The following is a 115,343-nucleotide window of genomic DNA, read 5'->3' as shown; positions in this document are numbered from 1 at the left end:
CACTCATACCTACATCAGCAATCGCTTTTTCTACTTTCGCATTATCGTCTTTCGTAAAAAAGCGAAAAAGCCCCTTTTTCGAAACGAGCCCCATTGAAACAACTTCAAAAACAGTTGCTGGGAAACCTGAGTTAAAACTACTTGCCTTTTGGGATACATAACCAACTTTATTCCACTCTTTAAATTTCTTACTATCAATGCCAAACAATCTAATACTTCCTTGCTTTGGTTTTAAAACACCCAATAAACATTTAAGTAAAGTCGATTTCCCTGAACCATTTGGTCCAACTAAACCTAAAAAAGCTCCCTTCGGAACTTGCAAATTAATATCTTCTAACACGTTGCGATCTTCATATCGAAACGTTAATCCTTCTATTTCCAATATATTATTCATATCATCTCACCTATTTTAATTCAGAATGATTCCGATTTATCTCTATTTGAATTATAGTACAGCTTATTATAGTTGTAAACCAATCTGCCTAAAATATATTCTTTATTTCAAGAAACCTTATTATTATAACAAAAAGCAGAGAAGAATTCTCTGCTTTCAAAAGATATTACAATTAACTTTTTAATGAATTGCTGATTTAAACTTACCACCATTTGTCTCTTGTGTATTCATAATCGTAACAAATGCGTTTTCATCAATTTCATGCACAATTGATTTTAACTTCGTCACTTCCAGACGTGTTACAACTGCATAAATAACTTCTTTTTCTTTATCTGTATAGCCACCTTTAGCAACAAGTTTTGTTGTTCCACGACCAAGGCGGTGTAAAATTGCATTTGATACTTCCTCATATTGATCGGATACGATTAAAACCGCTTTCGTTTCGTCTAATCCTTGAATTACGGTATCAATTGTTTTGAATGCGATATAGTACGTCATAACAGAATACATCGCTTGTTCAACACCAAAAACAAATGCTGCCCATGCAAAAATGAATAAGTTCACAAACATTACGAATTCACCAACAGAAAACGGTAATTTCTTCGTTAATAGAATTCCCATAATCTCCGTCCCGTCTAACGATCCACCATGACGAATAACAAGTCCTACACCGATCCCTAAAATAAGACCGCCGAAAACTGTTGCTAAAATCGGCTCTGTTGTAAATGGCGGGATAGCATGCAACGTTGATTCAATAAATGCTAAAGCTACAATTCCAAATGCTGAAGATAACATGAATGTTTTTCCAATTTGCTTATACCCGGAGTACATAAAAGGAATGTTGAGGATAACAACTAAAGTAGAGAAACTTAACCACCAAATATTAGGAGTAAGATAATCTAATATAAGAGAAATACCAATAATTCCACCATCAATAATTTTATTTGGCATTAAAAACAGTTCAATCGCTACCGCCGCACACGCTGCCCCAAAGACAATCATAACTAAACGATATACAAGATGAATAACACTTTCTTTTCGATGTTGCTTTTTCTCCATAAGTCCTCCTTATACTCTTTATCTATAGTTTCGTTCTTATATTATAACATAAGCTTCTTTTCCCCATTGAAAAAATGCACCTTGATACGAATATGTACAAGCTATGCTTACATATATTTCGATAGAAGAACGTGTGAAGGAGGACAACACGATGAACCTCATTAAACAAATTGTGAACAAAAAATTAAATCATATTTCTACAAAAGAGTTATTGAAATATAGTAAAGAATATGAAGTTTCAATTACGACTGCGCAAGCTGATCAAATTGTTTTACTTATGAAGGGAAAAAATATTAACATTTATGATAATACCGAGCGACTAGATTTGCTAAAACAAATCGCTACAGTAACTACTCCTGCCACTGCCCAACAAGTAAATACTTTATTTCAGCAGCTATTAAAATAAGGAGGGGAAAATCCCCTCCTTATTGCGCTTTAATTTTTTCAAGAATTCCTTCATCAAAAGTACCATTTTTCAGCATTTCGATTTCTAATTTATATGGTGGCTTCTTATCTTTTTTATCTTCACCTACATACGGTGTTTCAAGAATTTTTGGTACGTTCATTAACTGTGGATGATGCACAATATGATGTAATGCTTTATAGCCAATATGACCGAAACCGATATTTTCATGACGGTCTTTTCCAGCTCCGCGTACATTTTTACTATCATTAATATGAAGTACTTGCAAACGATCTATTCCAACAATTTTATCAAATTCGTTTAACACACCGTCAAAATCATTTACAAGGTCATAACCTGCATCATGCGTATGACACGTATCAAAACATACAGATAGTTTTTCATTATATTTCACACCATCAATAATTTTCGCAATTTCTTCAAAACTACGACCGCATTCTGTTCCCTTTCCTGCCATCGTTTCTAGCGCAATATTAACCGTTTGTTCTGGCGTTATTACTTCATTAAGCCCTTTAATAATTTGTTGAATACCAGCATCTGCTCCTGCACCAACGTGAGCTCCTGGGTGAAGAACAATTTGTCTCGCTACCCCTAATGCTGCCGTTCTTTCAAGTTCCATACGCAGGAAATCCACACCTAATTGGAACGTCTCAGGTTTCGTCGTATTTCCAACATTAATAATATACGGAGCATGGACGATAATTTCCTCAATACCATTTAGTTCCATATGTTTTCTTCCTGCTTCTATATTCAATTCTTCAATTGGTTTTCTTCGTGTATTTTGCGGTGCACCTGTATAAATCATGAACGTTGTTGCACCGTATGAAACAGCCTCTTCACTTGCTGCTAATAACATCTTCTTACCACTCATTGAAACATGAGATCCTATCTTTAACATACAATCACCTCTTCAATATACAATAGATATAATGATAGCATAATTTGTAGAAATATGTAGCGAATTGTTTGTTCACACAAAAGGCACTACATAGATTAAACTGACTATTTAAACAGTCTGCACTCTATACTTAAATTAATCCAATAAAGTGAAACTTTAGTCAACGTTTTTTCTACCCCTCACTAATTATTAGTCTGCAGTAATCGATTTTCTCTCAAGTAGTGAGATAAAAAAAAATAAGGGAAATCCCTTATCTTTTTTTATTGCTATATTTTTTCTTCACTTTGTCACGTTCTGTTGCAAGTTTTCGTTTATAGTTTGGTTTTACTTTTTTCGGCTTTTTAACAACTTTTGTTGCCATAACATCTAGTCCATCATTTGGTTTTTTACGGCTCTTACGACGACGACGGTCACCTAAATCCGCCCATTCATCTCCGCGTAAATCTACATGCTTAAACTCGATATGACGTTGTTTTTCCAAACTATCTAACGCTTCTTCATTTGCTGGATCATAAATCGTCACTGCAATACCTGAATGACCCGCACGTGCAGTTCTTCCAACACGGTGAACGAAGAAATCTAAATCTGGTGGAAGTTCATAGTTAATAACATGGCTAATCCCTTCAATATCAATACCGCGTGCCGCCAAATCTGTTGCGACAATGTATTGGAACTCTAAATCACGAACTTGTTTCATCATTTTTCTACGATCACGTGGTGATAAATCACCGTGTATACGTCCTACTTTTAACCCACGTTCTGCTAATCCATCGGCTACTTCATCAGCCTTCTTCTTTGTGTTTGTAAAGACAATTGCTAAATATGGTTTAAATTGAAGTAGCATATTTTTCACTAATTCAGTTTTATTACGGTGTCTTGAAGGCACAAGGTAATGATCAATATTTCCTGCTGCAACTTGCTTCGGATTAATATGAATATGTTCTGGATTATCCATATATTTCTTCAAAAATGGTTTTAATTTTTGAGGAATTGTTGCAGAGAAAACTAACATTTGCAGGTTTTTAGGCATACGTGCCGCAATTTTATCTACATCTTGAATGAATCCCATATCAAGCATTAAGTCCGCTTCATCGACAATAATAGTATCCGCTTTATAAACAAATAGCGCCTTTTCTTCTACTAAGTCTTTAATACGTCCTGGCGTTCCAACTACAATATGAGGTTGTTTTTTCAACTTTTCAATTGATCGTTGTTTATCAGTTCCACCAATTAAACAGCGTGCTGTAATCATTTGATCTTCTGCACAGAACTTTGTTAGTTTCACAATTTCTTGATAAATTTGTTGTGCTAACTCACGAGTAGGCGCTGTAATAACAAGTTGTACTTCTTCACGACCTGCATCAATTCTGTTTAATGTAGGAAGTAAGTATGCATGTGTTTTCCCAGAACCAGTTTGGGATTGTCCAATTATACTCACACCTTTTTTCACGACCGGGAAAATTTTCTTTTGAATTCCTGTCGGCTCTGAAAAGCGTAGTTCACGAACTGCATCTATTAAAAATGGTTTAAAATCATACTGTGTAAAAGTTTGTAGTGTCATAAGTTACACCTTCTTTCTAAAATTTCTACTGCGCACAAATCAGTCAAGTCTACATTATATCGAAATCTACAAGTAAAATCCATCTTTAGTTTAGGTTTTTATCTCAAAAACTAACCTTCTTTCCTTCCATTGCATATTGTATGTGTATATACCTAACTGAAGAAAGGAGGATTTCCCACATGTTTCCGAAATCCCCTATAAGACAAATGTATCCGAATCGAGGACAACAATCTTACACACCATATCCGATTCCACAACTACCACCGATGGCTCAAAAAAAGAAAGGTTTCCTTGCTAAACTCTTTAAAAAACACGATCCAACCGAACCTTTCATGCAAATGGTCCCTCCTTATCGACAAATGGAAGGGCCACCGATGATGCACCAACAACCGCCGCCCCAATATCAACAGCAACAGCCATACCAACAACAATATACACAACAATATCAACCATACATGCAGCAATATCCTCAACAGATGATACCACCTCAAATGTATGAATCAAATGATACACGTGGTGTTGCGTCAGCTACAACTGCAGCGGCATCTAGCAGCGGCATCGGTAGTTTTTTTTCAAATTTAATTTCGAACCCAACTAATATGATAAATAATATCGAAAAAGTATCTCAAGTCGTGCAATCTGTCGGTCCTGTTGTCGAACAGTACGGTCCCATTATGCGTAGTCTACCAAGCATTGTTAAAATCCTCACCTCTGGAAAAAGTACGGAAGAAAATCAAACTGAAGATGCAACAGAACAGGTTGAGGTAGCAACTCCACCTCCTCCACCTCCAAAAAGGAAACGAAAAAAAATAGTGCTTGAACCGGTAATAGAAAAAGAGGTTCCGAAAGAACCCGTTCAACAATCAGCAACAAAACCAAAACTATATGTGTAACAATCCTTTGTTTTCTATCTCCTCCTCCTTTATAATGTAATGGACTATGCACAAAAGTATCCCTTGTTTAGAAGGAGAGGATTACTCACATGAAGATTGTTAAAATTTCCCCTCGTGGTTATTGCTACGGCGTTGTTGACGCGATGGTTATTGCACGTAACGCCGCATTAGATACATCATTACCGAGACCCATTTATATTTTAGGTATGATTGTTCACAATAAGCATGTAACAGATGCTTTCGAAGAGGATGGCATCATTACATTAGACGGTCCAAGTCGATTAGAAATTTTAGATAAAATCGATTCTGGTACTGTTATTTTTACTGCACACGGTGTTTCTCCAGAAGTTAAACAACGTGCAAAAGCAAAAGGTTTAACGACAATTGATGCAACTTGCCCAGATGTTACAAAAACACATGACCTTATTGAAGCAAAGAAAGCTGAAGGATATCATGTCATTTATATCGGCAAAAAAAATCATCCAGAACCAGAAGGCGCAGTTGGTATTGCACCTGATATCGTTCATCTTATCGAAAGAGCTGACGATTTAAAAACATTAGAAATCCCAACAGATAAAATTTTAGTTACGAATCAAACAACAATGAGTCAATGGGATGTTCAACATTTAATGGAGGACATTCAGAAAAAATTCCCAACAGCAGAATTCCACAAGGAAATTTGTTTAGCAACTCAAGTTCGCCAAGAAGCTGTCGCTAAACAAGCTGATGTTGCAGATTTAACAATTGTTGTCGGCGATCCGAAAAGTAACAACTCAAACCGTTTAGCACAAGTATCACAAGAAATCGCTGGTACGAGAGCATACCGCGTTGCAGACGTAAGTGAAATCCAATTAGAATGGCTACAAGGTATCGAAAATGTTGCAGTTACAGCGGGTGCTTCTACTCCAACACCAATCACAAAAGAAGTTATTGCTTTCTTAGAGCAATATGACCCGATGAATCCAGCTACATGGGACAGAATTCGAAAAGTACCACTTCAAAAGATATTGCCACGTGTAAAAGTAAAAAAACAACAATAACAAAAAACCGTTGCCTACATGAGCAACGGTTTTTATTTTTCTTATACAAATGTGAACGGATCCGTATGTAACTGTGAAGCATGAATTTGTACATTGAAATTCTTTTCATCTACTTTGGCTTGCAATTGTTTTTGTACACCTTGCTTCATTACTTTTTCAACGTTATGCCCTGGATCGACTATATTTAAACCAATCATCATCGCATCGTGAGCAACATGATAATACATATCACCTGTTACATATACATCTGCTCCTTTAAATTTCGCTTGGTTTATATATTTATTACCGTCACCACCAAGTACAGCTACTTTACGCACTTTATCATCTAACTTTCCAACAACTCTTGCACCCTTTACATGTAATGATTGTTTTACATGTGAAGCAAACTGCTCAAGCGTCATTTCTTCTTGTAAATACCCTATTTTACCAAGGCCTAATGTTTCACCTTTATTATCAAGCGGATATACATCATATGCCACTTCTTCATATGGATGGGCTGCCAACATCGCTTTAATAACTTTTCTTTGTAATGAAGCTGGAACAATCGTTTCGACACGCACCTCTTCCACACGTTCTAACTGTCCAGTTTCTCCGATATAAGGGTTTGTACCTTCTTGAGGGATAAACATGCCTACCCCTTCGCTACCGAACGTACAGTGGCTATAATTACCGATATGACCTGCATCCGCATCTCCAAGAGCTTTGCGCACTTCTTCTGCATGGGTTACCGGAACAAATACAACAATTTTTTTCATTGCTTCTGCATATGTAGGAGCTAATACTTCTGTATTTTGTAACCCTAACGCATCAGCAAGTAAATCATTTACCCCGCCCTTAGCAATATCTACATTTGTATGCGCTGCATACACCGCAATATCATTTTTAATACACGTTTCAATAATTCTTCCGTACACCTTATCTGTATGAATCGCTTTTAATGGATTAAAGATTAAAGGATGGTGCGCTATAATGATATTCGCTCCTAATTGGATCGCCTCGTCCACAACTTCCTCAGTTACATCTAACGCGATTAATACGTGCTGCACAGGTTTATTAAGCGCTCCAATCTGTAAGCCAACCTTATCCCCTTCCATCGCTAAATGCTTCGGATACATACCTTCAAACAAAGAAATAATTTCATGGCCATTCGGAATTTTACTCATGATAAAACCTCTCCTATCATTTTCATTTTCACATCTATTTCTGCACGCTTCGCTTTTGTCTCTTCAGACTCTGCTGCACGCTCTAACTGTTTTAAAATATTTTGGAAGTTTTTCAATTCTCCTTCCCACTTTTCAACAAAAGCTTCACTTTTTTCTTTTATTAAAAATGGCCCCATAAACAATTCAGCTTGTTTATTTTCAGAGTAAGGTACCGCTATATCTCCACGCTCTCCGACTAAAATTTCGTAAATCTTTCCGTCTTCTATTACAATTTTCTCACGGATAAGCTCCCATCCATTTTCAATAAACCATTCACGAATATGGTGCGCTGCAATATTCGGCTGTAAGATTAAACGTGTTACACCTTCTAATTTTTCTTTACCACTTTCTAAAATGTCACGAATTAACGCTCCACCCATACCAGCAATCGTAATAACATCTACTTCTCCTGGCGCTATAACAGCTAATCCATTCCCTTTACGAACGTCTACTTTATCTTGTAAGCCACTTTCAGCTACAGTTGCTTGTGCAGAGCGAAACGGTCCATCTACAACCTCTCCTGCAACTGCTTTTGTAGCAATATTATTTATAATTGTATAACACGGTAAATACGCATGATCCGATCCAATATCAGCTACTGTAGAGCCTACCGGAATCTCCCTCACAACTTCTTCTAATCGTTTCGAAAGCTTTACTTCATTCATGTATTTCCATTACTCCTTCTCTTGTCAGTCTGTCTCCATGATAATGAATTTATAGTAGTTGTTGCAAGCCCATAACAATACTTCAATTCTCTATTACTAATCGTATTTTAGATAGTATAGAAAAACAAGCCTTTTGCAAAAAGCAAAAGACTTGTTTTTCTATACTTTATTTTTTCTTCGACAACCAATCAGCTACTTTTGCCGCTTGATCAGCTGGAACTATATTTGGCGGCATATTTCCTTTCCCTTTTGAAATAACTTCTTTAATTTCATCTTTCGAAAGTTTCCCACCAATTTTTTGTAAATTAGGTCCTACCGCCCCTTGTAACTGATCACCATGACAGCTCGTACAGCTTTGCTTTACAATATCCTCTGGCTTTGATGCTGTTTGTGCTGGTTTCCCACCATTTTTTGCATCAGCTAACTCTTTAGATTTATTTAGCCCCTGAAATGAAAATACAAACATAACGATAATACCTAATGCTGCAATAAGAGCGAACGGAATCAACGGATTACGTTTCATATCTCTTCTCCCCCCTCTATACCGCTAAATAGTTAGATGATTCAGTCATTTATATTGTACTTGAAAACACTCTAGCAGAAAAGAGCAAACTACTACTTGTTAAAAATATTCCGTAAATTCATTTTATTGATTTTCACTATTATATCGCATATTATTTCGATAATTACTAACGTTTCTCATCATATTTTTTACTTTTCTACATATTATTTTGTATGGAATAAACAAAATTAATCGAAAAATCGAAAAATGAGCATTTGCAAATCAAAAGACAATTCTGTAAAATAAATTACAAGAAATTGTAATCGTTGCCGATAGATAAATTTTAACAAAAATTAACAAAATAAAAAAGTTTACTTCACAAAAGTGAAGTAAACTTAAAGGTAGCCTATTCTAAGAAATCCTTAAGACGCTTACTACGGCTTGGATGTCTTAATTTGCGAAGTGCTTTCGCTTCAATTTGACGAATACGTTCTCTCGTTACGCCGAATACTTTCCCAACTTCTTCAAGCGTACGAGTTCGTCCATCATCTAAACCAAAACGAAGACGCAGAACATTTTCTTCACGATCTGTTAGTGTATCTAACACATCTTCTAATTGTTCTTTTAGCAACTCATACGCTGCATGGTCCGCAGGCGATGTTGCTTCTTGGTCTTCAATAAAGTCACCTAAATGGGAGTCGTCTTCTTCACCAATTGGTGTTTCAAGAGAAACTGGCTCCTGTGCAATCTTTAAGATTTCGCGTACTTTTTCTGGAGCAAGATCCATTTCTTCACCAATCTCTTCAGGAGATGGTTCGCGTCCTAAATCTTGTAATAATTGACGTTGTACACGAATTAACTTATTAATGGTTTCAACCATATGAACTGGAATACGAATTGTTCGCGCTTGGTCTGCAATCGCACGTGTAATAGCTTGGCGAATCCACCAAGTTGCATACGTACTAAATTTAAAACCTTTACGATAGTCGAACTTTTCAACCGCTTTAATTAGACCCATATTTCCTTCTTGGATTAAGTCTAAGAAAAGCATACCGCGGCCAACGTAGCGCTTTGCAATACTTACTACAAGACGTAAGTTTGCTTCTGCAAGACGGCGTTTCGCTTCTTCATCGCCTTCTTCAATACGTGTCGCAAGTCGAATTTCTTCTTCAGCGGACAGTAAGTCAACTCGACCAATTTCTTTTAAGTACATACGAACAGGGTCATTGATTTTCACACCTGGTGGCACACTTAAATCATTGAGGTCGAATTCTTCTTCCGTTTTTGTAATTTGGCGATTATTAGGACCTTCGTCGTTGTCATTGTCACCAACTAAGTCAATCCCTTGTTCACCTAAATATTCATAGTATTCATCCATTTGATCGGATTCAATTTCAAATCCATTCATGCGTTCTGCAATCTCTTCATATGTAAGAACGCCACGTTTTTTTCCAAGCTCAGTGAGTTGTTCTTTCACTTGCTCAAGGGTCATTTCAGTTTCAATTTGTTTAGAACGAGCTGGTTTATCAGCCATCTGTTCCCCTCCTTACGCGAGATACAAACATTCATTATACTAAAATTTTATCAAAAAAGCTATTTTCTTGCTTTTTGACTTTGTAAATATGCCACATAATATTTAGCAGCCTCTACAGGATCTGTTTTTTCCATTTGTTTTACTTTAAAGATAATTTCCATCTTTTCAAGTTTCTCTTTATGGCGTCTTAACGCCTCCAAATGACCTTGTAACGCTTCTTCTGTGTACTCTGGATTAATAAATTCATCCGTCGAAATATCAGTGATAATATTTTTCAACTTTTCATCAGAGAGCCAACTTAAAAATGTTCCGACTGAAGGTTCATTTCCCTTTTCATAATATGCGTATAGTTCATATAAAATCCCTTTATGTTCTTCTGTATAAAAATCTTCTATATGAGGTTCCATACGTACTGTCACTTCTGCACTTTGCAACATATGGTAGATAATTTCTCTTTCTGCCCTTTCAAAACCTGTTAACTTCGGCTTCGTTTGAACAATTTGAGATGGCTTAGAAACCTGCTTTATTTGTTTTTGCTGTACCTTTTGTTCTTTGCGATATTGGTGCAATTGATTCAAAAGTGTTTCCATTGAATACGAAAATTCTTGCGATAATGATTTTAAATATGATTCCGCCTGCATCGCATCCTGTAGCAATGATAACTCTTTTAAAACACTTTTCACATATTCTTCTTTGCCAGACTCATCTTGCAAATTTTTCCCTAAACGCAAATGATTTATTTTGAAACCAACAAAACTTATACTTGATTTCACAAGATTTTCAAAAGCGGTTGTCCCATATTGTTGCACATATTCATCAGGGTCAAGCTTATCTGGCAAGGATGTAACTTTCACTTGGCAACCAACTTGCAATAGTAATTGCCCTGCTTTCATCGTCGCTTCTCGCCCTGCTTTATCACCATCATAGCAAAGAACAACAGTTTCAACGTTACGTCGCAAAAGTTTCGCTTGTTCTTCAGTTAAGGCTGTTCCCATTGTCGCAACAGCTTCTTCCACACCACTTTTCACCGCAGCTAGTACATCGGCATAACCTTCAAAAAGGACAACCTGCCCACGTTTTCTAATAAACGGCCTTGCTTGGTGGAAATTATACAACAGCTTACTTTTGTAAAAAATCGGTGTTTCAGGACTATTTAAATATTTCGGAGTGTCATCTCCTAACGCCCTTCCACTAAACGCTATCACCTTACCTTGTAAAGTATAAATCGGAAACATAACTCTTCCGCGGAAGCGGTCATAATGACTGCCATCCTTCTCACTTCTTACAAGAAGGCCAGCTTGTTCCATACTAGATAGCGACAAACCTCTTTTTTGTAAAATTTTCGTTGCTGCATCCCAAGCTTGTGATGCATAACCAATTTCAAATTTCTCAATCATCTCTTTTGTAATACCACGTTTTAATAAATATGAAAGTGCTTCATTTCCTTCTTCTGTATTTACTAATAAATGATGATAATACTTTTTCAAAAGTTCATGAGCCTGTTGCATGATGACAGTGTCATCAGATATGTCTTCTTGTTGTTGTTGTCCTTGCCCTGATGTATATTCTGCAACTGCAATTCCATTTCTTTCGCCAAGCTTTTGAACAGCCTCGGTGAAAGCAAGTCCTTCCATTTTCATAAGAAAAGAAAATACATTTCCACCTTCTCCACATCCGAAGCAATGAAAAATTTGCTTATCAGATGAAACAGAAAATGAAGGAGAATTCTCACCATGAAATGGACAAAGGCCGAAATAGTTACGTCCCTGCTTTCTAAGTTGAACATACTCACCAATCACTTCTACAATATCAGATGATGTCCGAATCTGTTCAACAACTTCTTCGGGAATTCTGTTCCCCATAAATCCATCTCCGTGTCGTATTTTGTATTCGATATAAATTAAAAGATTCCTTTATAATTCGACAATATTTTTCTAAATTTGTTAGAAAGTACTGTCGATCACATTGTGTAAACGATTTTGGACCTTTCGTATAAGTCCCCAGTCTGCGTGAATTCGCAGATACATACTACTATATAAAATTGTATCCATTTGCTCATCTGTTACAAATGTATCTCTTGGAGACAATACATATACTCCTTTTTCACAAGAAGACTAGCAAGCACTATAACCTGTATGATCATGAGATCTGTAGCTTTTGCATGTTGATAAATATAACAATCAACTTCATCTTGCTCAGAATCTGCATAGACCCAATTGCCTTGCTGTTTTCTTGAACGATGAGCATAGGATGCGACAAACAAAATTTCGACATAAAATTTTGTTCCAACTTGCACAATTACATTCTTCACGGGATACGCATCTGCATCAAATAATATCTTACTGATGTTTTGCATATTTCTGTATTCTACATCCCTTCTGTGAATCCTTCCATAATGTGCGTTTTCTTGTCTAGATTTTGTCGATTTAACGTAAATACATGTCTTTTTCGAAAATCCTATCCCTAGTTTATTCTGAAAAATTAAAGTCTAAACGTAAAATATAGGTTTTTATCACAATTTTTTATTATAATATATTTTCTTCAACTACGCTACATATCCCTTTAATTTTCATCTTACATTTAAAGATAACGAAATCGTTCCTTTAGCATAATAAAAAAAACAGAAGAATATAAGTATAACCATTCCGCTATATTCTATTACTAAGCCGAAAGTTCATGCTCTACTTCGCATCTTCCTCTATCGCCTTCTCACGAGCGAAAAAAGCACATTCACCTTTGGTAAATGTGCTAAAACATTTTTTGGTTTTGCACTGCATTCACAATAATATTTGCTGTTTCTTCAATCGCCTTATTTGATACATCAATCACTTGACAATTTATTTTACTAATTACTTCCTCAAAATGACCAAGTTCTTCTTGAATACGATTAATATTTGCATATGTTGCTCCATCACTTAATCCAAGTGATTTCAATCGTTCTTTTCGAATATGATTTAACTTATCCGGTATAATTTTCAAACCGAAACATTTCTCTTTTGCCACTTGATATAATTCCTCAGGTGGATCCACTTCCGGTACAAGTGGTACATTGGCAACTTTCAAACGTTTGTTATGCGCTAAATATTGTGAAAGTGGTGTTTTTGATGTACGTGAAATTCCAATCAACACGATATCAGCTTTTAAAATACCACGTGCATCTCTACCATCATCATACTTAACTGCAAATTCAATCGCTTCAATTTTTTTAAAGTACTCTTCATCTAATCTTCGAACGACACCTGGCTCATACCTTGGTACTTGCCCTGTAATTCCTTCAATTTGATCGATAAGAGGTCCGATAATATCGTATGCCTCTACTCCTTCTTTTGCCGCTTCTGTCAATAAATATTGACGCATATCAGGCTTTACTAACGTAAAACAAATAAGCGCTTGATTGCTCTTGGCAATCGAGATTACTTCTTTTAATGTCCCCGTATCTTCTACATACGGTACACGTCTAATATCAGGAGCGAATGGGAACTGTCCCATTGCCGCTCTAACAACCAAATCAGCCGTTTCTCCTACAGAGTCAGATACGACATATACGATTTTATTATCCATTACATTACCTCACTTTAAACAAATTACACTTATTCGTTATTTACTAAATTTACAAACGCACGTGTAATATTTGTTTTTGTAATTCGCCCAATCACTTCTAAACCTTGTTTCGTATCCTTCACAACCGGCATCGCATCAATCTGTCTTTCTATTAATTCCATCGCAATATCATATAAAGAATCCTCCCTGCGACACATCGCAATGTTTGGCATCCTTGTCATGATAATATTAACCGGAAGAGAGGTTAAATCCTGCTTTCCTAAGCTAGCTCGTAATAAATCTTTACGAGATACAACGCCAACTAATAAAGTAGCTTGATCTACAACAAATAATGTACCAACGTCCTCTAGAAACATAGCACAGATTGCATCGTATACTGATACATTTTTATCAATTACAGCCGGTCTAGATTGATAATCTTGCACTTTAATTTTCTTAACAGCTTCAGATAATAGCTGTCCCCCAGTTTTACCCGTATAAAAATAACCTACGCGTGGACGTGCTTCTAAATAACCAGCCATCGTTAAAATTGCTAAGTCTGGTCTTAGCGTTGCACGTGTTAAACCCAATTGCCCAGCAATTGACTCCCCTGTAATAGGACCGTGATCTTTTACAATCTGAATGATATGCTCTTGCCGTTTATTCAGCTCTATGATAATCACCACCTTTAATGCACAACGAAAAAAGTTATACTATCTCTTAAATATTATATACTAAATATGCTATTCGAAAAAGAAAGTATGTAAAAAGGACCGTATACGGCCCTTTTTATATTTGAAACTTATCAAGTTGTTCCAAGAAACGCCTTGTTTTCAAATAAATCCCACAATATTCATCATAATATGTATTCAATACTGTACGCATTTGTTTTTTTGTACTATCCTTCACCGATACATTACCGAGCCGGTGTAAATCGAAGTGAAGAAAGAGACGTAATAATTTATGAACAGCCTCTCCCACCGGAATACGATACGGATCTTGTTCCGCATGACGCGAGCACAGAAAACCGCCTTCCCTGACAGAGAAGGCGACAAAATCTGTTTCTTGATGACAAATAGCACATGTATCAAAGTACGGGTGCATCCCTAATACCGGAAGCATTTTCGTTTGATAAATTAATGATAATGCTTCTGGGTCAACACCCTCACACATATAATGCAACGTTTGATATAACATTTCAAATAAATACGGATTATGCTTCTTATCTTCTGTTGCTTTATCAGTTAATTCGATAATAAATGATGCATAAGCAGTTAAAAATATATCCTCGCGAATTTCTTTCATAGATGAAATAATCTCGCCTTGTTGCAAAGTTCCAAGTCCAGATCCAATTTGAATAAGAAAATGACCATGTGTCATAAGTTGCGAAATAGCCGCTAACCGACTCTTCGGTTTTTTCGCCCCTCTTGCCATTGCACTTATCTTACCAAATTCCCGTGAGTATATTGTAACAATCTTATTTGTTTCTCCGTAATCTGTTGTACGGATGACAATGCCCTCAACTTTTTGAAACATGTTCGTCACCATCCAAGGTTTGAACAAAACGGGTCAAGAAATTGGAGAGTCTAGATGCGCTAACTCCTCTTCATGTTGATCCATCTCATCGTTTACGTCTTTTTCCATTTCTTTCAAAAGCAAATACGTTTCAATGCTTCCTGTTTTGGAGAAAAACTTCCAGGTAAAATCTAGCATAAGAATCCACCTTTCTCAATAAGCGTAGCCTATAAAGCAATTTCTTTTGTTGTTATTAAATTGACCCATTTTGTTCATTTTCATGTGAGAAAAATTTTTCCTAATTTATCAAGGTTCATAAAAACCAATAATCAGTGGATGAACAAAACACCCACTGATCACAACTTTACTTCATATTAATACTCGTCTTCACGGAAACCAAGGTCACGAAGCTGTGACATCTTATTACGCCAATCTTTTTGCACTTTCACCCATACTTCTAAAAATACTTTAGAACCAAGAAGTGCTTCAATGTCAAAGCGAGCTCGCTTACCGACTTCTTTTAACATCTTCCCTTGCTTACCTATAATAATTCCTTTTTGTGATGCACGTTCAACAACAATCGTTGCGTTTATATAAACCGCTCCGCCCTCACGCTTTTGAATTGCATCAATAACAACCGCTACAGAATGCGGTACTTCTTCACGTGTTAAATGTAATACTTTTTCACGAATAAGCTCTGAAATAATAAATCGCTCTGGATGATCCGTTACTTGATTATCCGGGTAATATTGCGGTCCTTCTGGTAAATACTTTTTAATTGCTCCGATTAACGCTTCAACGTTATTACCGTCCAATGCAGAAATTGGCACAATCTCCGCGAACTCATATAGTTTACGGTATTGATCAATTAACGCTAATAATTGCTCTGGATGAACTTGGTCAATTTTATTAATTACTAAAAATACCGGTTGTTTCGTTTCTTGTAATTTCTCAATAATAAATTCCTCACCACGACCATATCCTTCAGTTGCATTGACCATAAACAGAACAATATCAACTTCTTTTAATGTCGTTTGAGCCATCTTCACCATGAAATCGCCTAGTTTATGTTTAGGTTTATGTATTCCTGGTGTATCAATGAAAACTACTTGTGAATCATTTTCTGTATATACACCTTGAATTTTATTACGAGTTGTTTGTGGCTTATCGCTCATAATAGCAATTTTTTGGCCAATAATACGATTTAAAAATGTAGATTTCCCAACATTCGGTCTGCCAATAATAGAGACAAAACCTGATTTATAACCTTTTCTATTCATGTAAATCCTCCGCTAAAAATGCTCCTGGTAACAATTCTCCGACTGTTGTCTCTTGAACATCACCATGTAAGTTTGATAGGTATACTTTCGTATCCTGTTTACATAATTCTACCATAACTTGTCGACATGCTCCACAAGGAGGTACTGGACGCTTTGTATCTGCTACGACTGCAATAGCTACAAACTCGTTATCTCCTTCAGAAATCGCCTTAAATAACGCTGTTCTTTCTGCACAGTTACATAAACCATATGATGCATTTTCAACATTACATCCACGATATATTTTTCCATCCTGAGTTAGTAAAGCTGCACCTACTTGAAATTTAGAATATGGTACGTACGCTCGTTTACGCGCTTCGGTTGCTTCTTGAATTAATTGTTTGCTATTCATATTCCCGCATCCTTTCCGTTCACAGATGTGAATAGATACACTCTTTCATTAAAGGCCTTCACGGCGCTCCCAAAGCTTAATAAAAGCTTCGGAATGCAACTATACCATATACGGTAAAAAGATAATAGCACCAATTACAGCAGCTATAATTGCAAACAATAAAACTGCCCCCGCCGCAACATCCTTTGCAATTTTCGCAAACGGATGAATATCGGCGGTTGCTAAGTCTACTGTTTTTTCAATAGCCGTATTCACCATTTCTAAACTCATTACAATCCCTATCACAATAAGTAATACAATCCATTCCGTTGTTGTAATATGGAAATAAAAGCCGCAGCACATAACAATGACTGCGGCTAAAGAATGAATTTTCATATTTCGTTCATGACGAAGACAAAAGTATATACCAGCTATAGCATATCCAAAACTATCTAAAAGTTTTCCTTTTTTCATCGTCCTAATCCAAAGGCCTCTAAAATTTCTTTTTGTCTTCCAAACATTTCTTTTTCATCTTCTTCTGTCATATGATCATAACCAAGCAAATGCAAAAAGCCATGTAGTGCTAAAAACCCAAGTTCTCGATCAAAAGAATGTCCATATTCTTCCGCTTGTTCTTTTGCTCTTGGAATAGAAATAATAAGATCTCCTAACATACGCGGCATCTCCACACCGACAATTTCCATTTCACCTTCTCCCATTTCTTCCATGGCGAAAGAAATAACGTCCGTAGGCTGATCCTTATCTCGGTAATCACGGTTTATTTCACGAATACGTTCATTATCTACAAACGTAACCGATAATTCTGCTCCTTCTTCTATCTTTTCCATTTGGGCTGCTTTCTCTACCAACCCTCGAATCAAGCTTATATACTCGTCTTTCACTTCGTCTGTTTCATCAATAAAATCAATTAATAAACTCATTCTTTCTCCTTTTCTTCCGGCGGTTCCGGATATGTAATACGGGAATGGAAAATACCATTTAACGTTTCACATAACGTTTTTCCAACGATTTGTAGTTCCTTAAATGTCAAATCACATTCACTAAATTGACCATCTTGCAAACGATCTCTAATGATACTTTGCACTAAATTATTGATTTGATCTGGCGTTGGATGATTCATTGAACGTACCGCCGCTTCTACACTATCAGCAATACCAATGATTGCCGACTCTTTAGAAGTTGCTTTTGACCCTGGATAGCGGAACATTTCCTCAGTATATTTCTCTTTATCTTCTTTAATCGCCTTATAGTAAAAATATTTAAGCAACGTTGTACCATGATGCTGTCCAGCGATATCGATAATTTCTTGAGGTATATGGTGTTCTTCTAACATTCTCACCCCATCGGTTACATGAGCAATTATAATATCTTTACTCGTTACAGGGTCTAATCTATCATGCGGGTTTTCAATCCCCATCTGGTTTTCAATAAAAAACTGCGGTTGTACTGTTTTCCCTACATCATGATAATACGCCCCTACACGCGCTAATACTCCGTTTGCTCCAACCGCTTCGCATGCAGCTTCTGAAAGATTGGCTACCATTACACTATGGTGATATGTACCTGGTGCTTCTAATAAAATTTTGCGCAAGAGCGGGTGATTCGGACTTGAAAGTTCCATCAACTTCATACTCGATACAATCCCAAGGCCACTTTCTAAATACGGTAAAATCCCCATAGCTAGAACAGAAGAGATAATCCCTGAAACTGCAGCCATTAATAATTGTATCCCAATTTCAAGAGGCGAAAAGTTCCCATTTCGCAATAATAACAACGCCGCTAATACGACTACATTTAATACAGAAACGAGTATACCAGCTTGTAAAATCATCGTACGACGATTTTTTTCTCTCAAGAAAATACTAACTGATAATGAACTTAATAAAACATAAATCCCCACACTATAATTCAGTGTACTCGTTACACCTTCATTAAACATAATACTTCCGCACACAGAAAAGATCATGCTCGTTAAAAATACAAATCTATCACCAATCATTAATTTTACAAGTATTGTTCCCATCGCAACTGGAACAACATACGCGATTCCTGCATATTCAAGTTTTTGAAACAAACTAATGATTTTCATTAAAACAATCGTGATAGACAAAATTGTGATATATGCTAAAACATACGGTCTATCTTCTCTTTTTCGCTGTAAAAACACTTCAAATTGCTTATGCATAAAGTACAATAACACACAAATAAGTACAGCCAGACCAACATAAGGTTGGAAGGTATTGCCCTTCTCTAACAATCCGGCTAACTTCAACTGCTCATATGCTTCTCGTGAAATCGTATCGCCTTCTTTCACAAGAACTTGCCCTTGAAGGATAAAAACTGATGCAACTGAATCTTCCGCTATTTTTTGACTATCTTTCGTCGCAGCTGAATCATAAAAATAGTTCGCTGTAACCGCATACTTACCTAGTGTATTCACCGCAACTTTTAAATCACTGCTTATATTTACGCTACTCATTTCAGTAACAAATCGTTCTCTTGCAACTTCTTCTTGATCCATCTTAATGTGTTCACTCATAATTTTATTAACCGCTGTTACAGCCGCATCCTTCGCCAATGACAATTGACTTGAATCAGCATTAATAAATTTTAGCAATATCGAATCTGTTAAGCTTTTCGCTAAATCTGTTGGTAATTTCTTCTTTAACTTGTCCAATTTATCCACATCAGAAATTTTTTTATACTCGTCTGGGCCAGTCGATTTAGCCTCTGCCTCTACTTCACTTACCGCATCAAAGACGGAATTTACAATATCCACTTTATTTTGCTTATATTCGCTTTTATATGTATATTTATCCTCAACCTTTTGAGCGGCTTCTTTTTTCTTTTTCGCTGTTGCGGATTTATCTTCAATTTTAACAGGAGAGTGAATTGTTTTTTTAGCAATATCGAGCTCTTTAACATCTAATTGCTCTGGTTTCACATTATTCATAAGTGCAAAAAACAGTACCGCTCCTAATAAAACGTAAGAAATCCAACTTAGTTTTTTCGAATGTTGTAAATTACGAAACCACTTAGAAATTTCTTGAGATCTTGACATGATTTCAATACCTTCTCCTCTCCAGAAATAAAGTGAAACTATTTATAGCTTTCATTTCTTCCAGCCAACGATGCTTTTTAGGACCATATTTTTATAGACCATCACCTATAGTTTATTTCTCTCGTCTTTAATGATAGTAAAAAACATGTCCTTCGCCAACCTTATCATACAAAAAGAAATGATCCTGACAAATAGGATCATTCCATTTTATCATATGCCTCAATAATACGTTGCACTAACCGGTGTCTCACAACGTCCGTTTGTTCCAATGTAATGAACGAAAGACCTGATACACCAGATAAAATATTAGCAGCAATAGAAAGACCTGACTTTACCCCTTTTGGTAAGTCTACCTGTGAGGGATCCCCCGTAATAACCATTTTAGAACTAAAACCTAATCGTGTTAAAAACATTTTCATTTGAACACCAGTTGTATTTTGCGCCTCATCTAATATAACAAATGAATCATCAAGAGTACGCCCTCTCATATAAGCAAGAGGTGCAATTTCAATTACACCACGTTCCATCATACGTTGTGTATATTCTTGTCCAAGAATATCATGTAACGCATCATATAGTGGACGTAAATACGGATCTACTTTTTCTTTCAAATCACCTGGTAAAAACCCTAAACTCTCTCCAGCTTCTACAGCAGGTCTTGTTAAAATAATTTTCTTTACATACCCTTGCTTTAAAGCTCTCACAGCCATCACTACGGCTAAGTATGTTTTTCCTGTCCCAGCAGGCCCTATCCCAAATACAATATCATTCTTTTTCATTGCATGAATATATCGTCTTTGCCCCATCGTTTTCACACGAATGGATTTACCTTTTGCTGTTTTAAAAATTTCCTCTTCATATAACTCTTCGAATTGAGCAATTTTCCCTTGTTGCCCAAGCTGAATCGCATACGCAACATCTCTTTCCGAAATTGATACACCTTTACGGATAACAACAAGTAACTGTTGTAAGATTTTTTCTACGAGTACCACAGTTTCATCTGCCCCAGATACACGAACAGATTCTCCTCTAGTCACAATCGATACACTAAGTTCTCGTTCAATTACTTTTAAATGAGCATCATTTACCCCAAAAAGAGCGATTGCTTCGTTAGGGTTTTCCAATTGTTGGTTCATTTCTACTAATTGTTCTGCCATCACTCAGTCTCCTTGAATATCGAATTCAGATATTGGTTGTGGCTCTGCAATATTTTCAATCACTGTATAATGTAATGTGACCTTTAGGTGATCCGCCTCAACCTCTTTACTCAAAATGTTATCACTTACAATCATAGCATGTTCATCCAATTTTTTCTTCAGTTCTTTTTCTGCCATCTCTTTCGCTACTTTCATTGCTTGTTTTTCGGTATATTCTCGGTTCGCTTCTTCCTCTTCTCGTACAATATCTTTCTCGTATGCAACTGGTAATGTGAATCCAAATAATTTCACATCATGTTTTACACTTTCAGTACGAGAGCGTTTATACTTATCCTGTTGAAATCCCCATATTTTTATTTTAGCACTCCCAAATTTAAGAAAATATTCATTATACGAATTACCAGTATACACTTGAAATTGCGTCTTTAACGGAACATCCACCTCAGATTTGTACCACGTTTCTCCATATACAATCCCTTTAGCCGAAACAATTGTCGGATTCTCCTCATTACCATACATCCCCGAGACGAGAAGTTGCCCCTTTTCTACATGGTCATTTTTCATGACAACAGGCTTCCCAACTTCCACAAATGTTTTTGTAATAATCCCTTCTTTTTTCGCTACTAAGTTTTGCGGCTGTTGTTCACTTTCTTTTTTCGGTTCATTTTTTTCAACAATCTTAAAATGATATGTTGTCCCTCTTATTTCTAATCCCGCCCAAGTAATCGCATTAATATTGTCTGTCAAATGACGTTGAACATCTTCTACACTCGGCATTTGGAACTGTAATTTCCCTTTTTTTATACCCATTTTGTCCAATTCTTTCATCAAGATATATTCCGTTTCAGGTTTTGCTCCTGTAATTTCAATTTTCCACACCATATTTGACAATGCGATCATTCCGAAAAAAAATATTAAAAACCCAATTAAAAATCCACTATTTTTAATTAAACGCTTATTCCAAAACGGAAAACCGTAACGTCCAATAAAATATAATTTACATTCATTTTTTCTATAAATTGGTTTTATCTTTTTCACATCTCGTAATAACATACAAAAAACTAACGTTTCATCGGCTATCTTCTTTACATCCCAAACGAGTAATTTCCTCCGCACACACTCGTTAACAAAGCGTTCCGCTCCTCTACCTTCAATTCGCACCTTTACATACCCAAGCCATTTTATAAACCATTTATTTTTCATCGACTATCTCCACTACCTTTCTAAAAGTAGATACACTACTTTTCAATTCGATTATCAAACTAGCTCGTACTAAATTAGCAGATTCCTTGATCCTCACTAATTATTAACCTTCACGAGCCAGTTTTTTACGTGGAACTCAATTCCCACCTATCCTCTTTGTACGAACCGAATATTGAGGCCAGAACGTTATCGCCTGTTAATACAAGGTAACGAAGAAAAACTTCACAAACGGAAGTTTCTCCTCACTCCTCTTTCGTTTCATTTTCTAAAAACGTCACTTGTTCAATAATCCCTTCAAGCAACAGTTCTTCTGGAAGGATTGTTTTAATAACAAAGGATTGACCTTTAATTAATAATTGACCATGTTTCAATAGCAACCTTACCTCTTTATCTGAAAACACTAATAATCCTCGATGATTTTCTATATAGATATGTACTTGCCCAACAAGCGTGATCCGAGGTAGATCCATTAACACATCCACTGGCAGGTCTATTTGCTTCGTTAACCAATTCTTCATTTGTTCTAATTTCTTCATCTCAAAAGACCCCCTCTCATCCCATGTGTATGAAAAAAGAGCTTGTAATATCACGTCCAAACTGAAAAAAGCATAAAAAAACGTCTCATACGAAATGAGACGCTTTTTTATGCTAATAGCTGGATAACCAGCTTATTCACAAGTGATCCGTCTGTTTTACCTTTTACTTTCGGCATAACAGCAGTCATCACTTTACCCATATCTGCTTTAGATGTAGCACCAACTTCAGAAATAACTTGCTTAATTATATCCGCTAGTTCTTCTTCTGTTAATTGCTCCGGCAAATATGCGCTTAAAATCTGAATTTCACTTTGCAGTTTATCAACAAGGTCTTCACGACCAGCTTTTTTAAATTCAAGGAGGGAGTCCTTATACTGTTTTACTTCACGAGCTAAAACTGTTAATTCCTCTTCTTCAGTAAGAGTATGTTGCAGTTTAATACCTTCATTTTGTAAAGCAGCCTTAACCATACGAATAACGGTTAATTTTTCTTTTTGTTTATTCTTCATCGCTTGTTTCATATCATCGTTTAAACGACCGAGAAGACTCATAACTTACACCCTCTCTTAGAACTTACGCTTTCTTGCCGCTTCAGACTTCTTCTTACGTTTTACACTTGGCTTTTCATAAAACTCGCGCTTTCTTGCTTCAGCAAGTGTACCAGTTTTAGAAACCGACTTTTTAAAACGGCGAAGTGCATCCTCCAAAGACTCGTTTTTACGAACGACTGTTTTTGACATTCTCTTTCCCTCCCTCCGAAACATCACACTTACATACTAACTTCAGCATGCAAAAAGAAACACTTCTTCAGCATGTCTTTTACGATTATAATACATTTTATCACTTCAGGTCAACTATTTGGCAGAATAAAAGAAGAATTGATGCTCTTCTTTTTCAAAAACTATGTTGATAGCCTTTATCTCTTCCCCTAAAAATAAATATTTTTTTATCACTGGATCTTTTTTATACAAGGATACGCTCAAAAATCACTCATTTAACGAACAACCCACTGCATCTTCTTTCAATACTTAACTTCTCCATGAACGAAAAAAGCATGCAAACCCTTGTCGTTTGCATGCTTTTTATCCCGCTATTTGTGGGCAGTAAACGCCCGATTGGTGAAGGCTAATAATCAGTGGGGGATGAACACCCCCCCACTGATTAAAGTTTCACTTTATCATGCGCTTGCTGATTCTTTTTTTACATCATCTTCAAGAACACGAACAAACTGCGCTTCGTTATATGGATAACCAGCTTTTGTAATTTTCACTTTTACTAGCTTACCAATCAATTCTTCAGATCCTTCAAACACAATTTTTAAGTAGTTATCTGTATAACCTACATATAAACCTTCACGGTCACCATCTTTAAATGTCTCTTCCGGAATGATTTCAAGTACTTCACCTTCAAATCCAGAAGCATACTCTTTCGCTAATTGATTTGATAGCTCAATTAGACGATGAACACGATCGTTCTTCACGTCTTCAGGAACTTGATCTTCCATACGTGCTGCTGGAGTACCAGTACGTTTTGAATAAGGGAAAACGTGTAATTCAGAGAAACGATTCTCTTTAATGAAATTGTACGTTTCCATGAATTCTTCTTCTGTTTCCCCTGGGAATCCAACAATTACGTCTGATGTAATCGCAAGACCTGGTAACGCTTCTTTCAAACGATCTAAACGCTCTTGGAAAAATTCCATCGTATACTTACGGCGCATACGTTTCAATACAGTATTAGATCCTGACTGTAATGGAATATGCAAGTGACGTACAACTACTTCTGATTTATCTAACACTTCAATTACTTCATCAGAAATTTGACTCGCCTCAATAGAAGAAATACGAAGGCGTTTCAATCCGCCTACTTTCGCTTCCATATCGCGCAGTAATCCCGCTAAGTTATACTCTTTTATATCTTCACCGTATCCACCTGTATGAATACCTGTTAATACGATTTCTTTATAGCCCGCATCTACTAATTGCTGCGCTTGTTTAATAACTTCTTTTCCATCACGAGAACGCATTAAACCACGCGCCCAAGGAATGATGCAAAATGTACAGAAGTTATTGCAACCTTCTTGTATTTTTAAAGATGCACGTGTACGGTCCGTGAAATATGGTACATCGAGCTCTTCATATACACGTGTTTTCATAATATTGCGGACAGCATTAATTGGTTGACGCTCTTTACGGAATTCTTCGATGTATCCTAACATCTTCTCACGATCTTGCGTACCAACAACAATATCTACACCTGGAATTGCCATAATTTCTGCTGGAGATGTTTGTGCATAACATCCAGTTACACAAATTACCGCATCTGGATTTAGACGTACAGCACGTCTAATTACTTGACGGCTTTTTTTATCTCCAGTATTTGTTACTGTACATGTGTTAATAACATATACATCAGATTTTTTTTCATATTCAGTTCTTTCATAACCACCTTGTTTAAACAATTGCCAAATCGCTTCTGTTTCATAGTGGTTTACTTTACAACCTAACGTGTGGAACGCAACAGTTGCCATTGATTATCACCCCATCAATTCAAAATGATAAGAAGCGGCACTTAACGCATAAAGCGGAGCCGTTTCTGTTCTTAAAATTCTTGGTCCTAAACTACATGGTACAAATTTATGTTCACGAAGTGCGGTTATCTCTTCCTCCGCTAAACCGCCTTCTGGTCCAAATACAATCAGCAGCTTTTGGCCTGGTTTAATCGTCGATAAAGCTTTCGCAAAATTAGATTTCTCACCTTGTTTCGCTTCTTCTTCATACGCAACAAGACAAACATCATACTCGCTACTCATCGACAGCAGTTGTTTAAATGATGAGGGAACGTGTACTTCTGGAATTTCACTTCTATGCGATTGTTCCGCAGCTTCTTTTACAATTTTTTTCAAACGCTCAACTTTTTTATCTGCTTTTTTCGCATCCCACTTTACAATAGATCGAGATGCTTGAAATGGTAAAAATGCAGCTGCCCCAAGCTCAGTTCCTTTTTGAAAAATTAACTCTAGCTTGTCTCCTTTTGGCAGTCCACTTGCAATCGTCACGAACACAGGAAGTTCGCTTGACGCCTCTACCCATTCTACAATAGTGGTATCCACAAATTCACTGGTAATTTCAGCAATTGAACACTCTGCTGTTTTACCATTTACACAGCAATAAATGTGGTCACCAGCTGACATACGCATCACTCTTGCGATGTGATGGACATCATCACCCATTATGCGAATACTTGTCTCATTTACATATTTCTCTTCTACAAAATAACGTTGCATATAATCACCTTAGTAGAGTTTCGTTCCTTTCGTAAGTCAACACTTACGAAAAGAACGAAACGTTATCATTTTCATATAACAAACGGCAAGTCCCTCACCTTATACGGTGAGAGACTCCCCTGTTCTTTATAGACTAAAATCTATATTACGCATTTCGCGCAATAATTGCTACCCAATCTTCCATTCGAAGCACTTCTTCAATTGTAAATCCAGCTTTTTCTAACGCTTCAGAAATTACTTTTTCTTTCGCCCCAATAATACCAGATGTAATAAATAATCCACCTGGCTTCACAACTCTCGCTGCATCTTCAGGGAATAGAAGAATAATTTCCGCTAGTAAATTTGCTACGATTACATCAACTGGACCTTCAATACCTTCTAACAGACTATTCTGTCCAACATTGACAATGTCATCTGTTTTATTTAAGCGCACATTCATTTCTGCACTTTCAACTGCAACTGGGTCTAAATCATATGCTTGAACAGAAACCGCACCTAATTTTGCTGCTGCAATACTAAGTACCCCCGAACCTGTCCCCACATCAATCACAGTATCACCTGGCTGAACCGTTTTTTCTAACGCACGAATACACATCGTTGTTGTTGGATGTGTCCCTGTACCAAATGCCATACCTGGATCTAATTCAATAATTTTTTCATCTGGAGAAGACGGTGTATACTCTTCCCACGTCGGCACAATTGTGAATGTATCAGAAATTTGAACTGGATGATAATACTTCTTCCAAGCAGTAGCCCAATCTTCCTCATCGACTTCATTAATTGTAATAGTTCCTGTACCAATTTCGATGTCGAAAGATGGTAGCGCATCAATAGATGATTTTACACCTGCAACCGTTTCGTGTAAAGAATCCGTTTGTGGGAAATATGCTTTTACCAAAACACCCTCACTTGGATATTCATCTGGGTTAAGTGCATAAATCTCACCGTATTGTTGCTCGCGCTCTTTCGTCAACTCCGCTGGGTCCTCAATCGCAACCCCGCTAGCGCCTGCTTCATGCAAAATATGAGAGACAGCTTCTTCTGCTTCTTCTGTTGTATGAATACTAATTTCTGACCATTTCACAATTTACCAACTCCATTTTTTATTTCCATTATTCCCCTTTAAAAGCACGTTTAAGCTTTCTGAATAAGCTATCATCCTGCTCTTCTTGCCCTGCAAATTCACGCAATAAATCTTTTTGATGTGAAGTTAATTTCGTCGGCACAACAACACGAACAACTACATATTGATCTCCTTGACCATATCCACGTACGTTCGGAGCACCTTTTCCTTTTAAGCGGAATTCTGTTCCTGTTTGTGTTCCTGCTGGAATTTTCAGCTTCACTTTTCCATGAACGGTAGGAACTTCTACTTCCGCACCAAGTGCCATTTGCGCAAATGTTAATGGCATTTCACAAATAATGTGATCCCCTTCGCGCGCAAAGAATTCATGATTTCTCACATGAACAACAACATATAAGTCACCTGCCGGTCCGCCATTTACGCCTGCTTCACCTTTTCCAGATACACGAATTTGTTGACCATTATCGATACCCGCTGGAATTTTAACATTGATTTTTTTGCGTTTACGAACTTTACCAGAACCATGGCATGTCGTACATTTCTCTTTAATCATTTGACCTGTTCCTGAACAATGCCCACAAGCTTGACGGTTTACAATACGCCCAAATGGTGTATTTTGTTCTACACTTACTTGCCCTGATCCTGAACAATGTTTACATGTTTCTTTTGAAGTCCCTGGTTTTGCTCCACTACCCTTACAAGTATCACATGGATCCTCCACTGGAATCTCAACATTTAATTCTTTACCAAAAATAGCTTCTTCAAACTCTAAAGTAACTTGATATTGTAAATCAGCACCTTGACGCGGAGCATTCGGATCACGACGTCTGCCGCCACCGCCACCAAAGAATGAACTGAAGATATCTTCAAATCCGAAGCCACCACCGAAGTCGCCTCCACCGAAACCTTGATTCGGACCCGCGTGACCAAACTGATCATACTGCGCGCGGTTTTGATCGTCACTTAATACTTCGTATGCTTCTTGTACTTCTTTAAACTTTTCAATTGCATTTTCTTCTTTACTTACGTCTGGATGGTACTTTTTAGCCAAACGACGATACGCTTTTTTTATTTCATCTTTAGAAGCACCCTTGCTAAGTCCAAGGACCTCATAATAGTCTCGTTTATTCATAAATTTGCAACCCCCGAATCTTTCACATAAACGTAATTTTAACACCGAAAGAAAGTGCTTTGCAACAAAGTTTCCTCACTTACAGTATGCAAAATAAAAAACTTAAGCTCCTCACACATTTCTTCTTATTCGTGAAAAAAGCCAAAGCCAAGGCACGCTTGACTTTGACTTTTTGTCATCTTACTTATTTTATTTCACTGTATTACTTGTCTTCTTTTACTTCTTCAAACTCAGCGTCTACTACATTATCTTTTTTCGCGCCAGCGTCTTGTGCTCCTTGTGCACCTTCTGCTTGCCCTGCAGCCGCTTGAGCTTGCTCGTATAATTTAACAGTTAATTGTTGTACGATTTCTTGAAGAGCATCTTTTTTCACACGGATTTCTTCAAGTTCGTTTTTCTCGATTGCCGCTTGTAATGCTTCTTTCGCTTCCGTTGCTTTCGCTACTTCAGCTGCATCTACTTTACCTTCTAAGTCTTTTACAACTTTGTCTGTTTGGAATACAAGTTGATCAGCTTCGTTACGAAGTTCAACTTCTTCCTTACGTTTTTGGTCAGCGTCAGCATTTGATTCCGCTTCTTGTACCATACGATCTACTTCTTCATCAGAAAGACCTGAAGAAGATTGGATTGTAATAGTTTGCTCTTTACTTGTTCCTAAGTCTTTTGCACGTACGTTAACGATACCGTTCGCATCAATATCGAACGTTACTTCGATTTGTGGAATTCCACGTGGTGCTGGCGGAAGGTCTGTTAATTGGAAACGACCTAATGTTTTGTTGTCAGCTGACATTGGACGTTCACCTTGTAGTACGTGAATGTCTACCGCTGGTTGGTTATCAGCAGCTGTTGAGAATACTTGTGACTTACTTGTTGGAATTGTAGTGTTACGCTCGATTAATTTCGTGAACACACCACCCATAGTTTCGATACCTAAAGAAAGTGGAGTTACGTCTAATAATAGAACGCCCTCTACATCACCAGTAAGTACGCCACCTTGAACTGCAGCACCTAATGCTACAACTTCATCTGGGTTTACACCTTTGTATGGCTCTTTACCAGTTTCACGTTTAATTGCTTCTTGTACAGCTGGGATACGAGTAGAACCACCAACAAGGATAACTTTATCTAATTCGCTTGGAGAAAAACCAGCATCTTTTAATGCACGACGAGTTGGCTCTAATGTTCTTTCAACAAGACCAGCTGAAATTTCTTCGAATTTAGCTCTTGTTAACGTTAATTCTAAGTGTAATGGACCAGCAGCTCCAGCACTAATGAATGGTAATGAAATTTGTGTTTGTGTTACACCAGAAAGATCTTTCTTCGCTTTTTCAGCTGCATCTTTCAAACGTTGAAGTGCCATTTTATCTTGGCTTAAATCAATGCTATTTTCTTTTTTGAATTCAGCTACTAAATGATCGATGATAACTTGGTCAAAGTCATCTCCACCAAGACGGTTGTCACCAGCAGTTGAAATAACTTCAAATGTTCCATCTGCTAACTCAAGGATAGATACGTCAAACGTACCGCCACCTAAGTCATATACTAGAATTTTTTGTTCTTCATCTTGTTTTTCTAAACCGTAAGCAAGTGCTGCTGCTGTTGGTTCGTTAATGATACGCTCTACTTCTAAACCAGCAATACGACCAGCATCTTTTGTCGCTTGGCGTTCTGCATCGTTGAAGTATGCTGGTACTGTAATAACAGCTTTCGTCACTGTTTCACCTAAGTACGCTTCAGCAGAAGCTTTTAAGTTTTGTAAAATGATTGCAGAAATTTCTTGAGGTGTATAATCTTTACCTTCAACTTCTACTTTATAGTCTGTACCCATATGACGTTTAACAGACATGATTGTATTTGGGTTTGTAATTGCTTGACGTTTCGCAACTTCCCCAACTTGACGCTCTTCATTTTTGAAAGCTACAACAGAAGGTGTTGTACGATTTCCTTCTGGATTTGGGATAACCTTTGGTTCTCCACCTTCCATAACAGCTACACAAGAGTTTGTTGTACCTAAGTCAATACCGATAATTTTACTCATAGCGAATCCTCCTACATTTATGTAAATTATTGATTTACTTTTACCATTGATGGGCGAATCACACGGTCTTTTAGTTTATAACCTTTTTGGAATTCCTCCACAACCGCGTTTGATTCAAACTCACTGTCTTCTACTTGCATAACAGCTTGGTGCTCATGAGGATCGAACTGTTTACCAACAGCTTCAATCGCTTCAACACCTTCTTTAGTCAGCGCTTCTAACAATTGACGATGCACCATTTCCATACCTTGTAATAAGGACTTCATTTGATCATCAGTTGCTTCCACTTGCATTGCTCTTTCAAAATTATCAAGAGCTGGCAGAATATCTGACACAAGACTTTGTGCTCTATATTTTTCAGCAGCCTGTTTATCCATTTGAACGCGGCGCTTATGATTTTCAAAATCAGCTTGTAGACGTAGTGTGCGACCTTCCGTTTCCGTTAGTTTCGCTTGTAACTCATCTACTGTTTCTTGTAAAAGAGCAGCTTCACTTTTTTCTTCTACAGCTTCTTCACTGTTGTCTGTCGTGACAGCTTCTTCAACTTGCGCTTCTTTCACTTCTTCTACCACTTGTTCGTTACGCTCTTCCACAATTTTCACCTCCTTAAAAGGTATTAGGTATCACGCTTAGCACGATTACCTAAGCATTATATATTACACACAGCAATGAAATTTCCATCACTTGAGCGAATGTATTACTCTCATTTATTTTTTAAGTCCATCAGTAAATTGCCTTGTAAATAACTGCAACAAACTAATTACACGAGAGTATTGCATTCTCGTTGGACCTAAAATCGCAATTGTTCCAAGTTGCTCTTCTCCAATCGAATACGTTGCAGAAATTAAACTACAATCTTCCATAGCTATCGAAGAATTTTCCCTGCCAATTTTCACTTGAATACCTACTTGTTTATGACGCAAAATATCATAAAACTCAGCTTCGTTATCAATCATCGTCAGCAAGGATCTTACTTTTTGAATGTCATGGAACTCTGGCTGCGAAAGCATATTTGCTTTTCCTCCAAAGTATATCTTTTCCGATAAAGGAACTTGAAATGTACCATCCAACATTTTTATTGCACTATCGTAATTATGAACATACCCACGCAACACTGTAACAATCTCTTTTAAAATTTTATTATGAAGTTCTGCCATAGGTATACCAGATAGCTTTTCATTTAAAATATTAACCATTTTTTCTAAATCTGATAAATCAACAGATTCCGGAACGGTAATCGTTTTACTTTGCACATGCCCTGTATCTGTTACAATAATAGCGACTGCTGTTTGACGATCAAGCGGTACAATCTGTACATTTTTAAGTTTATTTGTGCTCAATTTCGGACCAAGAACAATGGCCGTATAATTCGTAAGCTCTGATAAAATTTGAGCTGATTGTTGTGCAATTTTTTCTGCTTCAAAAATTCTTTCAGCAAATAAATCTTTAATTTGTACAATTTCATCGGTCGGTAAGTTTTGTGGCGCTAAAAGATGGTCTACATAAAAACGATACCCTTTTTCAGAAGGAACACGCCCAGAAGAACTATGCGTTTTTTCAATAAATCCTAGTTCTTCTAAATCAGCCATTTCATTTCGAATAGTAGCTGAACTAAACGTAATTTCATCTTTCTTCGCCAACGTCCTCGAACCAACTGGTTGCGCTGATCCAATAAAGTCATCAACAATTGTTTGTAAAATTAAGAGCTGACGTTCCGTAAGCATCTCATCATCACCTCTGTTAGCACTCTTTGTCTTCGAGTGCTAAATCTATTAATAACTTACCAAAATTGACATTCAATTGTCAACGGAAACGTCACGAAATAACGAAACTTTTTCACGCTTATGGCACATTTAATTAATCAATCAGAAATGACTGGAATACTTCATTCCCTAATAGTTTCCCTTTCCTCGTTAAACAAACATGTCCATCTCTGTTTTCAAGTAATCCTTGTTCTTGATTACTTTGTAACTGCTTTGCAAAAACATGGTCCATCTCCACATTAAATTTCTTTTGGAATTCTAACTTAGAAACACCTTTTGTTTTTCTAAGCCCTAAGAACAACTCTTCTTCCATTTTTTCTTTCTCCGTCACTGCGTGAACGTCTAAATATGGAAATCCAGTTTCATCAATTTTAGTGAAATAGTGCTTAAGCGGACCTACATTTTGAATTCGTTCTCCGTTCACATAACTATGCGCTCCAGCTCCAAATCCATAATATTCTTCATTATTCCAGTATGTGAGATTATGTCTACTTTCATTATCACCTTTTGAGAAATTGCTAATTTCATACTGGTTATAGCCATGTTTCTCCATTTCATCCATTACCATTTCGTACATTTTCGCTTCATGATCTTCACCTGGTAGTCTTAATTTCCCTTTATTCATTAAGTTATAAAAGACTGTTTTCGGTTCCACAATTAATGAATATGCCGAGAAATGTTGCACACCAAGCGTAAAGGCAATGTCTAATGTTTCCTTTACATCTTCTATCGTCTGTCCTGGCAGAGCATAAATTAAATCTACATTAATATTTGTAAAACCGACTTCCTGCGCTTCTCGAATTGCTACGAATGCATCTTCTCTCGTATGTTGACGTCCAATCTTCTCAAGTAGCTCATCACGAAACGTTTGCACACCAAAACTAATTCGGTTTACTCCACCTTCTAGCAATACGTTCAACTTCTCTTTCGGTAAATCACCTGGATTCGCTTCAAATGTTAATTCACAATTCGGCGCAAATGGACGCAAACGACGGTTAATGATGTCGAGTAGTTTTTTTGTCTGTTCCATATTTAATGCCGTCGGAGTTCCTCCGCCAACAAAAATCGTTTTCATACTTTCAAACGGTACTTTTTGAACCGTATTTATTATTTCTTTCTCTAAATATTGTAAGTATTGATCAACCGGTTGGCGTTCAATAAATACTTTATTAAAATCACAATAGTGACAAATATGCTGACAAAATGGAATATGAATATATGCAGCTTGTACCAAATATAACTCCTACCTTTCTAAAAAGAAAACCTCCGCACTTCGGAGGATTCTTTACTTCTCTACTGTATTACGGATTTGTTCCATTCGCATTTTTCCCCAATCATACATCATTTCAACGATCGGTAAAAGCGACATACCTAATTCCGTCATATAGTACTCAACACGCGGAGGAATTTCCGGGTATACTGTTCGATCAACAATCCCGTCCTCCATTAACTCTTTCAATTGATTTGACAACACTTTATGAGAAATGCTCGGGAACAGACGTTGCAATTCACTAAAACGATGCGGACCTTCCACACCTAAGTGCCACAATATCACAACTTTCCACTTCCCACTAATAATAGAAAGCGTCAGTTCCTTTTCGCAATTAAAATTACCTTTTTGTATTTTCTCTCGAATATCTTTTCGAATATTTTCGGACATTAATAGTCTCCTAACTCTATATCAATCACTAAAAAGCTCTCTCACTATTGTAAATGAGAGATGCTAAGATGTCTAAAAAGTAGCATATAAAAAAGAAGCCGAACGAACGGCTTCTACTTTTATCACGATTGGTGCGGGCTAATAATTAGCGAAGAATAGAAAAATCCCCACTAATTATAGTTCACTCTATTAGTTATCATCCATTTTCAGTACAGCCATGAATGCTTCTTGCGGCACTTCTACAGAACCAACAGACTTCATACGTTTTTTACCTTCTTTTTGCTTATCAAGAAGTTTACGCTTACGAGAAATGTCACCACCGTAACATTTTGCAAGTACGTTTTTACGCATCGCCTTAATTGTAGAACGAGATACAACTTTATTTCCGATAGTCGCCTGAATTGGCACTTCAAACTGTTGTCTTGGAATTAATTTCTTTAATTTCTCTACAATTACTTTACCACGGTCATACGCTGAATCACGATGTACAATAAATGATAAAGCATCCACTTGTTCATTATTTAAAAGAATATCCATTTTCACAAGTTTAGATGGTTTATAACCAATTAACTCGTAGTCAAATGATGCATATCCTTTCGTATTTGATTTCAATTGATCGAAGAAATCATATACGATTTCTGATAACGGGATTTCATATGTCAATGTAACACGTGTTTCATCTAAATATTGCATATCAATAAACGTTCCACGTTTCCCTTGGCAAATTTCCATTACAGCTCCAACATAGTCATTCGGAACCATAATTGCAGCCTTCACAAACGGCTCTTCTACACGATCGATAGCCTGTGGATCTGGCATATTAGATGGATTATCAACAATAAGATCTTCACCGTTTGTTAAATACACTTTATAAATAACGCTTGGCGCTGTTGTAATTAAGTCAATCTTGAATTCACGTTCAATACGTTCTTGAATAATCTCCATGTGAAGCAGCCCTAAGAAACCACAACGGAAACCAAAACCTAAAGCTTGAGATGTTTCAGGCTCAAATTCAAGAGCCGAATCATTCAATTCTAGTTTTTCTAACGCATCACGCAAGTCGTTATAACGTGCAGAATCGATTGGATATAAACCACAGAATACCATTGGATTTAATTTACGATACCCTTTTAACGGCCCTGCAGCCTGACGTTTCGCATGTGTAATCGTATCACCAACACGTGTATCGCCTACATTTTTAATAGATGCTGCTAAGAAACCTACATCACCTACTGTTAACTCGTCACGTTGCGTCGTTTTCGGTGTAAATACACCTACTTCTGTTACTTCAAATTCTTTTCCAGTTGCCATCATACGTACTTTATCGCCAACTTTTACCGTTCCATTTACAACACGGATATATGCAATTACACCGCGGTACGGATCATATAAAGAATCGAAAATCATACATTGTAACGGTTCTTCTGAATCACCTGTTGGAGCTGGTACCTTTTCAACGATTTGTTCTAAAATATCTTCAATACCAATGCCAGCTTTCGCTGAAGCAAGTACAGCTTCCGATGCATCTAAACCAATTACATCTTCTACCTCTTGACGTACGCGTTCTGGGTCTGCACTTGGTAAGTCGATTTTATTAATAACTGGTAAGATTTCTAAATTATTATCAAGCGCTAAATATACGTTCGCTAATGTTTGCGCCTCAATTCCTTGCGCTGCATCCACAACAAGAATTGCACCTTCACAAGCCGCTAAACTACGAGATACTTCGTACGTAAAGTCGACGTGTCCTGGAGTATCGATTAAGTGAAGAATATACTCTTCACCGTCTTTCGCTTTATACGTTAGTTGTACCGCATTTAATTTAATTGTAATACCACGCTCACGCTCCAACTCCATAGAGTCAAGCAATTGCGCCTTCATTTCGCGCTGTGCCAACGCGTTTGTTTTCTCCAAAATACGGTCTGCCAACGTTGATTTCCCGTGGTCAATGTGAGCAATGATGGAGAAGTTACGAATTTTGGACTGTCTTTTTGCTCTTTCTTCTTTATTCATCTATGTTCTCAACTCCTAATAGTCTCGCCAATATACACTAGCACTGATTATATCAATAGAGCAGCAAAGATTCAATGAAAACTCGTGCTGCTTACAATACAAATCACTCTATCTATATCTTATGCGAACAAACCATAAGAGACAAACCTTTTTCAAATTAAAGGACGGCTCTCTTACAAACCAATAAGACAACCGTCTTTCCCGCTACCCTTAACTAAAAATCCCTTTTATTGCCCCAACCACTATATCCGTTCCAAACTTTGTCATATCACGAGCAACACTTGCTATCGCCATACCGATACCTTCTACAACATTAAAACTTCTTAAGCTTTCTAACTGTTTTTGTTTTTCAATAGCCGAAAACGTATCTCTCGAAATTTCTGATTCAGCCCCAGCGCCTTCTGTTCCTGTCATATGAGCAATTTGTTCATATGACAGCTGACGATACCCCTTCATACTTTTCAGACCATGATTAGCGAGTCCCACTCCAGCTATCATCATAAGCAAGCATAAGACTGTACCGCATATACATAACAGCGTAAATCGACTCAAACTATTTCTGGCTCTTTCCATCAATGTGTATAGGCCCCTGTGTTATCTTGATCAATCTGATGATGCAGTGCTGCATTTAAACCACTTGCTATTACATTTGCCATATCCTCAATAAAGGCATCTACTTCTTTTGGGGTTACCATTAAATTATGACCAAGAGGAGATAACACTTCATAAATCAACTTTCTCTTTTCTTCTTCTTCTAACGTACCAATAGCTCCTAAAAACATATTTCGACTCTTTTCATCCGGCATATCTTCTTCTGTTAGTTTTTTCTTTTCTCCAAATGAAAATCCCGCTGGTAATAAAGATCGTGACGGCTTATGTCCCTCTTTCATCTCTCTTCCAAAGTGCTTCAAAATAAAATCAATCGTATCACTCGTAATAGAAACTGCGTCTACTACAGTTGGAACACCAATCGCAATAACAGGAATACCTAATGTTTCTTTACTTAGTTCCTTACGCTTATTCCCAACACCAGATCCTGGATGAATTCCTGTATCAGAAATTTGTATCGTACTATTTACTCGTTCAATAGAACGCGCAGCTAATGCATCAATTGCGATGACAAAGTCTGGTTTTGTCTTCTCAATAATTCCGTAAATGACATCGCTCGTTTCAATCCCTGTAATTCCCATTACCCCTGGACGAATGGCACTAACAGGTCTAAACCCTTCTTCCACACTTTCAGGCTGCAATTTAAACAAATGTCTCGTCACCAGTACGTTCTCTACAACTATCGGTCCGAGTGCATCCGGCGTTACATTCCAATTCCCAAGACCTACGATTAAACAACTCGCTTCTTTTGAAACTCCAACCTCTTCTAAGAAATAAGAAAATTCTTTTGCAAAAATACGCTCTACTTTTTGCTGAAGTTCCGTATCTTGTTGTCGTATACCTTGCACCTCGAGAGTTAAATAACTCCCAGGTTTTTTCCCCATCGACTCAGATGCAATTTCATCAATAGTTACTTTTGTAATTGTAACTCCCTCTTCTTCCCTCTCTTTTACAATAACTCCCTGTATCCCTTTTTGTTCTTCTTGGCGCTCTTGCAGCATTTGGTGCGCCTCTACAGCAAGGTCAGTTCTAACACTATATTTACTTAAATCTAATGGTTCTTTCATCGTATCTCCTCCGTAATTCATAGTAAATATCGTTAGATTTCCCCAAGTTATATTAGGTCATTCTTTCCTTTACGTGAAATTTCATTGATATACTATTGCAATTCTCTTCACCGTTTGATAAAATATCACTTGTTCTATGTAAGAATCGAGTCATTCGATTGCACCAGGGAGGTGAAAAGTATGGCAAACATCAAATCTGCTATCAAACGCGCTAAACTTAGCGAAGAGCGTCGTTCACATAACGCTTCTATCAAGTCTGACATGCGTACTGCTGTTAAAACTGTAGAAACTTTAGTTACTAATAACGATCTTGAAAATGCTAAAGAAGCTTTCAAAACTGCTTCTAAAAAACTTGACAAAGCAGCTCGTAAAGGTCTTATCCACCAAAACGCTGCAGCTCGTCAAAAATCTCGCTTAGCGAAACAAGTAAACGCGTAAGGCGTTTAAAAAACGATCCATTCGGATCGTTTTTTATATACACAAAAAAGTTCACGTACTAAGTACGTGAACTTTTTTGTGTTACTACATATGATTTAACCGCATTAAGAAAAACTCAAGCACAAGTTTCTTATCCATCTTTCCAGTCTTCATACTATAATCAGCTTCCGCTAATTCTATAATAACTTTTTTTAATTCTTCAAAAGAGAAAAACTTCGTTTGATTCATCGCCAACTTTACCCGGTACGGGTGCACACCAATATGGGAAGCAATTTGATTTTGTCCGTAACCACGCTGTTGTAATTCTTTCACTTGATGGAGCAAGCGGAACTGACTTACTAATAACGCGAGCAGTTTAATTGGTTCTTCCTGCTGTGTAAATAATCCGTCTAAAATTTGCATCGCACCAGCAATATCTTTTTTCACCACTTTTTCTGTTAAAGCAAACACATTTTGCTCAACAGATTTCGGCACAAGTTCCGTGACAAGTTTTGGCGTAATTTCTCCGCCCATACCGACGTATAACGTTAACTTGTCCATTTCCTTCGCCAACATTGTTACATTACTTCCCACAAGCTCTAACAACAAACTAACAGCTGCATTATCAATATGCACATGCACCTCATCCGCACGAGAAACAATCCACTTCTGAACATCCTGCACTTGCATCGCATTTGCCTCTATTACATCCGCTGTTTTCTTTAATAGTTTTGTAATTTTTTTTCGTTCGTCTAATTTTTCATAAGGCGCAACAAAAACAAGAATAGAAAAAGGAGATGGCTCCCCAATATATTCTTCTAAAATTTTTATATTTTGTTCTAATTTTTCTTTTTGTGCCGTTAAAAATAATGGTGATTTTATTAATATAACTTTACGCTCTCCAAAAAAAGGAAGCGTATGCGCATCCTCAACTACATCTTCTAAATACGCTTCTTCCAAATCGTATGTCACAACATTAAACTCTCGATCTTCTTCTTCAAGCGCTTCCGTTGTAATAAGCTTTATCGTTTCATTTATAAAATAGGCTTCCGTTCCATACAGTACATACAACGGAGCGAACTGTTTCTTTTTAATCTTCTTATGTATATCACTCATATTTTTTCCTACTCCCTAACTTGGCAATATATATTTATACTAATGCCCTAGCTTTTGTTTTACAAGTACAAAGGGACGGGCTTTATAACCCGCCCCTTTATTTATATAAAACGCCACGCAATAAGCCCCGGATTTCTTATTGGTGTGCGGTAATCACCTTCCCTTTATTATTTACAATAATAATCTTAGTATAAGTGCCAACTGTTAACATGATTGGAAATGAAAAATTCACGCTACTTAACTAACTAGAAAAAGTATACAAATACTCTATTTCGCTTCATATGGAAATTGTAGATTTTTTTCTGACAATATTCTATACTAAAATGGAATGTTGGGGAGGGATTCTAAATGAATGATTTTGAACAAAACGTTCAAAGTAAACGCAATGACGCTATTGATTCAGGGGTAGGATTTATCGTCTCATTTGGTTTTTTCGCAACACTTTTCATTATTGCAACTGTTATTAAATTCATCGGTTCTTAAAGGCTGCTGCTTAACGGCAGTCTTCTTTTTTTCATCTTCTATGTGTTTCATCATATGTGATTTTACTTTGAAAGGTTCCTTTTTCTCCATTAAAAACATAGGAAATAGCACCTTGCTTATCCGTACGCCATATATCAATACCCATCTTCTTAAAACGCTCTATAACTTCCTTATGCGGGTGCCCATACCTATTACGCTCCCCCACAGAAATAATCGCTACAGTAGGCTGTACAAGGCTTAAAAAAGGATCTGTAGACGATGTTTTACTCCCATGGTGGGCAACTTTTAAAATATCAGCCCGCAAATCAGGATATGTCGATACTATAAACTTTTCTCCTTCTTCTTCTAAATCACCCGTAAATAGCCATGTTAGTCCCCCTAGTCTGGCCCATAGTACAATCGAAGAGTCATTTTCTCCCTTTTCTTTCCCCTTTGGAGCTAATACGAAAAATTCCGCTTCATTTACCCTCCAACCTTCCCCTTCTCCTATTACACTTATCTTCATGCTCTTTTCTAACGCCTTTTTCTTCACCACTTTTTCCAATACAGCATCTTGTTCCTTTCTCCCAAATACAACTTCTTTTACAATAATAGATGACAGCAAATCCAGCGCAGCACCTATATGATCCGCATCTCCATGCGTTACAATTAATTTATCAATCGTTTTTATACCTTCTTTTTGTAAGAAAGGAACAAGAATATCATGCCCGACAGAAAATTCATGCTTTTTCTGTTGCCACGCTTCCTTCTTGACGGGAAGGGCTCCTCCTGTATCAATAAGATAAACCCCTTTATCGTACGGAAGACGAATTAATATTGCATCTCCCTGTCCAACATCAAGAAATGTAACACTCCCACTTTCGTGAAAATATGGATATACATAATGACAAGTACTAATAAAAAGAAACACACCCACAACTATGCACAAAATTTTTTTCGTTATTACTCTTTCCCAAATCACAAATATACTAACGATACTAAAACAATATATAGCCACAAGAAATAAAGGAGTTTGACCAAAAGTAAGTCGGATGAAAGGGAAACTTTCACAGTAACTTAGAAAGTCATTAGAAATGGTTAAACATAATGAAAGTACATATGCAATTCCTTTTGCGAAAAATGGAATAACCGGCATACATATAAGAATAATAATGCTACACGGCAATACAATAATGGATAGAAAAGGAACATATATAAGATTGAGGAAAATGCTATAAGGAGAAAAATAACCAAAATGATATAACAAGATGGGGGTACTAGCGAGCTGTGAAATTATAGAAATGTAAATAGAATTTCGAACTACTCCATTACTACGTCCTAATAATATCGGCGCAGATAGTAGTAAAGAAAAACTACCTACAAATGAGAATTGAAATCCAATGTTGAAAATAAGATACGGATCGTATATAAGCATACATATAGCTGTCATACTTAAGGCGTCTAGACTAGATAAGCGAACAGAGCACATGAAAGCTACCAACAATAAAACTCCTGTTATAGAAGCCCTCACAACAGATGGCGACGCCCCCGCTATAATCATATACAGAGGAATGCAAACTATAAGGCATACTGTCGCTGTCTCTTTCGTCACACCACTTCTTAGCAAAACAAAATACATTATAACCATTAATAATACGATATGTGATCCTGAAATTGCTAACAAATGTATAAGACCAAATTGTTGATATTGCTCTTCTACTTCAAACGTCATTTGTTGTCGATCTCCAAATAATAATGCGTTCATAAATGCACCTGATTGTTCCGGGAACATTTCTGTAACTTTCGAGATTGTTTGTTGCCTGAGAAGGAAAATCCATTGCACGAGTGACAATGATGTTTTTTGACATTCAGAAATGTATGTCACATCAAATATAAAATGTATTTTTTGCTGATATAAATAATTACGATAATCAAAAACATGAAAATTCCGGGCAGTTTGCGGTTCTTTCACCTCCCCTTTAAATGTACACGATATACCTGCATGTAATTGTTGCAACTGCTTCTTTTCCGAAGCAGATTTTATTTTATAATTTAACTGCACTAAGTTTTTATTCTGATCCTCAATTTGAAAAGAGAGACGATCTCCATTAATTAGAGGTGTGTTTTGCACGACCCCTCGTGTAACTTCGTAGGGCTCCCCTAGCGGCTTATTTAGACTCTGAACATATATGGTGTACATAGCGCCACTAAAACACGCTATTATACAAAAAATGAAGGTTTTACGCGAAGTACGATATAAACAAAATAAAACATAACAAACGAAACAACAAGCAGTCAACAAATGCGATGTGGAAAAGGTAATTGCAATCCCAATTATAAACGAGATTGCAACATAGCCCCATTGTCCATTCAACTCATACTCACTCCTTATAGCATCATTTTCGCTTTAGTGAATACACGCTGTAATTCTTCCATTGATAAATTATCTTTTTCTAAGGATGAAAATAATTCCTTTAGCTGCAAATGACGCTCTTGTTCCTCTAGCGATGTAATATCATATTCTAGCGGAACGTGCTTTACTGTTACACTCGCTTGTTCAAATAACTCTATGGCATACGGATGATTTTTATAATCCTGTGCATAATAAACTGCTGTAACACCACTTTGAATAATCGCCTTACAGCACTGCAAACAAGGAAAATGTGTGACATAAATTTCCGCTTCCTCTGTTTTTGCACCAAACTTCGCACATTGCAATAAAGCATTCATTTCCGCATGAATTGTACGAACGCAATGATTATCAATGACATAGCAACCATCGTCTATACAATGTACACCACCTTTAATTGAACCGTTATATCCACCAGCAATAATTCGTTTATCACGAACGATTGTCGCTCCTACTGCAAGCCTTGTACATGTACTACGTAAAGATAGTAGATGGCTTTGCGTCATAAAATATTGATCCCATGAAATTCGTTCCATATTTTTCACCTTCTTTTTTGTCTACTTGTAGTGTAGCGAAAAAAGAAAAACTTCGTCAATCTTTTACGGAATAATAATTTGATCTTTTATTTTCTCTAAAGACTTCGCCCCAATCCCATCAATTTCTAATAAATCTTCTATTTTCTGAAACGGACCGTGTTCTTCTCGGTATTTCAAAATACTTTCTGCCTTCCGAGAACCAATGCCTGTAATTTTTTCAAGTTGCTCTTTAGAAGCTGCGTTTATTTGAATCTTTGCCTCGCCCTTTGAAAAAGCGGCCACCTCTTGTACTTGCTCATTTTTATTCGGTACATAAAGGATCATTTGGTCTTGTACAATTTGCGCTAAATTCACCTTCTTCACATCTGCTTCTAGTAAAAAACCACCCGCCTTTTCAACGGCATCCTTCGCTCGGTCCCCCTCTTTCATTTCATACACACCTTCTCTTACAACCGCCCCTTTCACATCAATTATAATTATTTTTTTCTGTCCCTTTGTATCCAATACTTTCGGTTTACTTTTTTTCTCCACATCTTTCGCTTGAACTTCCGTTGTAATGAGCGATTGCTCCGTTTGCTGATTCGTTTTCCAGAAAAAAAGAAAAATTAAAGTGCCAATAATAACCACTAATCCCAACCATTTTTTCGGAAAATCCCACATCATTTTACACCTCTAATCATAAATTTATAACATCATTCATATTGTTTAGGAGAAAGCTGTTACGAAGGAGGGATGAAACATTGAACATAGGAATTATAGGGACAGGGAACATGGGGAATATACTAATCGATGCATTTTTAGAAACCCGTGCTGTCAAACCTTCATGCCTTACTATTATTAATCGGACGCCTGCCAAAGCATATCATATAAAAGAAAAATACCCTTCTGTTCATATAGCCAAAACAATCCAAGAGGTAATCGAACAATCCCAGCTTATTTTCATTTGCGTAAAACCAATAGATATATACCCTATTCTACAAAAATACGCTGACCATTTTTCAGACGAAAATTGCTTAGTTTCTATCACAAGCCCCCTATCTCCATCACAATTAGAAACACTTATACCTTGCCACGTCGCTCGTATCATTCCAAGCATCACAAACCGCGCCTTATCCGGCGCATCACTATTTACATTTGGAAATAACTGCTCTGAAGAATGGCAAAAAAAACTACTTCGTCTATTCAAAAACATTTCTACTCCCCTTGTTATAGAAGAAGATATAACGCGCGTTTCATCTGATATAGCAAGCTGCGGCCCTGCTTTTTTTAGTTATTTATTACAATGTTTCATTAATGCTGCTGTAGATAAAACAAATATTACACATGAAGAAGCCACTACTTTAGTAAGTGAAATGGTCATTGGAATGGGGAAATTACTTGAAAAAGAAATTTTCACATTACCTACTTTACAAGAAAAGGTATGCGTTAAAGGCGGTGTTACAGGAGAAGGTATTCGTATTTTAGAAGAGCACGTTGGAGATATGTTTCATAAATTAATCGAACGGACACATGAGAAATTTGATGAAGATTTAAAATGCGTTGAGCAGCAATTCAATAAACACACATAATAAATACGCCATCGTAATCCCAAACCCTTTTTATTAATACTTATCTTTTTCATGCTACATTTTCACTAAAACTAGCATTTTTACACTTTACACATATCATCTTTTTATTTTTCTAGAACTAAAACTACATCTTTTCTATAAAACAAAAGCAACCTTATCGGTTGCTTTTGTTTTATCCATTCTTCTTCGCCATAAAAAAGATGCGCTCTGTTTGTTCTGTCACTTCAATTCGTTCAAAGTCACCTGTGACGCGAAGTACTGTAAATCCAGCTTCTTCAAGCCATTTTGTTAACACTTCAACCGAATATGCACGCTGCACGTGACATTCGTCAAAACGATGATACACATCTTCTTCTGAATCTTGTACAAAGAATGTCAAATCATGTTCCACACTATCTGATTCTTCTCCAGGGAAGCAGTTCCAAATAAGTGATATTTCTTCGCCGTTCACTGTATATGTTTCATTTTGAAATACGTGATGTATTTTATATAAAGAGTGTACATCGAATAAAAACAAGCCATCCTGACGTAAATGGTGGAAAACTCTTCTAAATGTTTCTTGCACTCCATCTTCTTGCAATACATAATTTAATGAGTCACAAAAGATTGTCACACAATCAAATTCACCAGGAACATCGAGCTCTCTCATGTCTTGTTGGTAAAAAGGAATAAAATAACCTTCTCCCCCCAATTTTTGCTGTGCGACAGTTAACATTTCTTCCGAAAGATCTACACCAATTAAATCATAACCTTTTCGTACAAGCGGAAGTGTTACGTTACCAGTTCCACATGCTACGTCAAGAATTTTTGCCTCTTTCATAGATGCCTGTTGCAAACTTTCCTCTGTGAATTCCACCCATTTATCATAAGGGACATCATTCATCAGTTCGTCATACAGCAAAGCAAATTGTTCGTATTTCATTGATCTAGCTCATCTGCAATATCTTCACGCGGCACATCGCCCCATAGACGCTCTAAATTATAGTGATTACGCTCATCTTTATGGAATACATGAGCAACCACATCACCAAGGTCTACTAAAACCCAACGTGCTTCATCAAAGCCTTCCATACGTTCTACGTTAATTTCGAACTCATGTGCCTTCGCTTTAATTTCACGTGCAATTGCTTGTACTTGCTTGTCTGAATTTCCGTGACAAATAATAAAATAGTCTGCAATCGGTGAAATACCTTGCATATTTAGTACAACCATATCTTCTGCTCTCTTATCATCAGCTGCTTTTGCCGCTAATACTAATAACTCTTTATCTTTCATTTATTAATTTCCTCCTTGATAATTGCATTGTATGTTTGGAATGTTAATGGATAAATCGTTTGATCTTTTTCCATTAAAAATTGAATTGTTCGCTTTAAAGCAAACAGTAAAGCTTGATTTATATCTTTATATGCGAGTTTCCTCGCTTCTTCCACACCAGGAAATTTACGTCCTGGTTCAATGTAATCTGCTACATAAATAACTTTATCTAACATTGTCATTTTTTCATGACCACTTGTATGATATGTAATAGCTTGTAGAATTTCAAGATCAGTAATGCCTACTTCTTTTTCTACTAAGTATGCCCCAACAGGTGCATGCCATAACTCTTTGTTATAGTGCAGTAGATCCTTCGGCAAAGCTTCTCTCTTAATAATCTCTTCCATTTCTGGAATCGCTCTACATTTTGCATAATCGTGAAATATAGCAGCCGTCTCTGCCTTTTTCTCATCTACACCATATAACTGGGCAAGTTCAATCGCTGTTTCCATTACACCAATCGTGTGTATATAACGTTTTTCATGCATTTGTTGTTTGACAATACTAAGTGCTTCCTCACGATTCATACAACCCATTCCTCTCGACATATACATGTACTTTTTCAGGGAGTAAATATTTGCAAGTTTTCTTCGTCATATATCTCTCCCGTAACAGAGAAGAAGAAACTGCAAACTCCGGAATTTCCACTTTTACGATATCATAAGGCGTATGTAATGTATAACCTGGTCTTGCAACTCCAACGAAAGTCACAAGCTTAAGTAACTTTTCAATGTTATACCACTTCGGCAAGTACTCAACCATGTCTCCGCCAATAATAAAGTGAAACTGCACATCCGGATACTTCTCCGTTAATTGTACCATAGTGTCATACGTATAAGATGGGCCTTCTCTGTCTAGCTCTTCTAAACAAATTGAAAAGTATGCTTCTTCCTCAGTCGCTATTTGCAGCATGTTTAATCGACTTTTCACACTCGTAATGTTACGTCCTTGCTTGTGCGGTGGAATTTGATTCGGCAAAAACCATACCTCTTCCAACCCTAAAGCATGATACACTTCATTTGCAATTAACAAATGCCCATTATGAGGTGGATCAAACGTGCCACCAATAATGCCAATTTTTCTCAAAAGAAACGCCCCTTCCTTTTACATACAGCAACTCTCCCCATACATATTCGAAGAGAGCCTACTGTTAATAAAAGTTCAATTGATTTCACTCTCTATCTATCAAGCGTCAATTATGGAAGTAATTTACGTGATTTTTTATCCTACTATTTGCCAACACCTCAAAAGTCACTGACAATAACTAGGTTAGATCGGAAATTAACTGCACACAAAAGCCCAATTGGTGACGGCTAAAAAATACAAATTAAAGTTTCAATTTATCGTGGAAGCTTAATCTGCTTATTTTCTCTTGATTCTTTGTATAAAACAATTGTGCTTCCGATTACTTGAACGATTTCAGCTCGTGCACCTTGTGCAAGCTCTTCTGCAACTTCACGACGATCAAATTCACAGTTTTGTAATACGCTCACTTTAAATAGTTCACGAACTTCTAATGCTTCTCCAATTTGTTTCACCATATTTTCATTCACGCCACCTTTTCCAACTTGAAAAATCGGTGTTAAATGATGTGCCTTTGCACGTAAAAATCTTTTTTGTTTTCCTGTTAACATATAATTAGCCTCCAAGCTCTCTCATTACTACTTGTTTCATTCTATCAATATTCGGCACACACCCTGTCCACATTTCAAATGCAAGTGCACCTTGATAAACGAACATATCGATTCCATTTTGAATTATTGCACCTTGTTCTTTCGCATCGCCTAAAATTTTCGTCTCAAATGGATTATAAATAATATCAGAAACAATCGTTCCTTGTTTCAATGAACGAATTTCCAGTGGCGTATACGCAACATGTGGATGCATACCTATCGTTGTTGTTTGGATGATAATATCATATTCCCCTTGATTTTCTGCTGCACATTCTAACGATAGAGCATGTGAATTAACATTTACCATGCACCCAGCGATAAGATTTTCCGCCTTATCTCTCGTACGATTAGCAATATCAATTTCTTTCACGCCTACATCTGCAAGCGAGAAGTAAATAGCTCGGCTAGCACCACCTGCACCGATTAATAAAATACGTTTCTCTTGAAGTGGATCTTCACTAATTGACTGCAGGGCACGAACAAAACCAATTCCATCTGTATTATACCCAATCAATTTTCCATCTCGATGAACTACTGTATTTACCGCACCGATTTGCCTTGCTAACGGGGCAACCTCATCCAAGTACTCCATAATTGCAACTTTATGTGGAGTCGTTACATTAAATCCTGAAATACCTAATGCTTTCAAACCTTTTACTGCTTCCCCTAGCGCTTCTTCTTCTACAAGAAACGCATGATAATGGGCATCCATATTCAAGTGTTCAAATGCATCGTTATGCATAACGGGTGATAATGAATGTCCAATTGGATTTCCGATTACACCATATAATTGTTTCATAAATCCCTCTCCATATTAAATTAAAGATTTACGTAATGAAACACTTACTCCCTTTGGTACATGAGCAACAATTTTTGCTCCTGATTCATTTACAGTAACCCAGCCTAATCCAGAGAATACAACGTCCGTTTTTGGCTCGCGAATATTAAATTCATATTTCACAAAATCCGGCATATTTTCTAATTCTTCTGGTGTTGGTGGATTCAACATTTCTCCAGCGTGTCTTTCGTACAATTCATCAGCCTTTTCAAGCTTTGTACGATGGATTGTTAAACGGTTTGAGAAATGACAAGTAAATGCACGACGACCTCCACTTACATAATCAAATCGTGCTAATCCACCAAAGAATAATGTTTGTTCTTCATTTAATTGGAATACCATCGGCTTAACCTCTGTAGTCGGTGTAATAAGCTTTAAGCTTTGTTTCCCAACATAATGCGCCATTTGATGATGATTAATAATACCTGGTGTATCGTATAAAGATGATGTTTCGTCTAATGGGATATCAATTAAATCAAGCGTTGTTCCTGGGAAATGTGATGTTGTAATTACATTCTCAGTCTCATCACTAAACTCTTTAATCATACGATTAATAAATGTTGATTTACCAACATTCGTACATCCAACAACATAAACATCTTTACCTTCGCGGTAATGCTCAATTGCATCAGCAAGTTCAGTGATTCCTTGTCCTTTAGCTGCACTAATCAAAAAGACATCTTCTGGTTTTAAACCAAGTTGCTTTGCACTATAGCGCATCCAATGTTTTACTTTATCATTCTTAACTGACTTTGGAATTAAGTCAGCCTTATTCCCTACAAGTAATACTTTATTGTTCCCTACAAAACGATGTAAGCCCGGTAACCAGCTACCATTGAAATCGAAAATATCTACGATTTTAACCACTAGTGCGTCTGATTGTCCAATTCCGTTCAAAATACGAAGGAAATCATCATCTGTTAAAGATACATCTTGAATTTCGTTATAATGTTTCAAACGAAAACAACGTTGGCAAATTACTTGTTCTTTTTCTAAAGATGATACAGGAGCGTATCCTACTTCATTTTTATTTTCTGTTTGAATTTCTACACCGCAACCAATACATTTAATTGTTTCAGTCAAACTTTATTCCTCCCAGTTAATTAAGCCTTTTTTCTTCATGTTTCTCATAATTCTTCGTTCAATTTTTCGATTAAAGCGTGTCACCAATCCGTCCGTTTGCGCTACCGGTACAACTAAAATTGTATGAAGTCCCACACGATTCCCACCGAGCACATCCGTTAGTAACTGATCTCCAATTACTACAACTTCATCTGGCTGTAAATGCATCTCGTGTATCGCACGCTTAAATGCGCGGACAAACGGTTTGCGCGCACTATGAATAAACGGAATACCTAATGGATCAGCGAATTCTTTAACGCGTTGCTCGTTATTATTTGAAACGACCGTTACTTGAATATCATTTTCTTTCATTTTCAAAAACCACTCTTCAAGCTGTGGTGTTGCGTTTGGACGATCCCATTCAATTAAAGTGTTATCTAAATCAGTGATAACTCCTTTAATTCCACGTTTTTTCAAATCTTCTGCTTGAACATGATATACATTTTTCACATATTCATTTGGTAAAAATAACTTCAATTTCTTTCACCTCTTTGAGGATTTTTCATAAAATTTTTCGACAGCATTTTTCGATAACTAACCTGTGGATAAACTTGTACACACTTTCCACGTTAATTTTTCAGTCAATTTGGAATTTACTAACATTCTATACACATTTTATCCACTGAGGTATGTGGATAACCTCGTGTTTGTGACTGTCATATTTTTTTGGTACATTAAATGCAACAACGAATCAATCCTTATATTATTAGGAGGTGACTCACCTTGAAAACAAAACATATGGAACAGCTATCTACTGATTTACTCACTGAGTCTTATTATAAAGCAAAAGAACTAAAATTAAATCCCGACTTCATTTTACTTATAAAACAAGAAATTATTAGACGCTCGTTAGAGGACAAGCTCGTCAAATCTTCTTGAGTACATATAGATTGCTGATTGACCTGTAAAAAGAGCCATCCTGCGATGGCTCTCGAATAAACAAGTACTCCCATCTAGGGGATTTCTTCATCAAGCATCTTTGTCTACATTTCTTAATTAGAGCTTCATAAGTATATTATAAAATCTTTTCTTTACTTATGAGATACTCGGGTTGCAATTTTTTCACCAAGACGCAGCTCTTGCCCACTTGTCAATTCCTGCACTGCTTCAATCATATCTTTTTCAAATAATAAAACAACTGTTGAGCCAAATGTAAAGTATGCCATCTCTTCACCTTTTTGAACAGTACTTCTTTCATGAAGGAGCTCGATACTGTTAACAAACATAGCACCTACTTTTACAAGCGCCATATGTTCGCCTTCACTATTTACTTCTGTAACAGAGCGATAATTTTTTGACAATGGTTCTTTCCCATACTCCATACCCGCTGCATTTACCGGATATGATTTTCTGCCGAGTACAAATCTTTCAGTCACAGAGCCAGAGAGCGGACTATGAATACGATGATAATGACTTGGACTCAAATAAATTACCATATATGTACCGCCTGCATATCGCTTTGCACGCTCTTCATTACCTAGCATATCCACAATTGAATAACGCTTTCCTTTTATATCGAATGTTTTTGTATCCTCAATAGGACCTTGATCAGCAAAAACACCATCAACAGGACTAACGATACTCGATGCATCAGTATCAATACTACGCTTTCCTTCTTTTAGCCTACGTGTAAATAAATCATGCAATGTTCGATATTCCTTCAAACCCTTTTCCATCTCATCTTGATTAATTTGAAAAACTTTCGCATACGATGGAATAATGATAGAGCTCAAACGAGATTGTGCAAATTTACGTAATATATAAGAAGTAAAACGACCATTTGTAAGTTCGATCATAAGTCGATATAATGTCCGTCGCAAATTACGAAACCTCCTAATCAGCCTATAACTTTAGTTTCCCCTTCTTTTCTCTCTATATCATATGTGAAATTGGTTCTTATTCCCACATATAGAATGGAGCCGTCTCGTTATACACGAAGAAAAACTAAGTATAATTTTTATTCTTAAATTGTTTAGCACCTTCTAATATTACAGATAGAACCCGCCATTTTCAACAGTGAACATGTATTTCTTCTGAGAGCAGCTCGTTTTCTTTCCGTTTTCCCGAGAAAAAAGCAGCCACTTTTAAAGTGTAGCTGCCTACAATATACATTATTCTTTTGCTTTTTTCTCTTTCTCAGCCCGCACAAATTCGTGGAACATTTTCATTAAAGCACGCTTTTCAATTCGCGATACGTAGCTTCTTGAAATACCGAGTGCCTTCGCAATCTCCCTCTGTGTTTTCTCTTTATCAAGCCCAAGTCCAAAACGCTTCACAATTACTTCTTTCTCTCGTTCGTCTAAAATATCGATATACTCTTTAATTTTTTCTAACTCCATACTAAGCTGAATCATATCAATTACATCTTCAGATTCTGATTTTAATATATCAATAAGCGATATTTCATTACCCTCTTTATCTTGCCCGATTGGATCATGAAGTGAAACGTCTTTTTTCGTTTTCTTCAGCACACGTAAATGCATCAAAATTTCATTTTCGATACAGCGTGCTGCATATGTTGCAAGCTTAGTTCCTTTCCCTGCTGAATAGCTTTCAATCGCTTTAATAAGCCCAATGGTACCAATTGAAATTAAATCTTCTGCATCTTCACCGGTGTTTTCGAATTTCTTAACAATATGAGCTACAAGCCGTAAATTATGTTCAATTAAAAGATTTCTCGCTTGAGCATCACCTTGCTCCATTAACTCTAAGTACTTTCTCTCATCATCTGATGATAACGGCTGCGGAAACGCATTGTTCTTCACATAAGAAACAAATACAAACACTTCTCGAACCATATATCCAATTGCGGCGAATAGACTCAAACCTTTCACCTCCGCCAAAATAGTGGTCTTTACTATGTGTATGTGGGCATGAGGTTGTTTGTGTCTGTACGATATCATTCCAACATGTTTTTAAGCATGATATTTGTCGCACAAAGCTTCGTTACGTATACTTAAACAAAAGATAGGAGGGGAAAATGTGAAACATTTTATTACCTTCTTGTACCAGAGTAGCTTGTAAGAGATGAACTCCTTGTACGCTCTTGCAAGCTGCTTGTACTACAAGGAGGGATTACAAATATGAAATTTGAAAGAACACGTGCTTATACAAGACACCAACGTCAGCGTACAATGCGCCGAAAGATGAATATTGTAAAACACGCATGGGGATATGCTCCTGAAATTGTCGGTATTTTTGCAAAAGGGAAAGTTCACTGTTCTTGCGGAATGTGTACAACAAAATGGAGAACAGAAGGACCACCTGCTAGTGTACAGAAGCGGTTATACAAAATTCATACATGCGAAGAATAATCGTTCTTTCTAAAAAAGGTCTTCTCTCGAAGACCTTTTTCCCTATTTAAAGACTTATTTACTCCAAATCTTTTCCCCAGTGTGGGCATCAATATAACGAATTTCTCGACTACACTCGAAGGGCTCTTTATGATTTTCATCCGTCGTTTGTTTATACAGTAATTGATATACCGTTTCCTCTGCATCATTATCTATATGCCATTCTAATTTAACTCGGATGGCCTCTTTGTATATTTCTAGCGCTTTTTCTTTTGTCACTTTTGGTGTTGTTTCATATGTGAGCAATTCTTTTATAAAGTTGCTAGCTTCTCCTGAGTAGTGCATCACAGCAACATTTTCTGTATTGATATTGACCCTAAATTGGTTATACTCTGCTGGAATAGCATTCATATATACGGAAAAGGTAAATCTTTCAATCCCATCTTCTGCTTCTTCACGTTCTTCCCAAAGACGAAGATATTGTGTAACATCTGGAAGAACTCGTTCTAAAAATTGAAGTACTTTTTGTAAACATTCCTCTCTAGACAGTATTTGTTTTACTTCTTTATCTTCTGTCAGTTTTATAAAACCAATTAATTCATTGGTTGATTTATCAATCGTAATGCCAACTAAATTATTATATTTTAACATCGGTAAATACTTTTTAAAGAATTCATTCATTATCTTTTGGATCCATCATACCCTCTCTATCATTACAATTTAAGGTAATTATAACAAACAAAACCAAAAGACATTAGCAAAAAGACAAAAAGCTGCAACAATTAGTTCATACGAATTTCACATGAATCTATTACTATAAGAATTGTACATAATGAAATTACTAACAATGACGTTTATTCATATATAATTTCATTTGAAAGGGGTTGAAAATATGAAAACTAAATATCGCTTTATGATCTCATCATTTGCTGCTTGCGCCTACATGATTTGGTGTTTAGTATAATAACAACTTCACTTGTAAATAAGAAAAGGTGTGTATATAAATGGAATATAACCAATCAACCGTTAACTACTGGAAAGCTTTTGTATTACCATATACATTTGCTTTAGAAGAGTTAAAAACTAAATTTGAAATTATGAACCGGGAAGCTCAATTTTTAGAAGACTACAACCCGTTTGAACATATAAAAACAAGACTTAAACAACCCGAAAGTATCATTAGGAAGCTTGAGCGTAAAAACTTATCACCAACAGTTGAAAATGCTCAAACACAATTACAAGATATTATTGGCATCCGTATTACATGTTGCTTTGTAGAAGATATTTACCATTTAAAAGGGGTTATTGAAAATCGTGGAGACATGGAAATTGTAGAAGTAAAAGATTATATTGCCAATCCAAAAGGAAATGGCTATAAAAGTTTGCATATGATTATTAAATATCCATTGTCACTAAATTCTGGTACGAAAGATGTCTTTGCAGAAATTCAATTACGTACACTTGCCATGGACTTTTGGGCAAGTTTAGAACATAAACTTTACTACAAATATGAAGGAAATATACCTGACTATTTGAAAGATGAACTACATGACGCTGCTATGAAAGCTGAAGACCTCGATAATAAGATGGCAACAATCCGTCAAGATATTGATGACATTGAAGCATGTTCAAATCAAATTTTATTACCACTTTAAAAGGTTCTCTCCTATGAGAACCTTTTTTTATCCCGCTATTTGCGGGCAGTAAGACTCCCACCTCAAAATTCTGCGAATGCGAAGGAGTTAGGTGGGCGATCAACTGCCCGTAAAAGCCCGATTGGTTCAACTAATAATCAGTGGGGGATGGACAAAACCCCCACTGATTAAAGTTTTACTTTATTTCTTCTCTATCGTACGAACCTCTTCAATCTTCCACCCTTCGTCTTCTTTTCCAAGTGCATACTGCATTTTCTTTTGAAGAGTACCCCCTCCATCTACTTCTTTTTCCTCCGTTTCTACAATAACAAGCCCACCTTTAAGAGCTTTCATATTCATATGTTCCAATTCTATTTTCTTATTTCCCTTTTGAAATGCCGCTTCCTTTTGTGTTTTTAAGTCTTCAGCACTAGGCATCTTCTTTGAAAATAACTCCATATGCTCAGCAAGATTTTTTTCATTCGTCGTCCGTACAAATGCTGCAATAACATCTTGAATGGATTTCTCTTCTTCTTTCGTTATATGTACTTGTTCTTCCATCTTTTTAACGCCCGTTTCCTTTTCTAAGTGCTCTTCTTTGGATTGACAGCCAACTAGCAATAGTCCGGCTAGTATAACGACTCCTAATTCCCCTGTAAAATTCCTCATCTTTTCACCCTTCCTAAAAAAGAAAAAATGAGGCAAAAATGCCTCACTTTTTATAATTAGCGTCTTCCTTTATTCGGGTCACCGCCGCCAACAATGTCAAAGACACGTTTAGCTATATTTGTATTCTCTTGAACGCCAGAGAATAAGTATTTACCTGGTCCGAATGCATATACGTTCACATCTTCACCTGTATGTCCACCCGTTGTCCAACCTGTAACCGAACGCTTATTAAAGATATCTTCAATTGCATTATCAATTTTTGTTACATCTTTTGATGGAGCTATATCATTTACAGCTTTAATTTCTTCTGGTGTTAATTGTAAATCAATATACTTTTTCAATGTTTCTTCTACATTTGCACCTTTTACAATCTCATTTGCCATAAAGTCTGGCGTACGTTTCGCAGCTTTAATCGGATCTACTTTAAAGTTATACTCACCATTCGCACCTAAAGATAATCCGCCAGTAGCATGGTCTGCCGTTGCAACAACTAATGTGTTCTTATCTTTTTTCGCAAACTCAATTGCTGCTTTAAACGCTTTTTCGAAGTCTTCCATTTCACTCATTGCACCGACAATATCATTATCATGTCCAGCCCAATCAATTTGACTACCTTCGACCATTAAGAAGAAACCATCTTTATTTTTGTTCAAGCGCTCAATCGCGGTATTTGTCATCTCTTCTAATGAAGGTGTTTTGTCAGTACGGTCAATCATTTTGTCTAAACCACCTGGTGCAAATAAGCCAAGAACTTGATCGCTTTTATCATTTAATAATTGATTACGATCTGTTACATAACTATAACCAGACTTCTTAAACTCTTCTGTAAGATTGCGGTCTTTTCTAACAAAGTTATTTACGCCACCGCCAAGCATAACATCTATTTTATGCTTACCTTTAATTTTCTCATCAAAGTAATCATTTGCAATTGCGTCCATATTTTTACGACTAATATCATGTGCACCGAATGCAGCTGGCGTTGCATGCGTAATTTCAGAAGTTGCAACGAGTCCCGTTGACTTCCCTTTTTCTTTCGCTTGCTCAAGCACTGTTTTCACTTCAGCTTTATCATTATCTACTGCAATAGCTGCGTTATATGTTTTTATACCTGCTGACATCGCAGTAGCTGCCGATGCAGAGTCTGTAATATTTTCATGTTCATCTTCTGGATATGTTTTTTGTGTTCCTACAAGATGCTTATCAAATTCTGTAGATTCCATCTCAAATGTTTTTGGATTATCTTTCATATAACGATGAGCTGTCATATATGAAGGCCCCATACCATCCCCAATTAATACAATGACATTTTTAATTTTCGCATTACTTCCGTTCTCATCTGCATTAACCTCACTAGAACGCGTAAAATTCCATGTTGCTACCGAAGTAACTGCTAACGACGCCACAACTGCAAATGGCCATGCTTTTTTTACAAACTTTTTCACTGTCTTGTCCCCCTAATTAGGTTATTCATTTCCCACTATCAAATTTAATAGAAGACTGTTAAGAGAAAATGAGTTATATGTAAATTTTTTGTTAACTTATGTAAATTCCAGTTATAATTTGTATAAGTTTGTCTTTTCGTATCAAGCATACTTCCCTTTACAAAGAAAAATATAAACATGTTGGATTTCTTTTAATACGAACCTATTATTTTACATTTCGTAATATTATTCTTATTTTTTCTAAATTTAAATAGAAATATGGTGAACTTTATGAAAACAGTAAAACTAGACGAATCTTTCATTCCAGCCTTACTCTCTCTTTGCGAATCAGTCGGGTAGTTACAGCATGCGAGTTTTATGAAAGAGCAATTCCATATGTACCTTTCCATTGGCACAATTTTTGGCTATGTACATGAGAATAAACTTATTGCAGCGGGCGGGGTCTTTTCATTTACCCCTGGATTTTCTTCTATCGGTATGTTAATCGTGCATCCTGATTTTCAAAGAAAAGGAATTGGCCGTATTTTGTTAAACAATAGCTTAAAAATAACTCATCCATCGCTCCCTATTATGCTCATTGCAACAAAAGCTGGTGAACCCTTATATGAATCTTATGGATTTCAATCAATAACAACCATTCATCGTTTCGAAAAACAAACGGCTCATATAAGTACAAATTTTTTTCCCATAAAACAAATTCAGCAGACGGATGTTCAATCTCTAATTTCTCTTGATCAAACTGCGACTGGTGCACATCGTTCTAAGCTTTATTTATCACTACTATCGAGAGCAACTTACTCCTTTAAAATAGAGCGGGATAATCAAATAGATGCTTTTGCTTTATGCATACAAAAAGGAGATGTACTATGTATCACTCCGCTTATTTCAAAAAAAGAAAAAGACGCTATTCAATTATTAGAAATGATTTGTAAATCGTGGAATGGGACGATACGCATTGATATTCCGCATTCACAATTCATTTTCCGCCAATTTCTTCAAACAGCAAATTTCCAGGAAACGCTCCTTTCACCTCTTATGATAAAGAATGGTAATCAACTTCCTGGAAATCGTAATATGCTATTTGCTATGATAGATGCAGCGTTATGTTAGAAAGGGGACACCTAATTGAAGCGATTTAGCTATTTTATGGTAGGTTGTCTTACTCTTACACTATTAGTAGGATGTAGTGCAGCAGAAAAGCCAGTAGAACAAGTAAAACAAGTTAAAAATACAATTACATCGAAACTAGCTACTGAGGAAAAAATGGTAGAGATAGATGGTCAAACGATTTACTTTAAAAAGATTGGTGATGAAAAACCACCTTTACTTATGATCCATGGATTTGGAGGATCATCCGATGGTTTTCAAAAGATTTACTCAGATTTAGCAAAAGCTCATACGATCATTTCGGTTGATGCTTTAGGGTTCGGACGTTCCTCTAAGCCAATGGATTTTTATTATTCTTTCCCAACTCATGCAAATTTGTATTATAAGTTAATGAAAAAACTAGGGTATGACTCATTCGCAATACTGGGACATTCGATGGGCGGAGAAATTTCTCTTAATTTAACATATTTATACCCTGAAGCGGTTACCCACCTTATTTTAACTGATGCTACAGGCGGCCCTCATACGCTCGTTAATAAACAAGGTTCACCAAAACCAAAGTTGTCAACTGATTTAAGTGCCGTTTCTTCTATTGCAGATTATGATGAGAGAAAAGTTAAATTTAAGCGTAATGATGAAGAACATTATAATAAAATGAAATTATGGCCTAGACGTCTTCAAATCAATGCAAATGAAATCAAGCAACCAACTTTAATTATATGGGGAAGAAATGATAGTAGCGTTTCTTGGAAAGAAGGAGAAACTTATCATCAATTCTTAAAAAATAGCAATTTCCATATTATTGAAAAAGGTTATCATGCTCCATTTCGTCAAGAACCACAAGAATTTGTGGGATATGTAAAAGATTTCTTCGAGAAAAATCCTATAAGTGCTGAAAAATAAACGGGTATCTCATTTTGAGATACCCGTTTTCATATATTAAGCAGCTTGCTTTTGGCGTTTTTGAGTTTTTGATCCTAGTACTTTTGGAATAACGAAGCCATCAATTCCAAGTTTTCCAGCATTCATACCAGAAACAAGAACGAACATGGATAAGATAACCATTTCAGGGTTTACACCAATTGACCCACTAAACATATAGGAAAAGTTCATTACAAGACTGAAAAAGACCGCTGTTTTTGTTAAACAGCCTACAATTAAACCAATTCCAACTAAAATTTCTCCCCACGTCACAAGTGTATTAAATAAATCAACATTTGGAATTGCAAAATCTTGTAAGAATGATGCCCACCAAGTTTGAACAGCTGGTTGTGCTCCTTTAGATTTTTCAATTGCACCTTGTAAATAACCAGTTGCATCGAAGCCTTTTCCTTGTAGTTTACCGATTCCAGCCATTACCCATGTGTAACCAAGATACACTCGAATTATCGCTAATACAAAAGAAACTGCTTTGTTTTCTCTTAAAAATTGAATAATCATATCTTCCTCCTAAAGTTGTAATTAATTCAGTTACAGACAATATAATAACATTAGTTACTTACTTTTAAAATGTTAATTATGAATAATTTGTGACATGCATAAAAAACATTAAATACTAACGTTTATATAGTAACTTTTATTACCTGTAAAAACTTGAACATATCATACCACAGGTGATAATCATTTTCATTGAAGAAAATGTAAAAAAACTGTGAGTTAAATGTGAAACGCATTCATTCGAATATAAAACAAATGCATTTCATATTGTTTATATACTCGAAATGTACATGTCTCCTCATCGATTAATCTCGCTTCTCGAACAGCTTCTTCTAACGTTTTGTCATGGTTAATACGCCCGTAAAATAAGCGTATTGTAAACATAAGCGCTACATTTCCATCTACATAATCTATCGATCCAACATATGATTTTACACCACTATGTAAAAAGGATTCTACCAGTTTCAACTCCCCAAACTTATACCAACCATTTACAATATGTGTAATATGCAATTTTGCATATTACTTAATTTCCGCTACGCTAAAGTATACTCTCGGCTCATTTAAGTCGTACACATCTTCCCCTAACTCTTCCATTACAAATTTCCTCTCCTATAAGTCCATTTCATATATACCCGTTTCTTTCAAAAAATCAGCTCTAGTTAAAGCGACTTTCTGTAAATATTGCCTATACGCTGTAATTGTTCCATCATGTGCAACGATACAAATTTTTTCTGCTTTTAACTGATAGCACCAGTGCAGAAATTCATCTACTATTTGCTGAAATTCCATCTCCGAGATGATATTGACTCCCTCATTCCATAACAATTCATTTGTACTTTCTTCTAATGAAAAATGCGGAAATAAATTTTTTATTATCTTTCGATCTAACAATTGATCGCACGGTAATGTTTTGGCGGATTCCCGATAAGGAAAAATACGCGGGGATATATATGGATGAACAATTTTTTGACAAGCAACTTCCGCACTCCATATTGTCGCAGTTTGTAAAGTTCGAAGTGTAGGACTAACGATTAATATATCCTTTTCTTGTAATGGTACATCGCACTGAAGCAATTTAGCCTGCTTCTTTCCCACGCCCGTCAATGGCGGATTCACCGCTTGTAAACTTAATGGTAAATCTTTCGTATGCTCACCTTCACCATGCCGAACAAAGACAAGTTTCATTCTCCTCTTCCTCTCACTAGGAAATAGTCTCACATATTTCTTCCCTATTGTTTTCTTTACTCCTGCTATTTTAAAAATCAGAATGTAAAAAGTATTTGACATCTACATTTGGAAAACATTACAATTATATATGTAAAATACTTTTTACAAGAAGAGGAGGATTACAAATATGAAATGGATTATCGCCTTTATCGGAATGGTCATATGGGGATACATAAATGGCTTTTTTAATAGTGATAAAACTGCTAATCCTTGGATTACAGATGATGAACGTGAAACAAAAATGAAGCAAAAAGCAATTATCGCAAGCTGGTCCGGTGTTTTCATGTTTTGTATCATTAACCTCTTAAACAAATGGTTAGGTTTAGAAACAAGCGATACATCACCTTACTTACCATCTTCTGTCGCAACTATTTTAAAAGAAAATGTAGAGTTACAAGTTTTACTTATGTTATTCATTACGTATGGACTATTTTACTTATACTACCGAAGAAAACTAAGCGCTTAACTTTTATCTCATGATTATCCTCCTAAATGGTTATAGTAACTAGGACGCAATGAAAAAAGGAGAGATATAAAAATGAGTAACTCAAATGACTTTATAGATACATTACATGAAAAACAAGCAAAAGATGAACAAAATAGAAAGCGCCAAGGGAACGGAAACCCCGCGAAAAAAAAGCCAAATAAAACACATAAATAACATTGAAAAACCTGCCTAAAAATTATATTTTAGACAGGTTTTTTCACTCGTCTTTAACCGAAACGACATCTTCCCAATTCCATTTCTCATAATACCACTCTGGCACATCTATATTTTCAATCCACTTCTTTTCATGTTTTCCATCGTTATGAGCAAGCCATACATCAGCTTTCTTACGATTTGAACGGAGCCACATTAATTGGTTGCTCTTCTTAATAAAAATAGGGTTATAATCGCCTTGGCTATTTGATGGCTTTGTAATTTGATGTTGTTCATCGTTTATACTATTTACTTCATATAAAGATGGTAGTGGTCTTTTTTCTTGAGGGACAGATAGCTCTGCTTCCTTTGCCCTTGAAACGATAATTACATTATCGTTCTTCCATGTGAAATCCCAATCAACATAGCCTTTTGGAGTAAATGTATTTTGCTGGAGAGCCGGCAATTCTTTTATTTTTAAATGCTTATTCTCTAAAGCAACTCTCCCGCTGCCTTCAATATAGGCTAATATATTTTTTGATGGCGCCCATTTGAACCATTGTGTGTTTAATAACATTTGATCTACTGTTTCAAAACGACTGCCGTCTGCTCGAATTAAACAAAGTGTATTACTATCAGCTGACAAAGAAGCTGTTGGTACTGCCAAAAAAGAAATCCATTTTTGATCTGGCGACCACTTAAATCCACTTCCAACTAATGCTAAAAAGTCATCATGCTCATTCGGTAGTGCATATAAATGTTTCATCTTATGAGGATTCATATTTGCATCCTTTTGTATTTCATATAACTGAGCACCTGTCCATCCTGTTGGGAGCAAGTACGCTTCTGATGATACAAGAAACTTCTTACCATCAGGATACCATGCATAGTCACCTACACCATTGGCTACATTTTCAAAATCTGCTTTCTTTTTTTCAACATCAAATATATTTAATGTACGTGCAAATACAAAGGCAATTATATTCTCTGTTGGTGACCATTGATAATTCGATACTTCTGATTGAGATGGTGTAACTTTCTTTCCATCTTTCAGCCGATACAGTTCAAAATGATTTCGCTTCTTTCCTTTTGCATAGGCAAGCCATTCTCCATTATGTGACCATTTCGGCCCTGCTATGTACTCTCCTTTTGTAATTTGTTTTTCTTTTTCACCGACTTTAATCCATAGATTATGATTACGAATAAAGGCAACTTTCACTCCATTATTTTCTGCGCTAGTAATAGAACTTGAACAGAAAAAAAGGCACAGAATCACGATTCCACTTACAAACCTTTTCATATAAAGCCCCCCCATTTTCCCCTTTAGCATTCCTCATATTTCGCTTACTATATGCAAATTTTATCCATTCGACATAATCCCAAAAAATTTCCCAAGAAATTTTCAATTCAGAGAGGATTGGTATGAATTATGTCGAAATTATAGTTTAGCCAACATTCATTTTTATATTTAACGACAAAAATGCAAGATGATTTTTCGGAATATTGGAACTTTTTATTAGAGGGAATTTCAATGAAAAAAACTACATCTACACTATTAAGTATGGCGCTCGTCTTTTCGAGTTTTGGAGCTTTAAGCGCCCATGCTGAGTCACTGCAAAAAGAGAAGCAATTTAGTCCACAGTTAAAAGCGAATATTGAGCAATGGGGAGAAAATAAAATCGCGCAAAATGTTGAAACAAAAACATCAAAAGAAATTTCAGTCATTGTAGAATTGCAACATGCTCCACTCGCTTCACAAAGTAACATTCAGCATGCTCCAGATTTAAAAAATAGCAATGTGCAATCATACCATGCGCAACTAAAAAAGGCACAAGAGGATACAACAAAGAAAATTAAAGAAAAAGCACCGAAGGCAACGATAAAAGAAACATATAGTACATTATTTTCTGGATTTTCTATTTCTATCCCAGGAGATCAAATTGCTGCTTTAGCTTCTTTACCTGAAGTAAAAGCAATTTATCCGAACTTAACATATAAGTTACATGAAACATCAAAAAGCCCAGCAGATCAAGCAACACCAAACGTTGGGGGCCCTACAGTTGGTGCACCTGAAGCTTGGAAGTTAAAAGATCCAACTGGCAAACCCCTTGATGGAAAAGGAATGAAAGTCGCTATTATCGATTCAGGTGTAGACTATACCCATCCTGATTTACAAGCAAATTATATCGGTGGCTATGATACAGTCGACGAAGATAATGATCCGATGGATGGAAACGTCCACGGTACCCATGTTGCTGGAATTATTGCTGGTAACGGAAAAATAAAGGGAATTGCTCCGAATGCTTCTATACTCGCTTACCGTGTTATGAATGATGGTGGTACTGGTACGACCGATGATATTATTCAAGGTATTGAGCGTGCTATTCAAGATGGTGCCGATGTTTTAAATCTATCTCTTGGTCAAGATTTGAATGTACCTGATCAGCCGGTAACAATGACGCTAGAACGCGCAGCAAAGCTTGGTGTTACTGCGGTCGTCTCAAATGGAAATGATGGACCAAAACCTTGGTCTGTTGACGCTCCTGGTAACGCAAGTAGTGTCATCTCTGTTGGAGCATCTACAGTTTCTATTCCATTTCCAACATTCCAAGTAGCTGGTTCCAATAAATCTTACCAAGGATTACCTTTATCAAAAGCATATTTCCAAGTAGGAAACGACGCTCAGCTTGTATATGTTGGCTACGGTAATCCAAGTGATTACGCTAAACAAGATATGAAAGGAAAGTTCGCCCTTGTTTTACAAGGATCTTCGAGCACGTTAGTAAAAGCAGAACAAGCGAAACAAGCTGGCGCTCTCGGCGTGCTACTAATTTCTAACGAAAAAGAAATTGATATTATGCCCGAATATTTTGGACGTGAAGATGTAGCTCTTCCAGTTATGCAACTATCAAAGACAAATGGTGAAGAGTTGAAAACTTTAATCACAAAACGAAAGAAAAATATAAAGATTGGACAACCAAACAGAACTTATTGGTAACTTTAGTTCAAGAGGACCATCACAAGGAAGTTGGCTCATAAAACCTGATGTTGTTGCACCTGGAGTAAACATTACAAGCACAGTACCAAGAGGTGGATATGAATCTCACAACGGAACAAGTATGGCTGCTCCACAAGTAGCGGGAGCCGTTGCCTTGCTACGTCAAATGCATCCTGATTGGAAGACAGAACAATTGAAAGCAGCTCTTGCCAACACTGCAAAAACATTAAAGGATGTCAATGAAAATACATATCCTGTCATGGCACAAGGATCTGGCTTAATTAATATCCCAAAAGCAGTAAAAGCGGACGCATTAGTTACACCAAACAATGTAAGTTTCGGTCTAATTAAACCTAATAGCGGAAAAGTGAAATTAACACAAAATATTACATTGCAAAATCTTTCTAGCAAAAAGAAAAACTTTTCAACTCGTATTGAACTATTAGATACAAAAACGAAAGTTCAAACTTCTTTCTCTTCTTCTGTTAGCGTAAAACCTAATAGTAACATCGAAAAACCTTTTACAATTACTGTAGATAGCTCCTTACCACAAGGTGTATATACAGGAAATCTATATGTAAAAGAGCAAGGGAAGACTGAAGAAATGCGTATTCCATTTACATTTAGCATTGATCCGAAAGAATACAAACGTATCGATGGCCTTGAAATCGTTAATTCTACTTTCAGTCCAAATAATGACAGAATACTAGATGACAACCTGATTAATTACTATTTAGTTACACCAGTTGAGGATGTAACGTTTCACGCTAATTTAATTACGAAAGAACGTGTAACATATCAAGGCATGATACATCAAGGTAAAAACGAAACACCTGGTTATAAATCTTTCAAATGGAATGGTACAAAAACTGACGGATCTCCTCTACCTGATGGCTTATACCAAATCGAAGCTGTTGCTTCTAACTCTGGTGGAGAAACAAAGCAAACAGGAGCTGTGTTTGTCGATCGCACTGCACCGAAATTATCGTCTGAAGTAGATCAAGAAAACCTCGTAATTAGAGGAAAAGTAGATGATATACTTTTAGATTGGATGACAGAATCCGGATGGGTTGCTCCAGGACATCCAGTAACGATACAGTATGAAATTAACGGAAATGGCGCATGGGAAAGTGCATTCCTAAATCCTTGGGAGAAAAACTTTGAAATTTATTTCGATCGTAGTCAATTACAACAAGGAAAGAATACAATTCATATTGTAGCAACCGATGCAGCTGGAAATACATCTAATTTAAACGTTGATTTAGAAGTGAAATAATAAAATTATTGTTGACAAGCTTTTAAATATAGTTTTATAATACAAAACATAGTTTAGTTGAACGAATTATATATCGGCTTTGAAGGAATACTAGTAGCGACTTATATCCCTGTCTCAGAGAACTGATGGTTGGTGCGAATCAGTACATATACAAGCGTGAATTACAATTCTGGAGCTTCTTTCCCGTAATGCTTTTTATGCATGAAGAGAAAGACGGATCTTTCCGTTATCTTAAAGTAAGTGGTAAACAATTAATTGTTTACAAATAGGGTGGTACCGCGATTTTTATCGTCCCTATCGGATTTTCCGATAGGGGCTTTTTTGCGTCCTTCCCTTTAAATAACTTCATATATACGCGTTGAAAGAATCGCAGTAGTATCTTGTATCCCTGTTTCAGAGAGCTAATGGTCGGTGGAAATTAGCACATATATAAGTACGAATTACAATTCTGGAGCTTCTTTTTCGTAGTGCTTTTATGCATGAAGGAAAAGACGGAGTTTTTCCGTTATCATTAGTTGAGATGTAAGTACCTTTTCACTTACAAATAGGGTGGTACCGCGATTTTTTCGCCCCTATCGGATTTTCCGATAGGGGCTTTTTCTATTTCTCACACAAACAGTTGTTAAATAATTCCGAATCTTATGATAAGATTTTATAAGCGCTTACATTTTTTTGAAAGGGAGGTGATGCAATCTATACGAACCGGTATTCATTTTTATAGAAAAAAGGAGGATGTCTAAATGACAAAGAAAACAGAAATTCCATCACATTTAAAACCATTCGTATCCACACAGCATTATGATCAATACACACCGGTGAATCACGCTGTTTGGCGTTACATTATGAAACAAAACCATAACTTCTTAAAAGATGTTGCTCATCCCGCCTATGTTAATGGACTACAATCATCTGGTATTAATATAGATGCGATTCCAAAAGTAGAAGAAATGAATGACTGTTTAGCACCAAGCGGCTGGGGCGCCGTAACGATTGATGGGCTTATTCCCGGCGTAGCATTCTTTGATTTTCAGGGGCACGGATTACTACCAATCGCAACAGATATTCGTAAAGTAGAAAATATCGAGTATACACCAGCTCCTGATATCGTTCATGAAGCAGCAGGACACGCACCGATTTTACTTGATCGTACATATGCAAACTATGTGAAACGCTTTGGGCAAATTGGAGCGAAAGCTTTCTCCACTAAAGAAGAACATGAAGCTTTTGAAGCTGTTCGTACATTAACGATCGTAAAAGAAAGCCCGACTTCTACACCTGAAGAAGTTGCAGCTGCTGAAAATGCTGTAATCGAAAAACAAAACTTAGTTTCTGGTTTATCAGAAGCAGAACAAATTTCACGTCTATTCTGGTGGACAGTGGAATACGGCTTAATCGGTAATATAGATGACCCCAAAATTTACGGTGCTGGTCTCCTTTCCTCTGTCGGTGAAAGTAAGCATTGTTTAACAGATGCTGTAAAGAAAGTTCCATTCTCAATTGAAGCTTGCACCGGGACAACTTATGACGTAACAAAAATGCAGCCACAGCTATTTGTTTGTGAATCATTTGAAGAGTTGACTGAGGCACTTGAGCAGTTCTCTACAACGATGGCATTTAAAACAGGTGGCACAGAAGGATTAGAAAAAGCAATCCGCTCCGAAAATCATGCTACAACTGAGCTAAGTAGTGGATTACAAATTACGGGTACATTTACAGAGACAATTAAAAATGATACTGGTGAAGTTATTTACACACGAACAAGCTCACCAACTGCATTAGCAATTCATAATAAACAACTAGCAAATCATTCTACATCTGTACACAGCGATGGATTCGGGACACCAATCGGATTACTAGATGGAGATATTGCATTAGAAAATTGTACAGAAGAACAATTACAATCATTAGGCATTACAATTGGAAACAGTGCAGAGTTTACTTTTGAAAGTGGCATTCATGTAAAAGGAACAGTAACAGACATTGTAAGGAATGATAAAAAAATTGCTCTTATCTCCTTTATAAATTGTGCGGTTACTCATAAAGATCGCTTATTATTTGATCCTTCATGGGGAGCATTTGATATGGCTGTCGGCTCACAAATCACTTCTGTATTCCCAGGAGCGGCAGATGCGGCTGCATTTTTCCCGATAGATGAAGAAGTACAAGAAACTCCTGATCCACTTGTACTGAATGAGCTTGAACGTATGTATCAAACAGTTCGAGATATACGTAACGATAGTATTTTACACGATACTCATACTGATCAATTAATAGCTATTCAAGAAGTATTAAATAAATTTCATCCGAAAGAATGGTTGCTTCGTCTTGAAATTTTAGAATTGCTTTTAGAACATAATAAAGGCCATGAAGCATCAGCAGCATTATTACAACAACTTTCTACTTTCACAACTGAAGAATCTGTAACACGTCTTATTAACAATGGTCTTGCGCTACTGCAGGTAAAGGATGTGAAAAATGATGCTACGATTAACTAATGAAGAAGTACAAGAGGAATTAACAAAGCTGGATAAATGGACAGTGAAAGATGAAAAATGGATTGAAAGGAAATATATGTTTTCCGACTACTTAAAAGGAGTCGAATTTGTCTCTGAAGCCGCCAAACTATCAGAAGAACATAATCACCATCCATTTATCCTTATTCAGTATAAAGCAGTCATTATTACATTGTCATCATGGAATGCAAAAGGTTTAACTAAACTAGATTTTGACCTTGCAAAGCAATTTGATGAACTGTTTTTACAAAATGAAAAAGCGATTATAAGAAAGTAAAAAAAGAGAAGCCTTTTTTAGGCTTCTCCTTTCACTTTAAAATGTATACAATGTCCAAACGGATCCTCTGCCTGTAACACTCCATCTTTATACGTAGCAACCACGCCAATATATTTTAAGCTTTCACATACTTGCTCTTTTTGTTTTTCATCTGCTAGTGCAATGGTGAAATATTTCAAGCCAACGGAATTTGGCATTTGTGGTGGTATATCCTCACCTTGCCATGTATTTAGACCGATATGATGATGATAACCACCTGCTGATACGAACAATGCTCCATTACGAGCTGGGATTGTTACATCAAAACCAAGACCATCAACATAGAAACGTTTCGCTTCTTCTAAGTCAGCTACATGTAAATGAATATGCCCCATCACAGTACCAGCCGGGAACCCATTCCATGTACTTCCTTGCTGTAATAATCCTTCGCCGTCTAACGGGTTACTAACAAATGGTAGCTCTCCATTTTCATCATGCCAAACTTCCTTTTGGCGATCATGATAAATTTCAATCCCGTTTCCATCTGGATCAGCTAAATAAAGAGCTTCACTAAAGTAATGGTCAGCCCCACCATGTAAGGGGTGTACTTTCTCAACAAAATGACGAAGAATATTTGCTAAGTCTTGTCTGTTTGGTAATAAAATTGCATAGTGATATAAACCAGTTCGACCTCTTTGCTTCGGAAGAGCGTCTTCCTTTTCTTCTATTATGAGAAGTGGCTCATTTTCCTCATTACCAAACGTAACGATTGTACTTTTTTCTTCCAGTACCTTCATACGCAATACTTCTGTATAAAACTCTAGCGATTTCTTTAAATTTGATACATATAAATGAACAACCTCAAGTGTTGTTTCGGGATGAAGTGGCAAGCCCATTTTGTTATACCCCCATTTTAATTAATTCTTCTTTAACATTTTCTCTTTTAAGAAATTATCTACAAAACCATCAGCTTTCGCAACAAATAAGTATGCACCCATCGCTAATAATGCAAGTTCTAACTCAAACCCAGGATTTTTTCCGTCTCCTAACAAGCCAGCTGACCATTTTACTTTCACAATCGCTCCAACCATAACAAGTGCAAATAATAAGCCAATATATCTTACACCTAAACCTAGAATTAACAATAGACCTCCAACTAATTCAACTGTTGCTACACCGTATGCAAGTCCTCCTGGTAAACCAATGCTTGTAAACCACCCTGCAATATTGTCAATTCCTGATTGGAATTTTGTTAAACCGTGCATAAAGAACGTTACCCCTAACACGATACGAATAATTAAGTTACCAATATGTTGATTCATTTCATTCTCTCCTTTATAGTTTTCTTATACAAAACTTTTATTTACATTACAAAACATACACTAATTATTTTTATTCGTCAATTCATTTTTCATGAGAAAAAATATTTTTTTTTTGCTATGATACAAATAGTTGTTTACAAAAAGGAGCATGATTTTATGAATATCGGTTCTGCGATTCGTGAAATTCGTCAACGTAGAGGAATTACGATTGCCCAAATTTGTGAAGGAACAGGTCTTTCTAAAGGCTTTATGAGTCAGGTTGAAAACAATAAAACCTCACCATCTATCTCAACTTTAGAAATGATTGCTAATTTTTTAAATGTTCCCCTTCCATATTTATTGTTAGAACAAAAAGATCGTTTGAAAATTATAAAAAAAGAAGAGCGTAAATACAGTGTGTATGGAAAAGATGAACAAAGGATTGAGCATGTTGCGGAGCAAGGTGGCCTTCGCCTAAATCTCGTAGAAATTTCTGCCGGATTCCCGAAAGAAAACTCGCCAAATGCTCATGAAGGCGAAGAGTGTCATCTTGTATTACGCGGAAAACTGGAAGTTCAACATGGTGAAGATATTGCAATTGTAGAAGAAGGTGACTCTTTCTCCTGGAATGCATGCGTTCCCCATATTGTTCGTAATATAGGTGAAGAATCTGCATTATTACTTATCTCTAGTCATGCGGAAAATCGAAAACGAGTTTACTAATTAATAAAAAAGAAGCCTGTTTCGTAACAGGCTTCTTTTTTATTCCCTTATAATTCCATAACTTGTCCCAACTAGTACGGTCTTTTCATGTTGATTGCGATAAACTGACTCAATTGAAACTTTTTTATATCCTTCCATTTGCTCAATATTTGTTAATGTTAATTCACAAGTAATCGTATCACCTGTAAAAACTGGTCTAATGAACTCACTTACTAATTCCCTCGCTATGTAATGTAACTCTTCTCCTACTTTCGTACCAATGCTAGCAGTCAATAGACCATGAACCATTAATCGTCCATTCTCATCATATTCCATATGATGTCTACCTTTATCGCCTGTAATATTTGCAAATTCAAAAACTTCTTCCTCAGTAAACCTTCTTTCGTACTTAAATACATCTCCAACTTTTACATTCATTTTTATCCCCCGTTTAATAAACTGAATTTTCTTTAATTTTATCACAAAATAAGTCTCCGTTCAGTTTATATTATTAAAATAGCGATCCTTTTTCTTCACTACCTTATAATTTTATCGATGCCCATCCTTTTTTGCCACTTGATACCCATAATACGCACATGTTCCATTTCTTGATAACTCTCTTACTTCAAAACCACAACTTTTATAAAAATCAAAATTGCTAGCGGATGTATGCGCAAACCAATCACCATGCGGAAGCTTTTGTAAACAAAGGGCTACAAGTTTCTTACCTAATCCTTTTCCCCTATACTCACACTTCACAACTAAATTCACTATGTTAGCGACCATGATTTGATCAGAAATCACTCTAACCATCGCGACCATTTCTTCTTCATCCCAAATTGTGAAAGCCCATGTGGAATTTTCAAATGCTATCGTAAATTTTTCAATTTGCCAAGAAGGGATATTATCATTACTCCAACCGGCATCTTCGAATAAAGTTTTAATTGCATATGCTGGTACACCGTTCGTTCCCTCACGAATAATAAGTCCATTATGGTAAATATACATGTAATCCCCCCTTTATTTTTTATATACCATTCTCCAAAAGACGCAATTCACCTTTTTTCATCCAACCCGCTTAATGGAATAAACGAGAACATCCATCTCATGAAATGAAGTTGTTTTCTCATAACTAAGCCCTGTTTTTCTAGCAACAAATATTGAAGCTGGGTGGTTCGGATTAATAAGTGAAATTAATTTATTCATTTGTAATGCTTGAAAACCATAGTCTCGAAATGCCGCCGCAGCCTCTTTCGCATACCCTTTCCCCCAATACTTGGGAAGTAGCCAATAGCCAATTTCAATTTCCTCTTTTCCATCTACCTTCTGCTTGACAAGCCCTGCATGACCAATTCGTATCCCTGTTTCCTTTTCAATCATTACAAATAAACCGAGACCGTTTTTATAATTTGGAAGTACCCTCTCCTCCAAACTTTTTTTACATTGCATAAATGTTTTTAACGTTCCATTTCCAATATAGCGCATTACCTTCTCATCCCCCCATAAAGAAGCATAAAATGGTAAATCATCCATTGTATATTTGCGAAATTGTAAGCGATCTGTATGGAACACTCTTTTATTCACTCCCATCATTTTGAACCTCATTACATAACAACATATTTCAAACTACGTAAGTGTTGAATAATTCATATCAAGAAAGTTGTCAAAAAGAAAGAAAATTCAATCTTATAAAAGTGTATTATATCAAAAAAAAGCAGTAGACAAAAGAGTGTCTACTGCATTCATATCATAACTAGTATAAAGAAAACTACAATTGAGGGGGTGTAGGATTTTCAAATATACTAGATACTTATCCCGTTCTAACGGGCGGTAAACCTTCCAATCTTTTGAGTGGAAAGTTTACCGCACATAAGAACTTTGCGGTCATTAAGAAAGCACTGTTAAGTACTCAAATACACGCTGAGCTTTTTCTCCACCCATTCGTGCATGTTGAAGAAGAGAGATGCCATGTGGGCCAGATGCACGTAATACTTCGGGTTGTGCTACTAAAATGGCTTGTACGACTTCAAGTTCACCAAGCATAGCCGCTGCAAAAATATCCATCCGAGCTCCCTTTTCCAGTAAATAAAGTGCAATATCTTTACGTCCTACATGGGCCGCTGCTCCTAAGGCACTTTCCCAATCTGAGCCGCCCCAATTATAAGAAGCGTGAAGTAAGCTTGGCGATTCTGCCAATAGTTCCTGTACTTTTTCTAAATCTCCGTGAGCTGCCATAACAAATTCTCTTACTAATTCAGTGGTAATACGCTCTTCTGTTTGCATCGCTCTGCTCCTTTTTTAGAAATTCGTTTCGGTGTAAAAAATGGCTTGTCGCTTCCTTGAAAAATATCTACTTCTATGCCAAATACATGTTGAAACATTTGTTGACATAATACTTCTTCTGGTACACCGTCATACTGAATCTTTCCTCGCTTTAATACGAGTAAACGATCACTATATTGAGCCGCTTGATTAATGTCATGTAAGACCATTATAATTGTCATACCAAACTCCTCGTTTAATCGTTTCACAAGTTCCATTACTTCCAACTGGTGAACGATATCCAAAAAGGTTGTTGGTTCATCTAATAATAAGACATTTGTACGTTGTGCTAGCGTCATCGCAATCCAAGCACGTTGTCTTTCTCCTCCTGACAAAGACTGTAAAAGACGATATTCATACCCTTCAAGATTTGTAACAGACAATGCCCAATCAACAATTTCTTCATCTTCTTTATTTAAGCGACTACTCCATGATTTATGGGGACCTCTTCCGAACTGTATTAGTTCTTTCACTGTTAAATCTAATTGATGATCATGCATTTGTGGTAACATCGCTAATTGCTTCGCTACATCCGCACTCTTCATCGTATGAATATTTGTCCCATCTAAAATGATATTTCCTTCGCTTTGTTTAAGTAGCCGTGCTATTAAACGCAGCAAAGTAGATTTCCCTGATCCATTCGGACCGATTAAACTAACGATTTCTCCAGCTTTAATATGTACATTCATATTTTGCATTTGAAATCTTTCAGAATGTGCGTAAAACACTTTGTTAACGGAAATCACGTTGTTTTCCTCCTCTATGAATTAAATATAAGAAGAACGGACCACCTAAGAAGGACAATAAAATACCAACAGGCAATTCGATTGGATCGAACCAACTTCGAGCTATCGCATCCGCGAAAACAAGTAATATCCCTCCGCCAAGGCATGATAATGGCAGTAAATATTTATAGTCATTTCCAACTAATAAACGTAACATATGCGGTACGACAAGACCTACAAATCCAATTAGACCAGAAACACTAACCGCAATTCCAGCTAACATTGTACTTACTACTATTAAATAAAACCGACTTCTTTCCACGTTATGCCCTAATAATTTCGCCATTTCATCCCCAAGCATTAATACTCGAATGTGTTTAATACCGAAGAAAGCTAATATAATAGCGAATATTGCATAGTAAATAATCATATTTAAATGTGCCCAGCTCACACCACCAATACCCCCAGCTAACCACGGTAACACGGATTGTACTTTGTCACTATGTAATAACATTAATGCTGACGTTGCTGCACCAATTAATGCATTGATTGACACACCTACTAAGACGATTCTTGAAGGCGGTGCCCCTTTTTGCCATGATAAAGCATAAATGACCATCGCTGTTATGAAAGCTCCTAAAAACGCTCCTAGCGGTAAAAAAGCCATGTGCTGAGGAAATAGAATCATAATTACAATTGCTACAAGACCCGCTCCAGATGAAACCCCGATAATTCCAGGGTCTGCAAGAGGGTTTCTCATAACCCCTTGCAGTAATGCTCCAGATGTAGCTAAACACGTTCCTACTATAAACCCAACGAGCACTCTCGGTATGCGAAGATCCCATACAATTCGATGAACTGTCGAACTTTCATCTTGTATCCCTGTTAGAATGTCTCGTAAAGAAAAAGATAAACTTCCTGCGAAAAGACCGTAAAAAAGGCTTAGAAATGTTAATACGACTAAAGTAACTGCTATTATCCATCTTTTTCTCGCAAAAGGATGTTCCTTTTCTCTTACTATTTCACTACTCTCCATACTTATCATTTCCTTACATCTTGTATACTTTTATACATGAATTCCATCGCTTCTGTAACTTTTGTCCCAGGATTTGATCCAAATAAATCTGGTGGCAAAATAACTACACGATTTTGTTTTACTGCATCTAAATTTTTCCATGCTTCATTTTTCATCATTTCCCCTTCAAATGCTTTTTTCACACTATTGGGATCTCCATGTGTAATTAAATAAATCACATCTGGATTTGCTTCAATAATACGTTCTACACTTAGCTGTGCATATTGCGGATATTCTTTCATTTCTGGAAAACCAGCTGCGATATTTTTCCCGCCTGTTTTTTCTAAAATATCCCCTGATAGAGATGTTGGTAATGCTGCTAAATAAGTGCCTGGCGCTCCATAAACTAGCAACGCTTTAATATCACTCTTTTTCTCATATTTCTTCATTTGATCATTAATTTTTTGGTTAAGCTCTTTTGCTTTATCTTCTTTCTTCATTACTGTTCCATACATTTCAATACTCTTTTGAATATCTTTTACAGAGTTTGCTGAAGAAATGATCACTTTTGTTCCTTGCCCTTCAACCGTTGGAATATTTTTTTGGAACCCATTATTAGCAATAAGTACGTCTGGCTTTAAACTAGCAATTTGTTCAAAGTTTGGCTGATGTGCATTTCCAATTACTTGTGTTTTTTGCAAATCTTCTGGAAGGGGAATTTTTGCATCTGGACGCCCGACGATTTTCCCTCCTAAAGCGTGGATAATATTCATATCACCCATACTTAACGTCGCAAAACTTTCAGGAACTTTATTGAATGTTATCTTTCTGTCTGAGAGATCGGTAATTTCGATTTTGTCTGTTCCTTTCTCTGTTTTTGTTGCGGATGCTTTTTCGTTTTCTTTTGCACTGCAACCTATTAATAAGAAAAAAATAGATAAGATCGCTGTGAACAGCGTAATAGATTTTTTCATTCTTTCACCTCTAATTGATAATAATAATCATCGACTACTATTCTACTTTAATTGATAAGGATTATCATTGTCAATATGAAACGCATACATTTTCTACAAAAATGAAAAAACGCTACAAAAAGATTTCTTCTTTTCGTAGCGCCCTATTTAACAATTTTCTTCATATTCGCTCTCCTCTAATTGGTCACGCATCGTTCTAACACGCTTAAAAAGGAAAAAAGCAAGAACTAAAAATACAATAATACTCCCCATCATAACAAAAGACTGCAGCATATCTTTGACTCCACTTGGAATTAATAAACCGATCATTAAAAATGTACTTATAGACAAAAGCACTTGTGCAAACCGGGTATAATCTGCTATTTTTTCTTGTAATTCTTTCATCTGCTTATCACTCCCATCCTCACTTTATCACATTCTATCAAGCTTAAAGACAAGTAAATAGAACCAATCTGGGAGATGTTTTCCAAAGTAAAAAAGAGCCGCTTACTCGCGGCTCTTTTTTATCTATTATACGCCTTTATATGCTTCCATATAGATTTCTTTCAGCTCTGAAATGAGCGGTAATTTTGGATTAGCTGTTGTACATTGATCTTCAAAAGCTCTTTCTGCTAATAATCCAACAACCCCTTCAAATTGGTCTTTAGCAACTCCTTGTCCTGCAATACTCATATTTATATTTAAGCTTTTTCCAAGCTCAATAATTGCTTGGACGAGTGATTCCACACCTTCCGCTGTTGAGCTTGCTGGAAGCCCGAGCATTCTCGCAATATGTGCATAGCGTTCATCAGCCACAAAGTGCTCATATTTTGGGAACAATGCGTGTTTTCTTGGCTTAATAGCATTATAGCGAACTACGTGCGGCATAAGAATTGCATTCGCACGTCCGTGTGGAATATGGAATTCCGGTCCAATTTTATGCGCTAAACTATGATTAATACCTAGGAAAGCATTTGCAAATGCCATCCCTGCGATTGCGGAAGCATTATGCATTTTTTCTCGTGCTTCTTCATCGTTTCCATCTTTATATGCTCTCGGTAAATATTTAAATACGAGATCAATTGCTTTTAATGCTAAACCATCAGTATAGTCATTTGCCAGAACAGACACATACGCTTCAATTGCATGTGTTAATACGTCCATACCAGTATCTGCCGTCACATGAGGTGGTACTGTCATTACAAATTGCGGATCAACAATCGCTACATCTGGTGTTAATTCATAATCCGCAAGCGGGTATTTAATATTATTTTTCTTATCTGTAATAACCGCAAATGGCGTCACTTCTGATCCCGTCCCTGATGTTGTTGGAATGGCAACAAATTGTGCTTTATTTCCCAAGTTCGGATACTTACATGTACGTTTTCTTATATCTAAAAACTTCTGTTTTATTCCATAGAATGTCGTTTCTGGGTGCTCATAGAATAGCCACATCCCTTTTGCTGCATCCATAGCTGAACCGCCACCAAGCGCGATAATTACGTCTGGTTTAAAGCTTTTCATCATGTCCGCACCTTTAAATACAGTTTCATCTGATGGATCTGGCTCAACTTCAAAGAAAACTTCAACTTTCACATCATTTGCATGCTTACGTAAATAGTGCGTAACTGTATCTACATAACCGTGCTCAACCATCCCTGGATCCGTTACAATAAATGCGCGGGAAATGTTAGGCATGTTTGCTAAATATGCTGTCGCATGTTTTTCAAAATAAATTTTGGGTGGTAATTTGAACCACTGCATATTCTTTTTTCTATTTGCCAACCTTTTTATATTTAATAAATGAGTCGCCGTTACGTTTTGGGAAACTGAGTTTTTCCCGTAGGAGCCACAACCAAGCGTAAGTGATGGAATAAATCCATTATATATATCACCAATTCCACCTTGTGATGAAGGTGCATTTACAATGAGACGGCAGGCTTTCATACGTAACCCAAATTGTTTTTGTACTTCTTTATTTGTAGAATGGATAACCGCTGAATGCCCTAGGCCACCAAGCTCTAACATTTCTTCGCAATATGTAAATCCTTCTTCTAATGAATTTGCTTTTACACAAGCTAACACTGGGCTCAGTTTCTCACGAGATAGTGGATACGCTGCTCCGATGCCTTTAATTTCAGCTACAAGCATTTTTGTATGTTCAGGTACAGTAATTCCTACTAATTCAGCAATATACTGTGCTGATTTCCCAACAATATCACTATTTACTGCACATGTATTTTCATTAATAACAAGCTTTTCTAATTTCTTTCTCTCTTCCTCTGTTACAAAATAACAATTATTTGCAATCATTTCTGCTTTAACATCATTATAGATTTCCTTATCTACAATGATGGCTTGTTCTGACGCACAAATCATACCGTTATCAAATGTTTTCGATAAAATCAAATCATTAACAGCACGTTTTACATGTGCCGATTTCTCTATATAACATGGTACATTACCTGGCCCTACACCTAGCGCGGGTTTACCAGTAGAATAAGCCGATTTCACCATACCAGCCCCTCCAGTTGCTAGAACGAGTGCGACACCATCATGGTTCATTAATTGTTTCGTTGCTTCCACAGAAGGTCTTTCAATCCATTGAATACAATGCTTTGGTGCACCAGCTTTCACTGCTGCATCATATACTGTTTTTGCCGCTGCAACGGAACAGTTTTGTGCAGAAGGATGAAATGCGAAAATAATTGGATTTCTTGTTTTTATCGCGATTAATGCTTTAAACATTGTTGTCGATGTTGGGTTCGTTACTGGCGTTACCCCAGCTACTACACCGACAGGTTCTGCGATTTCTATTATTTCTTCATGAGGATCTTCATGAATAATTCCTACCGTTTTATCTTTCTTTATACTATGCCAAATATATTCAGTGGCAAAAATATTTTTAATGCATTTATCTTCATATACGCCACGGCCCGTTTCTTCAACAGCCAACTTCGCAAGCGGCATATGTTGATCGACACCCGCAAGCGCCATTTCATGAACAATGTTGTCAATTTGCTCTTGTGTAAAACTTTCTAATGCTTGTAAAGCTTTTTGACCGTTATCTACTAACGTATCAATCATCTCTTTTACCTCTTGCATTTCATTTACAACTTTCTCTTTGACTACCATGTAAATTTCCTCCTATTCTGCTATCTTGGACTTTATAAGTCCCTATAGGTCATAAAAAGTCCCGATTAGCGTAAAAAAATAGAGTTACCTTCCTACATGAATCCCATCGCTTGTGAAACATTTCACAAGTTTGTTCGTGAATAACATTTCATGAATTCAATATACATGAAATCATTTCATTTGTGTATGTCTAATTTGTGAAATATTTCACAAATTAATATAATAAAATGCACTGCTCTATATTAGCAGTGCATTTTTATTATGCTAGTGCTTGTGCCAAATCTTCAATTAAATCTTCTCCATCTTCAATACCAACAGAGATTCGAATTAATGTATCTGTAATTCCTAATTCTTTACGGCGATCTGCTGGGATTGATGCATGTGTCATTTGTGATGGAATAGAAATTAAACTTTCTACTGCTCCTAAGCTTTCAGCAAGTGTAAAGTATTGTAACTTCTCAAGTACTCTATTTAATGTTTCTTCACTATCTACATCGAATGAGATGATTGCACCAAATCCGTTCGCCTGTTCTTTTGCTAATTCGTGATTTTGATGTGATTCAAGACCTGGATAATATACTTTATTTACTTTCGGATGGTTATTTAAAAACTCAGCAATTGCGCGTGAATTTATTTCATGCTCTTCCATACGAATTCCTAATGTTTTTAAACCGCGAAGTAGTAAGAAGCTATCTTGTGGTCCCAGAATACCTCCTGTTGAGTTTTGTACGAAATGAAGGTCTTCTGCTAGTTGCGGGCTATTTACAACTACTAGGCCTGCAACTACATCACTATGCCCACCTAAATATTTCGTTGCACTATGAAGTACTATGTCTGCTCCTAAAGAAATTGGCGACTGCCAATATGGCGTCATGAATGTGTTATCAATAATTGTTAATAAATCGTTTTCTTTAGCAAGAGTCGATATTTTCTTAATATCAGTAATTTTCAGTAATGGATTCGTTGGTGTTTCCACATAAATCGCTTTCGTATTTGGGCGAATCGCTTCTACAACTTCCTCTAGGTTTGTTGTATCTACAAATGTATGCTCAATGCCGAAACGGTTTAGTACTTTTGTAAGAACGCGGTACGTCCCGCCGTAAACATCATCTGTTAAAATGACATGATCTCCTTTTGAGAATAGCATAATAGTTGCTGTAATAGCTGCCATCCCTGAACCAAATGCAAATCCTGCATGACCATTTTCTAACACTGCAATCATTTCTTCTAAAGCTGAACGAGTTGGATTACCAGTTCTAGAATATTCATATCCTTGGTGCTTACCAACTGCTTCTTGTTTGTACGTACTCGTTTGATATATCGGCACGTTTACAGATCCAGTTGAAGGTTCTCCTATGCGAATACCATGAATTAACTTTGTCTTTGCTCTCATTTTTTATTCCCATCCTTTATATATATCTTTACTTAAATAACGCTCACTACTATCTGGAAAAATCGTTACAATATTTGTGTCTGGTTTTGCTTTCTCAGCCTCAAGCAAGCTTGCATGGAATGCCGCTCCTGAAGAGCTTCCAACGAGAAGACCTTCCTTTTGCGCCAATTCTTTCACACGTAAAAATGCATTTCGATCAGAAATCGTATGAATTTCATCAAAATAAGATGTTTTTAAAAATGGTGGAATGAATTCAAGACCAATACCTTCTGTTTCATGTGAACCAGCTTTACCGCCATTTAAAATAGATCCTTCTGGTTCTACAATAACCGTTTTAATATCAATGTTTTTCTCTTTTAAATAAGACGCAGTTCCCATAAACGTACCGCCAGTTCCTGCACCCGCAACAAATATGTTAATCTCTCCATTCAATGCGTCCCAAAGTTCAGGACCTAGTGTTTTGAAATAAGCACGAGGGTTTGCTTCATTAGCAAACTGACTTGGAGAGTATGAATTTGGTATTTCCTTTACTAATTCTTTTGCCTTTGCAATTGCGCCGGTCATTCCTTGCTCAGTCGGTGTATGCACGACCTTTGCACCTAGCGCTTTCATTAATTCTTGTTTTTCAATACTAAATTTCTCTGGTACACAAACAATGACACGTAAATCATGTTCTAACGCTGCAAGTGCCAGTCCAATGCCGGTATTTCCAGCCGTCGGTTCAATAATTGTCCCGCCCTCTGCAACAAGCCCTTTTTCTAACGCATCTTCGATTAATTCTCTTCCTAAACGATCCTTAACGCTTCCGCCTGGGTTGTAAAATTCAAGCTTTGCAAATAAACGGACTCCTTTCGGAAGTGAAAAACGAGTAATTTCTACGATTGGTGTATGGCCAATCAACTCATGAACTCCACGATATACATTCATCGTGTTCTCCCCCTTATTTGCCAATAAAGAAAAGGCAACTGTATGTATTTTCTTTATATGAGACAGTTGCCTTTTTGTTACATTACTTTAACTCTTCTAGTACTTTTACGATAAAGTTTGTAGAATGAAGAGCTGCTTGATCTAAAAATTGATCAAATGAAACATTTGATTCTTTACCAGCAATATCAGAAAGTGCACGAATAATAACAAATGGAACTTCATATTGGTGGCATACTTGCGCAACAGCTGCTGCTTCCATTTCTACTGCATAAAGATCTTCAAATTTATCACGAATTGCTGCAACACGGTTCGGATCACTCATAAATGAATCACCTGTTGCAATCATACCTTTTACAACTTGAATATTTTCTTCTGCCTGCATACATTTCTCAGCTAATGCAACTAATGCCTCATCAGCTTTAAATCCAGGTGGCATTCCTGGCACTTGACCATATTCGTAGTTAAATGCTGTTACATCTACGTCATGGTGACGAACTTCTGTTGAAATAACCACATCTCCAACATTTAAAGAATGATGGAATCCACCAGCTGAACCAGTGTTGATTACTTTTTCAGGTTTATATCTTTCTAATAAAATTGTCGTTGACATCGCTGCATTTACTTTACCAATACCAGACTTTAGCAAGATTACTTCATGTCCTGCCAATAGCCCTTTCGTAAATTCAGAACCTGCAACAGTTTCTGTTTCTGCTTGTTCTAGTTTGTCACGTAAAATACGTACTTCTTCTTCCATTGCTCCAATTACAGCAATTCTCAATCTAATCCCTCTTTCTATTGCTTAGTTGCCTCCATTACCCAAACGAAATGATTTAATCTCGTAAACGTTACGTGGAAGCCATTGTTTTCAAAAATAGATTGCATGATCGGAATACGTGTATAGTATTCTGTTTGCAAATCGTTTGCTAACTGATGAAAACCTCTTTGTTTTGCTACTTCGACAGTTTTATCATATGCATCTTGATCTGCAAATATCGTATCAGCAAACACTATTTTACCACCTTTGTTTAGCAATTGACTATACTTCGCAATTGCTACGTCTTTTTCTTCATCTATTAAATGATGAAATGCGTAAGTGCTCACAATAGTATCGATTGAATTTGGGACTTCAAATGAAAGAAAATCACCCTCTGTAATTGAAAATTCTTTTGGTAATTTCTCTTTTGCAATAGTACGCATTTCGCGTGACGGTTCTATACCGTAAACTGTGCGACCAGCAAGTAATAATTTATTTGTTAAATTGCCAGTACCAACACCAAATTCTAATACGTTGCCAAATGACTTGTTAACTACATCCTCTAAAATGTCCTCATAACGGGCGAAAACTTCTTTATATTGTATATCTTCGCCTTGTACAAATGAGTCGTACGTATGAGCCCATTCATCAAATAAACCATTAAATTCTGTCCCCATAAAAATTCCCCTTTTTCTTATCGGTTTTATCAGTATAATATGCCCTCTTTCTAAAAATGTCAATTGAAATGTACGTAGTATTTCCTTCTTTTCTTTGTTACACTATAGGTGATTACATAGGAGAGGGGTCGTCTTCGTGTCATTTACCTTTGAAATGTTAGAAGATAAAGTAGAGTTTTTTGAAGCGGCGGACTTAGCTTCTTTAGAAAGAAAAATTAGTGAGCAAATTGATAATAATAAAGCACTTATGCTCGAAGTACATCACATCTCGCATCAAATGGTTATGGATCCTGAAAGCAAAAGACCTTATTATAGTGCGGTTGTTCATTTTAAATTAAAGAAATTACGCTAACTAAAAAAGAGAAGCTCATAAGAGCCTCTCTTTTTTAGTTTAGAGTTTGAACAAGTACTGGTTTCCAGCCCTCATTGTCTACCCAATCAATATTTACATAATATTTTTTACCTGATTGTTTATCTTGTACGTTACCGTACGCTTTATTCTTACCGTTATTTCCGATTCTATGAATAACTAATTGCTCTACTGGAACGTCAATTGCAGTGGAAATCGCTTGATTCATTTCATTCCAATCTGCTGAACCTTTTTTAAACGTCATCGCAGGTGTTGTACCTTGTTCTGTACCTACTGGCTTCCAAGAGGATTTCGTATACGCATCTGTTGCCTTTGGCTGTGTTTTTTCAGCTGGTTCTTTCTCGTTAGCTTTCGCTTCCTCTTCAGCCTTTTTCTTTTCTTCTTCAGCCTTTAGCTTCTCTTCTTCCTTCTTCTTAGCCTCTGCTGTCTCTTGCTCGTTCTTCTTCGTCTCTTCTTTACCTTTAGCTTTCTCAGCTTTATTCTCTTTTGTTGTTTGCTGAGTTACTTTTTTATCACTAGAAGACGCTTGCTCTTTTCTTTCAGGAACAAACAATTGATATGATACAATAGCTACTAATATTAATACAATTGCAATTGCAATATTTAAAACACCGTTTTGACGACGTTTTTGTTGTTTCTGTTGGAATCTAGATCCTCCTGCCATTCTTCAAACCTCCATGCAGTTTTTCATACTTGCTATTGTAACATTAAATCTAGAAAGGTTGAACATTTACAATAATATTTTCACGAAATGAAAACATTTCATAAATAATTGCAAGATTACTTTTCAACCTCTAATTGATGAATTGCTTCTACCATTTCTGCAAACGCTGGTGCAACTACATTTACGTTATCTGTTTCTATATCAACTACAACTAAAGCATATCTTGGATTTTCATATGGAAAATAACCTGCAAACCAGCGATTTACCTTCTCTCCTTTTCCTGTTTGTGCCGTCCCAGATTTTCCCGCGACAGTTAGTGGCAATGAACGGAATGCGGTTCCCGTTCCTTTTTCCATCGTTACAACGCCTCTTAACAACTGTTGTAATTTTCTCATCGTTTCATAAGAAAGCTGTTTCCCATTTAATTTATGATTTTCAAATGTAAAAAAGTCGGTTCCATTTTTATACACTATTTTTTTCACAGCTTTCACTTCCATCTTCTCTCCACCTCTAGCAATTGTCGCCATCATATTCGCTATAGCTAGAGGTGACACACGTACATCTTTTTGTCCGACCATCGTTTGAGCAATCGCTTTTCTACTATATTTATTTTCTTCGCTCCCCCAAATAATAGCACTCTTTTCTTCTGGCAATTGCTCAAATTCCGATGTATGAAATACCGAACCTTTCCACCCTACCTTCTTACTTGCCCCTAAGGCCTCTAAATACGTTTCTAATACTCCCCTATCCTTTTGCATTACTTCATCACCTAATACGGCAAACGTTCGATTACAGCTTCTAGCAAAGCTTTCCTTAAAGTTTAATGACCCCATCATAATTTGTGGAAGATTTTCACCGTATAAATCCGTATTACAGTTAAATGTACGATTAAACCGTACCAAATTCTCATCAATTACTGCTGCTGCAACTACTGTTTTAAAAACAGACCCCGGAAAATGAGGAGTTAACATTTGATTTTCAAGTGTAGCTTTATATATCCTCTTATCATTCATCTGTAAAGAAGGCCTACTTACCATTGCTAAAACTTCACTATTCTTTATGTCTAGTAATACTAACCCACCTTTTTTTATTCCATTTTCATCTATAATCCTCTCTGCTCGTCGTTGCAACGTTTTATGTATTGTTGTTTGAATAGTAACTGGATAAAATGGATTTCCTGGTGAAGTGTATTTCGCCTGTTTCCCGAAAATCGGTTCTCCTTGTCGATCCACTTGATATAGTACTTTCGCTTCTCCATCAGTCAGTAAAAATTCATCAAATGATTGTTGCAATCCCGAAATACCAATTGGCGTTTGTTTCGAAGTTTTTTTCATTTCTCCATAACGCTTTTGAAATTCCTGTTCATTCTCTCCCACATCACCAATTAAATGATTTGCCTCTCCCGTTTGCCTCAGTCGAACTTCTGCTGCTACAATACCTAAAATATCTAATTGATTTACCTTCTCCATTTGCTCGAGCGTTAATTGAAATGGGATATTCCCCCTTCGTAATATAAATGCTTGATTCTTATTTTTCATTTGCAGTCTTATCTCTTGTCTCGACACACCAATGATATGCGCAATTTTCTCTAACATGTCATTTTTTATTTGTAAAAATGGAAAAACAATTAAGACTGGATATTTCTCTTCTCCAATTTCCTTACCATTTCGATCTGTAAAATGCCCTCTTCCATTATCTACTGTAAGTGATTGGGTTCGTTGCGTAACACTTTTTTCAATCAAATTGATATTTCGATCAGTAAATGATTCCGTATCTATAATCTGTATTTGGATTAAACGACAAAGTAATAAAAAAATCACACCCATAAAACAAATTAAAACAATTATAATTCTCCGTTTCATTTTCATAAAAAACACCTCGTCTATTGTAGTTTAGACGAGGTGTTTCACCTTTTATACAAATAAAAAATCACTCGTTTTAACACGAGTGATTTTTACGTTATTTTACAGAGATAATCTCTACTTGCATTTCTCCACCTGGTGTTTGGATTGCTACCTTCTCACCAATTTGCTTACCTAATAAGCTTTTTGCGATTGGAGAATCGTTAGAAATTCTTCCTTCAAATGGATCAGCTTCTGCGCTACCTACGATTATGTACGCTTCTTCGTCTCCACCTGGTAACTCTTTAAATGTTACTGTTTTACCTAATGTTACAACTGTAGACTCTTCACCATTATCTTGAATGATAACCGCATTACGGATCATGTTTTCAAGTTGTGTAATGCGTCCTTCTACGAATGCTTGCTCATCTTTCGCTGCATCATACTCAGAGTTCTCAGAAAGATCTCCGAAGCTACGTGCGATCTTAATACGCTCTACAACTTCTTTACGTCTTACTGTTTTTAATTGTTCAACTTCGTTCTCTAGTTTTTGCTTACCCTCTTGCGTCATAGGGTATGTTTTTTCTGTTGCCATGTTTTCCACTCCTTTTATATACCAATCCCCCGAAAAAAAGAGGAGTTCCATATGAAAACTCCTCCGCTTATATAGCGGAGGTTTCTAGCACACGTGGCACTAGTGGAGTTGTCACATACAACCCCTTATTCTCCAATTCTTCCTTATATAAAGAAGGTATGTATGGAAAGTTGATATAAATATGCCCTCACCTATTGGTAGGTGAGGTTTCATGTTTCATTGTATTCGATAAGAAGGGAAAAAATCCCTTCCTATCGTATATCTTTTACTATGCTATTACAAATTTACTTTTTGTTCAAGAATTGTTGCAATTTTTGTCACCATAATATCAATTGCAACATGATTTTGTCCACCTTCAGGGATAATAATATCCGCGAATTTCTTAGAAGGCTCAATAAATTGATTATGCATTGGACGTACAACGTTTACGTATTGGTCAATAACTGAATCCATTGTACGACCGCGCTCTTCAATATCGCGCTGCATGCGGCGTAAAATACGAAGGTCTGCATCTGTATCAACAAACAACTTAATATCCATTAACTCACAAAGACGTGGGTCTTCTAAAATAAGAATTCCTTCTAAAATGATTACATCTTTCGGCTCAACTGGAATAATTTTTTCTGAGCGCGTATGCAATGTATAGTCATATATAGGCTTTTCCACTTGCTCATATGCAAGTAACTGATGCAAATGTTCAATTAACAAATCATTATCAAACGCTAACGGATGATCGTAATTCGTTTTTAAACGTTCTTCCATTGGTAAATGGCTTTGATCTTTGTAATAATAATCTTGCTCCAAGATTAAAATGGAATGACCTTTAAAATGGTCAAAAATCGCTTTCGTTACACTTGTTTTTCCTGATCCTGAACCACCAGCGATTCCAATTACAACAGGCTTATTCGTCCCCATTCGACTACCACTCTTTCTTATTGAAGTATGTTTTTGCGCATCATATTATTCACATACACTGGTTGATCCACTTTGAATTTCACGATTTGCAACGGATGTCTCGCTGCATCTAATTCGTTTCCATCCTCATCCCAAATTTTCTCCACCGTTTGCGTAAAGTTTTCTATTTCTGGTCCAAAGAACTCCACTTCATGTCCTGGTTTGAAGTGATTACGTTGCTCAAGCGTTACAATGCCCGTTTCTTCATTATAATCTAACACTAAACCAGCAAAATCATACGTTGTTTTCTTACTATGATTTCCAAACATTTGCTCTTGATGTCCTGGAACCCCTTCAAAGAATGCAGGAGCCGTATCACGATTTGCACATTTATCAAGCTCATCTAACCATTCTTGTTTAAACTCAAAGTTATCCGGATCCGCACAATACGCATCAATTACTTTACGATATACAGTTGCTACAGTCGCTACGTAATGGATAGATTTCATACGTCCTTCAACTTTTAAGCTATCAATTCCAATTTCAATCATTTTCGGAATTGATAAGATTAAATTTAAATCTTTTGGGCTCATCGCAAAGTGAGCATCTTCTTCTTGGAATAGAGGAAGCTCTTTTGCATCTTTATGTTGTGATACCGTTTGAACTAAATCATAATCCCAGCGGCAAGATTGACAACAACCGCCACGATTAGAGTCACGCGCTGTCATATGGTTACTTAATGTACATCTCCCTGAATACGCGATACACATTGCACCATGGACGAATGCTTCAATTTCAATATCAACTTTTTCTTTAATTTCTTTCATTTCTTCATAGCTTGCTTCACGGGCTAATACAAGACGATGTAAACCTTCTTCTTTCCAATACTGTGCTGCTTTCCAGTTGGATAGTGATTGTTGTGTACTTAAATGCACCTCAACAGAAGGCGCTACACGTTTACACGTCTCAATAATAAGCGGATCGGCAACGATAATTCCCGTTACGCCAGCTTTTTCAATCCCTTTTAAATATTCCTCTAGCCCATCCATATTTTCATTATGTGCAAAAATATTTGTTGTTACGTATATTTTCGCTCCATATTTCTTTGCAAATTCAACGCCTTCTGCCATGTCTTCCAGCGTAAAGTTACCTGCATTAGAACGAAGACCAAATTCTTGTCCACCTAAATATACAGCATCTGCCCCATAATGGATAGCTACTTTTAATTTTTCTAAGTTACCCGCGGGGATTAACAGTTCAGGTTTTTTCACAATAACGCGTTTGCCATCGATCACTCGTGAAATTTCTTGTACAGTCATTTCCTACACCCTCCTCGTTTAGTAAACCGTTTCTTTAAAGAAGAATCCTGTATCTAACGGACGATTTACCGGTTGTATTTCTTCTATCTCTTTAAATAAATCATCTTTCACGTCATAATACGCATCACGATCTTCTACACATAAATCAATCGCTTTACGATATTTCTTCGTTACCTCAATAATGTATTCAGAACTTTTTAGGACACCATCAATTTTTAAGCTATCGACTTCAGCATCGATTAGTTCCTCTAACTCATCGATGAAACAAATATCATTCGGACTCATAATGTGAGTACCATTTTCATCTTCATAAATTGGATATTTGTTATTACGTTCTGGGTCGTATAAGAACATATTCTCTTCATACTTTTTCTTTTCGATATCGAGATTACGCCCTTGATACTCAAAGTAGTTTCCTACTAGTGAACGCTTCGATTGGAACATGCAAGTCATACCGTGAATTTGTACTTCAAGTTCCACTTCAGAATTTTCTTTTAATTCAGCAATTTCATCTAAGCTAAGCTCACGAGCTAATACAGCGCGTTTCGCGCCTCTTTGCCCCCAATAGTTACAAGTAAACCAGTTTGTTGCTGTCGTTTCTGTATTCCAGTGCAGTTGCATATTTGGTGCAACTTCACGAACAGCCATTAATACCGCTGGATCTCCGAAAACAATCGCATCTACATTTACCTCATTTAAAAAGGCAACGTAATCCGTTAATTCTTCTACTTTATCATTGTGGAACATCGCATTCATTGCAACGTATACTTTCACACCATTTTCATGTGCAATGTTTACAGCTTGTTTCACATCTTCACGTGAAAACTCTCCTGCCAAACGTAAACCAAACTTTTGTTCACCAACCATTACTGCATCTGCCCCTGCTTTCGCAAGAGGTTCAATATCCGCCACCGCTCTAGGCGTTACTAACAATTCAGGTTTCTTCATACTTTTGTCACCCTCTCTTTTTACTTACAGCCACTCCATCGCCAATTGGGAAAATCGTTGTATCATATCCTTCATGGTTCATAAGCCATTCATTGTACGTCTTAATACGACGAATCAAACCACGCGTACGTCTATTTTCAATTTTCTCTTTTGTCGTCACAAGACCATGGTACATAACGTTATCTGAAATAATAACGCCACCAGGATTTAATAACGGTTCGTATAAGTCAAAAAAGCGACGATACTGCCCTTTCGCTGCATCAATAAAAATAACATCAAATGTTCCATGTTCTTTCACTTGTTCGCCCGTTTCTAAAGCATCACCGTAAATAACAGAAATACGGTCTGTTACTGAGGAACATTCTATATATTCAAGTGCCTTTTCATATCGTTCACGATTGCGCTCTACTGTCACAATGCGAGAGTTCGGAATAGCTTGCATCATACGAATACTAGAATAACCGATTGCTGTTCCAAGTTCTAAAATACTTTCCGGTCCAATTAAACGTAAAAATTGCAGCATAAATTCCATTCCAAGTCGATCCATAATCGGCACATGGTTTTCAGTTGCATACTCTTCCATTTCAAGAATTAATTTATCTTTTGGATCAATAAATGATAATAGGTACTCGTTAACTGTATCCTCCATAATTGGTCCTCCTTATTTATATGGAGAAGTGCCTCTATGACGCGTCAACCTTTGTCTTTTCACACATAGAATGCAATAAAAATACAAGCCAGTTTCATCCTTAGCTTGTACGTCCCGTTTTGATATTAAAAACGATTCTTCTGCCAGTTTTTAACCCGATATATTTTACCACAAAAAAGAGGGATGTGCGACCTTTTTCGCTACCCCTCCCGATTTCATTGTTTTTTCGTAATGTATTTTTGCTTTAATGCATTATGTTCTTCTAATGTTTTCGCATAATACACTTCACCACTTGGTGCAGCTAAGAAATAATAATAATCTGTTTGCGCAGGATCTAACGCTGCTTCCACTGAATGTTTACCAGAGTTTGCAATCGGTCCAACTGGCAACCCTTTCACAACATACGTATTGTACGGTGAGTTTACTTTCAAGTCTTCGTATAATACACGTTGTTTATGCTTTCCAAGCGCGTATAGTACCGTCGGATCCGTTTGAAGCGGCATACCTTTCGCTAAACGATTATAGAAAACACTAGAGATTTTCTGGCGATCTGTAAAGCCAGTGGCCTCTTCTTCAATAAGGGAAGACAACGTGAGCAGTTGATGAACATCCCAGTTCTTCGCTTTCATTTTCGCCTCATTTTGAACAATGATTGCATTCGTTTTCTCAAGCATCGGAATTACGATTTCTTCTAATGTCGTATCTTTCTTATAGAACGAATACGTCGCAGGATATAAATAACCTTCTAATGGATATTTAATATTACTATCAAAAATTTTATCCGTTAATAGCTTCGGATACTTTTGCTGCATTTTTTGAATAAATGCTTTATCGTTTAATTGACGCACAACATCATCTTTATTCCACTTTAATTCTGCCGCAATCACTTCAGCAATTTCAGTTACTTGCGCTCCTTCTTTAATCGTCACTTTATAAAGAGCCGGACGATGTACGTTGCCAGATGACATTTGTTCAATGACATCGTTAGCATTCATCGAAGGATTTAATAAATATGTACCTGCTTGTAAGCTTTTCGACTTAACTTTCGTATAAAAACTAAAAACTGTACCGCTGTTCACAGCACCTTTTTCTTCTAAAATCTCACCGATTTTACTTGTAGATGACCCCTTTGGAATCTCTACTTCAATCTCTTTTTTATTTCCACTATCAACTGGTCCTAATGCAGATGAAATATACGCATAGACTGATCCACAAACTAAAAGCAGTGCGATAATCGAAAATAAAAAAATGCGTCTACGCTTCTTCTTCACTTGATTCTCTACCAAAATTCTTCCTCCTTATTTAATTGTAGACCATATACACTTCCTCTATACAATGCCCTACAAACATAAAGCAAAACCAATCATTTCTAAATAATTGGTGACAGCTACTCATTTAAAGCCTCATTTCATACAACCCGTCTTATTATACTATAAACAATTAAGTAGTTTCGACAAAAAATCTGTCATTTTGCATATGAATACAAAAAAGGCGGACTGTGTACACAGTCCGCCTTTTTATACATTACTACTCTTCGTCTTGCTCATCAGCAAGAGTGTTAAACATTTCTTGTACCATTTCCCACTCTTCTTCAGATTCAATTGTAAGTAATGTTCCGCCCTCTTCTTCACTTTGCTCATATGCCATTGCATCGAAGATTTGGTCTCCATCTTCGTCTACTTCACCGATTGGAGAGAAGACTACGTAAGATTTTTTGCCGAATTTTTCAGCATCAAAAGTGAAAATAATTTCACATAAATGTTCGTTTCCTTTTTCGTCTACAATTGTAATTTGATTTTCTTCCATTTTGGTCACCTCTTATTTACTATCTAGAAATCCTTGTAAGATTACGACTGCAGCCATCTTATCGATTACTTGCTTTCGCTTCTTACGGCTCACATCAGCTGAAATGAGCAGACGTTCCGCTGCAATCGTCGACAAACGCTCGTCCCACATTACAACTTCTAATTGTAACAGATTTCGCAGGTTTTCTGCAAATTGTTGGCACGCTTCACCACGCGGGCCAATTGTACCATTCATATTTTTAGGTAAACCTACTACTATTTTGTCCACATTGTACTGTTTTACCAACTCAGAAATACGGTCAAAACCAAAGTTGCCTCGTTCTTCGTTAATCCTGATTGTTTCCAGTCCTTGTGCTGTCCAGCCCATCTCATCGCTCATTGCAACACCGACTGTTTTAGTACCAACATCTAAACCTAATATCCGCATAAACTACTCCTCACGATGATGTTTCAAGTAAGACTTCACAAGCTCTTCAATTAACTCATCACGTTCAAGCTTGCGAATGATGCTTCGTGCATCTTTATGGCGAGGTATGTATGCTGGATCTCCACTTAATAAATAACCGACGATTTGGTTAATCGGATTATAACCTTTTTCTTGAAGTGCATTATACACAGTTAAAAGTACATCATTTACATGGACACTCTGCTTTTCATCTTGAATGCTAAACTTCATTGTTTTATCAAAACCGTCCATTTCAAGCACCTCACTTGTAAGTAGTAAGTATAGGGAGAAGAACTTCTCCTCTCCCTACCATTGTACACTACTATCTCTTTATTTTGAAACAGATTTAACGTACTCTTGTACAAATGCTAAAGCTTCCTCAACTTGCGCTGGGTTTTTACCACCTGCTTGAGCCATGTCAGGACGGCCACCACCACCGCCTCCACAACGAGAAGCTACTTCTTTCACAAGTTTACCTGCATGGTAACCTTGACTAATTAAATCTTTCGTTACGCCAGCTAAAATATTTACTTTATCGTCATTTACAGACACTAATACAACAACTGCAGACTCTAATTTATTTTTAAGGTCATCCATCATTGTACGTAAATTGTTCATATCTGCAACATTTACTTTCGCCGCTAATACGTTCACACCATCAACTGTCATTACTGAATCAGTTAAGTTTCCAGCTTCGATATTGCTTAATTTCGCAGCAAGAGATTCGTTTTCTTTTTGAAGTTGTTTTACTTCAGCAAATAAACCATCAACTCTTGTTAAAATATCTTTCGGATTTGTTTTCATTTTTCCTGCTGCTTCTTTTAATAAACCTACTTGATCGTTCATTAATTCGTATGCAGATTTACCAGTTACCGCCTCAATACGACGTGTTCCTGCACCGATACCAGATTCAGCAACGATTTTGAAAATACCGATAGAAGCTGTGTTATCAACGTGACAACCACCGCAAAGCTCTAAGCTGTAATCGCCTACTTGTACAACGCGTACAACATCACCGTATTTTTCACCGAATAATGCCATTGCGCCCATTTCTTTCGCTTCTTCGATTGCTTTTTGAGAAATCGCAACATCAATACTTTGCCAAATTTTTTCGTTTACGATACGCTCAATTTTTTCTAATTCGTCAGCTTGCACTTGACCGAAGTGAGAGAAGTCAAAACGTAAACGTTCAGATGTTACAAGAGAACCCGCTTGGTTAACATGCGTTCCAAGTACATCTTTTAATGCTTGGTGCAGTAAGTGAGTTGCTGTATGGTTTTTCACAACGCTACTACGGTTTTTCGTATCGATAAGAGCTTTTACAGCCGCTTCTTTCGTTAATGTACCTTCTTCAACAACAACTTTGTGTAAGTTTTGACCATTTGGTGCTTTTTGTACGTCTTTTACAAGAACTTTCACGCCGTCAGCAAGAAGATAACCACGGTCTGCAATTTGCCCACCGCTCTCAGCGTAGAACGGCGTTACATCAAGCATTAATTGTCCTTCTTCACCTGCTTGTAGGCTATCTGTGTACTCACCATTTTTTACAAGTGCAACAACGTTACTTTCTGTTGCAACTGTACCGTAACCAACGAATTCGCTCGCTACTTTAACTTCACCAAGTACACCGCCTTGAACTTGCATAGAATCAACGTCTTGACGAGCAGCACGTGCACGCTCACGTTGTTTCTCCATTTCATTCTCAAAGCCTGCTTGATCAACTGTCATACCAGCTTCTTCTGCATATTCTTCTGTTAATTCAATCGGGAAACCGTACGTGTCGTATAGACGGAAAGCATCTACGCCAGAAATAACAGTTATTTTTTCTTCCTTCGCTTTTGCAATTACGTCAGCTAAAATTGATTCACCATCATGAAGTGTTTCATGGAAACGCTCTTCTTCATTCTTCACAACTTTTGCGATGAAATCTTTCTTTTCAAGTACTTCTGGATAGAAGTCTTTCATTACTTCTCCAACAACCGGTACTAATTCAAACATGAATGGACGGTTGATATTTAATTTTTTCGAGTAACGAACAGCGCGGCGTAATAAACGACGTAATACATAACCACGGCCTTCGTTAGAAGGAAGTGCTCCATCACCAACCGCAAATGTTACTGTACGAATATGGTCAGCAATTACTTTAAATGCCATATCTTTTTCTAAGTCACCATTACGATACTTCTCGCCAGAAATTGATTCTGTCGCCCCAATCATCGGCATGAATAGGTCTGTATCAAAATTCGTAGGTACATCTTGAACGATAGATGTCATACGCTCTAGACCCATCCCTGTATCGATGTTTTTCTTAGGAAGCGGCGTATATGAACCGTCTGGATTATGATTAAATTGAGAGAATACAAGGTTCCATACTTCTAAGTAACGCTCGTTTTCTCCGCCCGGATATAATTCTGGGTCACTAAAGTCATTACCGTAAGCTTCACCGCGGTCATAGAAAATCTCTGTATTCGGTCCACTTGGTCCTTCACCGATATCCCAGAAGTTTTCTTCTAAACGGATGATGCGTTCTTTTGGAACACCCATTTTCTCATTCCAAATTGTGAATGCTTCTTCATCTTCCGGATGAATTGTAACAGATAGTAATTCTTTATCGAATCCGATCCACTTGTCGCTCGTTAGAAATTCCCAAGCCCAAGTAATTGCTTCTTCTTTGAAGTAATCACCGATTGAGAAGTTCCCTAACATTTCAAAGAATGTATGGTGACGAGCCGTTTTCCCAACGTTTTCAATATCGTTTGTACGAATTGATTTTTGTGCATTTGTAATACGTGGGTTTTGCGGGATTACACGTCCGTCAAAATATTTCTTTAATGTCGCTACACCACTATTAATCCATAGAAGAGATGGATCCTCATGCGGAACTAGTGATGCACTTGGTTCTACTGCATGTCCTTTTTCTTGGAAAAAGTCTAAAAACATTTGACGAATTTGTGCGCCTGTTAGTTGTTTCATTGTATTTTCCTCCTTAAATATAAAAAACTCCCGCCCCTAATAAAAGGGACGAGAGTTAACTCGCGATACCACCCTAATTATGAATTGATTATTATAACAATCAATTCATCACCTCATGGTGCCGTAACGTGGCAAGACGGCAGTGATTAGCTGCTCTCAGGATTAGCTTTCTGTTACCCTTCATTTAAAGCTTCTTTCAGCCATTGGAAGCTTCTCTCTATAAATGGACTGTAACATACTTGTTCCGTCATTGATTTAATGTATTATATGACTAAATATAATAGAATTCTCTTAAGTTTGTCAATGTAGATAATAATAATTATATTGTACTACACACATTTTCGTTAGCTACATAAACATCTACTTTTCATTTTAAATATCTTCTCTTTTCCAAAGAGGCCTCACATGAACGATCACTGTCCGAATGACCGCTAAAATAGGAACCGATATTAGTAATCCTACAATCCCCGCAACTTCTCCCCCTACTAGTAACGCAAACATAATGATCACAGGATGCATACGAAGCGACTTACCAACGATGTAAGGCGATAAAATGTTACTTTCCAAAAATTGCAAAATAGCAATCGTAATCCCCGCCTTAATGAGTAAACTCGTTGATACCGTTGCCGCAATCATCAACGTCGGAATCGCCCCTAAAATAGGACCAAAGTACGGGATTATATCCGTTACCCCAATAATAATACCGAGTAATAACGGATATTTCATACCGATAAACCAAAAAGAAAGAACAGATACTCCCCCTAATACTAAGCAAACAAATAACTGTCCTCGAATATAACTTCCGAGTGACTTATCAATTTCTTTCGCAAGCATTTGACCCGTACTACGCCACTTACTCGGAACTAGTTTCCAAAAAACATGATAAAACTCACCGTAATCTTTTAATATGTAAAATACAATGAACGGAATTAAGAAAATAATGAGCAATGAATCCAGTACACCACGTGCTGTACTCATAACTTTATTTAAAAGCGTTTGTATCTTCATTTCTACACCAACGAAAATTTGCTTTACCTTTTCATGAATAAATGATGGGAAATTCGCTGTTTGTTCTGTAACTCCATCCATCCAAGAATCGTACATTTTTGTAAACTGTGGAAATTGTTCATTAATTTCTTGTAACTGTTTAATAACAACTGGCGTTCCTTTATAAATCCCATAGCCAATTCCGCCAAAGAAAAGAATATAAATGAGCAAAATAGCAAGTGTGCGTGGCATTCCTTCCTTATGGATTTTTTCAATTAAAGGGTGTAATAAATAAGCAATAAAACAAGCAATAAGAAACGGTGTGATCGCCACTTTAAATACAAAAATAATCGGTGCCCATAGTGGCTTGATTTTTAAAAAGACGAGCAAACAAAGAAAAACGAGTAACAATAATCCTAAACGATATATCCAAATGATTTTAAGATTCTTCACACGAAAAACCTCCTCCACCTTTATTTTGAAAATAAATAGGTTAGGTTATGTGCAAAAGTTTTAAAATCTTTTTATACAGACCATACTGTTTTTTAAAGACGTACATATATTTAACATAATAAGGACAACCACCCCTGAAAATACAAAATGTCAAAATATAATCAGGAGGGCTCATAATGATCTTATTTATGCTTGCATTATCCGCACTTTTTATGCTTCTTGAATGGATTTGTATCGGGTTTGGTATTTGGAAAGGCTTCTTTATTCGTTCCTCGCGAAAAGAAAGAGCGAAGCACTTATGGCATTATGGAATGCTTGGCGTTGGATGTTACGGTTTATCTTATCTCTTCTCTGAAATCGGACTTTTATATTTGCATACAAGCGCATAAAAAAACTCCCTTATCATGAAGGGAGTTTTTTACGCCTTATAAATAAGACTTAATCATCTTACGTGCTTTTTTTACATTGCGTTTTGAGAATACATCTTGTTTGCGAGCATATTGATATGCTGCAGCTCCAACACCTAATGCGATTAATGAATTGCGTAGATTCAAAGTAAATCCCCCTTTTCGTTATCCGATCGTTCTTTCATTATCATCAAATAAATCATCAAGAGAGCTTAATGAACCATCTTCCTCTACTTGATGTGTATGGATTTTCCCCTTTGAAACCGATAATTCGATATAACAATTCCAGCAATAAAATTGGTTGACACCTATTTTTCCGATGTCTTTCCCCTTGCAATTTGGACAACTGAACATATGGCTTTCATCTCCTTACAGTCTCCCAGATTCTATTCGCCATTATGTCCAAACTGCATTCATTTATACATTGCTAGAGCCTTTCAACGTTATACGTTTGAAAGTTTCACTATATAATTTCACCTTGTTACATGAAATCATACGGTGAAATGTTTTCCACATCCATTTCTTCACCATTAACCGTCACCATTTGCACTTCGCCTTGTGATTCTTGCAATCGGCCAGCTAAAGTCGTTTGACGCATTGCATCATCAAGGCGATTCACACCGGATTGAAAAGCTGCTTCCTCCCCGCAAATAATAAGGAATTTCTTACTTCTTGTAATACCCGTGTAAATTAAATTACGACGTAACATACGGTTGTAGCTTTTTACAATCGGCATAATAACAATCGGAAATTCACTACCTTGTGATTTATGAATCGAGCAGCAATATGCATGTGTAATTTGATTTAAATCTGGCTTTGTATACGTTACTTCAATCCCATCAAATGAAACAATAATCATATCTTGTTGCTCAACGTTTTCTTTCGCATAAAACACCGAAACGATTTCTCCGATATCACCATTAAATACTTGGCTTTCCGGCTGATTGACGAGTTGCAGTACTTTATCTCCTCTGCGGTATACAACATCACCGTATGCAATTTCTTTACTTTTTTCCCTTTTCGGATTAAACACTTCTTGGAGAGCTTCATTTAACACATTAATACCTGCTGGTCCGCGGTACATAGGTGCCAACACTTGTACATCTCTTGCGCTAAATCCTTTTGTCTTGGCATTTTCACATACTTTTTTTACAACTTCAACGATTTGAGCGCCTGTACAAGAAATAAAGGAACGATCCTTTTTATTTTGTGCTAAATCTGGCGGAAGCGCACCACCTTTTATCGCATGGGCAAGCTGAATAACAGATGACCCTTCCGCTTGACGATAAATTTCTGTAAGCTTGACCGTTGGAACTGCACCTGCATTCAATAAGTCTTTTAGCACTTGTCCAGGTCCTACAGATGGCAACTGATCTTCATCACCTACAACGATAACTTGAATATTTGTCGGAAGCGACTTAAACAGCTGATTTGCAAGCCAAATGTCAACCATTGAAAACTCATCAATAATGAGTAACTTTCCTTGTACTGGATCGGTTTCATTACGCTGGAAAGACCCTTCTGGCGTCCAACCGAGTAGACGATGAATTGTGCACGCCGGAAGCCCCGTCGATTCACTCATTCGCTTCGCTGCCCTTCCAGTTGGAGCCGTTAATAAAATCGGAAATGGATTATCATCACTGTATTCATTCGGATTTAATGATACTCCGTGAAGTGACGCATACATTTCAACAATCCCTTTAATAACTGTTGTTTTCCCCGTTCCTGGTCCACCTGTTAATAACATCATCGGCTTATGAAGTGCAGTTTGAACTGCTTCTTGCTGAAGCGGCGCATACTGCACCTTTAGCTGTTCTTCAATTTCTCCTAATGTTTTTAACACTTCTGCTTCAGGGAATGCAGGGGTTTCTTCTTGATTCATAAGACGACGAATTGACTTTACAACGCCTTTCTCAGAATAGAATAAAGAAGCTAAATACACTCGCTCTTCTTCTATAATGACTTTCCCTTCGCTTTGCATCATTTCAACGCAGCCTACAATATCTTCCTCAGTCACTCTGCCTTCTTGATTATTTAAAAGTGACATCGTTTCTCTTACAAGCTGACCTTTTTCCATATACACGTGACCGAGTTGTAATGAAATATTCTCTAACGTATAAAAACACCCTGCACGTACACGGTCGTCGTGATTGCCCGTTATTCCGATTGCACGCCCTATATCATCTGCTCTTCCAAATCCAATTCCGTTCACTTCTTCAATAAGTTTATACGGATTATTACGAATCACTTCTAATGTCATCTCTTTATATTGCTGATAAATTTTAATAGAAAGTTTTGTTCCAAAACCGTAACCATTTAAAAAACTCATCACTTTCTCGAGCCCTTGATGCTCAATAATCGTCTCATATATTTCCTGCGCTTTTTGCTTGTTTACAACACCACTTAACGCATCCGGATCATCCATAATTTTAGAAATCGCATGCTCACCAAGATGGTCCACGATTTTTTCGGCTGTACGCTTTCCAATCCCTTTAAATAAATCGCTCGCTAAATATTGCACCATACCTGCTTTTGTTTGTGGCAGTTCTTTTTTAAACGTTTCAACTAAATATTGTTTTCCATACTTTGGGTGGTCTTTAAAATGACCTGTTAATGTAAACACTTCATCTTCATGCATACGGGGAAAATGACCGTTTATCATTACCTTTTTTTCGTCGTATGTTTCATTCGTTTCAATGACTTTCATACTGACAACGGAATAGAGGTTTTCTTCGTTGTGGAAAATGGTATGAAGAACTTGCGCTTTTACAAATTTTTTCTCTTCCTCAAACAAATCCATTGCATGTTGATTTCCCATATTTCCTCTCCTTTCCGAGTTCTTTTCACTTTAATGAGCAGTACATCCCCCACCTCTTTCACAATCTTTAGATGAGGGGTAACTGCGCATTAAACTATAATTTCACTTTATTCAGCTTCTTGCTCTAATAAACGAATACCATTACCAGCTAAAAAGTGGTCTGCTTGAATTTCAGTCGCTTTCTTAAATAAAGTAAGAGCTTTCTCGTTATTTTCTTCGAATACGTACGCAACACCTAAATTATAATACGCATCTGCATGCTCTTCATCCATTTCTAATACCTTTTCAAAATAAGGTTTTGCCTCTTGAATATGTTCTAGTCGCGCGAAGCAAAGTCCGCATTGGAAAACAGCTTCTACATCATTTTCATCTAATTCAGTTGCTCTTTGTAAAAATGGCAGCGCAAGACGGTCATTGCCAAGTTGCACATGCGTGATACCTAACATAAATGTTACATCAGCTGATTGTAATCCCGCTTGCATCGCTTGTTCAAATACAGCCTTTGCCTCTGCAAATTGCTCTTGACCGTAATATACATTTCCTAAGCCATAATAAGCAGCCGCAGATTTACCATCTAATTCTACTGCACGTTTATAAAATAAAATTGCTCGCTCACTATCACCTAATACATCTAATAAATTCGCAAAGTTAATGTATCCAAGCGCATCTTTCGGATTTTCTTCGATTGCTTCTGTGAAATTTTCAGCTGCTTCTTCCCAGTTTCCTTCTTGCATATATTTAATACCTGTTTCAAGTTTGTTTGACATATCCTTCACCTCTACAACAAATTATAACAAAGAATGTATTTTCCAAGCGAAAAAAAATTCGCTTTATGTAAAAGAAACCTCTAACCGCTAATCGGCAGAGGCTTCTCGTGTTATCCTAAATAATCTAATTTCTTACCACTATGATATACTTCATCAATTGTAGCGCCGCCTAAGCACTCATCTCCATCATAGAAAACAACTGCTTGGCCTGGCGTAATCGCACGAATTGGCTCATCACAAAGAATACGAACTGTATTTTCATCAACGATTTGAACCGTTACTTTATTGTCTGCTTGACGATAACGGAATTTCGCTGTACACGTAAATTCTTTTTCCTTCGCTTTATTACTTACCCAGCCTACATTCGTAGCAATAACTTCATCACCATATAGAAGTTCGTTATGGAATCCTTGGTCAACATATAAAATGTTTTCTTTCAAGTTTTTCCCAACAGCAAACCATGGATCACCATTACCACCAATACCAAGGCCATGACGTTGTCCAATTGTATAGTACATTAAACCATCATGTTTCCCTTTCACTTCACCAGATAATGTTTGCATCACACCTGGTTGCGCCGGTAAATAGTTACTTAAGAAATCTTTAAAGTTACGCTCACCGATGAAGCAAATACCAGTACTATCTTTCTTCGCCGCTGTCGCTAAACCAGCTTCTGTCGCCATTTCGCGAATTTGTGGTTTCTTTAATTCACCTAATGGGAACATTGTTTTTGATAGTTGCTCTTGGCTTAATTGATTTAAGAAATATGTTTGATCTTTATTGTCATCAACGCCGCGAAGCATTTTATATTCGCCGTCCATATAAGCAACGCGTGCATAATGACCTGTTGCTACATAATCAGCACCAAGTGCAATTGCATGCTCTAAAAATGCTTTAAATTTAATTTCTTTGTTACACATTACATCTGGGTTTGGTGTACGACCAGCTCGGTACTCATCTAAAAAGTACGTAAATACTTTATCCCAGTATTGTTTTTCAAAGTTTACTGCATAATACGGAATGCCGATTTGGTTACACACTTCAATTACATCATTGTAATCTTCTGTTGCTGTGCAGACACCATTTGCATCTGTATCATCCCAGTTTTTCATAAAAATTCCGATTACATCATAACCTTGCTCTTTTAATAAAAGAGCTGCTACAGATGAATCGACGCCACCGGACATCCCGATGACAACGCGTGTTTCGTGAGGTAGTTTGTTCATCATGTCACCTCCCATGCTAATTTTGTGTTAATCGCTTCACGATTTTCACTGTTTCGTACGCCACTTTTTCAATTTGCTCTTTCGTATTTCCAAGACCGAAACTAAAGCGTACGGATGAACGTATTTGATCGGAACCTTTTCCGAACATCGCCACTAATACATGTGATGGGTCAATCGAACCAGCTGTACAAGCAGAACCACTTGATACTGCAATGCCAGCTAAGTCTAAGTTTACAAGAAATGGTTCAATATTCATTCCTGTAAAACTTACATTAAACACATGTGGTAAGCGATATTCCAAGTTTCCGTTTACCTCGAAAGTAATGTCTTCATTCTTGAAGACAGATACCATTATATCTTTAAACTCTTCATATTGGGCATTTTTTTGCTCACGAGTTTTTTCAGCTAGCAAAATTGCTTGCTGAAGTCCAGCAATACTAGGTACATTTTCAGTACCCGCACGGCGTTTTCTTTCTTGCTCTCCGCCTATCAATAACGGTTCAAACTTCACATTTGCACCAGCATATAGGAACCCGACACCTTTTGGTCCGTTAATTTTGTGAGCTGAAATTGATAATAAATCAATTTCAAATTCTTTCACATCAATCGATAATAAACCGTAGGCTTGTACAGCATCTGTGTGGAAATAAGCTTGATGTTCTTTTAACAGCTTACCTATTTCCGCAATTGGTTGCATTGTCCCTACTTCATTATTCCCGAACATAATAGATACAAGAATCGTCTCTTCCGTTAGTGCCTTTTGTATGTCAGAAACTTGAACACGCCCTGTTTCATCAACAGGTAAATACGTCACTTCAAATCCTTCATGCTCTAACAATTCACACGTATGCAAAATCGCATGATGTTCAATTTGCGTTGTAATAATGTGGTTACCTTTGTGACGATTCGCGCGCGCTACACCTATAAGTGCTAAATTATCAGCTTCTGTACCACCGCTCGTGAATATAATTTCATTTGGATTCGCGTGGATGCTACGTGCACACACACGTCTCGCCTCATCTACCGCATGGCGCGTTTGACGCCCATAAAAGTGAATACTAGACGGGTTTCCAAATGTTTCTGTCATATATGGAATCATCTTTTCGACCACTTCTGGGTGAGTCGGAGATGTCGCAGCATGATCTAAGTAAATGCGTTCCATTAAATCTCCTTCTTTCCAAATCGTTTCACAAGGAATTAAATGTAAAACATATAGCCCCCGTGATTTTCTTCCTCATAACGTACTAAATCTTCTAAAGTTGTACTATCTAATACTTCTTGCACCGCATCACGAACACGCATCCATAATTGGCGTTGTGCTGGTTCTTCTTCTTCTATCATTTCTACAACACTAATTGGACCCTCTAGTACACGGATTACATCTCCAGCTGTAATGTTGACTGGCTGATCAGATAATACATATCCGCCATATGCCCCGCGCGTACTCTTTACAAGACGAGCGTTACGAAGTGGTGAAATTAATTGCTCTAAATAATGCTCAGATAGGTCATGTGCCTGCGCAATTGATTTTAATGAAATTGGACCTTCACCAAACTTTTTTGCAAGGTCAATCATAATTGTTAAGCCGTAGCGGCCTTTCGTTGAAATCTTCATCTATTTGCACCTCATTTCAAATTTTCACTTCTATTGGTTATATCTTATTTATCCCGCTATTTGCGGGCAGTAAAACTCCCACCTCACAATTCGGCTGGAGCAAAGAAGTTAGGTGGGGGATGAACAAAACCCCCACTGATTAAAGTTTCACTTTATAAAAGAACACAATTTAAAATCCTATGAAATTATAGCATAATATAGTATTATAAGAAATTTCAACTTGTGTATCAAAATGATAACATAAAATCACATTGAAAAACTCGGAAATTATTACAATTGAAAGAAAAATGAAAATATTAATATTCATTTTTCCCCACAAAACAGCATCCTATTTCAAATTTCATAAAAAAAAATGATACGATAGAATGAGATTATACATTAAGGGAGAGGGTCAAATGAAACAACCACTCGCACATCGAATGCGCCCTACAAATATTCAAGAAATTATCGGACAACAGCATTTAGTTGGTGAAGGCAAGATTTTATGGCGAATGGTCCAAGCAAATCATTTTCAATCAATGATTTTATACGGTCCTCCAGGCACAGGAAAAACATCAATCGCTAGCGCAATTGCAGGAAGTACTGGAACCCTGTTTCGCCTCTTAAACGCTGTTACTCATAATAAAAAAGATATGGAAGTTGTCGTACAAGAAGCGAAGATGCATCGACACCTCGTTTTAATTTTGGATGAAGTTCATAGGCTAGATAAAGCGAAGCAAGACTTTCTATTACCCCATTTAGAAAGCGGACTTCTTACTTTAATTGGTGCAACGACAAGCAATCCGTTCCATGCTATTAATTCTGCTATTCGAAGTCGTTGTCAAATCTTCGAATTACACGCATTAACAGAAGATGATATTTTAATTGGGTTAAAACGAGCGCTTGAAGATAAAGAAAAAGGGCTTGGGGAATATGATGTAACTGTTACGGATGAAGCATTACATCACTTTGCAAATGCGTCAGGCGGAGATATGCGCTCAGCTTATAATGCACTTGAACTAGCTGTTTTATCTAGCTTTACAACTGACGACAAAGCCGCGGAAATTACACTTGAAATCGCAGAAGAATGCTTACAGAAAAAGAGTTTCGTTCACGACAAAGGTGGCGATGCTCACTATGACGTTTTATCTGCTTTTCAAAAATCAGTACGCGGAAGTGATGTGAACGCCGCACTTCATTATTTAGCACGTCTTATTGAAGCTGGTGACTTACAAAGCATCGGTAGACGTCTGCTTATTATGGCATATGAAGATATCGGACTTGCTAGCCCACAAGCTGGACAACGTACACTTGCAGCGATTGAATCAGCTGAACGGGTCGGCTTCCCAGAGGCACGCATACCACTTGCAAATGCTGTTATTGAACTTTGTCTATCACCGAAATCAAATTCGGCCTATAAAGCACTCGATGCCGCACTACACGATTTACGTAATGGCCAAACAGGCGATATTCCAAGTCATTTAAAAGATAGTCATTATAAAGGAGCCGAATCGTTAGGAAGAGGCATCGGATACTTATATCCACACGATCATCCAAACGGGTGGGTACAACAACAATACTTACCTGATAAAATTAAAAACAAGCAATATTATAAACCGAAAACGACAGGGAAATTTGAACAAGCACTTTCTACTGTTTATGAAAGATTACAAAGTTCGCATAAAACGAAGAATAAAGGGTAATATAAGCGAAAACGTCACCATTACGGAGGCTTCGCTTATGAAAACACGTCAAGATGCATGGACAAAAGAAGACGATCTCCTTTTAGCAGAAACTGTTTTACGACATATTCGCAGCGGAAGTACACAAATAAAAGCATTCGATGAAGTTGGTGATACATTAAACCGAACTTCAGCAGCTTGTGGCTTTAGATGGAATGCTGAAGTAAGACCATATTATGAAGATGCGGTGCAAATTGCAAAAAAACAACGTAAAGAATTAAAGCGTTCGGAAGCTAAAATAGAAAAAGAGCAGTTCTCACAAACTCGGCAACTCGTAATCGATGCCGAGTTTTCAGAAGATATTGCCCCAAATAAACAAGATCTTACAATGCAAAATGTCATCTCATTTTTGCAAAACTTGGAACACAATAACCCTTCACTCGCAAAGTTACAAACTGAAAATGACGTATTACAAGATCAGCTCACTTCCCTGAAAAAAACGAATAATGAACTTGAAGCAAAATTAGCTGTTCTCACAAAAAAACAACAAGCAATCGAAGAAGATTATGCAATGCTTGTTAGAATTATGGATCGTGCTCGAAAACTTGTTTCGGTCGAAGAACAAGAAGAGCAAATTGCTCCGATTTTCAAAACCGATCAAAATGGAAATTTAGATATTATATATTCAGCAGAGAATTAAAAAACAGGGATGTCACTTTTTCAACTTAGTGACATCCCTGTTTTTTGCTACGGCAAACATCGCATCGGTAAGTGAAATTATATTAACGATTTTTCAAATATATCTATCACAACTCGAAATATATCAACGATTCGACATAGAATATCGATTTTCCGACAAACATTCACATTAATAATATTTCTTTACAACATACAAAAAGCATATACCCTAGGCGGATATATGCTTCCTTTTTATTCTTGCCCTACACGCTTCACTTCTACGTTTTTAATACGTTCACGTACAACGTGACTTGCCATAATTAAGCCTGCCACAGATGGTACGAATGCATTTGAAGAAGGTGGTAATTTCGCTTTACGAATTTTTGCATTTTCGTCTGGTACGATTTCTTTACGTACTTCTTCACGAATTACGATTGGGTTTTCGTCAGAGAAGACAACTTTTACACCTTTTTTAATACCATCTTTACGAAGCTTCGTACGAATCACTTTCGCAATTGGATCTGTATGTGTTTTTGAAATGTCCGTAATACGGAAACGAGTTGGGTCCATTTTATTTGCCGCACCCATACATGAGATAATTTTAATTTTACGACGTAAACATTGTTTAATTAAATGAATTTTGAACGTAATCGTATCAGATGCATCTACTACGAAATCTAAACCGTGTTTAAAGAACTCTTCATATGTTTCATCTGTATAAAACATCTCTAGTCCAATTACTTCACATTCCGGATTAATGTCCGCAATACGCTCTTTCATTAATTCTACTTTTGAACGTCCTACAGTAGATACTAACGCGTGAATTTGACGGTTTACGTTTGTAATATCTACAACGTCTTTATCAACTAATACAAGACGTCCTACGCCAGAACGTGCTAGCGCTTCTGCCGAAAATGACCCTACGCCGCCAATTCCTAAAATACCGACTGTACTATTTTTTAATATTTCAAGGCCTTCTTTTCCAAAGGCTAATTCATTACGTGAAAATTGATGTAACATTCAGCTCTACACTCCTATTACAAAAATGGTCTATCATGTATTCTAGCGTTTTTCCGACTATTTGTATAGAAAAAGTTATAGAATTCCTAAAAATACATATTCAAAGAGAAAAAATAAAACATAAGACCACTAGCTGAAGACTTTTTAAACAACCTCTATAAAAAAGCCTAGATGGGGTTAGTATAACCATCTAGACTCTATTCTTACTTCTCTTCTTTCACGCTCAATTTTAAGCTTAGCTCTTCAAGCTGAGCTTCTGCAACTGGGCTTGGAGCGTCTGTTAATAAGCAGCTTGCGCTTGCTGTTTTCGGGAATGCAATTGTATCACGAAGGTTCGTACGACCTGCGAGTAACATAACAAGGCGGTCTAAACCTAATGCGATTCCGCCGTGTGGTGGTGTACCGTATTCGAATGCTTCTAATAAGAATCCGAATTGTTCTTGTGCTTCTTCTTGTGAGAATCCAAGTGCTTTGAACATTTTTTCTTGTACGTCACGCTCGTAAATACGAAGTGATCCACCACCAAGCTCATAACCGTTTAATACAAGGTCATATGCTTGTGCACGTGCTTTTTCTGGTGCTGTTTCTAATAGTTCAACATCTTCACGGAATGGCATTGTGAATGGATGATGAGCTGCGAAGTAACGATCTGCATCTTCATCGTACTCAAGAAGTGGCCAATCCGTTACCCATAGGAAGTTAAATTTACTTTCGTCAATTAGCTCAAGTTCTTTACCTAGACGTAAACGAAGTGCACCTAAGCTATCTGCAACAACGCTCTTCTTATCTGCTACGAATAGTAATAAGTCACCAGCATCCGCTTCTAATGTACTCATTAACACGTTTGCATCTTCTTCACCGAAGAATTTCGCAATCGGTCCTTTTAAGCCGTCTTCTTCAACTTTAAGCCAAGCTAGACCTTTTGCACCGTATACTTTTGCGAATTCAGTTAATGCATCGATGTCTTTACGAGAGTATTTGCTCGCTGCACCTTTTGCGTTAATCGCTTTTACTTGTCCGCCGTTTTCTACAGCACTTGTAAATACTTTAAATCCACAACCTACTGCAAATTCAGATAGGTCTTTTAGTTCCATTTCAAAGCGTGTATCCGGCTTATCAGAACCAAAGCGAGCCATTGCATCAGCATATTTCATACGAGGGAATGGTGCACTAACTTCTACACCTTTTGCATCCTTCATGACTTTCGTCATCATACGCTCCATCATTTCTAAAATTTCATCTTGTGTTAAGAATGATGCCTCGATATCAATTTGCGTGAATTCCGGTTGACGGTCCGCACGTAAATCTTCGTCACGGAAACAACGTGCTACTTGATAGTAACGCTCAAATCCACCGACCATAAGAAGCTGTTTAAATAGCTGCGGAGATTGAGGTAATGCATAAAATTCACCATCATGCACACGGCTTGGTACTAAATAGTCGCGAGCTCCTTCTGGCGTGCTCTTCGTTAAAATTGGTGTTTCAACTTCTAAGAACTCTTCTGTATCTAAGAAGTTACGAATTGTTTTCGTTACGTCATGACGCATTTTGAATGTGTTGAACATTGCAGGACGACGTAAGTCTAAGTAACGATATTTTAAACGCACATCTTCTGATGCATCTGTATCATCAGCAATAATGATTGGCGTTGTTTTCGCTGCGTTTAATACGTTTACTTTCGATGCTTGTACTTCAATACGACCAGTTGCCATATTATCATTAATTGCGCCTTCACCACGTTCAACAACTGTACCTTCTACGTGTAATACGTATTCGCTACGAATCGTTTCTGCTACTTCTAACGCTTCTTTTGATGTTTCTGGGTTAAATACAACTTGTACGATACCTGTACGGTCACGTAAGTCGATAAAGATTAATCCACCTAAATCACGGCGTTTTTGTACCCAACCTTTTAATTGAACTGTTTGTCCAACCGCTTCTACTGTTACTTTTCCGCATGCATGTGTTCTTTCAGCCACTTTAAGTTCCCCCTATATTAATTTCTCTGCTACATATGAAGCAAATACATCTAACGCTACTTCTTCTTGTCCGCCTGTTGCCATATCTTTTAAGTTAATGATGCCTTTATCTAGCTCATCTTCCCCTAATACAGCTACGTATTTCGCATTTAAACGATCTGCAGATTTAAATTGTGCTTTCATTTTACGATCTAAATAATCTTTTTCAACTGCTAATCCAGCTTTACGAAGATCAAACGCAATTTTCGCAGCTTGGTCTTTCGCTTTTTCACCAAGTGCTACAACGTAACAATCAATACTATGTTCAATTGGTAACTCAATATTTTCAGCCTTCAGCGCCATAATTAAACGCTCAATACTCATCGCAAAACCGATACCTGGCATTTCCGGTCCACCGATTTCTTGTACAAGTCCGTTATAACGGCCACCGCCACTTAATGTTGTGATAGCACCGAAACCTTCTGCCTCACTCATAATTTCAAAAACAGTGTGTTGGTAGTAGTCTAAACCACGTACTAAATTCGGATCTTTCTCAAATGGAACATCCATCATCGTTAGTAGTTCTTGTACTTTGTCGTAGTATACTGCTGAATCTTCGTTTAAGTATTCCGTAATAGATGGTGCTGTTCCCATTAATTCATGGTTACGGTCCTTCTTACAGTCTAAAATACGAAGAGGGTTCTTTTCTAAGCGAGATTGACAGTCAGAGCAGAATTCACCGATACGTGGCTCAAAATGCGCAATTAATGCATCGCGGTGCGCTTGACGGCTCGCTGCATCACCTAAGCTGTTTAATACAACTTTAATATTTTTTAAGCCCATGCCGCGGTAAAACTCTACAGCAAGTGCAATTACTTCCGCATCAATTGCAGGGTCGTTACTACCGATTGCTTCAATACCGAATTGTACGAATTGACGATAGCGACCTGCTTGTGGTCTTTCATAACGGAACATTTGACCTATATAGTATAATTTCGTTGGTTGTGTTGCATCACCGAACATTTTGTTTTCAACGTAAGAACGTACAACAGGTGCAGTACCTTCTGGACGTAATGTTAAACTACGCTCTCCACGGTCTTGGAATGAATACATTTCTTTTTGTACGATATCTGTCGTATCACCAACACCGCGTAAAAATAGCTCTGTGTGTTCAAAAATTGGTGTACGAATTTCTTTATAGTTGTAACGACGGCAAATTTCGCGTGCTTGCCCTTCGATATACTGCCATAACTCTACACTACCTGGAAGAATATCTTGCGTTCCGCGTGGGATTTGAATAGACATATTCAGTTCCTCCTCAAATTGTTTTAATCTTAATAAAAATAAAAAAACTCCCGCCTCTACTGTTTGAACAGTAGGGACGAGAGTATTATACCCGTGGTGCCACCCTAATTGAAGCACGTATGCTTCCACTTTTTTAATAACGCTTAAATTTGCGTTCATCTCTACTAAGCGTATAAGCCTTTCAAGTTGAAACCTACAGAGTGTCATTCAATCAGTCATCATGTAGAAATGTTTTCAGCCTAGGACATTTCTTCTCTTTCCATGTGTATCTCATTTACTCTCCTCTATCAACGGCTATATTCATATGTAAATATAAAATTACTATACGTTTGTTGAGTAGGATTGTCAAGTGCTCTAAGAGCGCTCAATTTGCTTCTTTAGGCGCTTTACATCTTGTAGTGAAATTCCAAACTCAGAAGCAAGCTCCATTGAAGTATTGTTTTGTTCTTTTGAAATAAAATCATGTAAATTTACGTTAAACAGTTGATTTGCACCATTTGTAACAGAATGCCCTTTTTCATTCATACGCATACGTATATCCCTCACATTCAATATGGATGTTTTACTTTTTATTGTTCCATATTGATGAGATAGTTATACATAGCCGAAACAGCTATTGATTCCAAATAACTAAACAAAACATACCACAATGTATGAAAAAAGAGAGGATCCTATAATCCTCTCTTCCCCGGCAACACTATTTACTTTCTACAATTAAGGTCACCGGACCATCATTGATTAAAGAAACGTCCATCATTGCTCCGAACTGTCCTGTCTCCACATGTAGTCCTTGTTTACGAACTTCTTCATTAAAGAAATCATATAAACGCTCTGCATAATCAGGTTTCGCAGCATCCATAAAGTTTGGACGTCTTCCTTTACGGCAATCTCCGTATAATGTAAATTGCGAAATAGATAGAACTTGTCCCTTCATATCAAGTACAGAGTGGTTCATCTTTCCGCTCTCATCTTCAAAAATACGTAGGTTTGCAATTTTTTCTGCGATATAAGTTGCATCTTTTTCTGTATCTTCATGCGTAATGCCAACTAGTAATGTTAAACCGAATGGAATTTGTCCTACAATCTCACCATCTACTGTGACAGACGCTTCCTTTGATCGTTGTAAAACAACTCTCATCTTTTCTACACTCCCTATTAATGCATCATGCGTCGTACAGCATAAATTTCTGGAACACGTTTAATGCGCTCTACTACTTTTTTCAAGTGTTGTAAGTTTCGAATAGAAATCGACATGTTAATCGTTGCCATCTTATTACGATCACTTCTACCAGAAACAGCTGAGATATACGTCTTCGTTTCTGTAACAGCTTGTAATACTTCATTCAATAAACCGCGACGATCATAGCCTGAAATTTCAATATCAACATTGTATTCAATTTCTTTTTCAGGACTACCTTCCCAATCTACTTCTAGTAAACGCTCTACCGCTTCTTCTGTATGCACATTGACGCAATCGCAACGGTGAATTGATACGCCTCGACCTTTCGTAATATACCCAACGATATCATCACCTGGAACTGGGTTACAGCATTTTGATAAACGAATTAACAAATTATCTGCACCACTTACCTTTACACCAGAATCCCATTTTCGAATTTTCATCGGTTTACGAACTTCTTTAACTTCAACGATTTCTTCTTCTTCACGTTGTTTACGGAACTTGTCCGTTAGTCGCGTAACAATTTGTGCAGCTGTAATTCCGTTGTATCCAACTGCTGCAAACATATCTTCTTCATTTGCAAAGTTAAACTTCTCAGCAACACGTTTTAAATTATCAAGTGCTAATACTTCTTTCATTTCATACTCTAAGCCACGCACTTCTTTTTCAACAAGTTCACGGCCTTTTTCAATATTTTCATCTCTACGTTGCTTCTTAAAGAATTGACGTATTTTATTTTTCGCATGAGATGTTTGAGCAAGCTTTACCCAATCTTGACTTGGGCCATACGAATGTTTCGATGTTAAAATTTCAATGATGTCACCAGTTTTCAGCTTATAATCAAGTGTCACCATTTTCCCGTTTACTTTTGCACCAATTGTTTTGTTTCCAATTTCCGAATGGACACGATATGAAAAATCAATTGGGACAGAGCCAAGAGGTAATTCCATTACATCGCCTTTCGGTGTAAAGACAAATACCATATCAGAGAACAAATCAATTTTTAATGATTCCATAAACTCTTCTGCATTAGAAGCTTCATTTTGCCATTCTAATATTTGACGGAACCATGTTAGTTTTTTCTCTAATGTACCCGTTGTTTCTGCTGCTTTACCTTCTTTATACGCCCAATGTGCCGCAATCCCGAATTCTGCAATTTCGTGCATTTCTTTCGTACGAATTTGCACTTCAAGTGGATCACCTTTCGGCCCAATTACAGTCGTATGAAGAGATTGATATAGATTTGCTTTTGGCATTGCAATATAATCTTTAAAACGACCCGGCATTGGCTTCCAGCACGTATGAATAATTCCAAGTACCGCATAACAATCTTTAATACTATTTACAACAACACGTACAGCTAATAAATCATAAATTTCATTGAACTGTTTATTTTGCAGTGCCATCTTACGATAAATGCTGTAAATATGCTTTGGTCTTCCAGAAATCTCAGGTTGAATTGCAACTTCTTTTAATTTCTCACGAATGCCAGTCATTACTTCATCTAAATATTCTTCACGCTCTGCACGTTTACGCTTCATTAAGTTCACAATACGGTAATATTGCTGCGGGTTTAAATAGCGAAGTGACGTATCCTCTAGCTCCCATTTAATAGTATTAATTCCGAGTCTATGTGCTAAAGGTGCAAAGATTTCTAACGTTTCATTTGCAATGCGACGCTGCTTCTCTTGAGGCAAATGTTTCAATGTACGCATGTTATGAAGACGATCAGCTAGTTTAATTAAAATAACTCGAATATCTTGAGCCATTGCAATAAACATTTTGCGATGGTTTTCTGCTTGTTGCTGCTCATGGGATTTATATTTAATCTTTCCAAGCTTTGTAACACCATCAACAAGCATAGCGATTTCTTTATTAAATTCTCGTTCAATATCTTCTAATGTAATTTCTGTATCTTCCACTACATCATGCAAGAAACCTGCCGATACTGTAGCCGGATCCATGTGTAAATCAACTAAAATACCTGCAACTTGAATTGGGTGAATAATATATGGTTCACCCGATTTTCTATATTGTTCGCTATGTGCATCACGCGCATATTCATAGGCACGTGCCACTAGCTCAATATCTTCATCCGCTAAATATTGACTTGCTTTCTCGAGTACCTGTTCAGCTGTTAGTACTTGCTCATTTGCCATCGAATCACCTTTTATTGAAAATTGACTTTATCTTTATTGAATAGAATAATTTATATTCTATCATTATAACCCAATGATTGTGAATTGTGAAAAGGAAAAGATTTTACTGACATTTCACCATGTTTTTTTGTGCAATTATACAAAAGTACCCGCTCCTCTCCAAGAGATTCACGGGTACTTTTTTATCACCGTAGTTTCACCTATATAATGATTAGTATTTTTCTAATACTAATACATCGTAACCATCTAACATTTTACGACCATCTAAGTAAGTAAGCTCTACTAAGAATGCAATTCCTGCTACAACTCCGCCAAGTTCTTCAACTAGTTTAATTGTCGCTTCGATTGTTCCACCTGTAGCTAATAGGTCATCTGTAATTAATACACGTTGACCTGGCTTAATTGCATCTTTATGGATTGTTAAAACATCTGTTCCATACTCTTTACCGTAGTCAACTGTAATTACTTCACGTGGTAATTTTCCTAATTTACGAACTGGTGCGAAACCTAATTCTAATGCATAAGAAACTGGGCAACCGATAATAAAACCACGCGCTTCTGGTCCTACTACAACATCAATGTCTCTTTTTTTTGCATACTCAACGATTGCATCTGTTGCTGCTTTATATGCTTTTCCGTCGTTCATTAAAGGTGTAATGTCTTTGAACACAATACCTTCTTTCGGATAGTCTGGTACAATTGCGATATGTTGCTTGAAATCCATATTTCTGAATCCTCCTCAGATATAAAAGGTTTGTAAATACAAATCCTTTACCCTAACTGTTCTACTTATTTATGATTACGAATCGTTTCAAACCATGTATATAGTTGCTGATATGTGCTATAAACCAATTCTTTCTCTAATTGTAAGTGGTTCATTTTCTCACGATATGTGTTCGATTCAATTAAATCACGCTTTTGTTTTTTATCTGCCATAAAAATGACACCGTCTTTTATTGTAACAAATTCTAACTCAAAAAACACCTGTGTCATGAAATTTACTGTATCTTTTGACCACCCTTTATGACGACACAGTTGTTCCCCATATTGCTTTAAAGAAAATGGTGTTTTTTGGCTTAAGAAAGAATAGTACCATTTAAAGTGTTCCCTCGTTGGAACTGTACTAAATAAATGATTGTTCTCTTGATAAAATAGCGTGTAAATTCGAGATGGAAATCCTACTTTAAATAAATCACGCAATTCATCTGTTCCTTTCGGCAAATCGAGTAACACAATATATTGATCATCTAAATGTGTTACCTCTGATGCATGCACAAGCTGTTCTTTATAGCCTTCTAAAGAAAACTTATTCAATACCTCTTCAGAAAAATACACCATGGTTATTTTTTCTTTCGGAAGTTCTGCTAAATTTGCTTCTACATTACGCATACTACGCCAGTCAAATAATTGCCATGCCTCTACAGCAATATCTTGCACCATTAATTGCGGCTTTTTAAAGTTATTCCATTCATTAATGGACGCTTCTCCTACTACAGAAACCTTCGCAACTGGAGAGATTTCTTTCGCATAAGCACCAAATCCAAATCCAATTGTATCCAGTGTTGCTTGTCCCTCACGAAGAGCCATTTTCAAATGAGATCCATCAGATCCAATTGCACGGATACTTTCTAAGTCAGCATCTTTCACCGCAATACGCGGTTTCGGATTTCCTACGCCAAATGGCGCTAACTTTTGCATCTCCTCAATCGCGGCAAGCGTTACATCCTCTACTTTACAAAATGCATCCACTGCTGTAATCGGAATAAAATCTTCTTCTGTTAAAACTGCATCTGCTTGCTCATTTAACCTGCGTCTTAATTCATCCACATCATTCATATTAAGCGTCATTCCCGCCGCCATCGGATGACCTCCGAAATGCGGTAACAATTCACGGCAATCTGAAAGGTTTGCAAACAAATCAAATCCTGCAATACTACGAGCCGATCCCTTTGCTGTTTCTTTATGAGGATCAATGCTTAATACAATCGTCGGACGATAAAAACGTTCAACTAACTTAGAAGCGACAATTCCAATTACGCCTGGATTCCAACCTTCTTTTGCAAGGACTAATACTTTATTTTCTTCCGGCGGGAATTTATTTTCGACTTCAGCGATAGCTTCTTCTGTAATTTGCTTTACAATATCTTTTCGAAGTTTGTTCAGCTCATCAATTTCTTCAGCTAGCTCTTTCGCTCCCTCTGGATCTTCTGATAATAAAAGGTGTACAGCAGGTGTTGCATCCTCCAAACGACCAACTGCATTAATACGAGGTGCGAGTGAGAATCCGATGCTTTCTTCTGTAATTTCACTTTGCGAAACGTTAGCAACTTTAAATAACGCCTTTAAACCGATATTTCGAGTCATTCGCATATGCTTCAGTCCACGCTGTACTAACAATCTATTTTCACCGTGAAGCGATACTAAATCGGCTACCGTACCGATTACTGCAATTTCTAATAAATGCTCTGGTACACGGCCCAAAAGTGCATGTGCAACTTTAAATGCAACACCAACACCCGCTAAATAATGAAACGGATAAACACCGCCTTCTAATTTCGGATGAATAATCGCAAGTGCCTCTGGTAACTCTGGTGGCGGCTCATGATGATCTGTAATAATAAGATCTATCCCAAGTTCCTTCGCTACCTTCGCTTCATGTACCGCTGCGATACCAGTATCGACAGTAATAATTAGTGAGAACCCTGCATTGTGCGCCCAACGAAACGCTTCTTCATTTGGCCCATAGCCTTCAGTAAAACGATTTGGAATATAAAACTCTACTTCTGCACCTAATTCTTTGAGAGCAAGATATAATACAGTCGTACTACTTACTCCGTCCGCATCATAATCACCAAATATTAATATTTGGTCTCCATTTTCAATGGCTTTTTTCACACGTTCTACAGTCCGATCCATTCCTTCAAGTAAAAATGGATCATGAAATTCTTGATCTGCTGTATTTAAAAAGTCTACAATCTTATCTTCTGTATTTAAGCCTCTGCCGAGAAATAATGAAGTCACAAGAGGTGATAGTTGCAATTTATTTGCTAATTCACTCACTAGTTCCTCATTATATTCTTTTTCTTTCCAACGCGTCTTCGGTTGTAACACGAAATCACCCCTTAACCTATCCATTATACAAGACAGATTAAGGGGTGACAATATAATGCAACCTACGATTCGATATCTATATAATTAAATATCCATTATGTTTAATTTGGAGAATACGGATTAATATGTACAAA

General features: G+C 36.8%; 119 protein-coding genes, 3 pseudogenes and 4 other annotated features (2 of these 126 only partly in view). Of the genes and pseudogenes, 21 read left to right on the top strand and 101 right to left on the bottom strand.

Annotation, left to right across the window (positions count from 1 at the left end; genetic code table 11):
• Positions 1-394 carry the 5' portion of a metal ABC transporter ATP-binding protein gene (locus ACE38F_RS07535; RefSeq protein WP_002111871.1) on the bottom strand. It extends 377 nt beyond the left edge of the window, so 394 of the gene's 771 nt are visible here — the first part of the coding sequence; its start codon is at positions 392-394; its stop codon lies off the left edge, out of view.
• Between the two features lie 180 nt (positions 395-574).
• Positions 575-1,453, bottom strand: a complete 879-nt coding sequence (locus tag ACE38F_RS07530; RefSeq protein ID WP_002015168.1) for a YitT family protein — start codon at positions 1,451-1,453, stop codon at positions 575-577.
• A gap of 151 nt (positions 1,454-1,604) precedes the next feature.
• On the opposite strand from ACE38F_RS07530, the gene ACE38F_RS07525 reads away from it, so the two are divergent.
• Positions 1,605-1,859, top strand: a complete 255-nt coding sequence (locus ACE38F_RS07525; RefSeq protein ID WP_215554206.1) for a DUF2624 domain-containing protein — start codon at positions 1,605-1,607, stop codon at positions 1,857-1,859.
• A 19-nt stretch (positions 1,860-1,878) separates the two neighbouring features.
• Here the strand turns inward: ACE38F_RS07525 and ACE38F_RS07520 are convergent, their stop codons facing one another.
• Together ACE38F_RS07520 and ACE38F_RS07515 are read right to left on the bottom strand one after the other, a co-directional pair.
• Positions 1,879-2,775, bottom strand: a complete 897-nt coding sequence (locus tag ACE38F_RS07520; protein WP_341305842.1) for a deoxyribonuclease IV — start codon at positions 2,773-2,775, stop codon at positions 1,879-1,881.
• A gap of 250 nt (positions 2,776-3,025) precedes the next feature.
• Positions 3,026-4,336: a DEAD/DEAH box helicase gene (locus ACE38F_RS07515; RefSeq protein WP_375369548.1), complete on the bottom strand. Its 1,311-nt coding sequence runs from the start codon at positions 4,334-4,336 to the stop codon at positions 3,026-3,028.
• 179 nt (positions 4,337-4,515) lie between these two features.
• Here ACE38F_RS07515 and vrrA point away from each other — a divergent pair, with 179 nt between their 5' ends.
• A complete protein-coding gene (gene vrrA / locus ACE38F_RS07510; RefSeq protein WP_375369550.1) occupies positions 4,516-5,229 on the top strand; it encodes a VrrA/YqfQ family protein in 714 nt (237 codons plus the stop codon).
• A gap of 89 nt (positions 5,230-5,318) precedes the next feature.
• Complete coding sequence (locus ACE38F_RS07505) at positions 5,319-6,269, top strand: 4-hydroxy-3-methylbut-2-enyl diphosphate reductase (RefSeq protein ID WP_375369552.1); 951 nt, start codon at positions 5,319-5,321, stop codon at positions 6,267-6,269.
• A gap of 41 nt (positions 6,270-6,310) precedes the next feature.
• Here ACE38F_RS07505 and ACE38F_RS07500 read toward each other — a convergent pair whose 3' ends face one another.
• The 32 genes from ACE38F_RS07500 to gpr form a co-directional block, all read right to left on the bottom strand.
• Complete coding sequence (locus ACE38F_RS07500) at positions 6,311-7,432, bottom strand: Nif3-like dinuclear metal center hexameric protein (protein WP_375369554.1); 1,122 nt, start codon at positions 7,430-7,432, stop codon at positions 6,311-6,313.
• Positions 7,429-8,136, bottom strand: coding sequence for a tRNA (adenine(22)-N(1))-methyltransferase (locus ACE38F_RS07495; RefSeq protein WP_375369555.1), 708 nt, complete (start codon positions 8,134-8,136; stop codon positions 7,429-7,431). Before ACE38F_RS07495 ends, ACE38F_RS07500 begins: the two co-directional genes overlap by 4 nt.
• Positions 8,137-8,302: 166 nt before the next feature.
• On the bottom strand, positions 8,303-8,659 hold the full coding sequence (gene cccA / locus ACE38F_RS07490; protein ID WP_002129130.1) for a cytochrome c550: 357 nt from the start codon (positions 8,657-8,659) through the stop codon (positions 8,303-8,305).
• Positions 8,660-9,044: 385 nt separating this feature from the next.
• Positions 9,045-10,172: an RNA polymerase sigma factor RpoD gene (rpoD, locus tag ACE38F_RS07485; RefSeq protein WP_000764062.1), complete on the bottom strand. Its 1,128-nt coding sequence runs from the start codon at positions 10,170-10,172 to the stop codon at positions 9,045-9,047.
• A 59-nt stretch (positions 10,173-10,231) separates the two neighbouring features.
• Positions 10,232-12,034: a DNA primase gene (gene dnaG, locus ACE38F_RS07480; protein ID WP_002067179.1), complete on the bottom strand. Its 1,803-nt coding sequence runs from the start codon at positions 12,032-12,034 to the stop codon at positions 10,232-10,234.
• A 200-nt stretch (positions 12,035-12,234) separates the two neighbouring features.
• A complete protein-coding gene (locus ACE38F_RS07475; protein ID WP_375369558.1) occupies positions 12,235-12,528 on the bottom strand; it encodes a DUF188 domain-containing protein in 294 nt (97 codons plus the stop codon).
• A gap of 392 nt (positions 12,529-12,920) precedes the next feature.
• Positions 12,921-13,733, bottom strand: coding sequence for a pyruvate, water dikinase regulatory protein (locus ACE38F_RS07470; RefSeq protein ID WP_341305833.1), 813 nt, complete (start codon positions 13,731-13,733; stop codon positions 12,921-12,923).
• A 29-nt stretch (positions 13,734-13,762) separates the two neighbouring features.
• Positions 13,763-14,395 (bottom strand): helix-turn-helix transcriptional regulator, encoded by a 633-nt coding sequence (locus tag ACE38F_RS07465; protein WP_215556635.1) that lies wholly within the window; start codon positions 14,393-14,395, stop codon positions 13,763-13,765.
• Between the two features lie 106 nt (positions 14,396-14,501).
• Entirely contained in the window at positions 14,502-15,248 is a 747-nt protein-coding gene (gene recO / locus ACE38F_RS07460) for a DNA repair protein RecO (RefSeq protein ID WP_016106175.1), read from the bottom strand.
• A gap of 33 nt (positions 15,249-15,281) precedes the next feature.
• On the bottom strand, positions 15,282-15,425 hold the full coding sequence (locus tag ACE38F_RS07455) for a YqzL family protein (protein ID WP_000883924.1): 144 nt from the start codon (positions 15,423-15,425) through the stop codon (positions 15,282-15,284).
• A 176-nt stretch (positions 15,426-15,601) separates the two neighbouring features.
• Positions 15,602-16,507, bottom strand: coding sequence for a GTPase Era (era, locus tag ACE38F_RS07450; RefSeq protein ID WP_002160449.1), 906 nt, complete (start codon positions 16,505-16,507; stop codon positions 15,602-15,604).
• Entirely contained in the window at positions 16,500-16,898 is a 399-nt protein-coding gene (locus tag ACE38F_RS07445) for a cytidine deaminase (RefSeq protein WP_002111886.1), read from the bottom strand. The genes era and ACE38F_RS07445 overlap by 8 nt, the downstream gene beginning before the upstream one ends.
• Positions 16,899-16,997: 99 nt before the next feature.
• Positions 16,998-17,351, bottom strand: a complete 354-nt coding sequence (locus ACE38F_RS07440) for a diacylglycerol kinase family protein (RefSeq protein ID WP_215554212.1) — start codon at positions 17,349-17,351, stop codon at positions 16,998-17,000.
• Complete coding sequence (gene ybeY / locus ACE38F_RS07435; protein WP_215554213.1) at positions 17,348-17,818, bottom strand: rRNA maturation RNase YbeY; 471 nt, start codon at positions 17,816-17,818, stop codon at positions 17,348-17,350. The genes ACE38F_RS07440 and ybeY overlap by 4 nt, the downstream gene beginning before the upstream one ends.
• Positions 17,815-19,959, bottom strand: coding sequence for an HD family phosphohydrolase (locus ACE38F_RS07430; RefSeq protein ID WP_375369560.1), 2,145 nt, complete (start codon positions 19,957-19,959; stop codon positions 17,815-17,817). The genes ybeY and ACE38F_RS07430 overlap by 4 nt, the downstream gene beginning before the upstream one ends.
• Positions 19,960-20,156: 197 nt before the next feature.
• Entirely contained in the window at positions 20,157-21,116 is a 960-nt protein-coding gene (locus ACE38F_RS07425) for a PhoH family protein (protein WP_215554215.1), read from the bottom strand.
• Positions 21,117-21,119: 3 nt separating this feature from the next.
• Complete coding sequence (gene yqfD, locus ACE38F_RS07420) at positions 21,120-22,319, bottom strand: sporulation protein YqfD (protein ID WP_002111891.1); 1,200 nt, start codon at positions 22,317-22,319, stop codon at positions 21,120-21,122.
• A gap of 242 nt (positions 22,320-22,561) precedes the next feature.
• Positions 22,562-22,855, bottom strand: a complete 294-nt coding sequence (yqfC, locus tag ACE38F_RS07415) for a sporulation protein YqfC (RefSeq protein WP_375369561.1) — start codon at positions 22,853-22,855, stop codon at positions 22,562-22,564.
• A gap of 107 nt (positions 22,856-22,962) precedes the next feature.
• The gene (locus ACE38F_RS07410; protein ID WP_000054578.1) at positions 22,963-23,406 is read right to left on the bottom strand and encodes a GatB/YqeY domain-containing protein; all 444 of its coding nucleotides are present in this window, start codon (positions 23,404-23,406) and stop codon (positions 22,963-22,965) included.
• A gap of 15 nt (positions 23,407-23,421) precedes the next feature.
• The gene (gene rpsU / locus ACE38F_RS07405; protein ID WP_002088683.1) at positions 23,422-23,595 is read right to left on the bottom strand and encodes a 30S ribosomal protein S21; all 174 of its coding nucleotides are present in this window, start codon (positions 23,593-23,595) and stop codon (positions 23,422-23,424) included.
• Positions 23,596-24,032: 437 nt separating this feature from the next.
• Positions 24,033-25,385 (bottom strand): tRNA (N(6)-L-threonylcarbamoyladenosine(37)-C(2))-methylthiotransferase MtaB, encoded by a 1,353-nt coding sequence (gene mtaB / locus ACE38F_RS07400; RefSeq protein WP_215554216.1) that lies wholly within the window; start codon positions 25,383-25,385, stop codon positions 24,033-24,035.
• Positions 25,386-25,391: 6 nt separating this feature from the next.
• Positions 25,392-26,141, bottom strand: coding sequence for a 16S rRNA (uracil(1498)-N(3))-methyltransferase (locus ACE38F_RS07395; protein WP_002111902.1), 750 nt, complete (start codon positions 26,139-26,141; stop codon positions 25,392-25,394).
• 145 nt (positions 26,142-26,286) lie between these two features.
• On the bottom strand, positions 26,287-27,225 hold the full coding sequence (gene prmA / locus ACE38F_RS07390; protein WP_375369563.1) for a 50S ribosomal protein L11 methyltransferase: 939 nt from the start codon (positions 27,223-27,225) through the stop codon (positions 26,287-26,289).
• Between the two features lie 28 nt (positions 27,226-27,253).
• A complete protein-coding gene (gene dnaJ / locus ACE38F_RS07385; RefSeq protein ID WP_002111904.1) occupies positions 27,254-28,357 on the bottom strand; it encodes a chaperone protein DnaJ in 1,104 nt (367 codons plus the stop codon).
• Positions 28,358-28,559: 202 nt separating this feature from the next.
• The gene (gene dnaK, locus ACE38F_RS07380) at positions 28,560-30,395 is read right to left on the bottom strand and encodes a chaperone protein DnaK (protein WP_002111905.1); all 1,836 of its coding nucleotides are present in this window, start codon (positions 30,393-30,395) and stop codon (positions 28,560-28,562) included.
• Between the two features lie 26 nt (positions 30,396-30,421).
• A complete protein-coding gene (grpE, locus tag ACE38F_RS07375) occupies positions 30,422-30,988 on the bottom strand; it encodes a nucleotide exchange factor GrpE (RefSeq protein ID WP_002111906.1) in 567 nt (188 codons plus the stop codon).
• Between the two features lie 114 nt (positions 30,989-31,102).
• Positions 31,103-32,119 carry a heat-inducible transcriptional repressor HrcA gene (gene hrcA, locus ACE38F_RS07370; RefSeq protein WP_215554218.1) on the bottom strand — a complete coding sequence of 339 codons (1,017 nt, stop codon included), beginning with the start codon at positions 32,117-32,119 and terminating at the stop codon, positions 31,103-31,105.
• Between the two features lie 133 nt (positions 32,120-32,252).
• Positions 32,253-33,392 carry a radical SAM family heme chaperone HemW gene (gene hemW / locus ACE38F_RS07365; RefSeq protein ID WP_215554219.1) on the bottom strand — a complete coding sequence of 380 codons (1,140 nt, stop codon included), beginning with the start codon at positions 33,390-33,392 and terminating at the stop codon, positions 32,253-32,255.
• Between the two features lie 51 nt (positions 33,393-33,443).
• On the bottom strand, positions 33,444-33,818 hold the full coding sequence (locus ACE38F_RS07360; RefSeq protein ID WP_002015203.1) for a winged helix-turn-helix transcriptional regulator: 375 nt from the start codon (positions 33,816-33,818) through the stop codon (positions 33,444-33,446).
• A 189-nt stretch (positions 33,819-34,007) separates the two neighbouring features.
• On the bottom strand, positions 34,008-35,831 hold the full coding sequence (gene lepA / locus ACE38F_RS07355; protein WP_215554220.1) for an elongation factor 4: 1,824 nt from the start codon (positions 35,829-35,831) through the stop codon (positions 34,008-34,010).
• Positions 35,832-36,041: 210 nt separating this feature from the next.
• The gene (locus tag ACE38F_RS07350) at positions 36,042-36,404 is read right to left on the bottom strand and encodes a DUF3679 domain-containing protein (RefSeq protein ID WP_215554221.1); all 363 of its coding nucleotides are present in this window, start codon (positions 36,402-36,404) and stop codon (positions 36,042-36,044) included.
• Entirely contained in the window at positions 36,404-37,507 is a 1,104-nt protein-coding gene (gene gpr, locus ACE38F_RS07345; protein ID WP_215554222.1) for a GPR endopeptidase, read from the bottom strand. Before gpr ends, ACE38F_RS07350 begins: the two co-directional genes overlap by 1 nt.
• A gap of 180 nt (positions 37,508-37,687) precedes the next feature.
• On the opposite strand from gpr, the gene rpsT reads away from it, so the two are divergent.
• The gene (gene rpsT, locus ACE38F_RS07340) at positions 37,688-37,945 is read left to right on the top strand and encodes a 30S ribosomal protein S20 (protein WP_002088694.1); all 258 of its coding nucleotides are present in this window, start codon (positions 37,688-37,690) and stop codon (positions 37,943-37,945) included.
• Positions 37,946-38,029: 84 nt separating this feature from the next.
• On the opposite strand, the gene holA is transcribed toward rpsT, so the two are convergent.
• Positions 38,030-39,040 (bottom strand): DNA polymerase III subunit delta, encoded by a 1,011-nt coding sequence (gene holA / locus ACE38F_RS07335; protein ID WP_002034073.1) that lies wholly within the window; start codon positions 39,038-39,040, stop codon positions 38,030-38,032.
• A gap of 348 nt (positions 39,041-39,388) precedes the next feature.
• Here holA and ACE38F_RS07330 point away from each other — a divergent pair, with 348 nt between their 5' ends.
• Complete coding sequence (locus tag ACE38F_RS07330) at positions 39,389-39,523, top strand: YqzM family protein (RefSeq protein WP_000997609.1); 135 nt, start codon at positions 39,389-39,391, stop codon at positions 39,521-39,523.
• Between the two features lie 31 nt (positions 39,524-39,554).
• Here ACE38F_RS07330 and ACE38F_RS07325 read toward each other — a convergent pair whose 3' ends face one another.
• The 3 genes from ACE38F_RS07325 to ACE38F_RS07315 form a co-directional block, all read right to left on the bottom strand.
• Entirely contained in the window at positions 39,555-41,876 is a 2,322-nt protein-coding gene (locus tag ACE38F_RS07325; protein ID WP_215554224.1) for a DNA internalization-related competence protein ComEC/Rec2, read from the bottom strand.
• A gap of 14 nt (positions 41,877-41,890) precedes the next feature.
• Positions 41,891-42,448, bottom strand: coding sequence for a ComE operon protein 2 (locus ACE38F_RS07320; RefSeq protein WP_215554225.1), 558 nt, complete (start codon positions 42,446-42,448; stop codon positions 41,891-41,893).
• Positions 42,449-42,511: 63 nt separating this feature from the next.
• A complete protein-coding gene (locus ACE38F_RS07315; RefSeq protein ID WP_215554226.1) occupies positions 42,512-43,111 on the bottom strand; it encodes a helix-hairpin-helix domain-containing protein in 600 nt (199 codons plus the stop codon).
• A gap of 77 nt (positions 43,112-43,188) precedes the next feature.
• Here ACE38F_RS07315 and comER point away from each other — a divergent pair, with 77 nt between their 5' ends.
• On the top strand, positions 43,189-44,016 hold the full coding sequence (gene comER, locus ACE38F_RS07310; RefSeq protein WP_215554227.1) for a late competence protein ComER: 828 nt from the start codon (positions 43,189-43,191) through the stop codon (positions 44,014-44,016).
• 172 nt (positions 44,017-44,188) lie between these two features.
• Here the strand turns inward: comER and ACE38F_RS07305 are convergent, their stop codons facing one another.
• The 8 genes from ACE38F_RS07305 to ACE38F_RS07270 form a co-directional block, all read right to left on the bottom strand.
• On the bottom strand, positions 44,189-44,938 hold the full coding sequence (locus tag ACE38F_RS07305) for a class I SAM-dependent DNA methyltransferase (RefSeq protein WP_002111917.1): 750 nt from the start codon (positions 44,936-44,938) through the stop codon (positions 44,189-44,191).
• Positions 44,935-45,291 carry a ribosome silencing factor gene (gene rsfS / locus ACE38F_RS07300; RefSeq protein ID WP_215554228.1) on the bottom strand — a complete coding sequence of 119 codons (357 nt, stop codon included), beginning with the start codon at positions 45,289-45,291 and terminating at the stop codon, positions 44,935-44,937. The genes ACE38F_RS07305 and rsfS overlap by 4 nt, the downstream gene beginning before the upstream one ends.
• Positions 45,288-45,857 (bottom strand): bis(5'-nucleosyl)-tetraphosphatase (symmetrical) YqeK, encoded by a 570-nt coding sequence (yqeK, locus tag ACE38F_RS07295; RefSeq protein WP_215554229.1) that lies wholly within the window; start codon positions 45,855-45,857, stop codon positions 45,288-45,290. Before yqeK ends, rsfS begins: the two co-directional genes overlap by 4 nt.
• Complete coding sequence (locus ACE38F_RS07290; protein WP_215554230.1) at positions 45,847-46,416, bottom strand: nicotinate-nucleotide adenylyltransferase; 570 nt, start codon at positions 46,414-46,416, stop codon at positions 45,847-45,849. Before ACE38F_RS07290 ends, yqeK begins: the two co-directional genes overlap by 11 nt.
• A 254-nt stretch (positions 46,417-46,670) precedes the next feature.
• Positions 46,671-46,964: a ribosome assembly RNA-binding protein YhbY gene (yhbY, locus tag ACE38F_RS07285; protein WP_000955223.1), complete on the bottom strand. Its 294-nt coding sequence runs from the start codon at positions 46,962-46,964 to the stop codon at positions 46,671-46,673.
• Between the two features lie 4 nt (positions 46,965-46,968).
• Positions 46,969-47,802 (bottom strand): shikimate dehydrogenase, encoded by an 834-nt coding sequence (aroE, locus tag ACE38F_RS07280; protein WP_215554231.1) that lies wholly within the window; start codon positions 47,800-47,802, stop codon positions 46,969-46,971.
• A 15-nt stretch (positions 47,803-47,817) separates the two neighbouring features.
• Positions 47,818-48,924, bottom strand: a complete 1,107-nt coding sequence (yqeH, locus tag ACE38F_RS07275) for a ribosome biogenesis GTPase YqeH (protein ID WP_215554232.1) — start codon at positions 48,922-48,924, stop codon at positions 47,818-47,820.
• Positions 48,925-48,927: 3 nt separating this feature from the next.
• The gene (locus ACE38F_RS07270; protein WP_002111923.1) at positions 48,928-49,440 is read right to left on the bottom strand and encodes a YqeG family HAD IIIA-type phosphatase; all 513 of its coding nucleotides are present in this window, start codon (positions 49,438-49,440) and stop codon (positions 48,928-48,930) included.
• Positions 49,441-49,686: 246 nt separating this feature from the next.
• On the opposite strand from ACE38F_RS07270, the gene sda reads away from it, so the two are divergent.
• A complete protein-coding gene (gene sda / locus ACE38F_RS07265) occupies positions 49,687-49,842 on the top strand; it encodes a sporulation histidine kinase inhibitor Sda (protein ID WP_002015226.1) in 156 nt (51 codons plus the stop codon).
• A gap of 152 nt (positions 49,843-49,994) precedes the next feature.
• Here sda and ACE38F_RS07260 read toward each other — a convergent pair whose 3' ends face one another.
• Together ACE38F_RS07260 and sigK are read right to left on the bottom strand one after the other, a co-directional pair.
• The gene (locus tag ACE38F_RS07260; protein ID WP_002145683.1) at positions 49,995-50,783 is read right to left on the bottom strand and encodes a phosphatidylserine decarboxylase; all 789 of its coding nucleotides are present in this window, start codon (positions 50,781-50,783) and stop codon (positions 49,995-49,997) included.
• Positions 50,784-51,074: 291 nt separating this feature from the next.
• Positions 51,075-51,788, bottom strand: coding sequence for an RNA polymerase sporulation sigma factor SigK (gene sigK / locus ACE38F_RS07255; protein ID WP_000051382.1), 714 nt, complete (start codon positions 51,786-51,788; stop codon positions 51,075-51,077).
• A 258-nt stretch (positions 51,789-52,046) separates the two neighbouring features.
• On the opposite strand from sigK, the gene ACE38F_RS07250 reads away from it, so the two are divergent.
• Positions 52,047-52,277 (top strand): hypothetical protein, encoded by a 231-nt coding sequence (locus tag ACE38F_RS07250; RefSeq protein ID WP_215554234.1) that lies wholly within the window; start codon positions 52,047-52,049, stop codon positions 52,275-52,277.
• A gap of 54 nt (positions 52,278-52,331) precedes the next feature.
• Here the strand turns inward: ACE38F_RS07250 and ACE38F_RS07245 are convergent.
• Positions 52,332-52,940 (bottom strand): annotated as a pseudogene (locus ACE38F_RS07245) (YcdB/YcdC domain-containing protein); the annotation flags it as partial.
• 320 nt (positions 52,941-53,260) lie between these two features.
• Here ACE38F_RS07245 and ACE38F_RS07240 point away from each other — a divergent pair.
• Positions 53,261-53,911, top strand: a complete 651-nt coding sequence (locus tag ACE38F_RS07240) for a GTP pyrophosphokinase (protein ID WP_113734195.1) — start codon at positions 53,261-53,263, stop codon at positions 53,909-53,911.
• A gap of 180 nt (positions 53,912-54,091) precedes the next feature.
• Here the strand turns inward: ACE38F_RS07240 and ACE38F_RS07235 are convergent, their stop codons facing one another.
• Together ACE38F_RS07235 and ACE38F_RS07230 are read right to left on the bottom strand one after the other, a co-directional pair.
• Positions 54,092-54,559 carry a hypothetical protein gene (locus tag ACE38F_RS07235; RefSeq protein ID WP_375369567.1) on the bottom strand — a complete coding sequence of 156 codons (468 nt, stop codon included), beginning with the start codon at positions 54,557-54,559 and terminating at the stop codon, positions 54,092-54,094.
• 56 nt (positions 54,560-54,615) lie between these two features.
• A complete protein-coding gene (locus ACE38F_RS07230) occupies positions 54,616-56,001 on the bottom strand; it encodes an alkaline phosphatase (protein WP_215554237.1) in 1,386 nt (461 codons plus the stop codon).
• A 357-nt stretch (positions 56,002-56,358) separates the two neighbouring features.
• Between ACE38F_RS07230 and ACE38F_RS07225 the strand changes: the two genes are divergently transcribed.
• Together ACE38F_RS07225 and ACE38F_RS07220 are read left to right on the top strand one after the other, a co-directional pair.
• Positions 56,359-57,111 (top strand): GNAT family N-acetyltransferase, encoded by a 753-nt coding sequence (locus tag ACE38F_RS07225; protein WP_375369568.1) that lies wholly within the window; start codon positions 56,359-56,361, stop codon positions 57,109-57,111.
• A gap of 15 nt (positions 57,112-57,126) precedes the next feature.
• Positions 57,127-58,011, top strand: a complete 885-nt coding sequence (locus ACE38F_RS07220) for an alpha/beta fold hydrolase (RefSeq protein ID WP_215554239.1) — start codon at positions 57,127-57,129, stop codon at positions 58,009-58,011.
• A gap of 36 nt (positions 58,012-58,047) precedes the next feature.
• Here the strand turns inward: ACE38F_RS07220 and ACE38F_RS07215 are convergent, their stop codons facing one another.
• The 3 genes and pseudogenes from ACE38F_RS07215 to ACE38F_RS07205 all read right to left on the bottom strand — a co-directional run bounded on the left by ACE38F_RS07215 (position 58,048) and on the right by ACE38F_RS07205 (position 59,733).
• On the bottom strand, positions 58,048-58,548 hold the full coding sequence (locus ACE38F_RS07215; protein WP_215554240.1) for a DoxX family protein: 501 nt from the start codon (positions 58,546-58,548) through the stop codon (positions 58,048-58,050).
• A 216-nt stretch (positions 58,549-58,764) separates the two neighbouring features.
• A pseudogene (locus ACE38F_RS07210) lies at positions 58,765-59,157 on the bottom strand (hypothetical protein); the annotation flags it as partial.
• Complete coding sequence (locus ACE38F_RS07205; RefSeq protein ID WP_375369569.1) at positions 59,158-59,733, bottom strand: histidine phosphatase family protein; 576 nt, start codon at positions 59,731-59,733, stop codon at positions 59,158-59,160.
• A gap of 169 nt (positions 59,734-59,902) precedes the next feature.
• On the opposite strand from ACE38F_RS07205, the gene ACE38F_RS07200 reads away from it, so the two are divergent.
• Positions 59,903-60,241 carry a phosphoglycerate mutase gene (locus ACE38F_RS07200; RefSeq protein ID WP_375369571.1) on the top strand — a complete coding sequence of 113 codons (339 nt, stop codon included), beginning with the start codon at positions 59,903-59,905 and terminating at the stop codon, positions 60,239-60,241.
• Between the two features lie 72 nt (positions 60,242-60,313).
• A complete protein-coding gene (locus ACE38F_RS07195) occupies positions 60,314-60,436 on the top strand; it encodes a DUF4023 domain-containing protein (protein WP_215554244.1) in 123 nt (40 codons plus the stop codon).
• A 43-nt stretch (positions 60,437-60,479) separates the two neighbouring features.
• Here the strand turns inward: ACE38F_RS07195 and ACE38F_RS07190 are convergent, their stop codons facing one another.
• Positions 60,480-61,715 (bottom strand): TolB family protein, encoded by a 1,236-nt coding sequence (locus ACE38F_RS07190; RefSeq protein ID WP_215554245.1) that lies wholly within the window; start codon positions 61,713-61,715, stop codon positions 60,480-60,482.
• Between the two features lie 231 nt (positions 61,716-61,946).
• On the opposite strand from ACE38F_RS07190, the pseudogene ACE38F_RS07185 reads away from it, so the two are divergent.
• The 3 genes and pseudogenes from ACE38F_RS07185 to ACE38F_RS07175 all read left to right on the top strand — a co-directional run bounded on the left by ACE38F_RS07185 (position 61,947) and on the right by ACE38F_RS07175 (position 67,479).
• Positions 61,947-64,689: pseudogene (locus ACE38F_RS07185) on the top strand (S8 family serine peptidase).
• Between the two features lie 70 nt (positions 64,690-64,759).
• Positions 64,760-64,988, top strand: a binding site (T-box leader).
• 50 nt (positions 64,989-65,038) lie between these two features.
• Positions 65,039-65,266 (top strand) — a binding site (T-box leader).
• 163 nt (positions 65,267-65,429) lie between these two features.
• Positions 65,430-67,184 carry an aromatic amino acid hydroxylase gene (locus ACE38F_RS07180; RefSeq protein WP_215554247.1) on the top strand — a complete coding sequence of 585 codons (1,755 nt, stop codon included), beginning with the start codon at positions 65,430-65,432 and terminating at the stop codon, positions 67,182-67,184.
• Entirely contained in the window at positions 67,165-67,479 is a 315-nt protein-coding gene (locus tag ACE38F_RS07175; RefSeq protein ID WP_002167644.1) for a 4a-hydroxytetrahydrobiopterin dehydratase, read from the top strand. Before ACE38F_RS07180 ends, ACE38F_RS07175 begins: the two co-directional genes overlap by 20 nt.
• Before the next feature lie 17 nt (positions 67,480-67,496).
• Here ACE38F_RS07175 and ACE38F_RS07170 read toward each other — a convergent pair whose 3' ends face one another.
• Together ACE38F_RS07170 and ACE38F_RS07165 are read right to left on the bottom strand one after the other, a co-directional pair.
• Positions 67,497-68,354: a VOC family protein gene (locus ACE38F_RS07170; RefSeq protein WP_375369572.1), complete on the bottom strand. Its 858-nt coding sequence runs from the start codon at positions 68,352-68,354 to the stop codon at positions 67,497-67,499.
• A 21-nt stretch (positions 68,355-68,375) separates the two neighbouring features.
• Positions 68,376-68,780, bottom strand: a complete 405-nt coding sequence (locus ACE38F_RS07165) for a DoxX family protein (protein ID WP_070144931.1) — start codon at positions 68,778-68,780, stop codon at positions 68,376-68,378.
• A 156-nt stretch (positions 68,781-68,936) separates the two neighbouring features.
• On the opposite strand from ACE38F_RS07165, the gene ACE38F_RS07160 reads away from it, so the two are divergent.
• Positions 68,937-69,482, top strand: a complete 546-nt coding sequence (locus tag ACE38F_RS07160) for a helix-turn-helix domain-containing protein (protein WP_088099534.1) — start codon at positions 68,937-68,939, stop codon at positions 69,480-69,482.
• 39 nt (positions 69,483-69,521) lie between these two features.
• Here ACE38F_RS07160 and ACE38F_RS07155 read toward each other — a convergent pair whose 3' ends face one another.
• From ACE38F_RS07155 to ACE38F_RS07095, 13 genes are all read right to left on the bottom strand, one after another.
• Positions 69,522-69,899, bottom strand: a complete 378-nt coding sequence (locus ACE38F_RS07155; protein ID WP_002160412.1) for a hotdog family protein — start codon at positions 69,897-69,899, stop codon at positions 69,522-69,524.
• Between the two features lie 111 nt (positions 69,900-70,010).
• Entirely contained in the window at positions 70,011-70,469 is a 459-nt protein-coding gene (locus ACE38F_RS07150; protein WP_215554249.1) for a GNAT family N-acetyltransferase, read from the bottom strand.
• 57 nt (positions 70,470-70,526) lie between these two features.
• Positions 70,527-71,054, bottom strand: coding sequence for a GNAT family N-acetyltransferase (locus tag ACE38F_RS07145; RefSeq protein WP_002015253.1), 528 nt, complete (start codon positions 71,052-71,054; stop codon positions 70,527-70,529).
• 294 nt (positions 71,055-71,348) lie between these two features.
• On the bottom strand, positions 71,349-71,744 hold the full coding sequence (locus tag ACE38F_RS07140; protein WP_215554250.1) for an ankyrin repeat domain-containing protein: 396 nt from the start codon (positions 71,742-71,744) through the stop codon (positions 71,349-71,351).
• Positions 71,711-72,529, bottom strand: coding sequence for an ABC transporter ATP-binding protein (locus ACE38F_RS07135; protein WP_215554251.1), 819 nt, complete (start codon positions 72,527-72,529; stop codon positions 71,711-71,713). The genes ACE38F_RS07140 and ACE38F_RS07135 overlap by 34 nt, the downstream gene beginning before the upstream one ends.
• Positions 72,516-73,544, bottom strand: coding sequence for a FecCD family ABC transporter permease (locus tag ACE38F_RS07130; protein WP_215554252.1), 1,029 nt, complete (start codon positions 73,542-73,544; stop codon positions 72,516-72,518). The genes ACE38F_RS07135 and ACE38F_RS07130 overlap by 14 nt, the downstream gene beginning before the upstream one ends.
• A gap of 5 nt (positions 73,545-73,549) precedes the next feature.
• Positions 73,550-74,497 (bottom strand): ABC transporter substrate-binding protein, encoded by a 948-nt coding sequence (locus tag ACE38F_RS07125; protein ID WP_215554253.1) that lies wholly within the window; start codon positions 74,495-74,497, stop codon positions 73,550-73,552.
• Between the two features lie 147 nt (positions 74,498-74,644).
• Positions 74,645-74,881 carry a YrhC family protein gene (locus tag ACE38F_RS07120; protein ID WP_375369577.1) on the bottom strand — a complete coding sequence of 79 codons (237 nt, stop codon included), beginning with the start codon at positions 74,879-74,881 and terminating at the stop codon, positions 74,645-74,647.
• Positions 74,882-75,007: 126 nt separating this feature from the next.
• A complete protein-coding gene (gene adhE / locus ACE38F_RS07115; RefSeq protein ID WP_149190923.1) occupies positions 75,008-77,611 on the bottom strand; it encodes a bifunctional acetaldehyde-CoA/alcohol dehydrogenase in 2,604 nt (867 codons plus the stop codon).
• A gap of 259 nt (positions 77,612-77,870) precedes the next feature.
• Positions 77,871-79,004 carry a bifunctional cystathionine gamma-lyase/homocysteine desulfhydrase gene (locus ACE38F_RS07110; protein WP_215554255.1) on the bottom strand — a complete coding sequence of 378 codons (1,134 nt, stop codon included), beginning with the start codon at positions 79,002-79,004 and terminating at the stop codon, positions 77,871-77,873.
• 3 nt (positions 79,005-79,007) lie between these two features.
• A complete protein-coding gene (locus ACE38F_RS07105) occupies positions 79,008-79,931 on the bottom strand; it encodes an O-acetylserine dependent cystathionine beta-synthase (RefSeq protein WP_105584424.1) in 924 nt (307 codons plus the stop codon).
• Positions 79,932-80,013: 82 nt separating this feature from the next.
• The gene (mtnN, locus tag ACE38F_RS07100) at positions 80,014-80,709 is read right to left on the bottom strand and encodes a 5'-methylthioadenosine/S-adenosylhomocysteine nucleosidase (RefSeq protein ID WP_105584423.1); all 696 of its coding nucleotides are present in this window, start codon (positions 80,707-80,709) and stop codon (positions 80,014-80,016) included.
• 14 nt (positions 80,710-80,723) lie between these two features.
• Positions 80,724-81,362, bottom strand: coding sequence for a class I SAM-dependent DNA methyltransferase (locus ACE38F_RS07095; protein WP_219303571.1), 639 nt, complete (start codon positions 81,360-81,362; stop codon positions 80,724-80,726).
• Between the two features lie 136 nt (positions 81,363-81,498).
• Between ACE38F_RS07095 and ACE38F_RS07090 the strand changes: the two genes are divergently transcribed.
• On the top strand, positions 81,499-81,714 hold the full coding sequence (locus tag ACE38F_RS07090; RefSeq protein WP_002145646.1) for a YrzA family protein: 216 nt from the start codon (positions 81,499-81,501) through the stop codon (positions 81,712-81,714).
• Between the two features lie 34 nt (positions 81,715-81,748).
• Here ACE38F_RS07090 and ACE38F_RS07085 read toward each other — a convergent pair whose 3' ends face one another.
• The 13 genes from ACE38F_RS07085 to ACE38F_RS07025 form a co-directional block, all read right to left on the bottom strand.
• Positions 81,749-82,396, bottom strand: coding sequence for a YrrS family protein (locus ACE38F_RS07085; RefSeq protein ID WP_375369579.1), 648 nt, complete (start codon positions 82,394-82,396; stop codon positions 81,749-81,751).
• Between the two features lie 116 nt (positions 82,397-82,512).
• Complete coding sequence (locus tag ACE38F_RS07080; protein ID WP_375369581.1) at positions 82,513-84,264, bottom strand: peptidoglycan D,D-transpeptidase FtsI family protein; 1,752 nt, start codon at positions 84,262-84,264, stop codon at positions 82,513-82,515.
• A 91-nt stretch (positions 84,265-84,355) separates the two neighbouring features.
• Positions 84,356-84,832 carry a transcription elongation factor GreA gene (gene greA / locus ACE38F_RS07075; RefSeq protein WP_375369583.1) on the bottom strand — a complete coding sequence of 159 codons (477 nt, stop codon included), beginning with the start codon at positions 84,830-84,832 and terminating at the stop codon, positions 84,356-84,358.
• A gap of 276 nt (positions 84,833-85,108) precedes the next feature.
• Positions 85,109-85,747 (bottom strand): uridine kinase, encoded by a 639-nt coding sequence (gene udk / locus ACE38F_RS07070; protein ID WP_375369585.1) that lies wholly within the window; start codon positions 85,745-85,747, stop codon positions 85,109-85,111.
• A 17-nt stretch (positions 85,748-85,764) separates the two neighbouring features.
• A complete protein-coding gene (locus ACE38F_RS07065; RefSeq protein ID WP_002111968.1) occupies positions 85,765-87,045 on the bottom strand; it encodes a peptidase U32 family protein in 1,281 nt (426 codons plus the stop codon).
• Between the two features lie 18 nt (positions 87,046-87,063).
• Positions 87,064-87,993, bottom strand: a complete 930-nt coding sequence (locus ACE38F_RS07060) for a peptidase U32 family protein (protein WP_375369586.1) — start codon at positions 87,991-87,993, stop codon at positions 87,064-87,066.
• A 7-nt stretch (positions 87,994-88,000) separates the two neighbouring features.
• A complete protein-coding gene (locus ACE38F_RS07055; RefSeq protein ID WP_002129210.1) occupies positions 88,001-88,642 on the bottom strand; it encodes an O-methyltransferase in 642 nt (213 codons plus the stop codon).
• A gap of 215 nt (positions 88,643-88,857) precedes the next feature.
• A complete protein-coding gene (gene mltG, locus ACE38F_RS07050; protein ID WP_215554260.1) occupies positions 88,858-89,928 on the bottom strand; it encodes an endolytic transglycosylase MltG in 1,071 nt (356 codons plus the stop codon).
• Between the two features lie 241 nt (positions 89,929-90,169).
• Positions 90,170-90,448 (bottom strand): DUF1292 domain-containing protein, encoded by a 279-nt coding sequence (locus tag ACE38F_RS07045; protein WP_215554261.1) that lies wholly within the window; start codon positions 90,446-90,448, stop codon positions 90,170-90,172.
• A gap of 12 nt (positions 90,449-90,460) precedes the next feature.
• Positions 90,461-90,874, bottom strand: a complete 414-nt coding sequence (gene ruvX / locus ACE38F_RS07040) for a Holliday junction resolvase RuvX (RefSeq protein ID WP_215554262.1) — start codon at positions 90,872-90,874, stop codon at positions 90,461-90,463.
• 3 nt (positions 90,875-90,877) lie between these two features.
• Entirely contained in the window at positions 90,878-91,144 is a 267-nt protein-coding gene (locus ACE38F_RS07035) for an IreB family regulatory phosphoprotein (protein ID WP_002111976.1), read from the bottom strand.
• A 78-nt stretch (positions 91,145-91,222) separates the two neighbouring features.
• Entirely contained in the window at positions 91,223-93,865 is a 2,643-nt protein-coding gene (gene alaS, locus ACE38F_RS07030; RefSeq protein WP_016106212.1) for an alanine--tRNA ligase, read from the bottom strand.
• Positions 93,866-93,906: 41 nt separating this feature from the next.
• Positions 93,907-94,125 (bottom strand) — a binding site (T-box leader).
• 112 nt (positions 94,126-94,237) lie between these two features.
• Positions 94,238-95,305, bottom strand: a complete 1,068-nt coding sequence (locus tag ACE38F_RS07025; protein ID WP_375369589.1) for an AI-2E family transporter — start codon at positions 95,303-95,305, stop codon at positions 94,238-94,240.
• Positions 95,306-95,481: 176 nt separating this feature from the next.
• Here ACE38F_RS07025 and ACE38F_RS07020 point away from each other — a divergent pair, with 176 nt between their 5' ends.
• Positions 95,482-95,694 (top strand): hypothetical protein, encoded by a 213-nt coding sequence (locus tag ACE38F_RS07020; RefSeq protein ID WP_002015285.1) that lies wholly within the window; start codon positions 95,482-95,484, stop codon positions 95,692-95,694.
• A 36-nt stretch (positions 95,695-95,730) separates the two neighbouring features.
• On the opposite strand, the gene ACE38F_RS07015 is transcribed toward ACE38F_RS07020, so the two are convergent.
• From ACE38F_RS07015 to cymR, 7 genes are all read right to left on the bottom strand, one after another.
• Positions 95,731-95,859 (bottom strand): YrzQ family protein, encoded by a 129-nt coding sequence (locus ACE38F_RS07015; RefSeq protein ID WP_002015286.1) that lies wholly within the window; start codon positions 95,857-95,859, stop codon positions 95,731-95,733.
• A gap of 18 nt (positions 95,860-95,877) precedes the next feature.
• Positions 95,878-96,066, bottom strand: coding sequence for a hypothetical protein (locus tag ACE38F_RS07010; RefSeq protein ID WP_002015288.1), 189 nt, complete (start codon positions 96,064-96,066; stop codon positions 95,878-95,880).
• A gap of 127 nt (positions 96,067-96,193) precedes the next feature.
• Positions 96,194-98,530 (bottom strand): SF1B family DNA helicase RecD2, encoded by a 2,337-nt coding sequence (gene recD2 / locus ACE38F_RS07005; RefSeq protein WP_375369592.1) that lies wholly within the window; start codon positions 98,528-98,530, stop codon positions 96,194-96,196.
• Positions 98,531-98,637: 107 nt separating this feature from the next.
• A complete protein-coding gene (locus ACE38F_RS07000) occupies positions 98,638-99,297 on the bottom strand; it encodes a tetratricopeptide repeat protein (RefSeq protein WP_002160393.1) in 660 nt (219 codons plus the stop codon).
• A 110-nt stretch (positions 99,298-99,407) separates the two neighbouring features.
• A complete protein-coding gene (gene mnmA, locus ACE38F_RS06995; RefSeq protein ID WP_002160392.1) occupies positions 99,408-100,523 on the bottom strand; it encodes a tRNA 2-thiouridine(34) synthase MnmA in 1,116 nt (371 codons plus the stop codon).
• 16 nt (positions 100,524-100,539) lie between these two features.
• Positions 100,540-101,685 (bottom strand): cysteine desulfurase family protein, encoded by a 1,146-nt coding sequence (locus ACE38F_RS06990; protein ID WP_375369594.1) that lies wholly within the window; start codon positions 101,683-101,685, stop codon positions 100,540-100,542.
• A gap of 35 nt (positions 101,686-101,720) precedes the next feature.
• Positions 101,721-102,137, bottom strand: a complete 417-nt coding sequence (gene cymR / locus ACE38F_RS06985) for a cysteine metabolism transcriptional regulator CymR (RefSeq protein WP_000704117.1) — start codon at positions 102,135-102,137, stop codon at positions 101,721-101,723.
• Positions 102,138-102,532: 395 nt separating this feature from the next.
• On the opposite strand from cymR, the gene ACE38F_RS06980 reads away from it, so the two are divergent.
• Together ACE38F_RS06980 and ACE38F_RS06975 are read left to right on the top strand one after the other, a co-directional pair.
• Complete coding sequence (locus ACE38F_RS06980) at positions 102,533-103,819, top strand: replication-associated recombination protein A (protein WP_002067244.1); 1,287 nt, start codon at positions 102,533-102,535, stop codon at positions 103,817-103,819.
• Between the two features lie 37 nt (positions 103,820-103,856).
• Positions 103,857-104,498: an RsfA family transcriptional regulator gene (locus ACE38F_RS06975; protein ID WP_215554267.1), complete on the top strand. Its 642-nt coding sequence runs from the start codon at positions 103,857-103,859 to the stop codon at positions 104,496-104,498.
• 230 nt (positions 104,499-104,728) lie between these two features.
• On the opposite strand, the gene ACE38F_RS06970 is transcribed toward ACE38F_RS06975, so the two are convergent.
• The 9 genes from ACE38F_RS06970 to ACE38F_RS06930 all read right to left on the bottom strand — a co-directional run.
• Positions 104,729-105,496: a tRNA threonylcarbamoyladenosine dehydratase gene (locus ACE38F_RS06970; protein WP_215554268.1), complete on the bottom strand. Its 768-nt coding sequence runs from the start codon at positions 105,494-105,496 to the stop codon at positions 104,729-104,731.
• Positions 105,497-105,699: 203 nt separating this feature from the next.
• The gene (gene aspS, locus ACE38F_RS06965; protein ID WP_375369596.1) at positions 105,700-107,475 is read right to left on the bottom strand and encodes an aspartate--tRNA ligase; all 1,776 of its coding nucleotides are present in this window, start codon (positions 107,473-107,475) and stop codon (positions 105,700-105,702) included.
• Positions 107,476-107,487: 12 nt separating this feature from the next.
• The gene (gene hisS / locus ACE38F_RS06960) at positions 107,488-108,759 is read right to left on the bottom strand and encodes a histidine--tRNA ligase (protein WP_341305794.1); all 1,272 of its coding nucleotides are present in this window, start codon (positions 108,757-108,759) and stop codon (positions 107,488-107,490) included.
• Between the two features lie 69 nt (positions 108,760-108,828).
• Positions 108,829-109,059, bottom strand: a binding site (T-box leader).
• Positions 109,060-109,113: 54 nt separating this feature from the next.
• On the bottom strand, positions 109,114-109,290 hold the full coding sequence (locus tag ACE38F_RS06955) for a hypothetical protein (protein WP_002015300.1): 177 nt from the start codon (positions 109,288-109,290) through the stop codon (positions 109,114-109,116).
• A gap of 166 nt (positions 109,291-109,456) precedes the next feature.
• Positions 109,457-109,897, bottom strand: coding sequence for a D-tyrosyl-tRNA(Tyr) deacylase (locus tag ACE38F_RS06950; protein ID WP_002111994.1), 441 nt, complete (start codon positions 109,895-109,897; stop codon positions 109,457-109,459).
• A gap of 17 nt (positions 109,898-109,914) precedes the next feature.
• Positions 109,915-112,098, bottom strand: a complete 2,184-nt coding sequence (gene relA, locus ACE38F_RS06945; RefSeq protein ID WP_085312421.1) for a GTP diphosphokinase — start codon at positions 112,096-112,098, stop codon at positions 109,915-109,917.
• A gap of 211 nt (positions 112,099-112,309) precedes the next feature.
• Complete coding sequence (locus tag ACE38F_RS06940) at positions 112,310-112,822, bottom strand: adenine phosphoribosyltransferase (RefSeq protein ID WP_341305793.1); 513 nt, start codon at positions 112,820-112,822, stop codon at positions 112,310-112,312.
• Between the two features lie 65 nt (positions 112,823-112,887).
• The gene (recJ, locus tag ACE38F_RS06935; protein ID WP_375369598.1) at positions 112,888-115,209 is read right to left on the bottom strand and encodes a single-stranded-DNA-specific exonuclease RecJ; all 2,322 of its coding nucleotides are present in this window, start codon (positions 115,207-115,209) and stop codon (positions 112,888-112,890) included.
• Positions 115,210-115,310: 101 nt separating this feature from the next.
• Positions 115,311-115,343, bottom strand: partial view of a cation diffusion facilitator family transporter gene (locus ACE38F_RS06930; protein WP_215554271.1) — the end only. Its footprint extends 861 nt past the window's final position; only the last 33 of its 894 coding nucleotides appear in the window; its start codon lies off the right edge, out of view; it ends in the stop codon at positions 115,311-115,313.

This window comes from Bacillus altaicus, from assembly GCF_042136375.2.
Lineage (GTDB): Bacteria > Bacillota > Bacilli > Bacillales > Bacillaceae_G > Bacillus_A > Bacillus_A cereus_U.
This window is presented reverse-complemented; position numbering and strand designations above follow the sequence as displayed.

Coding starts and splice junctions, on each gene's coding strand:
- ACE38F_RS07010 (WP_002015288.1), bottom strand. CDS start 96,066: ATGTTCAGTTGTCCAAATTGCAAGGGGAAAGACATCGGAAAAATAGGT.
- udk (WP_375369585.1), bottom strand. CDS start 85,747: ATGGGGACGAATAAGCCTGTTGTAATTGGAATCGCTGGTGGTTCAGGA.
- ybeY (WP_215554213.1), bottom strand. CDS start 17,818: ATGAGTTTATTAATTGATTTTATTGATGAAACAGACGAAGTGAAAGAC.
- ACE38F_RS07430 (WP_375369560.1), bottom strand. CDS start 19,959: ATGTCAAGATCTCAAGAAATTTCTAAGTGGTTTCGTAATTTACAACAT.
- ACE38F_RS07505 (WP_375369552.1), top strand. CDS start 5,319: ATGAAGATTGTTAAAATTTCCCCTCGTGGTTATTGCTACGGCGTTGTT.
- ACE38F_RS07110 (WP_215554255.1), bottom strand. CDS start 79,004: ATGAGAGCAAAGACAAAGTTAATTCATGGTATTCGCATAGGAGAACCT.
- ACE38F_RS07395 (WP_002111902.1), bottom strand. CDS start 26,141: ATGCAACGTTATTTTGTAGAAGAGAAATATGTAAATGAGACAAGTATT.
- ACE38F_RS07170 (WP_375369572.1), bottom strand. CDS start 68,354: ATGGGCTTGCCACTTCATCCCGAAACAACACTTGAGGTTGTTCATTTA.
- ACE38F_RS06955 (WP_002015300.1), bottom strand. CDS start 109,290: ATGCGTATGAATGAAAAAGGGCATTCTGTTACAAATGGTGCAAATCAA.
- ACE38F_RS06975 (WP_215554267.1), top strand. CDS start 103,857: ATGAAAACACGTCAAGATGCATGGACAAAAGAAGACGATCTCCTTTTA.
- ACE38F_RS07410 (WP_000054578.1), bottom strand. CDS start 23,406: ATGAGTCTTCTCGGTCGTTTAAACGATGATATGAAACAAGCGATGAAG.
- dnaJ (WP_002111904.1), bottom strand. CDS start 28,357: ATGAATAAACGAGACTATTATGAGGTCCTTGGACTTAGCAAGGGTGCT.
- ACE38F_RS07440 (WP_215554212.1), bottom strand. CDS start 17,351: ATGAAAAAAGGAAAACTTTTAGATAGTTTTGGATATGCTATAGCTGGT.
- ACE38F_RS07330 (WP_000997609.1), top strand. CDS start 39,389: ATGAATGATTTTGAACAAAACGTTCAAAGTAAACGCAATGACGCTATT.
- ACE38F_RS07105 (WP_105584424.1), bottom strand. CDS start 79,931: ATGAATGTATATCGTGGAGTTCATGAGTTGATTGGCCATACACCAATC.
- ACE38F_RS07180 (WP_215554247.1), top strand. CDS start 65,430: ATGACAAAGAAAACAGAAATTCCATCACATTTAAAACCATTCGTATCC.
- ACE38F_RS07235 (WP_375369567.1), bottom strand. CDS start 54,559: ATGAGGAATTTTACAGGGGAATTAGGAGTCGTTATACTAGCCGGACTA.
- rpsT (WP_002088694.1), top strand. CDS start 37,688: ATGGCAAACATCAAATCTGCTATCAAACGCGCTAAACTTAGCGAAGAG.
- ACE38F_RS07515 (WP_375369548.1), bottom strand. CDS start 4,336: ATGACACTACAAACTTTTACACAGTATGATTTTAAACCATTTTTAATA.
- ACE38F_RS06950 (WP_002111994.1), bottom strand. CDS start 109,897: ATGAGAGTTGTTTTACAACGATCAAAGGAAGCGTCTGTCACAGTAGAT.
- dnaK (WP_002111905.1), bottom strand. CDS start 30,395: ATGAGTAAAATTATCGGTATTGACTTAGGTACAACAAACTCTTGTGTA.
- ACE38F_RS07140 (WP_215554250.1), bottom strand. CDS start 71,744: ATGCAAACAGAAGAGCGTATTACCACTGAATTAGTAAGAGAATTTGTT.
- ACE38F_RS07195 (WP_215554244.1), top strand. CDS start 60,314: ATGAGTAACTCAAATGACTTTATAGATACATTACATGAAAAACAAGCA.
- ACE38F_RS07225 (WP_375369568.1), top strand. CDS start 56,359: ATGAAAGAGCAATTCCATATGTACCTTTCCATTGGCACAATTTTTGGC.
- ACE38F_RS07085 (WP_375369579.1), bottom strand. CDS start 82,396: ATGGCAGGAGGATCTAGATTCCAACAGAAACAACAAAAACGTCGTCAA.
- yqfD (WP_002111891.1), bottom strand. CDS start 22,319: ATGAAAAATAAATGGTTTATAAAATGGCTTGGGTATGTAAAGGTGCGA.
- ACE38F_RS07120 (WP_375369577.1), bottom strand. CDS start 74,881: ATGAAAGAATTACAAGAAAAAATAGCAGATTATACCCGGTTTGCACAA.
- recO (WP_016106175.1), bottom strand. CDS start 15,248: ATGTTTCAAAAAGTTGAGGGCATTGTCATCCGTACAACAGATTACGGA.
- ACE38F_RS07095 (WP_219303571.1), bottom strand. CDS start 81,362: ATGGGGACAGAATTTAATGGTTTATTTGATGAATGGGCTCATACGTAC.
- ACE38F_RS07455 (WP_000883924.1), bottom strand. CDS start 15,425: ATGCTAGATTTTACCTGGAAGTTTTTCTCCAAAACAGGAAGCATTGAA.
- ACE38F_RS07305 (WP_002111917.1), bottom strand. CDS start 44,938: ATGAAATACGAACAATTTGCTTTGCTGTATGACGAACTGATGAATGAT.
- ACE38F_RS06940 (WP_341305793.1), bottom strand. CDS start 112,822: ATGGATTTCAAGCAACATATCGCAATTGTACCAGACTATCCGAAAGAA.
- ACE38F_RS07520 (WP_341305842.1), bottom strand. CDS start 2,775: ATGTTAAAGATAGGATCTCATGTTTCAATGAGTGGTAAGAAGATGTTA.
- ACE38F_RS06980 (WP_002067244.1), top strand. CDS start 102,533: ATGAAACAACCACTCGCACATCGAATGCGCCCTACAAATATTCAAGAA.
- ACE38F_RS07065 (WP_002111968.1), bottom strand. CDS start 87,045: ATGACTGTACAAGAAATTTCACGAGTGATCGATGGCAAACGCGTTATT.
- greA (WP_375369583.1), bottom strand. CDS start 84,832: ATGGCAACAGAAAAAACATACCCTATGACGCAAGAGGGTAAGCAAAAA.
- ACE38F_RS07035 (WP_002111976.1), bottom strand. CDS start 91,144: ATGGACGGTTTTGATAAAACAATGAAGTTTAGCATTCAAGATGAAAAG.
- rsfS (WP_215554228.1), bottom strand. CDS start 45,291: ATGAAAGATAAAGAGTTATTAGTATTAGCGGCAAAAGCAGCTGATGAT.
- ACE38F_RS07130 (WP_215554252.1), bottom strand. CDS start 73,544: ATGGAGAGTAGTGAAATAGTAAGAGAAAAGGAACATCCTTTTGCGAGA.
- cccA (WP_002129130.1), bottom strand. CDS start 8,659: ATGAAACGTAATCCGTTGATTCCGTTCGCTCTTATTGCAGCATTAGGT.
- mnmA (WP_002160392.1), bottom strand. CDS start 100,523: ATGAACAAACTACCTCACGAAACACGCGTTGTCATCGGGATGTCCGGT.
- ACE38F_RS06970 (WP_215554268.1), bottom strand. CDS start 105,496: ATGTTACATCAATTTTCACGTAATGAATTAGCCTTTGGAAAAGAAGGC.
- recD2 (WP_375369592.1), bottom strand. CDS start 98,530: ATGGGAAATCAACATGCAATGGATTTGTTTGAGGAAGAGAAAAAATTT.
- ACE38F_RS07495 (WP_375369555.1), bottom strand. CDS start 8,136: ATGAATGAAGTAAAGCTTTCGAAACGATTAGAAGAAGTTGTGAGGGAG.
- ACE38F_RS07055 (WP_002129210.1), bottom strand. CDS start 88,642: ATGGAGGATACAGTTAACGAGTACCTATTATCATTTATTGATCCAAAA.
- ACE38F_RS07060 (WP_375369586.1), bottom strand. CDS start 87,993: ATGAAGAAACCTGAATTGTTAGTAACGCCTAGAGCGGTGGCGGATATT.
- vrrA (WP_375369550.1), top strand. CDS start 4,516: ATGTTTCCGAAATCCCCTATAAGACAAATGTATCCGAATCGAGGACAA.
- ACE38F_RS07215 (WP_215554240.1), bottom strand. CDS start 58,548: ATGATTATTCAATTTTTAAGAGAAAACAAAGCAGTTTCTTTTGTATTA.
- cymR (WP_000704117.1), bottom strand. CDS start 102,137: ATGAAGATTTCAACGAAAGGCCGCTACGGCTTAACAATTATGATTGAC.
- relA (WP_085312421.1), bottom strand. CDS start 112,098: ATGGCAAATGAGCAAGTACTAACAGCTGAACAGGTACTCGAGAAAGCA.
- mtaB (WP_215554216.1), bottom strand. CDS start 25,385: ATGGCAACTGTTGCGTTCCACACGTTAGGTTGTAAAGTAAACCACTAT.
- yqeK (WP_215554229.1), bottom strand. CDS start 45,857: ATGAATCGTGAGGAAGCACTTAGTATTGTCAAACAACAAATGCATGAA.
- yhbY (WP_000955223.1), bottom strand. CDS start 46,964: ATGTTAACAGGAAAACAAAAAAGATTTTTACGTGCAAAGGCACATCAT.
- ACE38F_RS07445 (WP_002111886.1), bottom strand. CDS start 16,898: ATGAATAGCAAACAATTAATTCAAGAAGCAACCGAAGCGCGTAAACGA.
- ACE38F_RS07530 (WP_002015168.1), bottom strand. CDS start 1,453: ATGGAGAAAAAGCAACATCGAAAAGAAAGTGTTATTCATCTTGTATAT.
- ruvX (WP_215554262.1), bottom strand. CDS start 90,874: ATGCGGATATTAGGTTTAGATGTTGGTACTAAAACAGTCGGTGTTGCA.
- ACE38F_RS07205 (WP_375369569.1), bottom strand. CDS start 59,733: ATGAAACTTGTCTTTGTTCGGCATGGTGAAGGTGAGCATACGAAAGAT.
- ACE38F_RS07175 (WP_002167644.1), top strand. CDS start 67,165: ATGATGCTACGATTAACTAATGAAGAAGTACAAGAGGAATTAACAAAG.
- dnaG (WP_002067179.1), bottom strand. CDS start 12,034: ATGGGGAACAGAATTCCCGAAGAAGTTGTTGAACAGATTCGGACATCA.
- ACE38F_RS07080 (WP_375369581.1), bottom strand. CDS start 84,264: ATGAAAATGAAACGGAGAATTATAATTGTTTTAATTTGTTTTATGGGT.
- ACE38F_RS07360 (WP_002015203.1), bottom strand. CDS start 33,818: ATGTCCGAAAATATTCGAAAAGATATTCGAGAGAAAATACAAAAAGGT.
- ACE38F_RS07525 (WP_215554206.1), top strand. CDS start 1,605: ATGAACCTCATTAAACAAATTGTGAACAAAAAATTAAATCATATTTCT.
- holA (WP_002034073.1), bottom strand. CDS start 39,040: ATGAGTGATATACATAAGAAGATTAAAAAGAAACAGTTCGCTCCGTTG.
- ACE38F_RS07240 (WP_113734195.1), top strand. CDS start 53,261: ATGGAATATAACCAATCAACCGTTAACTACTGGAAAGCTTTTGTATTA.
- ACE38F_RS07145 (WP_002015253.1), bottom strand. CDS start 71,054: ATGATGGGAGTGAATAAAAGAGTGTTCCATACAGATCGCTTACAATTT.
- adhE (WP_149190923.1), bottom strand. CDS start 77,611: ATGGTAGTCAAAGAGAAAGTTGTAAATGAAATGCAAGAGGTAAAAGAG.
- rpsU (WP_002088683.1), bottom strand. CDS start 23,595: ATGTCAAAAACAGTCGTTCGTAAAAACGAGTCTTTGGAGGATGCACTT.
- ACE38F_RS07045 (WP_215554261.1), bottom strand. CDS start 90,448: ATGGAAGAAAATCAAATTACAATTGTAGACGAAAAAGGAAACGAACAT.
- ACE38F_RS07470 (WP_341305833.1), bottom strand. CDS start 13,733: ATGGATAATAAAATCGTATATGTCGTATCTGACTCTGTAGGAGAAACG.
- ACE38F_RS07475 (WP_375369558.1), bottom strand. CDS start 12,528: ATGCAAAACATCAGTAAGATATTATTTGATGCAGATGCGTATCCCGTG.
- hrcA (WP_215554218.1), bottom strand. CDS start 32,119: ATGCTTACGGAACGTCAGCTCTTAATTTTACAAACAATTGTTGATGAC.
- gpr (WP_215554222.1), bottom strand. CDS start 37,507: ATGAAAGAACCATTAGATTTAAGTAAATATAGTGTTAGAACTGACCTT.
- rpoD (WP_000764062.1), bottom strand. CDS start 10,172: ATGGCTGATAAACCAGCTCGTTCTAAACAAATTGAAACTGAAATGACC.
- ACE38F_RS07500 (WP_375369554.1), bottom strand. CDS start 7,432: ATGAGTAAAATTCCGAATGGCCATGAAATTATTTCTTTGTTTGAAGGT.
- ACE38F_RS06990 (WP_375369594.1), bottom strand. CDS start 101,685: ATGGAACGCATTTACTTAGATCATGCTGCGACATCTCCGACTCACCCA.
- yqfC (WP_375369561.1), bottom strand. CDS start 22,855: ATGAAGAAATTAGAACAAATGAAGAATTGGTTAACGAAGCAAATAGAC.
- ACE38F_RS07160 (WP_088099534.1), top strand. CDS start 68,937: ATGAATATCGGTTCTGCGATTCGTGAAATTCGTCAACGTAGAGGAATT.
- ACE38F_RS07190 (WP_215554245.1), bottom strand. CDS start 61,715: ATGAAAAGGTTTGTAAGTGGAATCGTGATTCTGTGCCTTTTTTTCTGT.
- alaS (WP_016106212.1), bottom strand. CDS start 93,865: ATGAAACAACTAACAGGCGCACAAATTCGTCAAATGTTTTTAGACTTT.
- ACE38F_RS07020 (WP_002015285.1), top strand. CDS start 95,482: ATGATCTTATTTATGCTTGCATTATCCGCACTTTTTATGCTTCTTGAA.
- ACE38F_RS07350 (WP_215554221.1), bottom strand. CDS start 36,404: ATGGAAAGAGCCAGAAATAGTTTGAGTCGATTTACGCTGTTATGTATA.
- ACE38F_RS07250 (WP_215554234.1), top strand. CDS start 52,047: ATGAAATTTGAAAGAACACGTGCTTATACAAGACACCAACGTCAGCGT.
- era (WP_002160449.1), bottom strand. CDS start 16,507: ATGAATAGAAAAGGTTATAAATCAGGTTTTGTCTCTATTATTGGCAGA.
- ACE38F_RS07165 (WP_070144931.1), bottom strand. CDS start 68,780: ATGAATCAACATATTGGTAACTTAATTATTCGTATCGTGTTAGGGGTA.
- ACE38F_RS07315 (WP_215554226.1), bottom strand. CDS start 43,111: ATGATGTGGGATTTTCCGAAAAAATGGTTGGGATTAGTGGTTATTATT.
- ACE38F_RS07155 (WP_002160412.1), bottom strand. CDS start 69,899: ATGAATGTAAAAGTTGGAGATGTATTTAAGTACGAAAGAAGGTTTACT.
- ACE38F_RS07000 (WP_002160393.1), bottom strand. CDS start 99,297: ATGTCAAACAAACTTGAAACAGGTATTAAATATATGCAAGAAGGAAAC.
- ACE38F_RS07125 (WP_215554253.1), bottom strand. CDS start 74,497: ATGAAAAAATCTATTACGCTGTTCACAGCGATCTTATCTATTTTTTTC.
- ACE38F_RS07320 (WP_215554225.1), bottom strand. CDS start 42,448: ATGGAACGAATTTCATGGGATCAATATTTTATGACGCAAAGCCATCTA.
- aroE (WP_215554231.1), bottom strand. CDS start 47,802: ATGAAACAATTATATGGTGTAATCGGAAATCCAATTGGACATTCATTA.
- ACE38F_RS07200 (WP_375369571.1), top strand. CDS start 59,903: ATGAAATGGATTATCGCCTTTATCGGAATGGTCATATGGGGATACATA.
- ACE38F_RS07425 (WP_215554215.1), bottom strand. CDS start 21,116: ATGGCAGAACAATTAGTAGAAATGAACCAACAATTGGAAAACCCTAAC.
- ACE38F_RS07150 (WP_215554249.1), bottom strand. CDS start 70,469: ATGTATATTTACCATAATGGACTTATTATTCGTGAGGGAACGAACGGT.
- lepA (WP_215554220.1), bottom strand. CDS start 35,831: ATGAATAAAGAAGAAAGAGCAAAAAGACAGTCCAAAATTCGTAACTTC.
- hisS (WP_341305794.1), bottom strand. CDS start 108,759: ATGTCTATTCAAATCCCACGCGGAACGCAAGATATTCTTCCAGGTAGT.